The organism is Herminiimonas aquatilis, assembly GCF_042665175.1.
GTDB classification, from domain to species: Bacteria; Pseudomonadota; Gammaproteobacteria; order Burkholderiales; family Burkholderiaceae_D; genus Oxalicibacterium; species Oxalicibacterium aquatilis.
In genome coordinates, this window is record NZ_JBHTCC010000001.1 from 1,568,427 (window position 1) to 1,681,811 (window position 113,385).

Annotated in this window: 110 protein-coding genes and 1 riboswitch (2 of these 111 running past the window's edge); of the genes, 63 read left to right on the plus strand and 47 right to left on the minus strand. The window is 54.4% G+C overall.

What is annotated here, in order from left to right:
• The 3 genes from ACFQO0_RS07220 to ACFQO0_RS07230 form a co-directional block, all read left to right on the plus strand.
• Positions 1–1,862, plus strand: partial view of a cyanophycin metabolism-associated ABC transporter gene (locus tag ACFQO0_RS07220; RefSeq protein WP_382233340.1) — the 3' portion only. The gene continues 397 nt to the left of window position 1, outside the view; the window shows 1,862 of its 2,259 coding nt (coding positions 398–2,259); the start codon falls outside the window, past its left edge; it ends in the stop codon at positions 1,860–1,862.
• The gene (locus ACFQO0_RS07225) at positions 1,859–2,356 is read left to right on the plus strand and encodes a cyanophycin metabolism-associated DUF1854 family protein (protein WP_382233341.1); all 498 of its coding nucleotides are present in this window, start codon (positions 1,859–1,861) and stop codon (positions 2,354–2,356) included. Before ACFQO0_RS07220 ends, ACFQO0_RS07225 begins: the two co-directional genes overlap by 4 nt.
• A 68-nt stretch (positions 2,357–2,424) precedes the next feature.
• The gene (locus ACFQO0_RS07230) at positions 2,425–3,423 is read left to right on the plus strand and encodes an NAD(P)H-dependent flavin oxidoreductase (RefSeq protein ID WP_382233342.1); all 999 of its coding nucleotides are present in this window, start codon (positions 2,425–2,427) and stop codon (positions 3,421–3,423) included.
• 55 nt (positions 3,424–3,478) lie between these two features.
• Here the strand turns inward: ACFQO0_RS07230 and ACFQO0_RS07235 are convergent, their stop codons facing one another.
• Positions 3,479–4,054 (minus strand): TMEM165/GDT1 family protein, encoded by a 576-nt coding sequence (locus tag ACFQO0_RS07235; protein WP_382233343.1) that lies wholly within the window; start codon positions 4,052–4,054, stop codon positions 3,479–3,481.
• Positions 4,055–4,071: 17 nt separating this feature from the next.
• A riboswitch (yybP-ykoY riboswitch) is annotated at positions 4,072–4,242 on the minus strand.
• 170 nt (positions 4,243–4,412) lie between these two features.
• Between ACFQO0_RS07235 and ACFQO0_RS07240 the strand changes: the two genes are divergently transcribed.
• A complete protein-coding gene (locus ACFQO0_RS07240; RefSeq protein WP_382233344.1) occupies positions 4,413–4,736 on the plus strand; it encodes a hypothetical protein in 324 nt (107 codons plus the stop codon).
• 68 nt (positions 4,737–4,804) lie between these two features.
• On the opposite strand, the gene ACFQO0_RS07245 is transcribed toward ACFQO0_RS07240, so the two are convergent.
• The 3 genes from ACFQO0_RS07245 to ACFQO0_RS07255 all read right to left on the minus strand — a co-directional run bounded on the left by ACFQO0_RS07245 (position 4,805) and on the right by ACFQO0_RS07255 (position 7,740).
• Positions 4,805–5,572 (minus strand): phytanoyl-CoA dioxygenase family protein, encoded by a 768-nt coding sequence (locus ACFQO0_RS07245; RefSeq protein WP_382234059.1) that lies wholly within the window; start codon positions 5,570–5,572, stop codon positions 4,805–4,807.
• A 107-nt stretch (positions 5,573–5,679) separates the two neighbouring features.
• Positions 5,680–7,158: a sensor domain-containing diguanylate cyclase gene (locus ACFQO0_RS07250; protein WP_382233345.1), complete on the minus strand. Its 1,479-nt coding sequence runs from the start codon at positions 7,156–7,158 to the stop codon at positions 5,680–5,682.
• Positions 7,159–7,251: 93 nt separating this feature from the next.
• Positions 7,252–7,740, minus strand: a complete 489-nt coding sequence (locus tag ACFQO0_RS07255) for a 2,4'-dihydroxyacetophenone dioxygenase family protein (protein ID WP_382233346.1) — start codon at positions 7,738–7,740, stop codon at positions 7,252–7,254.
• Between the two features lie 123 nt (positions 7,741–7,863).
• Here ACFQO0_RS07255 and ACFQO0_RS07260 point away from each other — a divergent pair, with 123 nt between their 5' ends.
• Entirely contained in the window at positions 7,864–8,418 is a 555-nt protein-coding gene (locus tag ACFQO0_RS07260) for a glutaredoxin family protein (protein ID WP_382233347.1), read from the plus strand.
• A gap of 73 nt (positions 8,419–8,491) precedes the next feature.
• On the plus strand, positions 8,492–9,325 hold the full coding sequence (locus tag ACFQO0_RS07265) for an aldo/keto reductase (RefSeq protein ID WP_382233348.1): 834 nt from the start codon (positions 8,492–8,494) through the stop codon (positions 9,323–9,325).
• Positions 9,326–9,382: 57 nt separating this feature from the next.
• Here the strand turns inward: ACFQO0_RS07265 and ACFQO0_RS07270 are convergent, their stop codons facing one another.
• From ACFQO0_RS07270 to ACFQO0_RS07280, 3 genes are read right to left on the minus strand one after another with little or no spacing between them, the layout of a single operon-like run.
• The gene (locus ACFQO0_RS07270; RefSeq protein ID WP_382233349.1) at positions 9,383–9,979 is read right to left on the minus strand and encodes an IMPACT family protein; all 597 of its coding nucleotides are present in this window, start codon (positions 9,977–9,979) and stop codon (positions 9,383–9,385) included.
• Positions 9,980–10,038: 59 nt separating this feature from the next.
• Entirely contained in the window at positions 10,039–10,680 is a 642-nt protein-coding gene (locus tag ACFQO0_RS07275; RefSeq protein ID WP_382233350.1) for an NrsF family protein, read from the minus strand.
• On the minus strand, positions 10,677–11,267 hold the full coding sequence (locus tag ACFQO0_RS07280) for a sigma-70 family RNA polymerase sigma factor (protein ID WP_382233351.1): 591 nt from the start codon (positions 11,265–11,267) through the stop codon (positions 10,677–10,679). The genes ACFQO0_RS07275 and ACFQO0_RS07280 overlap by 4 nt, the downstream gene beginning before the upstream one ends.
• A gap of 129 nt (positions 11,268–11,396) precedes the next feature.
• Here ACFQO0_RS07280 and ACFQO0_RS07285 point away from each other — a divergent pair, with 129 nt between their 5' ends.
• The 4 genes from ACFQO0_RS07285 (at position 11,397) to ACFQO0_RS07300 (ending at position 14,026) form a co-directional block, all read left to right on the plus strand.
• Entirely contained in the window at positions 11,397–12,203 is an 807-nt protein-coding gene (locus tag ACFQO0_RS07285; protein WP_382233352.1) for a DUF1223 domain-containing protein, read from the plus strand.
• On the plus strand, positions 12,200–12,799 hold the full coding sequence (locus ACFQO0_RS07290; RefSeq protein ID WP_382233353.1) for a cytochrome b/b6 domain-containing protein: 600 nt from the start codon (positions 12,200–12,202) through the stop codon (positions 12,797–12,799). Before ACFQO0_RS07285 ends, ACFQO0_RS07290 begins: the two co-directional genes overlap by 4 nt.
• A gap of 64 nt (positions 12,800–12,863) precedes the next feature.
• Positions 12,864–13,616, plus strand: a complete 753-nt coding sequence (locus tag ACFQO0_RS07295; RefSeq protein WP_382234061.1) for a molybdopterin-dependent oxidoreductase — start codon at positions 12,864–12,866, stop codon at positions 13,614–13,616.
• An 86-nt stretch (positions 13,617–13,702) separates the two neighbouring features.
• Positions 13,703–14,026, plus strand: coding sequence for a pentapeptide MXKDX repeat protein (locus ACFQO0_RS07300; protein ID WP_382233354.1), 324 nt, complete (start codon positions 13,703–13,705; stop codon positions 14,024–14,026).
• Positions 14,027–14,139: 113 nt separating this feature from the next.
• Here ACFQO0_RS07300 and ettA read toward each other — a convergent pair whose 3' ends face one another.
• Positions 14,140–15,807 carry an energy-dependent translational throttle protein EttA gene (gene ettA, locus ACFQO0_RS07305; protein WP_382233355.1) on the minus strand — a complete coding sequence of 556 codons (1,668 nt, stop codon included), beginning with the start codon at positions 15,805–15,807 and terminating at the stop codon, positions 14,140–14,142.
• A 265-nt stretch (positions 15,808–16,072) separates the two neighbouring features.
• On the opposite strand from ettA, the gene ACFQO0_RS07310 reads away from it, so the two are divergent.
• Positions 16,073–17,950, plus strand: a complete 1,878-nt coding sequence (locus tag ACFQO0_RS07310) for a potassium transporter Kup (protein WP_382233356.1) — start codon at positions 16,073–16,075, stop codon at positions 17,948–17,950.
• Between the two features lie 76 nt (positions 17,951–18,026).
• Here the strand turns inward: ACFQO0_RS07310 and rarD are convergent, their stop codons facing one another.
• Together rarD and ACFQO0_RS07320 are read right to left on the minus strand one after the other, a co-directional pair.
• Entirely contained in the window at positions 18,027–18,911 is an 885-nt protein-coding gene (gene rarD, locus ACFQO0_RS07315; protein WP_382233357.1) for an EamA family transporter RarD, read from the minus strand.
• A 201-nt stretch (positions 18,912–19,112) separates the two neighbouring features.
• Positions 19,113–20,156: a GGDEF domain-containing protein gene (locus tag ACFQO0_RS07320; protein WP_382234063.1), complete on the minus strand. Its 1,044-nt coding sequence runs from the start codon at positions 20,154–20,156 to the stop codon at positions 19,113–19,115.
• A gap of 519 nt (positions 20,157–20,675) precedes the next feature.
• On the opposite strand from ACFQO0_RS07320, the gene ACFQO0_RS07325 reads away from it, so the two are divergent.
• Positions 20,676–21,095 carry a hypothetical protein gene (locus ACFQO0_RS07325; protein WP_382233358.1) on the plus strand — a complete coding sequence of 140 codons (420 nt, stop codon included), beginning with the start codon at positions 20,676–20,678 and terminating at the stop codon, positions 21,093–21,095.
• A gap of 66 nt (positions 21,096–21,161) precedes the next feature.
• Positions 21,162–21,368 (plus strand): cation transporter, encoded by a 207-nt coding sequence (locus tag ACFQO0_RS07330; RefSeq protein WP_382233359.1) that lies wholly within the window; start codon positions 21,162–21,164, stop codon positions 21,366–21,368.
• A 71-nt stretch (positions 21,369–21,439) separates the two neighbouring features.
• Here the strand turns inward: ACFQO0_RS07330 and cueR are convergent, their stop codons facing one another.
• Positions 21,440–21,859 (minus strand): Cu(I)-responsive transcriptional regulator, encoded by a 420-nt coding sequence (gene cueR, locus ACFQO0_RS07335; RefSeq protein ID WP_382233360.1) that lies wholly within the window; start codon positions 21,857–21,859, stop codon positions 21,440–21,442.
• A gap of 78 nt (positions 21,860–21,937) precedes the next feature.
• Entirely contained in the window at positions 21,938–22,270 is a 333-nt protein-coding gene (locus tag ACFQO0_RS07340; protein ID WP_382233361.1) for a CzcE family metal-binding protein, read from the minus strand.
• Between the two features lie 326 nt (positions 22,271–22,596).
• On the opposite strand from ACFQO0_RS07340, the gene ACFQO0_RS07345 reads away from it, so the two are divergent.
• From ACFQO0_RS07345 to ACFQO0_RS07365, 5 genes are all read left to right on the plus strand, one after another.
• Positions 22,597–24,183, plus strand: a complete 1,587-nt coding sequence (locus ACFQO0_RS07345) for an ABC transporter substrate-binding protein (RefSeq protein ID WP_382233362.1) — start codon at positions 22,597–22,599, stop codon at positions 24,181–24,183.
• Between the two features lie 75 nt (positions 24,184–24,258).
• Complete coding sequence (locus ACFQO0_RS07350) at positions 24,259–25,236, plus strand: ABC transporter permease (protein WP_382233363.1); 978 nt, start codon at positions 24,259–24,261, stop codon at positions 25,234–25,236.
• A 1-nt stretch (position 25,237) separates the two neighbouring features.
• On the plus strand, positions 25,238–26,185 hold the full coding sequence (locus ACFQO0_RS07355; RefSeq protein WP_382233364.1) for an ABC transporter permease: 948 nt from the start codon (positions 25,238–25,240) through the stop codon (positions 26,183–26,185).
• An 11-nt stretch (positions 26,186–26,196) separates the two neighbouring features.
• Positions 26,197–27,222 carry an ABC transporter ATP-binding protein gene (locus ACFQO0_RS07360; protein WP_382233365.1) on the plus strand — a complete coding sequence of 342 codons (1,026 nt, stop codon included), beginning with the start codon at positions 26,197–26,199 and terminating at the stop codon, positions 27,220–27,222.
• Complete coding sequence (locus ACFQO0_RS07365; protein ID WP_382233366.1) at positions 27,215–28,252, plus strand: ABC transporter ATP-binding protein; 1,038 nt, start codon at positions 27,215–27,217, stop codon at positions 28,250–28,252. Before ACFQO0_RS07360 ends, ACFQO0_RS07365 begins: the two co-directional genes overlap by 8 nt.
• A 9-nt stretch (positions 28,253–28,261) precedes the next feature.
• On the opposite strand, the gene ACFQO0_RS07370 is transcribed toward ACFQO0_RS07365, so the two are convergent.
• A complete protein-coding gene (locus ACFQO0_RS07370) occupies positions 28,262–29,500 on the minus strand; it encodes a DUF418 domain-containing protein (RefSeq protein WP_382233367.1) in 1,239 nt (412 codons plus the stop codon).
• 268 nt (positions 29,501–29,768) lie between these two features.
• Here ACFQO0_RS07370 and ACFQO0_RS07375 point away from each other — a divergent pair, with 268 nt between their 5' ends.
• Positions 29,769–30,410: a YajG family lipoprotein gene (locus ACFQO0_RS07375; RefSeq protein WP_382233368.1), complete on the plus strand. Its 642-nt coding sequence runs from the start codon at positions 29,769–29,771 to the stop codon at positions 30,408–30,410.
• A gap of 54 nt (positions 30,411–30,464) precedes the next feature.
• On the opposite strand, the gene ACFQO0_RS07380 is transcribed toward ACFQO0_RS07375, so the two are convergent.
• Positions 30,465–31,430 carry a YihY/virulence factor BrkB family protein gene (locus ACFQO0_RS07380; RefSeq protein WP_382233369.1) on the minus strand — a complete coding sequence of 322 codons (966 nt, stop codon included), beginning with the start codon at positions 31,428–31,430 and terminating at the stop codon, positions 30,465–30,467.
• A gap of 82 nt (positions 31,431–31,512) precedes the next feature.
• Here ACFQO0_RS07380 and ACFQO0_RS07385 point away from each other — a divergent pair, with 82 nt between their 5' ends.
• Positions 31,513–31,839, plus strand: coding sequence for a hypothetical protein (locus ACFQO0_RS07385; RefSeq protein ID WP_382233370.1), 327 nt, complete (start codon positions 31,513–31,515; stop codon positions 31,837–31,839).
• Between the two features lie 46 nt (positions 31,840–31,885).
• Here the strand turns inward: ACFQO0_RS07385 and ACFQO0_RS07390 are convergent, their stop codons facing one another.
• The 3 genes from ACFQO0_RS07390 to ACFQO0_RS07400 form a co-directional block, all read right to left on the minus strand.
• Entirely contained in the window at positions 31,886–32,926 is a 1,041-nt protein-coding gene (locus ACFQO0_RS07390; protein ID WP_382233371.1) for a hypothetical protein, read from the minus strand.
• Between the two features lie 119 nt (positions 32,927–33,045).
• On the minus strand, positions 33,046–34,068 hold the full coding sequence (locus ACFQO0_RS07395) for an NAD(P)H-hydrate dehydratase (protein WP_382233372.1): 1,023 nt from the start codon (positions 34,066–34,068) through the stop codon (positions 33,046–33,048).
• Positions 34,065–34,847: a histidine phosphatase family protein gene (locus ACFQO0_RS07400; protein WP_382233373.1), complete on the minus strand. Its 783-nt coding sequence runs from the start codon at positions 34,845–34,847 to the stop codon at positions 34,065–34,067. Before ACFQO0_RS07400 ends, ACFQO0_RS07395 begins: the two co-directional genes overlap by 4 nt.
• A 523-nt stretch (positions 34,848–35,370) precedes the next feature.
• Here ACFQO0_RS07400 and ACFQO0_RS07405 point away from each other — a divergent pair.
• Positions 35,371–36,915 (plus strand): glucan biosynthesis protein G, encoded by a 1,545-nt coding sequence (locus ACFQO0_RS07405; RefSeq protein WP_382233374.1) that lies wholly within the window; start codon positions 35,371–35,373, stop codon positions 36,913–36,915.
• Positions 36,915–39,554: a glucans biosynthesis glucosyltransferase MdoH gene (mdoH, locus tag ACFQO0_RS07410; protein ID WP_382234065.1), complete on the plus strand. Its 2,640-nt coding sequence runs from the start codon at positions 36,915–36,917 to the stop codon at positions 39,552–39,554. Before ACFQO0_RS07405 ends, mdoH begins: the two co-directional genes overlap by 1 nt.
• Before the next feature lie 21 nt (positions 39,555–39,575).
• On the opposite strand, the gene ACFQO0_RS07415 is transcribed toward mdoH, so the two are convergent.
• The 3 genes from ACFQO0_RS07415 to trhO form a co-directional block, all read right to left on the minus strand.
• Entirely contained in the window at positions 39,576–39,803 is a 228-nt protein-coding gene (locus ACFQO0_RS07415) for a hypothetical protein (RefSeq protein ID WP_382233375.1), read from the minus strand.
• 69 nt (positions 39,804–39,872) lie between these two features.
• Positions 39,873–40,811, minus strand: a complete 939-nt coding sequence (locus ACFQO0_RS07420) for a pseudouridine synthase (RefSeq protein ID WP_382233376.1) — start codon at positions 40,809–40,811, stop codon at positions 39,873–39,875.
• A gap of 8 nt (positions 40,812–40,819) precedes the next feature.
• Positions 40,820–41,659 carry an oxygen-dependent tRNA uridine(34) hydroxylase TrhO gene (trhO, locus tag ACFQO0_RS07425; RefSeq protein ID WP_382233377.1) on the minus strand — a complete coding sequence of 280 codons (840 nt, stop codon included), beginning with the start codon at positions 41,657–41,659 and terminating at the stop codon, positions 40,820–40,822.
• A gap of 242 nt (positions 41,660–41,901) precedes the next feature.
• Here trhO and ACFQO0_RS07430 point away from each other — a divergent pair, with 242 nt between their 5' ends.
• The 3 genes from ACFQO0_RS07430 to ACFQO0_RS07440 all read left to right on the plus strand — a co-directional run bounded on the left by ACFQO0_RS07430 (position 41,902) and on the right by ACFQO0_RS07440 (position 43,079).
• Complete coding sequence (locus ACFQO0_RS07430; protein WP_382234067.1) at positions 41,902–42,423, plus strand: hemerythrin domain-containing protein; 522 nt, start codon at positions 41,902–41,904, stop codon at positions 42,421–42,423.
• 72 nt (positions 42,424–42,495) lie between these two features.
• A complete protein-coding gene (locus ACFQO0_RS07435; protein ID WP_382233378.1) occupies positions 42,496–42,696 on the plus strand; it encodes a hypothetical protein in 201 nt (66 codons plus the stop codon).
• A gap of 71 nt (positions 42,697–42,767) precedes the next feature.
• Entirely contained in the window at positions 42,768–43,079 is a 312-nt protein-coding gene (locus tag ACFQO0_RS07440; protein ID WP_382233379.1) for a hypothetical protein, read from the plus strand.
• Between the two features lie 114 nt (positions 43,080–43,193).
• Here the strand turns inward: ACFQO0_RS07440 and ACFQO0_RS07445 are convergent, their stop codons facing one another.
• Both ACFQO0_RS07445 and oxlT (ACFQO0_RS07450) read right to left on the minus strand, forming a co-directional pair.
• The gene (locus ACFQO0_RS07445; protein ID WP_382234069.1) at positions 43,194–44,273 is read right to left on the minus strand and encodes an AI-2E family transporter; all 1,080 of its coding nucleotides are present in this window, start codon (positions 44,271–44,273) and stop codon (positions 43,194–43,196) included.
• A 224-nt stretch (positions 44,274–44,497) separates the two neighbouring features.
• A complete protein-coding gene (gene oxlT, locus ACFQO0_RS07450) occupies positions 44,498–45,760 on the minus strand; it encodes an oxalate/formate MFS antiporter (protein WP_382233380.1) in 1,263 nt (420 codons plus the stop codon).
• Positions 45,761–46,465: 705 nt separating this feature from the next.
• Between oxlT (ACFQO0_RS07450) and ACFQO0_RS07455 the strand changes: the two genes are divergently transcribed.
• The 3 genes from ACFQO0_RS07455 to ACFQO0_RS07465 are packed head-to-tail and all read left to right on the plus strand — an operon-like array spanning position 46,466 to position 48,210.
• Entirely contained in the window at positions 46,466–46,840 is a 375-nt protein-coding gene (locus tag ACFQO0_RS07455; protein WP_382233381.1) for a COG4315 family predicted lipoprotein, read from the plus strand.
• Between the two features lie 43 nt (positions 46,841–46,883).
• Positions 46,884–47,384, plus strand: coding sequence for an RNA polymerase sigma factor (locus tag ACFQO0_RS07460; RefSeq protein ID WP_382234071.1), 501 nt, complete (start codon positions 46,884–46,886; stop codon positions 47,382–47,384).
• Positions 47,385–47,394: 10 nt separating this feature from the next.
• On the plus strand, positions 47,395–48,210 hold the full coding sequence (locus ACFQO0_RS07465; protein WP_382233382.1) for an anti-sigma factor family protein: 816 nt from the start codon (positions 47,395–47,397) through the stop codon (positions 48,208–48,210).
• Positions 48,211–48,303: 93 nt separating this feature from the next.
• On the opposite strand, the gene ACFQO0_RS07470 is transcribed toward ACFQO0_RS07465, so the two are convergent.
• Positions 48,304–48,555 carry a hypothetical protein gene (locus ACFQO0_RS07470; protein WP_382233383.1) on the minus strand — a complete coding sequence of 84 codons (252 nt, stop codon included), beginning with the start codon at positions 48,553–48,555 and terminating at the stop codon, positions 48,304–48,306.
• On the opposite strand from ACFQO0_RS07470, the gene ACFQO0_RS07475 reads away from it, so the two are divergent.
• Together ACFQO0_RS07475 and ACFQO0_RS07480 are read left to right on the plus strand one after the other, a co-directional pair.
• Positions 48,550–49,218: a GGDEF domain-containing protein gene (locus ACFQO0_RS07475; protein ID WP_382233384.1), complete on the plus strand. Its 669-nt coding sequence runs from the start codon at positions 48,550–48,552 to the stop codon at positions 49,216–49,218. The two genes, ACFQO0_RS07470 and ACFQO0_RS07475, sit on opposite strands and share 6 nt — an antisense overlap.
• A 48-nt stretch (positions 49,219–49,266) precedes the next feature.
• Entirely contained in the window at positions 49,267–49,614 is a 348-nt protein-coding gene (locus ACFQO0_RS07480) for a GFA family protein (protein WP_382233385.1), read from the plus strand.
• Between the two features lie 74 nt (positions 49,615–49,688).
• Here ACFQO0_RS07480 and ACFQO0_RS07485 read toward each other — a convergent pair whose 3' ends face one another.
• Together ACFQO0_RS07485 and ACFQO0_RS07490 are read right to left on the minus strand one after the other, a co-directional pair.
• Positions 49,689–50,606, minus strand: coding sequence for a pirin family protein (locus tag ACFQO0_RS07485; RefSeq protein ID WP_382233386.1), 918 nt, complete (start codon positions 50,604–50,606; stop codon positions 49,689–49,691).
• Between the two features lie 75 nt (positions 50,607–50,681).
• The gene (locus ACFQO0_RS07490) at positions 50,682–51,074 is read right to left on the minus strand and encodes an OsmC family protein (RefSeq protein WP_382233387.1); all 393 of its coding nucleotides are present in this window, start codon (positions 51,072–51,074) and stop codon (positions 50,682–50,684) included.
• 291 nt (positions 51,075–51,365) lie between these two features.
• Between ACFQO0_RS07490 and ACFQO0_RS07495 the strand changes: the two genes are divergently transcribed.
• Positions 51,366–52,412, plus strand: a complete 1,047-nt coding sequence (locus ACFQO0_RS07495) for an isocitrate/isopropylmalate dehydrogenase family protein (RefSeq protein WP_382233388.1) — start codon at positions 51,366–51,368, stop codon at positions 52,410–52,412.
• Between the two features lie 129 nt (positions 52,413–52,541).
• On the opposite strand, the gene ACFQO0_RS07500 is transcribed toward ACFQO0_RS07495, so the two are convergent.
• A complete protein-coding gene (locus ACFQO0_RS07500) occupies positions 52,542–52,976 on the minus strand; it encodes a YbaN family protein (protein ID WP_382233389.1) in 435 nt (144 codons plus the stop codon).
• Between the two features lie 358 nt (positions 52,977–53,334).
• Between ACFQO0_RS07500 and ACFQO0_RS07505 the strand changes: the two genes are divergently transcribed.
• The 12 genes from ACFQO0_RS07505 (at position 53,335) to ACFQO0_RS07560 (ending at position 68,814) form a co-directional block, all read left to right on the plus strand.
• Positions 53,335–53,862, plus strand: coding sequence for a sigma-70 family RNA polymerase sigma factor (locus ACFQO0_RS07505; protein WP_382233390.1), 528 nt, complete (start codon positions 53,335–53,337; stop codon positions 53,860–53,862).
• Positions 53,859–54,893 (plus strand): FecR domain-containing protein, encoded by a 1,035-nt coding sequence (locus ACFQO0_RS07510; protein ID WP_382233391.1) that lies wholly within the window; start codon positions 53,859–53,861, stop codon positions 54,891–54,893. Before ACFQO0_RS07505 ends, ACFQO0_RS07510 begins: the two co-directional genes overlap by 4 nt.
• 305 nt (positions 54,894–55,198) lie before the next feature.
• Positions 55,199–57,532: a TonB-dependent siderophore receptor gene (locus ACFQO0_RS07515; protein ID WP_382233392.1), complete on the plus strand. Its 2,334-nt coding sequence runs from the start codon at positions 55,199–55,201 to the stop codon at positions 57,530–57,532.
• Positions 57,533–57,774: 242 nt separating this feature from the next.
• Complete coding sequence (locus ACFQO0_RS07520; RefSeq protein WP_382233393.1) at positions 57,775–58,539, plus strand: DUF2325 domain-containing protein; 765 nt, start codon at positions 57,775–57,777, stop codon at positions 58,537–58,539.
• Between the two features lie 10 nt (positions 58,540–58,549).
• The gene (locus ACFQO0_RS07525; protein ID WP_382233394.1) at positions 58,550–59,068 is read left to right on the plus strand and encodes a sigma-70 family RNA polymerase sigma factor; all 519 of its coding nucleotides are present in this window, start codon (positions 58,550–58,552) and stop codon (positions 59,066–59,068) included.
• The gene (locus tag ACFQO0_RS07530) at positions 59,065–60,030 is read left to right on the plus strand and encodes a FecR domain-containing protein (RefSeq protein ID WP_382233395.1); all 966 of its coding nucleotides are present in this window, start codon (positions 59,065–59,067) and stop codon (positions 60,028–60,030) included. The genes ACFQO0_RS07525 and ACFQO0_RS07530 overlap by 4 nt, the downstream gene beginning before the upstream one ends.
• 110 nt (positions 60,031–60,140) lie before the next feature.
• Positions 60,141–62,576 carry a TonB-dependent siderophore receptor gene (locus ACFQO0_RS07535; RefSeq protein WP_382233396.1) on the plus strand — a complete coding sequence of 812 codons (2,436 nt, stop codon included), beginning with the start codon at positions 60,141–60,143 and terminating at the stop codon, positions 62,574–62,576.
• Between the two features lie 202 nt (positions 62,577–62,778).
• Positions 62,779–63,423 carry a nickel uptake transporter family protein gene (locus ACFQO0_RS07540; protein WP_382233397.1) on the plus strand — a complete coding sequence of 215 codons (645 nt, stop codon included), beginning with the start codon at positions 62,779–62,781 and terminating at the stop codon, positions 63,421–63,423.
• A gap of 162 nt (positions 63,424–63,585) precedes the next feature.
• Entirely contained in the window at positions 63,586–64,215 is a 630-nt protein-coding gene (locus tag ACFQO0_RS07545) for a hypothetical protein (RefSeq protein WP_382233398.1), read from the plus strand.
• 11 nt (positions 64,216–64,226) lie between these two features.
• Entirely contained in the window at positions 64,227–65,417 is a 1,191-nt protein-coding gene (locus tag ACFQO0_RS07550; protein WP_382233399.1) for an efflux RND transporter periplasmic adaptor subunit, read from the plus strand.
• A 20-nt stretch (positions 65,418–65,437) separates the two neighbouring features.
• A complete protein-coding gene (locus ACFQO0_RS07555) occupies positions 65,438–67,405 on the plus strand; it encodes a MacB family efflux pump subunit (RefSeq protein ID WP_382233400.1) in 1,968 nt (655 codons plus the stop codon).
• A gap of 11 nt (positions 67,406–67,416) precedes the next feature.
• The gene (locus ACFQO0_RS07560; protein ID WP_382233401.1) at positions 67,417–68,814 is read left to right on the plus strand and encodes an efflux transporter outer membrane subunit; all 1,398 of its coding nucleotides are present in this window, start codon (positions 67,417–67,419) and stop codon (positions 68,812–68,814) included.
• Here ACFQO0_RS07560 and ACFQO0_RS07565 read toward each other — a convergent pair.
• Together ACFQO0_RS07565 and ACFQO0_RS07570 are read right to left on the minus strand one after the other, a co-directional pair.
• On the minus strand, positions 68,789–69,358 hold the full coding sequence (locus tag ACFQO0_RS07565) for a DUF2242 domain-containing protein (protein ID WP_382233402.1): 570 nt from the start codon (positions 69,356–69,358) through the stop codon (positions 68,789–68,791). The two genes, ACFQO0_RS07560 and ACFQO0_RS07565, sit on opposite strands and share 26 nt — an antisense overlap.
• 206 nt (positions 69,359–69,564) lie before the next feature.
• On the minus strand, positions 69,565–71,286 hold the full coding sequence (locus tag ACFQO0_RS07570; protein WP_382233403.1) for a methyl-accepting chemotaxis protein: 1,722 nt from the start codon (positions 71,284–71,286) through the stop codon (positions 69,565–69,567).
• A 328-nt stretch (positions 71,287–71,614) separates the two neighbouring features.
• Here ACFQO0_RS07570 and gpmA point away from each other — a divergent pair, with 328 nt between their 5' ends.
• A complete protein-coding gene (gene gpmA, locus ACFQO0_RS07575; protein WP_382233404.1) occupies positions 71,615–72,334 on the plus strand; it encodes a 2,3-diphosphoglycerate-dependent phosphoglycerate mutase in 720 nt (239 codons plus the stop codon).
• Positions 72,335–72,539: 205 nt separating this feature from the next.
• Complete coding sequence (locus tag ACFQO0_RS07580) at positions 72,540–73,787, plus strand: putative Na+/H+ antiporter (protein ID WP_382233405.1); 1,248 nt, start codon at positions 72,540–72,542, stop codon at positions 73,785–73,787.
• Positions 73,788–73,941: 154 nt separating this feature from the next.
• Here ACFQO0_RS07580 and ACFQO0_RS07585 read toward each other — a convergent pair whose 3' ends face one another.
• Together ACFQO0_RS07585 and ACFQO0_RS07590 are read right to left on the minus strand one after the other, a co-directional pair.
• Entirely contained in the window at positions 73,942–74,436 is a 495-nt protein-coding gene (locus ACFQO0_RS07585; RefSeq protein ID WP_382233406.1) for a GFA family protein, read from the minus strand.
• 162 nt (positions 74,437–74,598) lie between these two features.
• Entirely contained in the window at positions 74,599–75,429 is an 831-nt protein-coding gene (locus ACFQO0_RS07590; protein WP_382233407.1) for a hypothetical protein, read from the minus strand.
• 225 nt (positions 75,430–75,654) lie between these two features.
• Here ACFQO0_RS07590 and ACFQO0_RS07595 point away from each other — a divergent pair, with 225 nt between their 5' ends.
• The 3 genes from ACFQO0_RS07595 to ACFQO0_RS07605 all read left to right on the plus strand — a co-directional run bounded on the left by ACFQO0_RS07595 (position 75,655) and on the right by ACFQO0_RS07605 (position 81,173).
• Positions 75,655–76,206 carry an SET domain-containing protein gene (locus tag ACFQO0_RS07595; protein ID WP_382233408.1) on the plus strand — a complete coding sequence of 184 codons (552 nt, stop codon included), beginning with the start codon at positions 75,655–75,657 and terminating at the stop codon, positions 76,204–76,206.
• Positions 76,207–77,014: 808 nt separating this feature from the next.
• Positions 77,015–78,340, plus strand: coding sequence for an oxalate/formate MFS antiporter (oxlT, locus tag ACFQO0_RS07600; RefSeq protein ID WP_382233409.1), 1,326 nt, complete (start codon positions 77,015–77,017; stop codon positions 78,338–78,340).
• A 334-nt stretch (positions 78,341–78,674) separates the two neighbouring features.
• Positions 78,675–81,173, plus strand: a complete 2,499-nt coding sequence (locus tag ACFQO0_RS07605) for a sensor domain-containing protein (RefSeq protein WP_382233410.1) — start codon at positions 78,675–78,677, stop codon at positions 81,171–81,173.
• A 123-nt stretch (positions 81,174–81,296) separates the two neighbouring features.
• On the opposite strand, the gene ACFQO0_RS07610 is transcribed toward ACFQO0_RS07605, so the two are convergent.
• From ACFQO0_RS07610 to ACFQO0_RS07620, 3 genes are all read right to left on the minus strand, one after another.
• Positions 81,297–82,565 (minus strand): MFS transporter, encoded by a 1,269-nt coding sequence (locus tag ACFQO0_RS07610; RefSeq protein WP_382233411.1) that lies wholly within the window; start codon positions 82,563–82,565, stop codon positions 81,297–81,299.
• 130 nt (positions 82,566–82,695) lie between these two features.
• Positions 82,696–82,917: a 2-hydroxymuconate tautomerase family protein gene (locus tag ACFQO0_RS07615; protein WP_382233412.1), complete on the minus strand. Its 222-nt coding sequence runs from the start codon at positions 82,915–82,917 to the stop codon at positions 82,696–82,698.
• Positions 82,918–83,096: 179 nt separating this feature from the next.
• Complete coding sequence (locus ACFQO0_RS07620) at positions 83,097–83,852, minus strand: SDR family NAD(P)-dependent oxidoreductase (protein WP_382233413.1); 756 nt, start codon at positions 83,850–83,852, stop codon at positions 83,097–83,099.
• 172 nt (positions 83,853–84,024) lie between these two features.
• Between ACFQO0_RS07620 and ACFQO0_RS07625 the strand changes: the two genes are divergently transcribed.
• Positions 84,025–84,945, plus strand: a complete 921-nt coding sequence (locus ACFQO0_RS07625; RefSeq protein ID WP_382233414.1) for a LysR family transcriptional regulator — start codon at positions 84,025–84,027, stop codon at positions 84,943–84,945.
• A gap of 119 nt (positions 84,946–85,064) precedes the next feature.
• Here ACFQO0_RS07625 and ACFQO0_RS07630 read toward each other — a convergent pair whose 3' ends face one another.
• Positions 85,065–86,222, minus strand: a complete 1,158-nt coding sequence (locus ACFQO0_RS07630; RefSeq protein ID WP_382233415.1) for a sensor histidine kinase — start codon at positions 86,220–86,222, stop codon at positions 85,065–85,067.
• A gap of 430 nt (positions 86,223–86,652) precedes the next feature.
• Here ACFQO0_RS07630 and ACFQO0_RS07635 point away from each other — a divergent pair, with 430 nt between their 5' ends.
• The 6 genes from ACFQO0_RS07635 to ACFQO0_RS07660 all read left to right on the plus strand — a co-directional run bounded on the left by ACFQO0_RS07635 (position 86,653) and on the right by ACFQO0_RS07660 (position 93,921).
• A complete protein-coding gene (locus ACFQO0_RS07635; RefSeq protein ID WP_382233416.1) occupies positions 86,653–89,160 on the plus strand; it encodes a DEAD/DEAH box helicase in 2,508 nt (835 codons plus the stop codon).
• Positions 89,161–89,431: 271 nt separating this feature from the next.
• Complete coding sequence (locus ACFQO0_RS07640; RefSeq protein WP_382233417.1) at positions 89,432–90,130, plus strand: GntR family transcriptional regulator; 699 nt, start codon at positions 89,432–89,434, stop codon at positions 90,128–90,130.
• Positions 90,131–90,535: 405 nt separating this feature from the next.
• Positions 90,536–91,633, plus strand: coding sequence for a TRAP transporter substrate-binding protein (locus tag ACFQO0_RS07645; RefSeq protein ID WP_382233418.1), 1,098 nt, complete (start codon positions 90,536–90,538; stop codon positions 91,631–91,633).
• 10 nt (positions 91,634–91,643) lie between these two features.
• Complete coding sequence (locus ACFQO0_RS07650) at positions 91,644–92,171, plus strand: TRAP transporter small permease subunit (RefSeq protein WP_382233419.1); 528 nt, start codon at positions 91,644–91,646, stop codon at positions 92,169–92,171.
• Positions 92,164–93,489, plus strand: a complete 1,326-nt coding sequence (locus ACFQO0_RS07655) for a TRAP transporter large permease (protein ID WP_382233420.1) — start codon at positions 92,164–92,166, stop codon at positions 93,487–93,489. The genes ACFQO0_RS07650 and ACFQO0_RS07655 overlap by 8 nt, the downstream gene beginning before the upstream one ends.
• A 300-nt stretch (positions 93,490–93,789) precedes the next feature.
• Positions 93,790–93,921, plus strand: coding sequence for a hypothetical protein (locus ACFQO0_RS07660; RefSeq protein WP_382233421.1), 132 nt, complete (start codon positions 93,790–93,792; stop codon positions 93,919–93,921).
• A 156-nt stretch (positions 93,922–94,077) separates the two neighbouring features.
• On the opposite strand, the gene ACFQO0_RS07665 is transcribed toward ACFQO0_RS07660, so the two are convergent.
• The 4 genes from ACFQO0_RS07665 to ACFQO0_RS07680 all read right to left on the minus strand — a co-directional run bounded on the left by ACFQO0_RS07665 (position 94,078) and on the right by ACFQO0_RS07680 (position 96,565).
• The gene (locus ACFQO0_RS07665; protein WP_382233422.1) at positions 94,078–94,704 is read right to left on the minus strand and encodes an FMN-dependent NADH-azoreductase; all 627 of its coding nucleotides are present in this window, start codon (positions 94,702–94,704) and stop codon (positions 94,078–94,080) included.
• Positions 94,701–95,168 carry a GNAT family N-acetyltransferase gene (locus tag ACFQO0_RS07670; protein WP_382233423.1) on the minus strand — a complete coding sequence of 156 codons (468 nt, stop codon included), beginning with the start codon at positions 95,166–95,168 and terminating at the stop codon, positions 94,701–94,703. The genes ACFQO0_RS07665 and ACFQO0_RS07670 overlap by 4 nt, the downstream gene beginning before the upstream one ends.
• Positions 95,169–95,285: 117 nt before the next feature.
• Positions 95,286–96,038 carry an SDR family oxidoreductase gene (locus ACFQO0_RS07675; protein WP_382233424.1) on the minus strand — a complete coding sequence of 251 codons (753 nt, stop codon included), beginning with the start codon at positions 96,036–96,038 and terminating at the stop codon, positions 95,286–95,288.
• Between the two features lie 89 nt (positions 96,039–96,127).
• Positions 96,128–96,565: a carboxymuconolactone decarboxylase family protein gene (locus ACFQO0_RS07680; RefSeq protein ID WP_382233425.1), complete on the minus strand. Its 438-nt coding sequence runs from the start codon at positions 96,563–96,565 to the stop codon at positions 96,128–96,130.
• 128 nt (positions 96,566–96,693) lie between these two features.
• Between ACFQO0_RS07680 and pdxR the strand changes: the two genes are divergently transcribed.
• Entirely contained in the window at positions 96,694–98,151 is a 1,458-nt protein-coding gene (pdxR, locus tag ACFQO0_RS07685; RefSeq protein WP_382233426.1) for a MocR-like pyridoxine biosynthesis transcription factor PdxR, read from the plus strand.
• Positions 98,152–98,178: 27 nt separating this feature from the next.
• Here pdxR and ACFQO0_RS07690 read toward each other — a convergent pair whose 3' ends face one another.
• On the minus strand, positions 98,179–99,669 hold the full coding sequence (locus ACFQO0_RS07690) for a SulP family inorganic anion transporter (RefSeq protein WP_382233428.1): 1,491 nt from the start codon (positions 99,667–99,669) through the stop codon (positions 98,179–98,181).
• A gap of 654 nt (positions 99,670–100,323) precedes the next feature.
• On the opposite strand from ACFQO0_RS07690, the gene ACFQO0_RS07695 reads away from it, so the two are divergent.
• A complete protein-coding gene (locus ACFQO0_RS07695) occupies positions 100,324–100,446 on the plus strand; it encodes a hypothetical protein (RefSeq protein WP_382233429.1) in 123 nt (40 codons plus the stop codon).
• A 115-nt stretch (positions 100,447–100,561) separates the two neighbouring features.
• Here the strand turns inward: ACFQO0_RS07695 and hpxZ are convergent, their stop codons facing one another.
• The 4 genes from hpxZ to glmS all read right to left on the minus strand — a co-directional run bounded on the left by hpxZ (position 100,562) and on the right by glmS (position 105,027).
• Complete coding sequence (hpxZ, locus tag ACFQO0_RS07700) at positions 100,562–100,945, minus strand: oxalurate catabolism protein HpxZ (protein WP_382233430.1); 384 nt, start codon at positions 100,943–100,945, stop codon at positions 100,562–100,564.
• Between the two features lie 23 nt (positions 100,946–100,968).
• Positions 100,969–101,199: a hypothetical protein gene (locus tag ACFQO0_RS07705; protein ID WP_382233431.1), complete on the minus strand. Its 231-nt coding sequence runs from the start codon at positions 101,197–101,199 to the stop codon at positions 100,969–100,971.
• A 103-nt stretch (positions 101,200–101,302) separates the two neighbouring features.
• A complete protein-coding gene (locus ACFQO0_RS07710) occupies positions 101,303–102,928 on the minus strand; it encodes a sensor domain-containing diguanylate cyclase (protein ID WP_382233432.1) in 1,626 nt (541 codons plus the stop codon).
• 281 nt (positions 102,929–103,209) lie between these two features.
• Complete coding sequence (gene glmS / locus ACFQO0_RS07715; RefSeq protein WP_382233433.1) at positions 103,210–105,027, minus strand: glutamine--fructose-6-phosphate transaminase (isomerizing); 1,818 nt, start codon at positions 105,025–105,027, stop codon at positions 103,210–103,212.
• Positions 105,028–105,173: 146 nt separating this feature from the next.
• Between glmS and ACFQO0_RS07720 the strand changes: the two genes are divergently transcribed.
• Positions 105,174–105,647, plus strand: coding sequence for an Lrp/AsnC family transcriptional regulator (locus ACFQO0_RS07720; protein ID WP_382233434.1), 474 nt, complete (start codon positions 105,174–105,176; stop codon positions 105,645–105,647).
• A 49-nt stretch (positions 105,648–105,696) separates the two neighbouring features.
• On the opposite strand, the gene glmU is transcribed toward ACFQO0_RS07720, so the two are convergent.
• Complete coding sequence (glmU, locus tag ACFQO0_RS07725; protein WP_382233435.1) at positions 105,697–107,055, minus strand: bifunctional UDP-N-acetylglucosamine diphosphorylase/glucosamine-1-phosphate N-acetyltransferase GlmU; 1,359 nt, start codon at positions 107,053–107,055, stop codon at positions 105,697–105,699.
• Positions 107,056–107,073: 18 nt separating this feature from the next.
• On the opposite strand from glmU, the gene ACFQO0_RS07730 reads away from it, so the two are divergent.
• On the plus strand, positions 107,074–107,970 hold the full coding sequence (locus ACFQO0_RS07730) for a DUF6279 family lipoprotein (RefSeq protein ID WP_382233436.1): 897 nt from the start codon (positions 107,074–107,076) through the stop codon (positions 107,968–107,970).
• Positions 107,971–108,052: 82 nt separating this feature from the next.
• Here the strand turns inward: ACFQO0_RS07730 and ttcA are convergent, their stop codons facing one another.
• The 3 genes from ttcA to ACFQO0_RS07745 are packed head-to-tail and all read right to left on the minus strand — an operon-like array spanning position 108,053 to position 110,267.
• A complete protein-coding gene (ttcA, locus tag ACFQO0_RS07735; protein WP_382233437.1) occupies positions 108,053–109,030 on the minus strand; it encodes a tRNA 2-thiocytidine(32) synthetase TtcA in 978 nt (325 codons plus the stop codon).
• Position 109,031: 1 nt separating this feature from the next.
• Complete coding sequence (locus ACFQO0_RS07740) at positions 109,032–109,427, minus strand: dihydroneopterin aldolase (RefSeq protein WP_382233438.1); 396 nt, start codon at positions 109,425–109,427, stop codon at positions 109,032–109,034.
• Between the two features lie 60 nt (positions 109,428–109,487).
• The gene (locus ACFQO0_RS07745; protein ID WP_382233439.1) at positions 109,488–110,267 is read right to left on the minus strand and encodes an SDR family oxidoreductase; all 780 of its coding nucleotides are present in this window, start codon (positions 110,265–110,267) and stop codon (positions 109,488–109,490) included.
• Between the two features lie 51 nt (positions 110,268–110,318).
• Between ACFQO0_RS07745 and ACFQO0_RS07750 the strand changes: the two genes are divergently transcribed.
• The 4 genes from ACFQO0_RS07750 to ACFQO0_RS07765 form a co-directional block, all read left to right on the plus strand.
• Positions 110,319–111,479 (plus strand): class I SAM-dependent methyltransferase, encoded by a 1,161-nt coding sequence (locus tag ACFQO0_RS07750; protein ID WP_382233440.1) that lies wholly within the window; start codon positions 110,319–110,321, stop codon positions 111,477–111,479.
• 53 nt (positions 111,480–111,532) lie between these two features.
• Positions 111,533–111,727: a DUF2905 domain-containing protein gene (locus tag ACFQO0_RS07755; RefSeq protein WP_382233441.1), complete on the plus strand. Its 195-nt coding sequence runs from the start codon at positions 111,533–111,535 to the stop codon at positions 111,725–111,727.
• Between the two features lie 68 nt (positions 111,728–111,795).
• A complete protein-coding gene (locus tag ACFQO0_RS07760) occupies positions 111,796–112,002 on the plus strand; it encodes a DUF2905 domain-containing protein (RefSeq protein WP_382233442.1) in 207 nt (68 codons plus the stop codon).
• 139 nt (positions 112,003–112,141) lie between these two features.
• Positions 112,142–113,385, plus strand: the 5' portion of a protein-coding gene (locus ACFQO0_RS07765; protein ID WP_382233443.1) for a hemolysin family protein. It continues 88 nt past the right edge of the window; 1,244 of the gene's 1,332 nt are visible here — the first part of the coding sequence; the start codon lies at positions 112,142–112,144; the stop codon falls past the right edge of the window.

A 113,385-nucleotide genomic window follows, 5' to 3' on the forward strand; every position in this document is an offset into this window, starting at 1 on the left:
CAGCTGTTGCCGAGCCGGATGCAGAATTGGAAGAAGAGACAGAGGCCGAGGCCGATGTCGCGGCAGAAGAACAGGCGCCATCGACGGCGTCGCTGTTCCGCTTGTGGCGTTTCGCCCGGCCTTACCGCGGTCAATTGCTGGCCGGTTTCCTGCTGACGCTGGCGTCTACTGCCGCGACGCTGGTGCCGCCTTACCTGACGATGCCGTTGATGGATAACGTCTTGATCCCGTATCAAAACGGCGCGCCGCTCGACACCGCTTTGGTTTCGCTGTATCTCGGCGGTTTGTTTGGCGCGGCTTTGGTCGCCTGGGGTTTGGGTTGGGCCAAGACTTATATTCTGGCCTTGGTCAGCGAACGCATAGGCGCGGATTTGCGCACCACGACTTACGAACATTTGCTGCGCTTGTCGCTGCAATATTTCGGCGGCAAGCGTACCGGCGATTTGATGACGCGTATCGGCTCAGAGACCGATCGCATTTGCGTCTTCCTGTCCCTGCATTTGCTGGATTTCTTCACTGATGTGTTGATGATCGTGATGACGGCGGTGATTCTGGCGTCGATCAATCCTTGGCTGGCGCTGGTGACCTTGTTGCCGCTGCCTTTCATCGCCTGGATGATTCATGTGGTGCGCGACAAGTTGCGCAATGGCTTTGAAAAAGTCGATCGCATCTGGTCGCAGGTGACCAACGTGCTGGCTGATACGATACCCGGCATACGCGTGGTCAAGGCATTTGCACAGGAAAAACGCGAAGCCGCACGTTTTCGCGAAGCCAATAATCATAATCTGGTGATCAACGACAGGGTCAATAAAGTCTGGTCGCTGTTTTCACCCACCGTTACCTTCCTGACCGAAATCGGTTTGCTGGTGGTGTGGGCCTTCGGTATATGGCAGGTGTCGCGCGGCATGATCACGGTCGGCGTGCTGGTGGCATTCCTTGCCTACATCAGTCGCTTTTATACGCGTCTGGATTCCATGAGCCGCATCGTTTCAGTGACGCAAAAAGCCGCGACCGGCGCCAAGCGGATTTTCGATATTCTGGATCATGTTTCCAGCGTGCCGGAAGCTGCGAATCCGGTACGCATGGAAAAAGTGCAGGGTCGCATCACGATACGCGACATCGGTTTCCGTTACGGCAATCGCGCGGTAATACGCGGCCTCGATCTGAATATTCAGCCGGGTGAAATGATAGGCCTGGTCGGTCACAGTGGCTCCGGGAAAAGTACGCTGGTGAATTTGATTTGCCGTTTCTACGATGTGTCGCAGGGTTCTATCATGGTGGATGGCGTCGATATCCGCTCCATCGCGATTCCGGAATATCGCCGTAATATCGGCCTCGTGCTGCAAGAGCCTTTCCTGTTCTTTGGCACGATTGCCGACAATATCGCTTACGGCAAGCCGGATGCAAGTCGCGAAGACATCATCGCTGCAGCGCGTGCTGCAAATGCGCATGAATTTATTTTGCGTCTGCCGCATGGCTACGATTCCATGGTTGGTGAGCGCGGGCAAACCTTGTCGGGCGGCGAGCGTCAGCGTATTTCGATCGCACGTGCCTTGCTGATCGATCCGCATATCCTGATTCTCGATGAGGCCACCTCATCGGTCGATACCACGACCGAACGCGAGATTCAAAAAGCACTCGATAATCTGGTGCGCGGCCGCACCACGATCGCCATCGCGCATCGACTGTCGACCTTGCGTCGCGCTGACAGGATTGTCGTGATGGATAGGGGCCATATTGTTGAAGTCGGTTCGCACGATGAATTGCTGGCGCGCCAGGGTGCGTATTACAAGCTGTATCAGGCGCAGCAACGGCAGGCCGAAGATATGCTGGAAGACAGTGCAGGGAAGGAAGTGGCATGAGCGACAACGATATTCAATCAACTCAATCCAGACAGTTCCAGCTCAGCCGCAACGCTTTCGGCAAATTGATTTATACCGCCGACGGTGATGATGAAGTTCATGAAGGCGTGGTGCCGGTGCGTTCGTTTCCGATCGCCGCGCCTGATGTCGGTATCGCGATTGTCAGTACCGACGGCCGCGAACTGGCGTGGATAGAGAAATTGAGCGACTTGCCGGATGCGACACGCCTGCTGCTGGAAGAAGAGCTGGCCAATCGCGAATTCCTGCCCGAGATCAAGCAAATCAAGCATGTATCAGTCTTCGCATCGCCCAGCACCTGGACAGTGGTCACCAATCGCGGCGACGCGCTACTGGTGTTGAAAGGCGAAGAAGATATACGCCGCATCGGTGAATCGGCTTTGATCATTGCCGACGCGCATGGCATTCAGTTCCTGATTCGTGATTTGAAGCAGCTGGACAAGCACAGCCGCAAACTGCTGGACCGATTCCTGTAATAGATTGCAGGCATGTGTTGCAAATGCCTGCCTGCTAACCTGCAATCCTGCAAAAGGGGGTAGCCTTGATGTCGACGTCCCATCGTTCGCAAGATCGCTCGCAGAAGCATTTGCCGACCGCATTGCAGAATCTTGCCTTGCCGGTCATCGCCGCCCCGATGTTCATCGCCAGCGGTCCGGAGCTGGTGCTGGCGCAATGCAAGGCCGGCATCGTCGGTGCCTTTCCCGCATTGAATGCACGGCCGGCCGAGATGCTGGATACCTGGCTGACCAAGATGCAGGCTGATCTGGCTGCATACAAGACGGAAAATCCGGATGCGATTATCGGTCCGATAGCCGTCAATCAAATCGTCCATCAATCGAATGATCGCCTCGCCCATGATGTCGCGGTGTGCGTCAAACATCGGATACCCATCATCATTTCATCGCTGCGTGCACCGCCTGCGGAAATGATGGATGCGATACACAGTTACGGCGGCATTGTCTTGCATGATGTGATCTCGATACGTCATGCACAAAAAGCGCTGGAAGCGGGCGTCGATGGCTTGATCCTGGTGGCGGCCGGGGCCGGTGGTCACGCCGGTTTGCTGTCACCATTTGCGCTGGTTGGCGAAGTAAGAAAATTCTTCAACGGGCCGATCGCCTTGTCGGGTGCGATTGCAACGGGCGATGCAGTGCTGGCGGCGCAAGCAATGGGCGCAGACTTTGCGTACATAGGTTCGCGCTGGCTGGCGAGCAAGGAATCGAATGTCGATGATGCGTATCGTCAGGCCATCGTGACGTCCACTGCTGCGGACGTGATCTACAGTAATTTGTTTACCGGTGTGCACGGTAACTACCTGAGGCAATCCATCATCAACGCAGGACTGGATCCCGATCACTTGCCACAGGCTGACAAGACCGTGATGAATTTCGGTTCCGGTGGCGGCAGCAAGATCAAGGCCTGGCGCGATATCTGGGGTGCAGGCCAAGGCGTGGGCCTGATGGATGAGGTTGCTGGCGTAGCGGAGATCGTGCAGCGCTTGCGTGCTGAATACGATGCAGCGAAAGCACGTTTGAGCATTTAACGGTGCGATTCCCGTCACGCGGAAATCGCACCTGGTTTTGTATTAAAACTTCACGTTAAAACCCGAAGCTGGCACCGGCACCCATCAGCGTCGCAATCCCCAGGACGACAAAAATGACTGCAGCAATGCGATGCACGATTTTTACCGGCATCCTGTTGGCAATCTTGTCACCGAAGTAAACCGCAGGCGCATTCGCCAGCATCATGCCGAATGTCGTGCCAGCCACCACCCAGAAAAATGAATGGTATTGCGCTGCCAAGGCCACGGTTGCCACTTGCGTCTTGTCGCCCATCTCTGCCAGGAAGAAGGCAATCAAGGTGGTTGTGAAGACGCCGTACTTGGCAAGCTTGGCATCGCCTTCATCGAGCTTGTCGGGTATCAGGATCCAGCCCGCCATCAACAGGAAAGAAACGCCCAGCACCCAACGCAAGGTTTCAGGTCCGAGTACCGTCGTGATCCAGGTGCCGATAGCAGCTGCGAACGCGTGATTGGCAATCGTCGCCACCAGAATGGCGAGCACGATAGGTAAAGGTCGACGGAATTTTGCAGCGAGGAGAAAAGCGAGCAGTTGTGTTTTGTCGCCGATTTCAGCGAGGGCAACAATGCCGGTGGAGACGAAGAATGCTTCCATGTTGGGGATGTACTTTCTCGGGCCGGACGAATAACCAAAGCACAAACAGCGACCCCGGCCCATGCGGTCGTCATTTGAGCTATGGTCTCGCCAAGTCTGTTGACTATCTGCACCATGGCCTGCGGGCCAAGAATGTTGACGCAGATTCCTTTGTTGCCAAAGGCCGGCTACTCCCCAATGTTCGAGGCGAATGATAGCAGAAGCAAATAATTTTGGCTCGCTGCTTTTTCGCGGGAGGGAATTATTGACGCTTGTTTAACTCCAACGTATTGCCACAAAAGCAGCTTGAAATGCACGCAGGATTTACGCAAATTCAAGTTCACACTGTAAAAAATACAAAGAAGTACAAGGAGATTCGATGGCTAGCAAACTGACAGACGCAAAAGTATCCACTATCAAAAAGGGAACGGAGCAAGACAAGCTTGATGAGCGCAATCCTGCTTCCGGCGAGGATGAACAGGCACCGCGTTTGCCGCATGAGCGAGATGAATCCATCGATAGCCAGCAAGACCGGCCGCGCAAGGATATCAAGCAGGCATTTGATGATATCGATGAAGGCCAGATGGATACCGACAGGCGCGGCATGCCTGGCGTGGAAGAAGTCGAGCGTAAAAAACCGGGCAATGTGCAGGAGGATATTCCGGCTTCATCGCGCATGCCGTCCAGCATTCCAAAGAAATAGTCTGGTCCTGGCAAAGCCTTGAGTTGGACGATCGCGCTGGCTCAGGGCCGCTAATTTAGGCGTTGCTCTTAATCCGTGACCTGTACATCGGGTGACGCCGCCGAGCGGCTGCCGGCGACGGCGTGATTGCTGCAGCCGTGATAGGCGAAGGCGACCGAGGTTTTGACCGCCGGCGTGGCGTTAACGCCAGCCGCGTGAAACAGCCAGCTGTGAAAAAACACCACGTCGCCTTGCTGCAGTTCGACCGCTTTCCCTTGTGCGAAGATCGCCTGATTGGCCGGATGCTCGGGCCGCAAAAAATCCAGCTCGTCGAGTTGCTCGCGTGCGATGTGCAGACGATGCGAACCAGGGATGAACTTCAAGCCGCCGTTGTCCGGCGTTTCGTCACCCAGCGCCAGCCATACGCAAATCAAGTCCGGTTGCGTGAACGACCAGTAACGAATGTCGCGGTGCCAGCCGGTAGCGGTGCCGTATTGCGGATGCTTGGTCATCACACAGTTGTGGTGCGCCAGCGTCAGGCACACCGGCTCGTCGAATAACTGTCGCAACCTGGCAACCACGCGTACATCTTCCGCCCAATCGTGGAAACACGCATCACGATCATACGCACCGCGCAGACGGCGCACGGTTCTGCCGCCTTCTGCTTCCAGCGATGCGGGCGCGCCGGCATACCCCAGTTCCGCCTCGTATTCCAGCGGTGGCAGGGCAGCCCGCAACTGTTCTGCCGCAACGGCGAGCATGCGTTCGCAAGCTGCCGGCTCCAGCATGGCGCGGAAAACCAGATAGCCATCGGTCTTGAATTGCTCAATCTGTTCGCTGGTAAGCCCGGTATCCATAGCCGTCGTTTGTTTCGTGCTCATGTTGAATGCGGGGGCGGATTGATAGGGTTGGGAAGAATAGTGTAGCGCCAGTTCAACTTGCATGTTGAACTGGCGCTCATCGGTTATTGCGCGGCAGGCGTTGCCGGCGAACTGGAAGCGACGACGCGGTTACGCCCTTCGTTTTTTGCCTGATACAGCGCTTTATCGGCGCGACCAAAAAAGCTTAGCCATGTTTCGCGATACGCATATTCAACCACACCCAGGCTGGTCGTCATGCATAGTTCGCTCGCACCCAGTTCGAAGTCGTGACTGGCGATCATGACGCGTATTTTTTCGGCCAGTGCAGCAGCTTTCTCCAGCGGGCAATCTTTCAGCAAGACCAGAAATTCTTCGCCGCCCCAGCGGGTGACGATATCGCTTTCGCGGACTGCGCCTTTGGTGATGCTGGCGATGTCTTTCAAAACGCGGTCGCCAGTCAGATGGCCGTGGTTGTCGTTCACCATTTTGAAGAAATCGATATCGAACAGGATGACCGACAGCGGTATGCGGCGGCGTTCGCTATCCAGAATCGCTTGCTGGAACACGATCTCAAACGCCTGGCGATTCAGCAGGCCGGTCAGGGCGTCGGTGCCCGCGATGATTTCCAGCCGGCGTTGATAGCGATTGACGGCGAGCAAGGTCAGCGCGAGGATCAGCAGCGTGACGATGGCGCTGACGATGATATTGATAAAGAACACGCGCTCGATAGGCCGCACGTCATCGGTAATATCCTGTTCTACCAGCAGATACCAATCCAGCTCTGGAATAAATCGCGAGCTCATCAGGATGGTTGCGCCATCGTGCTGGTATTCGAGTTGCGTCGGACGTGTATCGCGATTGAGGATGTCCTTGGCGATCGAGGAAACACCGGGCAGCTTGCTAATCGAGCCGTGAATATTCTTCATCGATTTGCCCGCAATCTTGATTTCACCTTTGTCGTCTGTGAAATAAATATTCCGATGGAAACGCTTCTGGTAACTATCCAGAATGGCAGTCATCGTATCGAGCGTCAGGCCGACGCCGGTCGCGCCGATAAATTTGCCGTCGTAGTCAAATACCCGATGATTGATGAAAATCGTCATCGTGTCGCGATTGGCCATGTCGTTATCGACATTGGTTTCATAATCCGTTTTCATTTCGCGCACGCGATAGAACCATGTGTCGCGCGGTTCATCCTTCTTGACTGCCTTCAGCAAACCGCCTGCATAGTAATAATTTTGGGTGTTTTCGGAAACCAGAAAGCTGGTGATCGTGTTGTACTTCTCCTTGACCTCTTTCAGATAGCGCTTGATCTGCGTGATGTCTGTTTCCCCGGCGATGATCCAATCGCGCAGAAAGGTATCGCTGGCCATCAGTGATGAGATAAAGACCGGGCGCAGAATGTCCTTTTGAATTTCTGAATAAATATTGTCGCTGGTGAGGGGCAAGGCCTGCTCCACCACGTTCTGCCGGATCGCATCACGAGATACGATATAACTGGCAATGATCGTGGTCAGGAAGCCGCCGATCAGCAAAATGCTGATCCATGTGAGTAAGCGATATTTTTCTGAAAAGAGGCGCATGAATTCGTGACGAAGGGAGTGGGGTCGCCGATTGCGATAGTCGGCATTATAAGGGCAGCGTTTCTGCAGTCCGCCCTGGATGCAACAGTACGCCTAGCGTGTAGTCGACGTGTCTGCGGGCAGGCCGCTGGGCTGAAAGACGTGGCCGGCAGCCTGCCACTTATCGACATGCCACTTCCAGTTGATGCGGCCGGTCAGATTACCTTCGTCATCCAGTCCCTCTACCGGACCATGAAACACGGCGAACATCACGGCACCGTTGGGGCTGACCGGTTGGTGCACGGCGCCATCGCTTTCCCACAGATAGCAGCCGGTTTCAAATGGGCGTTCCGGCTCATCGCGATAGTGGAATCCTCCCTCCAGCATATAACCTTCTACCGCGCCTACATGGCGATGCATGGGTGCGGCCGCACCTGCTTCAAATTTGATCAGCAGCGTAAAGCGGCCAGTGACCGCGTCTGCATGCAGCAACTTGAAGTGCGCGCCCGGCATTGCCCACGGCAACCACTCCATCTGTTGTGGCTGGCAGGTATACAGGGTGCCGATCTGGTCTGGCGGCTGTTTCATTTCTGGCGGGTTCATCGTGTTATCTACTCTTGCTTGATCATGTTAATTGCCACGCGCGTGCGCCGGTGGTGGCACGTCGCTCTTACTGTTCTGTCTTACTGCTCTGTCCGGTTTAGGTACGAATCACATTTACGTATAATGAAAAAATCCCAACTCGCTCTTCCCAACATGACGCGCATCTGTCCCAAGTGTTCCTACGTTCGCAAGCCGACTGATGAAGCGCCGGAGTGGCAATGCCCATCCTGTCAGGTTGCCTACGTCAAGGCCTCCGGCGAGGCGGTCTCCGCCAATTACGGGCGCTACGCTACACCAGTTGCAAAAAACAAATCGACATCAGCTGCGCTGAAGTGGGCAGTCATACTGGCGATCTTCGGTGCCGGCCTCTATTTCGGCAAGCCGTTCTGGGCGGACAAGCAGGCTTCGGTCGTCTCGACTGCTCGCGCGGCGCAACCAGAAGTGACATTGTATGCCACTGAGTGGTGCGGCTACTGTGCCGCCGCGCGTCAGCTGTTCGACGCCAACGGAATTGCGTACACGGAACTGGACGTTGAAAAATCCAGTGCCGGTTACGAGGGCCATAAAAAACTCAATGGCAATGGTGTGCCGCTGATCGTGATCGGCGACAAAGTCATACGCGGCTATAGCGAAGGTGAAATACGTTCCAGCCTGCAACCCTGGCTGAATAAAACCTGATTTAGCCCAGCCTGATTCAGCACTCGAAGATGCGTGCCAAGATCGGCGCATCTGCAAAATAGGAAAGATCGCTATGCGTAAAACGAAACTCCCGTCTGGTGAAGCGGTACCGGTACTCGGTCAGGGCACCTGGTATATGGGCGATGAGCCGCATCGCCGCGCTGAAGAAATTGCCACGCTGCGGCTCGGGCTTGATCTCGGCTTGAGCTTGATCGATACCGCGGAAATGTACGGCGATGGCGCCTCCGAAAAATTGGTGGGCGAGGCGATTGCCGGTCGCCGCGATGAAGTTTTCCTGGTCAGCAAGGTGTTGCCCGGTAATGCCACCCGCAGCGGCACGATTGCGGCATGCGAGCGCAGTCTGAAGCGACTGGGTACCGATCGCATCGATCTGTATTTGCTGCACTGGCGTGGCCGTACCCCGTTTGCCGAAACCATTGCCGCCTTCGAAGCCTTGCAGGATTCCGGGAAAATCCGTCATTGGGGCGTCAGCAATATGGATGTGGGCGACATGCAGGAAATCGCGCGAGCGCCCGGCGGCGATGCCATGGCGACCGATCAGGTGTTGTACAACCTGATGCGCCGCGGCATAGAATATGATTTGTTGCCGCAAGCGCAGGCCAGAGGATTGCCGCTGATGGCTTACTCGCCCATCGAGCAGGGACGCCTGACCGAATATCCGGAAGTGGAAGAAATCGCCGACCGGCATGGCGCCACGCCGGCACAGATTGCGCTGGCCTGGGTGTTGCGCCAGCAAGGCGTGATCGCGATTCCAAAAGCGTCGACGTTCAGCCATGTACAAGAGAATCGCGCCGCGCTGGAAATCAAATTGACAGAGCAGGATCTGGCTGAACTGGATGAAGCCTTTCCGCCGCCAAACGGGCCGGAATCCCTGGAAATGCTGTGATGGTCATGTGAAGATGGCCTGCAACGGCAGGCCATCTTTTCTGCGTCTTGTGTCTGTTTAATTCAAGGCCTGGTCGCTGCGATCCTGCAGTGCCCCGCGCAACAAATCAAAAGCCTGAAGCGTGAACGCATCGGCCTGACTGCATTTCATTTTCAATCGCAGCGTCACTGCATCGCCGTATTGCGCGTCCAGCACAGACACGTCGTATTGTTCGCACAATCTGCGCAAGGTCGATTCATCGGCAAACTGCAGAACAAAACGCCGTTCGCACATGGCCTCCACCGGCATCAGTTCCGCATTCTTGATCGCTTCCGAAATCGCCTGCCCATACGCGCGCGCCAAACCGCCTGCGCCCAGCTTGGTGCCGCCCCAGTAGCGCACCACCACTGCCAGCACATTGAAGACATCCTTGTGCACCAGCACGTTATACATCGGGCGCGCGGCCGTGCCCGATGGCTCGCCGTCGTCATCCAGACCGGAGTCGCCCTCGCATATCAGCACCCAGCAAAAATGCACGGCATTCGGATGTTGCGCCCGCAATGCCAATAGTGTTGCGCGCGCCTCGGCGCGTGTCGTCAGCGGATACAGCAAGCCGATGAAGCGACTCTTCTTGATCTCTATTTCGGCGTTGGCGGCTGCGGCTAGTTGATACATGCGTACAGACAAGTGAAAGAAAAATACTGTGAACCCGCTATTGCGGGACGGTGCGCTTCTTACCAGCGCAGCACGCGCGGTCCTGTCAATGCGCCGAGCGCCGTCGGAATCAGGATGCCGATCAGATACCAGAAGCCGATGAACGGAGCTTCTATTTCCGGGCAGTGGAAGGAATACACCAAGGTCGCGGCAGCACCAGCGGCAAAACCTGCGCCTGCGCCGGCCAGACGCAAGCGCGTGGGTGCCAGATTGCGCATCACCTGCAGGATCGCGACAAAAATGGGCAGCGACAGGATCGCGATCAGTGACGAGCAATAATGCCAGGTCTCGCCCCAGAACAGATGTGCACGCTCGACAGGCGCAGCATTGACCAGTGATGCCGCGGCGACCAGCCATATCAACCCGATAGGCGCGGCAATCAGTGCCGGCAACATCGCGGTCCGTACGCCGGGCGACGCCAGGCGCACCACGGTCATCCAGCCGGCAGCTGCGAGGGCGATGACGAATGCCATCTTGATCCAGAATGCAGGCAATAGCGCGAGTTCAGCCATGTTCGGGCGCAGGCCCAGTGTCGTCATCATGATCACGATGCTGGCCAATACGCCCAGCGCAATGAACAGCACAAAACGGCGCGTCGGCATTTTGGGCGCTGAAACGTCAGGTCCGCTGGACAGCATGTTGATCAAGTCATCTGTTTTCATGATTCATCTCTTAATTTTTCTGCCAGGGCTTTCAAGCCGCGATGCACGGCAACCTTGACTGATGCCTCCGATATATTCAATGCGACCGCCGTATCGCGCACCGACCAGCCGTCGATTTTGGTATGCATGATGGCGGCGCGTTGCTGCTCGGGCAGCAATTCCAGCAATTTCCCCAGATCCCGCTGCGCCTCATGGGCATCGGCGTCGGCCGTGGAAAACAACTCGTTTTCGTCATCCAGCACATCGTTCTGCATCTCGCGCCTGGCATGGCGGCGCAGCCAGTCGATCAGTTTGTAGCGTGCGATCGCATACAGCCAGGCAGTCACCGGCGCACCAGTGTCATACGTCATGCGCTGGTTATGAATCGCCAGCAGCGATTCCTGCAGCAAATCCTCCACTTCATCCGGCCAGCGGCTCAGGCGGCGGCGCAGAAACGCACGCAGATGCGTAGCGCTGGCCTGCAAAAAATCGCGATATGCCGCTTCATCGCCGCTCAGTCCCTGCAGCAGCAGTGCATGCAGACGCAATTCAATCATTTCATTGCGCGCATTGCCATTCGGCTGCTCTCTATTGGGTATTCGTTGCATCTACGCTTTCGGTAACACTATTTGAAAAATAAATTTCGGCGAGGTCGAAATTATTTTCATTTGTCTTGTAACCAATTCCCATCCCGTTGCGAATTACCTTGTACCTCACTTGCTGAAACCGCTCGCAACATGAAATCAATTGAATATACAAAGTTCTTTGCCATCACCGCTGCAGCCAGTGCGATTTCAATTGCGCCGCCATCGTATGCCGGGAATGCCTGCGAAGTCAAAAGCGGCAGGGCGACGGCAGCGCTGGTCGAACTTTACACCAGCGAGGGCTGTTCGAGTTGCCCGCCGGCGGATCAGCAACTGAGCCGCTTGCGTCAGCACAGCGACGTCAATGCAGTGATCGTGCCGCTGGCTTTACATGTCAGTTATTGGGATGCAATCGGCTGGAAAGATGTGTTTGCACAAAAAGTCTTCGATGCGCGCCAGAGTGAGTTGCTGGCAAACAAAAAGAAGCGCGTGGTCTATACCCCGCAGTTCTTTGTCAATGGTGTCGAGTTGCGCGGCTGGCGCAATGACTTGCCGAGTCAAATAAGACAGATCAATGCCAAGGCGGCGCCGGTGACGATTACCTTGAAAACCGACTCGCCAGACAGCAGAAAGCTAGTGGTGCATGCGGAAGCGCTTGCAAAGAATTCAGACATCAATGGTGCGCTCTATCTTGCCATCAGCGAAAGCGCACTGACCTCGCGCGTGACCCGTGGCGAAAACAGCGGCGTCACGCTCAAGCACGACGATACCGTACGTGTGCTGTTTGCTCCTGTGCAGATGGTGCGCGGCAGTGGATACATGCAACAGGCGATAGAGATTCCGGCTGGCTGGAAGCGCGAAGATTTACAGGTGGTCGCTTTTGTACAGGATCAAAAAAACGGTGATGTGCTGCAGGCAGTCAGCACGGCGCAATGCAATCAAGGCAGGGGGCAGGGATGAATACTGAGAAAAAGAGTGTGATTCATCCGGTCTGGTTGCGGCTAACCCATTGGGTCAATGCCATCGCGGTGCTGCTGCTGGTAACCAGCGGCTGGCGCATCTACAACGCCGCGCCCTTTTTTCCATTCACCATCCCATCGAATCTCACACTGGGTGGCTGGCTTGGCGGCGCCTTGCAATGGCACTTCTTTGCCATGTGGCTGCTGCTGATCAATGGCATCGCCTACCTGTTCATCAATTTGTTTTCGGGCCGCTTGCGGCGCCAGTTCTTTCCGGTTTCGCCGCGCGCATTCTTGCAAGACATGACGGCCGCACTCAAGGGCAAGTTGTCGCATGCCGATCCGCGCCAGTACAACACGGTGCAGCGGGTCGCCTATCTGTTCGTCATCCTCGATATCGTCCTGATTGTGCTGTCTGGTCTGGTGCTGTGGAAGTCGGTGCAGTTTCCCTTGCTGCGTGAACTGATGGGTGGTTATGAAGCAGCGCGCCGCGTGCATTTCTTTTCGATGGCGGCACTGGTCGGTTTCGTCGCCGTGCATCTGGTGATGGTGGCACTGGTGCCGCGCACCTTGCTGGCGATGCTGCGCGGTCGCTGATGATGTGCAACCCCGGAATAAACAAGCGCAAAGGACAACAGACATGATCAAGAAAAAAATTGTAATGCCGGGTGATAGCGCCGCGATCCTGAATGATGCGATACGCAGCGTACGCGAGCCTTCCCGCCGCGCTTTCCTGCAGCGCACGCTGACGCTGGGCGGCCTGTCGCTCTTGACCGGCTGTTCGATCAGCGACAACGCCAGCGTTGAATCAGCCTTAATGAAGGTGTCCGAGTTCAATGACAGGGTGCAAGGCGTGCTGTTCGATCCGAATCGTCTGGCGCCGACATATCCGGACTCGATGATCACGCGGCCCTTTCCCTTCAATGCCTTTTACGGTGAAGACGAAGTGAAGGAAGTCGATGGTAGTGCGTGGCGACTGGAGTTGAGCGGGCTGGTGATGGACAAAAAGCCGTGGTCGCTCGCACAACTGCGCAACTTGCCGCAGACCGATCAAGTCACGCGCCATATCTGCGTTGAAGGCTGGAGTGCAATAGGTAAATGGGGCGGCGTGCCGTTCTCGCATTTTCTCAAGCGCATAGGGGCGGACCTGAGCGCGAAGTATGTCGGCTTCAAATGCGCGGATGACTATTACACCAGCATAGATATGGCGACCGCCCTGCATCCGCAGACGCTGATGGCGCTGACGTATGACGGTGAAGAATTGCCGCCGAAATACGGTTACCCGATGAAGCTGCGCATGCCGACCAAGCTCGGTTACAAGAATCCGAAACACATACAGGCGATGTTCGTCACAAATACCTACCCCGGCGGTTACTGGGAAGACCAGGGGTACAACTGGTTCGGCGGCAGCTGACCGACATGCAGTGCAGCGGCCCTGAAGTTTCAAGCAGTAGCAATTCCCCCGCAGTTCTTTTTAAACTTAATCAAAGGAAAACCAACATGAAAACAATCACCACCGCAGTACTCTCCGCTTGCCTGTTGATGTCCAGCGCTGCTTTTGCAATGGATGAAATGAAAAAAGACGGCATGGCGAAAGACAGCATGTCCAAGGATGCGATGAAGAAGGATCACATGGCCAAGGACGGCATGAAAAAAGATGAAATGAAAAAGGACAGCATGTCGAAAGATGCGATGAAAAAAGATGAAATGAAAAAGGACAGCATGTCGAAAGACGCGATGAAAAAAGATTCGATGGCAAAAGACGGCATGAAGAAAGACAGCATGGGCAAGGACGCGATGTCCAAGGACGAAATGAAAAAATAATGAAGAAATAAATCTTGGGATATCCAAGTAATAAAAAAGCCTGCATCGATCATTGATTGATGCAGGCTTTTTATTCTTTCAAACCGATGTGATCAACTCACATGGCTGATTGATCAGGTCGTCAAAGGCTTGTAGCGTATGCGTTTAGGCTTCGCACCTTCCTCACCCAGACGCTTGCGTTTATCCGCCTCATATTCCTGATAGTTACCGTCGAAGAACGACACTTGCGAATTGCCTTCGAAGGCGAGGATGTGGGTCGCAATACGATCGAGGAACCAGCGATCATGCGAAATCACCATGACGCTGCCGGCAAATTCCAGCAAGGCATCTTCCAGCGCACGCAGGGTTTCCACGTCGAGATCGTTCGATGGTTCATCGAGCAGCAAGACGTTGCCGCCCTTGAGCAGAGTCTTCGCCAGATGCAGACGACCGCGTTCACCGCCAGATAAATTGCCAACGATCTTTTGCTGGTCGCCACCTTTGAAGTTGAAGCGGCCCAGATAGGCACGCGACGGCATTTCGAAGCGCCCGACGCTCAGGATGTCGGCACCGCCGGAGACATCTTCGAATACGGTTTTATTGTTGGCGAGATCGTCGCGTGACTGATCGACCAGCGAGACTTTTGCAGTTTGTCCGATCACGACTTCGCCGCTGTCCGGCTTGTCGAGACCGGCGATCATTTTGAATAGCGTAGATTTACCGGCTCCGTTAGGGCCGATGATGCCGACAATTGCACCTGGTGGCACGATGAATGACAGGTTGTCGATCAACAGACGATCACCGAATGCCTTCGATACATTCTTGAATTCGATGACTTCGTTACCCAGACGCTCGGCGACTGGGATGAAGATTTCTTGTGTCTCGTTGCGTTTTTGGTATTCGTGTTCCGACAATTCATTGAAGCGTGCCAGACGTGCTTTCGATTTGGCCTGACGCGCCTTCGGATTCTGCCGCGACCATTCCAGCTCTTTTTGCAGTGCTTTTTGGCGCGCCGATTCGGTCGATTCTTCCTGCTTCAGACGTGCCTGTTTCTGATCCAGCCACGACGAATAGTTGCCTTTCCACGGAATGCCGCTGCCGCGATCAAGTTCAAGTATCCATTCGGCCGCATTGTCGAGGAAGTAGCGATCATGGGTGATGCCGACCACGGTGCCCGGGAAGCGCAACAAGAATTGCTCCAGCCATTCGACCGATTCCGCATCCAGATGGTTGGTCGGTTCGTCGAGCAGCAGCATGTCAGGTTTGGAGAGCAGCAGCTTGCACAACGCGACGCGGCGCTTTTCACCGCCGGACAGCACGCTGATCTTGGCGTCCCATGGTGGCAGACGCAGTGCATCGGCAGCCATTTCCAGCTGCTGTTCAGGATTGTCACCGGCGGCAGTCGAGATGATCGCTTCCAGTCGGCCTTGTTCTGCGGCGAGCGCATCGAAGTCTGCATCTTCTTCCGCATAAGCGGCATAGACTGCGTCGAGTAGTGCTTTCGCTTCGAATACTTCGCCGAGGCCGGATTCAACTTCCTGACGCACGGTTTTTTCCGGATCGAGTTGTGGTTCCTGCGGCAGGTAACCAATGTTCAGGCCTGGCATAGGGCGCGCTTCGCCCTGGATGTCGGTATCGAGGCCGGCCATGATTTTCAACAAGGTCGATTTGCCTGAGCCATTGGTGCCCAGCACGCCGATTTTTGCGCCCGGGAAGAAGGACAGAGAGATGTCTTTCAGGATTTGACGTTTTGGTGGGACGATTTTCCCCACGCGATTCATGGTGTAGACGTAATTTGCCATTGTGATTTCGGTCGTATGTTCAGTTTGGAGGGCTTGCAAGGGAAGTGGCTGCAAGGATACCCGATGGCGAGGCGGTGCGGGTATTGCTGATTGCGTATAAGGTTGGCAATATCGAATAAAAATCGAAAGAATTTCAGGTTTGTAAATACGGAAACGCACATTTCGGCACCGACGCAACAGTGTTAATGCACTCAGGCAAATTTTCTTGCATTATGAAGTTGGTTGTCCTATTGTGCGATGCACAATCCCTCTAAGAGAGCGTTCTTTGGCTTCACCAGACAAAAAAAGCAGTCTTGCTGCATTGACTCTGGCCGCTGTCGGCATTGTCTACGGCGACATCGGCACGAGTCCTTTATATACGATGAAAGAAGTGTTCTCAAAAGAACACGGTCTTGCCCTCACCTCTGAAAATCTGCTCGGCGTGGTCTCGCTGATCGTGTGGGGCTTGATCATCATCGTTTCACTCAAGTACGTCACCCTGGTTTTGCGCGCCAACAATCGCGGCGAAGGCGGCATCATGGCGCTGATGGCGCTGGCGCTTTCTTCGGTAACCAAACATTCACGCTGGTACTTCCCGTTGATGGTGATGGGTTTGTTCGGTGCCACGCTGTTCTATGGCGATAGCGTGATTACGCCGGCGATCTCGGTATTGTCTGCGGTGGAAGGCTTGAGTGTTGCGACATCTGCCTTCGATCCGTATGTCGTGCCATTGACGGTTGTCATTTTGATCGGCTTGTATTCATTGCAAGCCAAGGGCACTGCAGGCATCGGCAAATGGTTCGGCCCCATCATGGTGATATGGTTTGGCGCGCTGGCGGCAATGGGCGTGATCAATATCATCGAGGCGCCGGAAATTCTGGCGGCATTGAATCCCTGGTACGCGATGCATTTCCTGGAAGGGAACAAGCTGCTGGCGTTTATTTCACTCGGTGCCGTGGTGCTGGCATTTACCGGCGCCGAAGCGCTGTACGCCGACATGGGCCACTTCGGCGCCAAGCCTATCCGCATGGCGTGGTTCATGGTTGCCTTCCCCGGGCTTGCATTGAACTATCTCGGCCAGGGCGCCTTGCTGATGGTGAATCCATCGGCGGTCAGCAATCCCTTCTATCAGCAGCTTGGTCCGTGGAGCGTGTATCCATTGGTCGTGCTGGCGACAATGGCGGCGATTATTGCGTCGCAGGCAACGATCTCGGGCACGTTCTCGATGACCAAGCAGGCGATTGCGCTGGGCTTTTTGCCTCGGATGAAAATTGAATTTACATCGGCCAGCCAGATCGGCCAGATTTACATACCGGCAGTGAACTGGTTGCAGATGATCGTGGTGGTACTGGCCGTGATCGGCTTCGGTTCCTCGTCCAATCTGGCGGCGGCCTACGGTATTGCCGTGACGGCGACGATGATGGTGACCACCATCCTGACCTTCTTCGTGATTCGTTATCGCTGGCACTACAACCTGATCCTGTGTTTTGCTGCGACCGGATTTTTCCTGGTGATCGACGTTGCTTTTTTCTCGGCGAACATGTTGAAGCTGTTTCACGGCGGCTGGTTTCCGCTGTTGCTCGGCGCCTTCCTGTTCACGATGATGCTGACGTGGAAGCGTGGCCGCGAACTGGTATTCGAGAATCTGCAAAAGCATGCGATCCCACTGGAAGATTTTCTGGCGTCGCTATTTATTTCGCCACCTGTGCGTGTGCCGGGTACGGCAATCTTTCTGCGCGGTGAATCGGACGGCGTGCCGCATGCGATGCTGCATAACCTGTCGCATAACAAGGTGCTGCATGAACGCGTGGTGTTCCTGACCGTGCTGATGCAGGAAGTGCCGTATGTACCGCTAGAGGATCAGGTGCGGGTCGAGGTTCTCGGTAACGAGTGCTATCAAATGAACGTGAGTTACGGCTTCAAGAACGTGCCGGATATTCCGGCGGCACTTTATCTGGCGCAGAATCAGGGACTGGAATTCGAAATGATGGAAACCTCATTCTTCATCGCACGCCAGACCGTCGTTGCCAATCCGGTGCGCGGCATGGCGTTGTGGCGCGAACATATTTTTGTCGCCATGTCGCGCCATGCTCGCGGCGCAGCCGATTATTATCAAATCCCGTCTAACCGTGTGATTGAACTCGGTACCAAGGTGGAGATTTAAGCGCAGAGAATTCGCGCACTAAAGCGCAAAGCAAAAAGGACGGCATGGCCGTCCTTTTTATTTGTCGCCAGCTTTCTTACAATGATTTTCTTGGGCGTCCGTAGCTGAACCATAACCCGTCTATTGTGTACAGCGTCAGTGCAATCCAGATCGCGGCAAAGCCGATCAGGCGCGCGCCGCCAAAGGGTTCGTGATACAGCCAGATGCCAGCCATCAGTTGCAGCGACGGTGTGATGTACTGCATCAGTCCCATCGTGGACAGCGGTACCAGACGCGCAGCTGCGGCGAACATCAGCAGCGGTATCGCCGTAATCGGGCCCGATGCAATCATCAACCACTTGGTCGTGGTCGAGGCATCGGCGAATCCGTGTGCACCCTGCGAGGTCATGAATAGCAGGGAAATGACCGCCAGTGGAAACAGCAGCATGGTTTCCAGCGACAGGCCTTCCAGCGTTCCCAGTGCTGCCGTTTTACGCAACAGCCCGTACATGCCGAAGGTAATGCCCAGCATCAGGCTGACCCACGGCGGATGGCCGCTTTGCCAGGTCAGCCACAACACGCCCAGTGCCGCCATGCCGACTGCCATCCACTGCAAAGAACGCAGTCGCTCCTTCAGGATGACCGAGCCCAGCAATACATTGACCAGCGGTGTCATGAAGTAACCGAGGCTGGCATCGACCACGCGATCCTGATTGACGGCCCAGATGTACAGAAACCAGTTGCTCGACAAGAGCAGCGCACTGGCCGTGAAGCCGGCCAATACCTTCGGTCGTTTCAACACCGGCCCCAGCCATGCCCATTGCCTGCGCACGCTCAACACGATTGCCAGGAAAGTCAAAGCCCACACCATCCGATACATCAGGACCTCGAGCGGCGGGATTTCCTGCAGGGACTTGAAGTAAATCGGGAACATGCCCCAGATCACATAGGCACAGAGAGCGTAGAGTATGCCGGGGTTCATGGCGGAATCGCTTGGTGAAAATGACAGAGGTGCAGCAACGGCGTTGTTACTGCAGTGAAGAATTCAAGCGAAGGATTATCCCAGCAATTGCACCGTCTTGCTGGCGCTCGCTGAGTGATGTTGGATTGGTATTAAAGTGTGGCGCCGAGAGATGTGCCGGCCAGCGACTTTTCTGGGACAGGTAGTTCGATGTTAGGAAAATCAGTCGAAGAAGAATTCTACCGATTCCGATTTTCTGTCCGCTTGCAAGTGCCCTTCGGCGAGCAGCGCTTCGTAATGACAGACCCGATTGCGGCCGTGATCCTTGGCGTAATACAGCGCTTGATCGGCGTGGCCGAGGATGACGACTGGGGTTTCTTGCGAAATGCTGGCAAAGCCTACGCTGACCGTGATCTGGCCAACTTGTGGAAATGCATGCTGCTCGATATTTTCACGGAAGCGCTCGAATACCATTTGCGCATCCGCCAGGGTGGCCGAACGCAACAAGACGACAAATTCTTCACCGCCAAAACGGAATACGCGATCCTGCGAGCGGAACGATGAGCGCAGTACATTGGCAACCAGGATCAGCACTTCATCGCCATACAGATGGCCAAAGACATCGTTGACGCGCTTGAAGTGATCGATATCGATCACGGCCAGCCATTGTGATTTGGTCTCTTCATGATGACGACGTTCTACATCATCGCGTGGCGCTGATTCCTGCGGCCTGGCGTGAACCATGCGCGCAAATTTTTCATCGAAGGTTTTGCGATTCAGCAAACCTGTCAGCGAATCGCGTTCGCTGTAATCGAGCAGGCTTTGATAGTTGCGATAAACGCTGAGTATGCCTTCCATCACCTGCAGCATCTGCGGCGTGAATGGCGTTTCGTTGACTACTTCCAGGCAGGTCGATACCTTGTCGTTTTGCCAGATCGGAATCCACAAGGCGTATTGACCTTCAGGCCGTTCTTCTTCGAGACGATTCTTGCGTTGGGCAATACACGCCACCAGCCCGGGGTAATCGACGATCGGTTCGCCCGCAAGTTCCGAGGTGGACGGGTCGTCATCCACGGTGTGCACTTTGCCGTCGATGATCCATACACGCGGGCGTATCAGCAAATCGCCGCGCGATTGAAACAACTCCATGACGCGCGCACGATGCACGCCGATCATGTTCAGTAACGCCGTCATCACCGAGATGTCGAGCAAGTCATGATCACGATGGCCGGTGATCTCTACCAAATGATCCAGTAGAGATCCCATCATTGAAGGATCTTTAGTCACAATGAGCCCACGTCGAACCGGTGATCAGTATTTATGTGCTGTATCTGGGTGAGCATAGGGGCGTGACTTCAAGAAAATTTCTATTATGAGAAGCTAATTTCAAGCGCGCAAAAAAGGTGCAACTGATTGATTTATATATTTTTATTATTAATTTTGAGTGAACTATTCTAGCCGAATACCCTGCCACAGCATCACTAGTTGAACAATCGTGACTATATTTTACGTTTGCCATTTTTCTTTCCTATGAAACAAGTGACAGAGACGCAACAGACGATTCCAAAAATTTAACAAATATATTTCCATGTGGAAATTTAATCGGCGCTCACGCATGATGCACGCTAAACGTGACATGCGATATGAAAATGAATTATGCAAATTCTGTACCCAGTTTTAACGCTGGATTGCGCGATTAATTTCTTGTAAGGCAAGCTTGTCGCGAACACAATAGTGTGGAATTTTATGAGCGCCGCCGGCGTTGGACTTACTGTGGAGTAGTACATGTTTATTCTATTGCTGGCGGTCACCTTGTTGATTTCGGTCGGCATTTCAATCGCAGTCATGCAGGCTTTTGCCAAACCGCTGAATGCCATCCTGTATCGGATCATTGCCGATGAGATCAGTGCCGCATGGCTCAAGTACCTGAAATTTGCGATTCTGGTGGTGGGTGTTTCATCCGGCGTACGTGTGCGTGAATTCGAAAAATACATCTCGCCATCGCGTTGGGACAAGGATGCGAAAGTAGTCGAATTCACCACCCAGCGCTGGGTGTTGGAGGTGTATCAAACGGCGATCGAAACCCTGCAAGGCATCGCATGGATGTTATTGGTGTTCTTCATGTTTGCACTGATCGCTTATGTGATCGTGCGTATCGCCGAGACCAAAATGGGCGCAACAAAAGACCAGCTTGAGCAAAAATGACTCTTGACCTTCCCACCATGGCAACCCTTAGAGTAAATACGTTCATTCACTACAAGGAGCGCAGTCATGTATGAATTGCAGGTTGAAGAAATGAGTTGCGGTCATTGCGTTAGCGCGGTGACTAAATCGGTGCAGGCGATTGATGCGCAAGCCACGGTCGAGGTGGATCTTGCGGAACGCAAGGTACGCGTGCAATCCGCGGCAGAACTGGACACGATCGCTGCGGCTATCGTGGCGGCCGGTTATCCGGTGGTGGCTAGTACGACGATTTAAGTTGCAGACAGAAAAAAGCGAGCGGTAATGAGCCGGCTCGCTTTTTTATTGTCCGCTGATCCGGAGTCGCGCTAGTGGCACTCACCACATTCAGTGTCCTGGCTTTCTTGCGCCAGTCCACGCAAGATAGGACAGTCTGCACGCGCATCGCCAGAACAGGATTGCGCCAGGTCCTGCAGGGTGTCGCGCATTTCACTCAACTCTGTAATGCGCTTTTCCAGATCGGCGACATGCGTCAATGCAATCGCCTTGACATCGGCACTGGCGCGATGTGCATCATTCCACAGCGACAGCAAATCCTTGATCTGATCCAGTGAAAAACCCAGCGATCGTCCACGTTTGATAAAACGCAGCGTATGCAGATCGCTTTCTGTGTAAGTACGATAGCCGGCATCGGTGCGCGTGCTGGCTTTGATCAGATGTATGGATTCGTAGTGACGTATCATCTTCGCGGAAATGCCGGAGGCGCTTGCAGCTTGACCGATGTTCATGATGTCTCTCTTGTATTGGTTCAGCGGGGATGACAACTGTTTTGCTAATACGCTATCGGCGATTACTTGGCGTTGGCATTAATCCACGCCGCGATAGCGCGGGTCGGGCGACACATAGGCGACGATGCGCCGATTCAGCACGCCGGGCGGCGCAACGCGGCTGAGATCGAAGGACGACACCGTGAAGCCGACATAAAAGTCCCATGCAAAAGATTTGTCGCCGACAATGAAGTTGACGATTTCGCCGCCTTCTACATTGACCCATTTGGTATCGGGTGTGATGACGATGGTGCGCTGGGCGGCACTGGACGGTGCGGGGTTGCCGAGGAGGTCGAGTCGTGGATCAGCAAAAGCGGGTGTGCTGAATGCCAGCAACGTGGCAAAAGCGAGAATAAGTGTTCGGGTCAACATGACTATCTCCATACGTGACGGCAGCGATAAATGCTTGGAGCGCAAGAACCTGGGCACGGTTCCATGTTGCAGCGCGCATTTTTCACTGCAGATAAACGCCCACCATGTGATGGGCAAGCCTGGCCATTATCCGCCCATGACTCGCACTTTGCTGGCCGCTATATGTTTTTGAAATATCGATAGACGAAATGGATGATTTACATTCATCTGTGACGTGACTAACATCGCAGTTTGACATCGCTCATGCATACTGGCGCGTAGCGTCACTCGCTGCAAAACGCGCAAGCCATAACACGCATCACCCACCGTTTTTTTGAAGGCACATCATGTTCGGTCTCCCAACAAAAAATTTATCTGCGCTGGCATTGGCCGGCGTTCTGGCATGTGCGGCGACGCTGACGACTTACTCATCCCACGCTGCCGACTTGAAGATTGGTTTGGCCGCTGATGTCTCTTCGCTCGATCCGCACTATCTGAACATAGCGCCGAATGTCGCTTTTTCTTCGCATATCTTCGATGCGCTGTTGAATGTGGATGCAAATGGCAAGCTGGTACCCGGCCTGGCAACCTCATGGCGTGCCGTCGATGCGACTACCTGGGAATTCAAATTGCGACGTGGCGTGAAGTTTCACGACGGTTCCGATTTCACCGCAGAAGATGTGATCTTTTCCCTGGATAGGCCAGCCAAGCTGACCAACAGTCCAGGTCCTTTCACCGCCTATACCAAACAGATCGTCGCCAAGAAAATTGTCGATCCTTATACCGTCCGTCTGACGACCGCCGCGCCTTACGGGCCACTGACGCTGGACATGAGCGCGGTGTTCATCGTGTCGAAAAAGGCAGCAGAAAAAGCCGGCACCGACGACTTCAACAGCGGCAAGGCGCTGATAGGTACCGGTCCGTATAAATTCATCAGCTTCAAACGCGGCGACCGGATAGAAGTCGCGCGCAACGATAACTACTGGGGCGGCAAATCGGATTGGAACAAAGTCACCTTCCGCATCATTACCAATTCCGCACCACGTCTGGCAGCTTTGCTGTCCGGCGATGTCGATGCGATTGAAGGCGTGCCGACTGCTGATTTATCGCGCCTGAAGAACAATGCCAAATTCAGCTTCGCGCAAAAAATATCCTGGCGCACGATATTCTGGGAGCTTGATCAATCCGCAGGCCCGTCGCGTTATGTGACCGACAAAGCCGGCAAGCCTTTGCCGAAAAATCCACTCGCCGATGTGCGCGTGCGCCAGGCCATATCGAAAGCGATCAATCGTCAGGCCTTGGTGGAACGCACGATGGAAGGGCTGGCGGTCCCCGCATCGAATATCGTGTCGCCCGGCGTATTCGGCTACAACGATGCATTGAAAGTGGAAGCTTACGATCCGGAAGGCGCGAAGAAATTGCTGGCGCAAGCCGGTTATCCGAATGGTTTTGCGCTGACGATACACGGGCCGAATGATCGTTACATCAATGACGAACAAGTGGTGCAGACAGTCGCGCAATTCCTGAACCGCATTGGCATCCAAACCAAGGTCGAGACGCTGCCGCTGTCCGTCTATTTTGCCCGGGCGCGTGCCGGCGAATTCAGCATGTCGCTGCTGGGCTGGGGCACCCTGGCGGGCGACTTCGGCTTGCGTACGCTGGTCGGCACACCGAATCCTGAAACCGGCTGGGGCTCGTGGAACTGGGGCAAGTACAGCAACCCCGCAGTCGATAAATTGATCGCTTCGTCGCTGTCGTCGGTCGATCAGGGCAAGCGCGAGGGATATGCGAAAGACGCGGCAGCGCAGGCGCTGCAGGATTACGCCGTCGTGCCCCTGCATCATCAGTATGCGACCTGGGCGCTGCGCAAAGGCTTGAAGTACACTGCGCGTACCGATGAATTCACCTTCGCACATCAGTTCCATCCTGAATAAATCCCGCGTGGCCTTGCGCTTGCAGGGCCGTTGCGCGTGCGCTTTTGATTTTGCTGTCGCGAGCGGTAACTGATCATGCTCGACTTCATCCTGCGCCGCCTGGCCCAAAGCATTCTGGTGCTGGCCGTGATGTCGCTGCTGGTCTTCATCGGCGTGTATGCGATCGGCAATCCGATCGACATGCTGATCAGTCCCGATGCCGATCAGCTGGAGCGCGCGCGCACCATCGCTGCCTTCGGCCTCGACAAACCCTTGTGGCAGCAATACTTCATATTCATTCAGCAAGCATTGAGCGGCGATCTCGGCCGCTCGTTTTCATTCGGCACGTCGGCATTGGCGCTGATTCTCGAACGTTTGCCGGCAACCCTGGAACTGGCCATCAGCGCGATCGTGATAGCGATTGTTCTCGGCATTCCGCTGGGTTTGTGGGCTGGTCTGCGTCCGCATAGCTGGACCGGAAAAAGCATCATGGCAGTTTCGATACTCGGTTTCTCGCTGCCGACTTTCTGGGTAGGTCTGATGCTGATCATGGTGTTTGCCGTGCAGCTGGGCTGGTTGCCATCGGGTGGGCGCGGAGCAACCAGCTTGCTGTTCGGCGTGCCGGTCAGCTTCCTGACGCTGGATGGCTTGCGCCATCTATTGCTGCCGGCCTTCAATCTGGCCTTGTTCAATATCGCATTGGTTATACGGCTGACACGCGCGGGTGCGCAGGAAGCGCTGCTGCAGGATTACGTCAAGTTTGCGCGCGCCAAGGGTTTGCGCAACAGCCGCATCATCGGTGTGCACGTGCTGAAAAATATTCTAATCCCGATAGTCACCGTCATCGCATTGCAGTTCGGTTCCATCATCGCGTTTGCGATTGTCACCGAGTCAGTGTTTGCGTGGCCCGGCATGGGCAAGCTGATCATCGATTCGATACGCGTGCTGGACCGCCCGGTGATCGTCGCCTACCTGATGCTGATCGTCGCGCTGTTCATCGTCATCAATCTGATCGTCGATGTCGTGTACTCACTGCTCGATCCGCGCGTGCGCCTTTCGGATGCGAAAGGCTGACATGAATAATAAGACACAGCCTACCCAGCCGACCCAGCCATCCTTCCAAGCGGTAGAGCCGACAGCAACGGTGGAAACGCCGTTCAAGCGTTTTGTACGTAACTTCTTCGCCAGCAAAATTGCCACAGCGGGTGCCATCGTCTTGAGCCTGATCGTGCTGGCGGCGATTTTCGCGCCTGTGCTTGCGCCGCAAAATCCGTATGACCTGTCGCAGATCGACATCATGGATTCGCGACTCGCACCGGGCGGGCAGAATCTCGATCACACGTTTACCTATTTGCTCGGTACCGACGAACAGGGGCGCGACATGCTGTCGGCGATTTTGTATGGCGTGCGGATTTCGATCATCGTCGGCGTCGCGAGTACGGCGATTGCATTGCTGATCGGGTTGACGCTAGGTTTGTTCGCCGGTTACTTCGGCGGTCGCGTTGAAGGTTTGATCATGCGGGTGGCGGATATTCAATTGTCGTTCCCGCCGATACTGGTGGCGCTGATACTGCTGGCCTTGATGGGGCCGGGCACCGGCAAGATCGTCATCGCTCTGGTTGCGGTGCAATGGGCGTACTACGCGCGTACTGCGCGTAGTGCGGCGCTGGTTGAACGCAAGAAGGAATACATAGAAGCGGCGAGTGGGCTGGGCCTGTCGCCGATGCGCATCGTGTTCCGCCATCTGTTGCCCAACTGTCTGCCGCCGCTGATCGTTATCGCTGCGCTGCAAGTCGCATCGGCGATTTCGCTGGAAGCGACCTTGTCATTTCTCGGCCTGGGTTTGCCCGTTACAGAACCGTCGCTAGGCTTGCTGATCGCTAACGGCTTCGACTACATGATGTCCGGCAAATACTGGATCAGCGTGTTTCCCGGCATCGCCTTGCTGGTCACGGTAGTGGCCATCAACCTGGTCGCCGATCAATTGCGCGATGTATTGAATCCGCGCCTGCAGATCCAATGAGCATGACGACGATGACAGCAACAACAAACGCCACGCCCACCCTGACTGTGCAGAACCTGCAGATGCATTTCTCTGCACGCGACGGCATCGTGAAGGCAGTGGAAGATGTGTCGTTTTCGGTTGCGCCCGGCCAGATCATGGGTCTGGTTGGCGAGTCGGGTTCCGGCAAATCGATGACCGCGTATTCGATCATGGGCCTCATCGACAGTGGTGAAAACAGCGCAGGGAAAATCGTCGGCGGAAAAATCCTGCTGAAGGATCAAGACCTGCGCGCGCTATCGCCGGAAGCGATGCGCCGCATACGCGGCAACCGGATCGCGATGATATTTCAAGATCCGATGATGACGCTCAATCCCGTCCTTCGCATTGATACGCAAATGATAGAGGCCGTGCTGGCACATCAGGATGTCAGCAAAAGGGCTGCACGCGATATGGCGCGCGATGCGCTGATGCGCGTCGGCATCGCGTCACCGGATGAACGACTGCTCGCTTATCCGCATCAATTTTCCGGCGGCATGCGCCAGCGCGTCGCGATCGCGATTGCCTTGCTGAACAAGCCCGACCTGATCATTTGCGATGAACCCACGACCGCGCTCGATGTGACGATACAAGGGCAGATCTTGTACGAGATGCAAAAGCTGTGTCGCGAGTCCGGCACGGCGCTGATCTGGATCACGCACGACCTGTCCGTGATTGCCGGCCTGGCCGATGCGGTATGCGTGATGTACGCGGGCAAAATAGTCGAAAGCGGCACAGTGCAAGAGGTGCTGGGCCAGCCGCAGCATCCCTATACGTTTGGCTTGATTGCATCGTCGCCGTCGCGCAATCTGCCGGGGCAGCCGCTACGCCAGATTGCCGGCATGACGCCCTCATTGCTGAACCTGCCATCCGGTTGCGCCTTCCGCACGCGCTGCGAACGTGCCACGGCGGTGTGCGAAAACACGCCGCCCCTATCCATCGATGGCGGGCGCACCTTGCGCTGTTTCCATCCCATCCATGATGCAAGCCAATTGCTGTCGGGAGTCCGGCATGACTGAGCCGCTTCAGCCTTCGCAGCCTTTGCCGCATTTGCAGCCGCTGCTTGAATTGCGCGATGTCAGCAAGCGCTTTGGAAAACCGCTGGATGCGCTTGCCAAGGTCGCCAATCTGTTTGGCGCAAGCATGACCGCCGAAGTCGTGCACGCCGTCGATCAGGTAACGCTGACCATTCATTCCGGCGAAGTGGTGGGCCTGGTCGGTGAATCCGGTTGCGGCAAATCAACGCTGGGCCGCATGGCGGTCGGCTTGCACGCCTTGTCATCCGGGACGCGCTGGTGGAAGGGCACCGATCTCGCGACGGTCAGCGTGGCGCAAAGACGGCAGCAACAGCTGGCGATGCAAATGATTTTTCAGGACCCGTATGCATCGCTCAATCCGCGCCTGCGCATACAGGATATCGTCGGCGAAGCACCGCTTGCGCACCGCATGATTTCTGCCGCACAGCAAAAGGACTACGTTGCACAGCTCTTGCAAAAAGTCGGGCTTGATCCGGCCTTGGCGCGACGCTTCCCGCATCAGTTCTCCGGCGGTCAGCGTGCGCGGATAGGGATTGCGCGTGCGCTGGCGGTCAATCCGCAACTGCTGGTATGCGATGAAGCGGTTGCTGCGCTGGATGTCTCGATACAGGCGCAGGTACTCAATCTGTTCATCAAGCTGCGCGATGAATTGAACCTGACGTATCTATTCATCAGCCACGATCTGGGCGTTGTGCGCCACGTGTCGGATCGTGTCGTCATCATGTATCTGGGGCGCATCGTCGAGTCGTCGCCGACCGCAGAATTATTTGCCCGACCGAATCATCCATACACGGTTGCCTTGCTGGCATCGGCACCCAAACTGGAAGTGAAGAAAATCGATTTCTACGCAGTCAAGGGTGAGATTCCATCGCCCCTGCATCCGCCATCCGGTTGCCATTTCCATCCGCGTTGCCCGCATGCGATGCCGCGTTGCAGTGTCGAGCAACCGCTGCTGAAAGAAATCGCACCCGGTCATTTCTCAGCCTGTCATTTGAATGACAGCATCAGCTAAGGCAAGGCGTCAGTCACTCTTGTCGGCATCAGCAATGCCCTTGTTGATGTAGCGTCGCCACAGAGTTTCTGCCGGGCCTTGCGCATGCCGCGCCAGCCACCAGCGACTAAAAAATACTTGCAGCAGCATGATGGCGAACGCAAGCGCCAGCCAGGCTGCAGGCGGCCATATTGCGCCGAGGCCGAAGCCAAAACCCTGGAGCAAGATAGAGCACAGCAAGGATTGCATCAGGTAATGCGTCAACGCCATCTTGCCCACAGGTGCCAGCCAGTTATCCAGCCACTGTCCCACGGTTTCTTGCGCCAGCAAAACTGTCGCTACATACGCCGCCGCCAGGCAGGTGCCGCCCACCGGCAGCCATGCATACAGCAAAAATGAATAGATCGATGGATGTAAGGGATCGATCGCTTCCGCCACCACCATCGTCGCCCACGCCAGATTGAATGGAATGCCAAGCGCAAAACCTGTCCATTGCACCCTGCGCCAGAATTTTATGTGGCGGCCTGGCTGCGTCAGCCAGCCGAGACGCACCGACATCGCACCTAATAGAAACAGCAGCGCGATGTGCGGCAGGATAAATAGCGATTGCGTGGTGACAGATGCATAGTCGCCCAGCCGCTGTATGCCTATGCTCAGCAGATTGCCTTCGGTGTAAACGATGCGTCCCGCTTCCACCGCAGCGACGGTGTTAATCGCCTGTTCCTGCAATCCAGAAGGGCCGCTGAGCATCTGCAGGCCGAGCAGGAAATTCCCCAGCAACAGTGCAAAGAAAATGATGCTCCAGACGCGCAGCGTATTGCGCACGCTGCGCAAGCGCGCCCCCGTCAGTCCCGCCAGCACAAAGAAGCCGGCAATCGCATAAACAGTCAGGATGTCGCCAAACCAGATTGCCGTGCCGTGCACGACGCCGCAGGCCAGCAACCATTTCAAGCGGCGGCGATACAAGCGTTCGGCATCGCTCCAGCGCCCGAACTGTTGTTTCAGCGAGCGCGTCACCAGTACAAAGCCGGCGCCGAACAGGAAGGCAAAAACAGGATAAAACTTTTGCTCCGCAAAGAAGGCCGTGAACGCCACTGCGAGCACATCGAAGATCGATGCCGTCGCCGGCAGCACGCCGTAGCGCAAGCTCTCGAAGCCCCATATAAAAGACCATACATTTACCAGCAGGATGCCGAACACGGCGATCCCGCGCAGGGCGTCGATGCGGGCGTAGCGCGAGGAATGTGATGCGGAGCGATGTTTGATCATGAAAGGAGTTGAAGTTATTCGGCGCTATAAGTAGCGATAGTGTAAGTGCTGGCGATTAAAGTGGCGGCCACAACACAATGGGCAAGGCCGAACATTGCTCTGGAATGGTCCTCAGAGTATTGTGTTGCGGGGATGATAAGTGTGGGAGTGATTATCTCGTCTGTCCGCGCAATCCAGAGCATGGTTACGGCCATTGCGCGTTCCAACAACAATTCTTATAAAGCTAAACGCTATGCTACTCAATAACAGTATAAAAATATCTTTTCTCATGTTGTGCGCCATTTTGGCTGGTTGCGCAACCAGCCGCAGCGAAGTCACGCTTTCGGCTCCTGCCGCCAATACGGCGCAGGCTGTTGCATCGAATGGGTACGTAGTTGCGATCCGCTCGGTGAAGGATGAGCGTGTTTTTGAGCAGGAGCCCAGCAATCCGGGTACCCCGTCGCTAGGTTTTGAAGGTGCCAGCAAAGCCAAAGCAGAACTCAAGTTGCGCGCGATCGCACGCAAACGAAATACATTTGGCAAGGCCTTGGGCGATGTCATGCTCGAAGGAAATCAGACGGTAGAAAGCGTGATGCGCGCCAACCTGACCTCATCCTTCGAGCAGGCCGGCTATCGCGTGATCACCGGCGGAACCGATGATCCATCGGTATTGATCGTCGATGTACGCATCAAGAAATTCTGGGCATGGATGCAGCCCGGCTTCTGGGCGCTGACACTGAACGCAGACATTGCCACCGATCTTGTCTTGTCAGGAAGTGTTGCGCCGACCACAGTCAGTGTGCATGTCGAGGATGGACGTCAGATCGTGACGGATGGCGCGTGGATAGAAATTATTGACGCAGCTTTGACGGATTATCGTAAGCAAGCTGCAACAAAATTATTGCCAGCAAAGATCGCCGCAAAAAAATAATCTGCAAATGGCCTGGCTCCTGCTGCAGGTGCCAGGCCTATCGGCAGTAAAAAATCATGGCTGCGGCTTTGCCTCTGTGCCCGCATTCATGCGCGCCAGCCGTCTTTGCGAAAACACCCAGGTAAATTCTGCACCCAGCAAAAAGATTTGCGACGAATAATAAATCCACGCCAGTAGAATCACCAGCGAACCCGCTGCGCCGAAGCCGGACGCCATATTGCTGCTACCCAGATACAGGCCGATCAGAAATTTCCCCAACGTGAACAACATCGCCGTCACGGCCGCGCCTACCCACACATCGCGCCACGGTATCGATGCGCGCGGCATGAACTTGTAAATCATCGCGAACAAACCGGTGATGACTGCAAACGATACGGCCAGATTCAATACCTGCAGCACGATGCCCCAGTTGCCGAGGACGTTACCCCACCATTTGCCTAGCGCTGCCAGTGCTGCACTCAACACCAGCGAGATCAGCAGCATGAAGCCCAGCCCCATCACCATGCCGAAAGACAGCAGGCGCTTGCGCGCCATTTTCCACAGGCCGCCGCGCTTGGTTTCCGGCGGCACTTTCCAGATGCGGTCCAGCGCGCTTTGCAATTCGCCGAACACCGCGGTCGCGCCTATCATCAGCGTCAGGGTGCCGAGCGTGGCCGCGACGATGCCTTTGCCCGGTTCGCTGACCGACTTCAACAAGCCCTCGATTGCCACCGCGCCGGTATCGCCGACCAGGTCGCGCAACTGCTGGATGATTTCGCCTTGTGCCGTATGGTGGCCAAAGAAGAAGCCGGCAATCGCAATCACGATGATCAACATCGGTGCCAGCGAAAAGATCGTGTAATAAGCCAGCGCCGCACCCATGCTGGGCGCAAAATCATCGATCCACGCCGTCACCGCTTGTCTGGTGATCGTCCATGCTTCGCTTAAATGGCCTTGATTCATTACGACGCTCGCTTTCTGCGTGATCGGGTGGGGTGCTTGCATGACAGCTACGGCGATTGTACCGATAGTGGTGCGCATGTTTCAATGCGCATGGCCGCAGTCAGGCCTGCTATGCTGATCGCTCGTTTCCGCTTCGCTCACCATACAGTCAACCACATCCATGTCGCGCCGCCACCATCATCACGTCTATGTCGTCGAATTGTCGCCCGACGTCATGTACGAGCCGCGCTTCAAGAAAGCCAATCCCGACTACATTCCCGGCAAGCCTTGCGTGTATGTAGGCATGACCGGCCTCGATCCAGACTTGCGCTTCGACAAACACAAGGCTGGTATTCAGAGCAATAAATACGTGGAGAAGTTCGGCCTGCGTTTGCTGCCGGAGTTATATGCTGTTTATAACCCGATGCCGTATCAGGCGGCGTGCGAGATGGAAGTGGAATTGGGGATAGGTTTGCGTGAAGCGGGGTATGGGGTTTGGCAGGCTTGAGGATAACTTACCCATAAATGCCCGCCAATGTTTTACAAAAGCCTCTTCAATTTTTTAGAGCGCTCGGTATTTTTTCCATTAATTTTTCGATAATTGAAAAAATGTTTTTATTTAAGTCTTCTAATTGATTCGGGGCCTGTATTTCTGGGGAAAATGCTGAGGTGGCAGAAATATTCCAATGTGCAAAAGCCTCTTTTACTTTATCGGGATCTGAGCCTGCGCCGTAAGCTGTTAGGTAAAACTTCCCGTAATTAATAGCATGTATTCGCTCAGCACTTTTTAACGATTCGTGTAAATAGTTTCGACTAAACTTTGAGCAGAAAGAAACCATTGCAAATACGAGACCAAGCAGTAAGCCTCCTTTAATGGCAAAGAACGCCAACAACGTCCATTGCATGTCTTTGTGTTGAATTAGTCCTTTGGTGCCGCTTTTGGCGAGAGCGATTGAGATTGCTAATCCAAGCACTATAGTTAAAATCGCACCAATTGACCAATATCTACCAAGTGCTCCGAACTTAGCTTTGCTTGCCTCAAGGGAGGTGATTGCCGAATCAACAAATTCTGAAGCTTTGGACTCTATGTGTTCTTGGAACTCAGTAGTAAATTTTATCTTTTGATTTTCGAGTTCTCCCACAGCTTTCTTATGGTCGTCCACCGAAATCTCTAACTGCTTTACTAAATCAATTTCATGTTCTTCTAAATTGGCGAGACGAGACTGTAACTCTTCATTTCGGCGCTTTAAATGTTCCTCGCGCAGCTTTAACGCTTTCTCTCGATCAGCCACCTCTCTTTGTAAAGATCTTTCCCTCTCAGAAAATTCGTGAGCCATCATTTCACGGCGTCGTATCATTTCTGTTTCAAGAGCCGAAAGCTGAGTTTCTTTCTCGCCAATGTAAGCCAGTTTCTTTTCCCATTCAGCACTTAGAGCATCACTTTGGCGTGACAGAGCATTTCTAATGGCTTCGTTTGGGTCGTCTGCAGAACTTAAGAGATTTCGTAATCGATTTACCTCACTCTGGTTAGAGTGACTACGCAAACCTTCCGCAAGCCTATTTTGTACAGGCCTGTTGTTTTCTTTGTCGGTCATGGCTATCCCTTAGGTTTATTGCTTATTTAATGAGCAATATACGCTATCGCATTAAGCCGCAGCGTTGAAAGGTGCAGGAAACCTCAAGTGATCCTCTGCAGATTTGAGCCACATACTTTTTAGATCGCCCGCCGTCCAAATCTATCCAGCAATCCCGGCACTTCACCCGCAATATCCCGCGCCAGATAACCGAGCGAACCTATGCGTTGCGCCAGTTGCTCTCCTGCTTGCGCGTGCAGCGCAACGCCCCACGCAGTTGCTTGCTCTAAACTCGCGCCGCGCGCTGCGAGGCCGGCGATGATGCCGGCTAGCGTGTCGCCCGAGCCGGAAATCGCGAGACCGATATTGCCGCCTTCGTGTTGCCACACATCGCCGGCTGGCGAGGTGATGAAGGTGGCGGCGCCTTTCAATGCAACGACGGCATTCCATTTGATGGCAGCGGCGCACACCGCAGTGAGCGGGTCGGCTTGTATGCTGTCTTTGTCATCGCCGGTCAGGTGCGCCATTTCGCCTGCGTGTGGCGTGAGGACCAGATTGGCCAGACGTACGTGTGCTGCATTGCGACTGCTGAGGTCATGAGCGGGCGCAGCTTGATCAGGCTGCGCGCTCTGCATATTGCGCACGACTCCCATCGCGCAGGCATCGAGCACTATCTTGGTGTCGGAGAATTTTGGCAGCAGCGCCTGCACGAAGGCGCAGATCGCAGGTTCGTCCTGCATGCCGGGACCAACTAATACGGCATCTACCTTGCCTATCAATTGATCGAGCAAATCGGCGGAGGCCAGTTCGATGCCGCCTTCTTCGGTTTCGGGCAGGCCGATGACGCGCGACTCCGGCAATGCGGAGGCGACCAGTTGCGCGACACTGGCGCCGGTGGCGACCGTCAGTTTGCCCGCGCCTGCACGCAAGGCGGCGGTGGCGGCAAGGATGACGGCACCGGGCATTTCTCGCGAACCACCGATGACGAGTACGTGGCCGCGATCTTCCTTGTCGCCGTCGACTGAGGGCATGGGCAGCGGCCAGTTCAGCAGCAGGTCCTTGTCCAGTTTTTGCACGCGTGCGCTGCTGGGTTCTGGTTTTTGCTCTGCTTGCGAAATCTGCTGCTCTACATCTTGTGCTGATTCTTTATGCGTTTTCATCATGGCTTGGGTACGCCCGACATGTCAGGTTCGGCAGTCACGGTTGCGCCTGCTTCCAGCAGCGGTGCGACAAAGTTGATCATTTGCAGTTCGAGCTGGCCGAATTTGCCAACGTCGGGATTGAATTTATAAGACGTGACCGAACAGTTGGGCACGTCGCCGGCGCGATCGGCGCTGAGGATTTCTTCTTCGGTCATGTGTTCCAGCAGATAGCGGAAGCAGTTGACGATGACTTGATGAGCGATGATCAGCACGCGCTCGCCCGGATATTCGCGCGTGATGGTGTCGAGTACATTGCGCAGGCGCAGGATGACGTCGCACCAGCTTTCGCCGCCGGGCGGGCGGAAATAGAACTTGCCTACATGCTGGCGCTGGTCGTACAGCTCGGGGTGCTTTTGCGCGATGCCGAGGCGGGTCAGGCGATCGAGGATGCCGAATTCCTTTTCGCGCAGGCGTTCGTCGCTGATAAAGGTATGGAAGTTGCCGGGCTTGTCTATCGTCGGCCCGATACGGTCGGTAATAATTTGTGCGGTGTGCCATGCGCGTAAATAGGGCGACGACAGCACCACAGTCGGTCTTTCTGCTGTCGGCAAGCTGCCAAACCAGTGAGCAAGTGCCTGCGCCTGTTGCCGGCCCAGATCGGAAAGCGGCACATCGATGTCACGCTCGACGATGTCGATCAGTTCTAGTCCGCCGGTTTCAGCCAGTTCGCGCGCGACATTGCCCGCGCTTTGTCCGTGACGGACCAGCCATACGTGGTCCGGCCATTTGGTGTTTGCCATGCAATCTCCCTGTGCATTGGTGGCTGCCGCCTGAATGCCGATATACGAGTCGAAATACGAGTCGAAATACGAGCCGATAGACGTGTCGATACGCGCGCAGTGCAACCATCATCGACAACGTATGAATCCGCAGCGTATAAATCCCCAACTTAGCTCGGCAGCAGCTACGATGGGCAGCCATACTCGATATTGAAGCAGCAGTATGCGGCTCCCGCATCGAACCTTCGGTACGGAATCCCGCATTATTGGCATGCAATGTGCATTCAGGAAAGATTGTTGGAAAAAGAGAAGCCCGCCCGATAGCGGAACTTTATTGACGGCATGCAATCCGATTTAGTCGACAAGCGCATCCAAGAAGAAAAAGACGCTGAAAACCGAAGGTAACGCCCCAGGGCGCTATTTCCCCGAATAAGCATTTTTCGTCCCAGATGGCATCGTTACTCCGGTCATTTCTCAAGTGGTTTCGCCGCATGGCGAGGCGGGCTGTATTTTTTTGCTGATAGGTTGGTACAAGTTGGAAAACATGTTGCGGAATTACTTTAGTAGTTGTTTTACTGCCAGACGCGGTCTGGCAGGTACCTTATTGCTGGCTGTGTCTTTTGTCGCCACCGCGCCTGCGCTGGCATTCGATTTCAACGATGTCGCGAGGAAGGCAAAACAACTGGCAGCGACTTCGTACAAGGAGCCGCAAAAGAACATCTCCAAAGGTCTGGAGAGTCTGGATTACGATCAATACCGCGACATCCGCTACAAACGTGACAGCGCTTACTGGCGCACAGCCAAACTGCCGTTCGAACTGACCTTCTTCCATCAGGGCCGCCAGTTTGCCAGCGCGGTCAAGATCAACGAGATCGCGGGCAATCGCGCACGGCCGATTCCGTTTGATGCGCGTAATTTCGATTACGGCAAAAATAAATTAAGCGCGCAGGATTTGAAGCAGGCGGGCTTTGCCGGTTTCCGCGTGCATTACCCGATCAACAAGACATCGTACAAGGATGAGGTTGTGGTCTTTCTCGGTGCCAGTTATTTGCGCGCCGTTGCCAAGGAACAGATCTACGGCTTGTCGGCACGTGGACTGGCAGTCGATACGGCGTTGAATTCGGGTGAGGAATTCCCGCGCTTTGTGGAATTCTGGATAGAGCGTCCCGCCGCCAACGGCAAGCAGCTGACGATTTATGCATTGCTGGATTCGCGTCGCGTGTCCGGCGCTTACCGCTTTGTGGTCAAGCCCGGCGAGCAAACCATTACCGAAGTGAAGTCGCAGTTGTACCTGCGCGAGAACGTCAGCAAACTCGGCATCGCGCCGCTGACCAGCATGTATTTCTTTGGCGAAAACCAGCGCGCTACCTCAGACGATTACCGTCCGGAAGTGCATGACTCGGATGGCCTGTCGATACAATCCGGCACTGGCGAGTGGATCTGGCGCCCGCTGGTCAATCCCAAGCGCTTGCTGGTGACGTCGTATGCCTTGAGCAATCCATCCGGTTTCGGCTTGATGCAGCGCGATCAAAAGCAGGATAACTATGAAGACCTGGAAGCGCGTTACGAAGCGCGTCCGAGTGCGTGGGTAGAACCGATCGGCAAATGGGGATCGGGCCGCGTCGAGCTGGTGCAGATACCGACGCCGGACGAGTTGAACGACAACATCGTGTCTTACTGGGTGCCGGATCAATTGCCTAAACCCGGCATGCCTATCAATTTTGACTATCGCCTGTCATGGCATAAAGGCGATAAAAAATTGCCGCCTCTGTCGTGGGTGACGCAGACCCGCCGCGGTCACGGTTACCTGCGCAAGCCGGATGACAGCATTGCGCTGTTCGTCGACTTTGAAGGGCCTATCTTCAAGAAGCTGGCGAAGAACGCCAAGGTCAACATGCGCATCTCGGTCGATGGCAATGGCGAAATTCTGGAATCCCATGTGATGCGCAATGAAGCCACAGGCGGCTATCGCGCCGCGCTGCGCATCAAGCGCGTCGATGACAAGAAGCCGGTGGAAATGCGCGGCTTCCTGCAAACCGTCAACACAACTTTATCGGAAACGTGGAGTTACATACTCCCGGCTGAATGATGGATGCGCCCCGTATTCCGCTGCCATGCCGGCATTATCTGGACAAGCTGTCTTTGCCGCCGGCAGTGCGCGATGGCATAGAAGCACAACTGGCCGAGACCCCGACTTTATCGACACGCGATGCGATGACGCGCCTGCATCACATCCTCGCGCAAAAGAATGCCGATAGCGACAACCCGGCGTATGGGTCAGTGACTGCACGCGCCAGGCTGGTGCTGGGGCATGATGCAGTGTGGCGTGCAGATCCGGCAGCATCCGCTGCCAATACAGTCGAGCAAAACGAGCCGGCCCAGTTATGCGTGGCGCCGCCATTGAATCGCGCATCCATGGTGCCGCATCCCTGGGGCGCGCTGAATCCGCTGACGCGCTGGATGCAGCGCGTGTTCGGGCGTGTGCAAGTTGAAGATGCCGCAGCGCTGGATGCGAAAATCAGCGATGCAGAAGCGGTAGAGCCGGCAGAAATTTCCATCCATGAACTGTTGCCGCAATCCACATCAGCATCAACATCAACCTCGCAAACAGAAGCAGTCAACGCGCCAAAAGCCGCTGGCAAGGCGCGCGGCGGCTTGCGTCGCCTGGTCTTGTTATTCCTGATGCTGGGTCAAACGGCGCTCGCCACGTATTACATGAGTCGCGTATTGCCGTATCAAGGCAAGGAGCCGCTGGAAATCGCGCTGCTGGCATTGTTTGCGCTGCTGTTTTGCTGGGTGTCTGCCGGTTTCTGGACCGCGATGACGGGCTTTCTTTTGCTGGCGCGCGGCAAAGACCCTTTCCTGATTTCCCAGACGGCAATCGCCAAGGGGGCGATAGACGCGGGCGCACGCACGGCGATCGTGATGCCTATCTGTAATGAAGATGTGACGCGGGTGTTTGCCGGTTTGCGGGCGACTTACGAATCGGTGCAAAAGACCGGGCAATTAGCCCATTTCGATTTCTTCGTATTAAGTGATAGCGGCAATAGCGACACTTGCGCGGCGGAAGTGGCAGCGTGGGCGGCGCTGTGCAAGGCGGTTGATGGTTTCGGCCGGATTTTTTATCGCCGACGTCAACGTCGCACCCGTCGCAAGAGCGGCAACATCGATGATTTTTGTAGGCGTTGGGGCAATAATTATCGCTACATGATCGTGCTCGATGCCGATAGCGTGATGAGCGGCGATTGCCTCAGCAAGCTGGTGCAATCGATGGAAGCCAATCCGGATGCCGGCATCATTCAGACCGCGCCGCGTGCTGCGGGGCGCGATACCTTGTATGCACGGATACAGCAATTTTCGACACGCGTGTACGGTCCGTTGTTTACGGCCGGGCTGCATTACTGGCAACTCGGCGAATCGCATTACTGGGGACACAACGCGATCATTCGCGTCAAGCCCTTCATCGAGCATTGCGCCTTGTCGCTGCTGCCGGGCAAAGGCCCGTTCGCTGGTGAGATTCTGTCGCACGATTTTATCGAAGCGGCCTTGATGCGACGCGCCGGATGGAAGGTCTGGATCGCCTACGATCTGGATGGCAGTTATGAAGAGATGCCGCCGAACTTGCTGGATGAATTGAAGCGCGACCGTCGCTGGTGCCAGGGCAATCTGATGAACTTCCGTCTGTTCCTGTCGCGCGGCATGCATTCGGTGCATCGCGCGGTCTTTGTCACTGGCGTGATGGCGTATCTGTCTGCGCCTTTGTGGTTTTTATTCCTGATACTTTCTACCGGCTTGCTGGCGCAACATACCCTGACCGAGCCGACTTACTTTACCGAACCTTGGCAGTTGTTCCCGAACTGGCCGCAATGGCATCCGGAAAAAGCGCTGGCCTTGTTCAGTGCGACTGCGACCTTGCTGTTCCTGCCGAAAATACTGAGCGCGTTGTTGATCTGCATGCAGGGCGCGAAACAGTTTGGCGGACAGCTACGTTTGCTGTTCAGCGTCTTGATTGAAATGTTTTTCTCGATGCTGCTGGCACCGGTGCGCATGCTGTTTCACACGCACTTTGTGATCGCTGCATTCATGGGCTGGGCTCTGCGCTGGAAATCGCCGCCGCGTGAAGATGCAGAAACCAGTCCGCGCGAAGCTTTCCGCCATCATGGCTTGCATACCTTGCTGGGTTTGGCCTGGGGCGCTGCCGTGTTCTGGTTGAACCCGACTTTCCTGCCGTGGCTGCTGCCGATTGTCGGTTCGCTGGCGGTGGCGATCCCTATCTCGATTTATTCCAGCAAGGTGTCGAACGGTTTGCGCTTTCGCAGCAAGAAGCTGTTCCTGATTCCGGAAGAAGCAGTGCCGCCGGTGGAATTATTAGCGACCGTTGCGCATGTGAAGGCGACGCCGCCACCACCGGATTTTATTGCTGCGGTGGTTGAGCCGAATTTCAATGCGGTGGTGTGCGCGAGCGGCAAGTTGCATCTGCGGCGCTCGCCTGCGGCACAAAAGATCAGTGCCAATCTGGTGCGGGCGGCCTTGCTGGATGGACCATCGGCACTTGCCGATGCACAAAAAAATATCCTGTTGAGCGACCCGTTGCATATGTCGCAACTGCATCTGGCCGTATGGACTTCTGGCCATGCGCATGCGGACTGGCTGGCGAGATTGCCAGCGTCGTCACAGACGGATAAAGATCGCGTGCCTGGATTGCAAGCATTGGGTCAAGCGGCGTAGCGCAATCGTTGATCGCTGTCCTTACATGCCCGAATACAGCATTTGAAAGCTGAATATCGTCATGCCGACCATCATCAGTGCAACCAGCGAAATGGGGATCAGTAGCAGGATGAAGGCAAGCCCCCGAATCGCCCCATGTCGTACTGGCGATGCGCTCTTGCCAAAACGGCGGTCAACCTTTTCGCCTATCAGGGTGGCCAGCGGATTGACGAGACTGCCGATAAAACTTCTTAGTGTTTCGCGTGCCATGGATGTCCTATATTGATAATTGTCGTTTCGGTCCGGTGGTGGCTGTAACGGTTAAGCGTCATTCAACATTCAAAACGACAGGGTACGTGTACTGGCGAACCGGTGCAGCCGGCCTGAGACAGGATCGGTAAATTGTATCGCCTTCGCCAGCAGTTTCAGCGGCTGGCTGTAATCCTGTTCCGCACCTTCATCCGGATAGAGCTCGGGATAAATCCTGTCATTGACTATCGGCATGCCCAGCGCCGCCATGTGCGCGCGCAACTGATGCTTCTGGCCGCTGACCGGCTCCAGCTTGTAACGCGCCAGCGCACCGCTGACTTCCAGCAGATCTATTGCGGTCTCTGCATTCGCTTCACCGGCAACTTCTTCCATCTTCATGAAGGCCGCACTTTCCAGCAGGCGACTGCGATAGATGAGGGGCAAGGCGAGGTCGGCGCGATACGGTGCAATCGCTTCGTAATATTTGCTGACGCTGCGTTCGCGAAACAGGGTTTGGTACAGATTGCGTGTGGAAGGTTGTATCGTGAACAGCACCAGGCCTGCGGTTTCCCTGTCGATGCGATGCATGGGGGCCAGCGTGTCGATACCGAGAGAATTTTTCAGTCGCACCAGCAGGGTTTCCTGCAGATAACGGCCGGCCGGCGTGACCGGCAAAAAATGTGGCTTGTCGACGACCACCAGATACTCATCCTGATAGAGCACCACTTCATCGAAGGGAATGCGCGGCTCGGCGGGCAGGCTGCGGAAGTAAAAAATCTTGCTGTTCGGCTGATAGTCGCTTGTCACGCTTAATACCTGGCCATGCGCGCCCAGCACATCGCCGCGCTGCATGCGGTCCTGCCATTCACTGCGCGGGATCGCAGGAAATTGCTGGACCAGAAAATCGATGAGGGTTTGCCATGGGCCCGGCGGCAGGGCAACGCTGCTGGGGCCGACGCCATTCCTGCTGGCCGGCTTGGCGTTCTCATTCAAGCGCTGATGCACGGGCTGATTCACTTCTCGATTCATTTCCTGATTCAATCGCTGTCTTCGTCCAGGCGTTTGGCGCGTTGCAAGCGCCATTCCCATTCCGGTACGCCGCCGTAGACATCTTCCAGCGTGGTAGCGGTTTCCTGCAGTTTGGTATCGAGTGCGATGCGATTGTCGAAGACAAAGCATTCGCCTTCCCAATCCTTTTCGGCATCCGGCATCTTCTCGAAATAATTGAGTACGCCGCCTTCGAGTTGATACACGGGCACACCCATGTCCAGCATCCAGGCACTGGTTTTTTCGCAGCGTATGCCGCCAGTGCAATACATGGCGACGCGCTTGCCGGCGGCCTGCCATTCCGGCACATGGTCTTCTATGTACTTGGGGAAGTCGCGAAAATTATCCACGCCGGGATCGATCGCGTTCTTGAATTTGCCCAGTTTGAATTCAAAGCTGTTGCGATTGTCGATGACGACTACATCGTCCTGCGCAATCAGTTCGCGCCATTCCTGCGGACTGACATCGATGCCGGTCTTGCTGACCGCATCGACGCCATTGACGCCGAGGAAAACGATTTCGGATTTTTTGTGCACCTTCATCCGCGCAAAGGGCGCGGTTTGACACGCGCTGTGCTTGAAGGCGATATCGGCAAAGCTGCCGTCAAAAAATGCGTCATTGCGCAAGGCTTGCTCGAATGCATGAATTGCAGCAGGACTGCCGGCCAGCACGCCATTGATGCCTTCATCGGCGACCAGGATGCTGCCCAGCACATCGCGTGTCAATTCGCGCAAATGCGTGACGACCGCGTCGGCATCGCCGAGTCCGACAAATTTGAAGAAGGCGGTATGCAGCAAGGGTTCTGCTACCAAAGACTGGAGTGGGTTCATACCGGGATTGTCGCAGATTTGCCCGGCAAATTGCGCAGGCGCTGACGTTGAAGGCGGGCAAGAGCGGCATATTCTTACATCAACTGAAGCCGCTGTCTGATACGCAAGGCACCGCGCACAGTACTACATTGACTGACGGGCGCAGCGTTCGGCTGTTGTGGCGCTAGCGTCTTACCAATCCGGGCCCAGGCGAAGCGGCTGCCAGCCCGATTACCTACCTAATACTTTTTTCGGGAGTCATGATGACAACTGCAACCAAAACGAATGCCAAGCCAGCCAGGAAATCGCCAGCCAAATCTGCTACCAAGGCAGCCGGCCCGGATGCGGTGAGTTTGCTGATGGACGATCACAAGAAGCTGAAAAAACTTTTCAAGGAATATGAAAAGTTGGCCAAGAAGGATGACATCGAAGGCAAGGTGGATGTCGCCATGCAGATATGCGAAGAGCTGACCGTGCACGCGACGATAGAGGAGGAAATCTTTTATCCGGCAGCACGCGCGGCCATCAAGGACGACGACTTGCTGAATGAAGCCGAAGTCGAGCATGCGACCGCCAAAGACCTGATCGCGCAAATCGAGCAGATGTCGGGTGACGATCCGATGTATGACGCCAAGGTGAAGGTATTAAGCGAATACATCGATCACCACGTCAAAGAAGAAGAGGACGAGATGTTTCCCAAGGCCAAAAAGGCAAAGATGGATATGGCAGGACTTGCCGTGGAGATGATGGAGCGCAAGGAAGAATTGATGATGGCAATGGCCTGAGGCTGCTGCCGGCATGTCGCGACGACATGCCGGCAGAACGACGTCTCACTACAATAATTTCCAGGAGTTTGTATGGGCAAGAAGAATGGCGGTATCAATGACAACAATGACGTCAGCGGCGAGCAAAGCCATATAGATGGCAACTCGGGTATCAGTAATCGGATCGATAATGAAGAATTGCCGGAACCGCCGACAGAACTGACTGAGGAACAAGCGGACGAAGCGCACAGGAATGCGAAGACGCCGACCAGACGCGATAGCAAGGTGTTTTAACGACACTGACTTGACTGGATTGATTGAGCTGCACTCAATCAGCAGGGACAAAGCGGAGAGCTAATATTGCGATGATGACCGAAGCGATAGGGTGGACCAGCGCCTTCATATTGTTGTGCACCGTATCTTCCCAGGTATGGAAGCAATGGCGCAGCAAGAGCAGCGCGGGGGTGTCCAAATGGCTGTTCATCGGTCAGATCAGCGCATCGTTGGGCTTTGTGATCTACAGTTTTGCACTGGGTAACTGGGTATTTGCCTTGACCAATTTACTGTTGCTGTGCACCGCAGTGCTCGGGCAATGTTTATATTTGCGGAATAGAAAAACTGAAAAACATGCCGAGCAAAAGACGCAAGCCGCTTACAAAAAGCAACGCAGTGCTTGATCGCGGTAGTCAAGCCAGCAGTGACGGGCATTAGGCATTACTTGGGGCTAGTAATTTGGCCCATTAGTAAGCCCTATATTTAGGTGCAGTATTTAACTCAGTACTCATGTAGTGTCAGTCAGGGCGCTGGTGTTTTTCGGCTTCCTGCTTTTGCTTTCCTGCAGAAAACATCTCCCACAGGGAAATGAACAGCGCCGCAATCACCGGTCCAATCACAAAGCCGTTCAGGCCCAGCAAGGCCATACCGCCAACGGTGGAAATCAAGACGATGAAGTCAGGCAATTTCGTATCCTTGCCGACCAGAATCGGCCGCAGGATGTTATCCACCAGACCGATCACCAGCACGCCGAATGCGATCAGCGTCGCACCTTGCCAGATCGCACCTGTCACCAAAAAGTAAATTGCCACCGGCACCCAGATCAGGGCCGCGCCGACTGCAGGCAACAACGACAGAAAAGCCATCAGCACCGCCCACAGCAATGCGCCTTGGACACCGAGGAACCAGAACGCCATGCCGCCCAGTGCGCCTTGCACAGCGGCTACGATGATGTTGCCCTTGACCGTCGCACGGATGGCGGTGGTCAGATTGTTGAACAGCGTGCGTTTGTGTTCCGGATTCAATGGTGCGGCCTGCTTGATGCGCATGACGATCTTGTCACCATCGCGCAGCAGGAAGAACAGGATGTACAACATGATCGTGAAGCTGACCAGGAAGCTGAAAGTGTTTTGACCGATGCTGATGGCTTGCTTGGTAATGAACTCGCTACCTTGTACTGCTGCATTCGACAGCTTTGTCTGCAGCGTGGTGAAATCGGTCAGGCCGAAGCGGTCCAGCAGATTGACAACCCAAGTCGGCAAGGCGGCAACGATCTTTTGAAAAAATACGCCAAAGTCGATCTGGCCGGAACGCAGGTTGTTATACAGATTCGTTGCTTCATGCACCAGCGAGATCGAAATCAATACCAGCGGAATAATCACGACCACCATGCATATGCCCAAGGTGGCGAGTGCGGCCAGGTTGCTGCGCTGATTCAGCCTGATCAGCAATTTGCGATAGAACGGAGAAAACAGGATGGCCAGCACGGCAGCCCAGAATACGGCACCATAAAACGGCAGCAGGATCGCGATGAACGCGAGCGAAAAGACGATCAATAAAGTCAGGAAGGTTCTTTGCTGTATCTCGGGATAGTTCATCTGGTGGGTGGCCGCTTGTGCGGCGCGCATTGTGGATTCAGGCATGCTACCTGAACTTGTGCGCAAAGTGAGCGTGTCAGCTCACATAAGGAAAGCGGCAGAGTTGTTGCTTGAAGATGTGGCTGGCGTCGTATGTCTTTGCCCTTTGCAAAAATCACTGGAATCCGCGGGCAAAAAAAAGACCGGCCTGAGCCGGTCTGGAAGGACAACAGGTATTTCTAGACTTATTCAGCGACAGCTGGTTTAGCCATGTGCTTGGCGCGCATTGGTTTCAACACAAACCATGCCATCAAAGCTGCAGTTGCATTCAATGCGCTAGCAACTACGAACACTGCGTACCAACCACCGGTAGCCGAAGCCAGCACTGCTGACAGTGGGACCAGCAACGAAGCTGTACCTTTAGCTGTGTACAGCAAGCCAGCATTGGATGCTGCGTATTTGCTGCCGAATGTATCAGCGCAAGTCGATGGGAACAGCGAGTAGATTTCGCCCCATGCAAAGAACACGATACCGGTCAGGATAACGAATGCGAATGGGTTGTGGCCGTAGTGGAACAGAGCCAGAATACCAACTGCTTCGATAGCAAACGCGATGAACATGGTTGGTTCACGACCGATTTGATCCGATACCCAGCCGAAGAATGGACGGGTCAAACCGTTCAATACGCGGTCGATAGCCAGAGCAAATGTCAACGCTGGCAAGGTGAGGCCCATCATGCTGACTTGAACGTCGAACACTTTGAAGTCACGAGCGATCGAGCCCAGTTGCGCAGTTGCCATCAGGCCACCAGCTGCAACCATGACGAACATCGCGTACATGATCCAGAACACTGGTTCACGCAAAACTTCCGATGGTTTGTAATCGCGTTTGGTTTGTTGAACGTTGGCGACTGCATCGCCTTTTTTGTGTTCTGGAGCACGGAACAGGAACAGCGAAACCAGCACTACGATGACGCCTTGGCCGATACCGAAGTACAGGAACGCATCTTGGTAGCCACGGGTAGCGATCATTGCCGAGATAGGAATGATGGTCACAGCAGAACCAGCGCCGAAACCGGCAGCGGTCAAGCCAGCTGCCAGACCGCGACGGTCCGGAAACCATTTCAACGCGTTACCAACGCATGTACCGTATACAGCGCCTGCGCCGATACCGCTGACGACTGCAGCGAAGTACAACATGGCGAGGGAATCAGCGAACGAGTTGATGTACCAACCCAAACCGCACAACAAGCCACCAACCATAACAACCGGACGTGGGCCGAATTTATCGACGAACCAGCCTTCGATAGGAACCAACCATGTTTCGGTCAGAACGAAGATCGTGAATGCGACTTGAATCGCAGCGCGACTCCAGCCATGTTTAGCAGCGATAGGATCGACAAACAATGTCCAGCCGTACTGCAAGTTTGCGATCATCGCCATGGCGACGATCCCCAGGATCAATTGAATCCAGCGAAATGACGCCGGACGGTTAACTGTTTCACTCATAATTGCCTTCTCTCAACTCTCAGGTATGGGAATGCACCTAATTACGTACTCGGTGCCCTCGTTGCAATAAACAACTGATTCAATCCGATCATTTGTAATCGCAACCATCCGCCAGAAAAGCTTGTAACTTACTGACACTGTGGATGCGATCCGTGTTTATTTAATTCAACGCCGCAACTATCAGAGAAGAGATAAATCATCGCAATGGATAAAAGCAAGAATGACTGATATTCAGATTGTGGATATCACGTATTCACGGCGCGACACGAAATAGGAAGTGTGGATACCACTTATGATTTTTGTGGATAGTACGTAAATTGTTAGGATAGTGTGAAGTGCTGTATGCGCGTGTTTGTGCACGATTTTGAGGAATGATTGGTCGGTGCATGCAGTTTGCTTTTGCGTCGATTTTTTGCGCGCTGGCAAGAGCCGTATGCGTGGTGGCTAACTGCACTGCTTGCACTATCAGATGACGGCACTAGCATGTTATTGCGCGCCGACGTAGTCTATGGGGCGGCATATAGCGTTGTAGAAAAATATTTTCGTTTGCATGGAATAAAGTTGCCGCTCTATCGTTTACCTGTATATCAGCGCATTGCTGTGTATTTTGAAGTTGTCCGATGAAAGCGCGTTGACGTATCTCTGGACACCGTGCTTTTATCGTTTCTCTAGCGTCATCCACCTGATCGAAAAGGAAATGAAAAAATGAAACGCTCACTGATCCTGTTCTCTGCAGCTGCCACCCTGGTTTTTTCCAGCGCTGCTTTCGCGCAAACTGCACCGGTTAAAAAAATGGACGGCATTCTGGTCAATAGCGCCGGCATGACGGTTTACACCTTCGATAAAGACGTTGCCGATAGCGGCAAAAGTACCTGCAACGGTCCTTGCGCTGCCAACTGGCCACCGGTCGCTGCAGGCGATGCCAAATTGAGCCCACCGTATTCTGTCGTTACGCGTGACGATGGTTCCAAGCAAGTCGCCTACAAGGGCAAACCCTTGTATCTGTTTGCTGCCGACACCAAAGTTGGCGATCGTACCGGCGACAAGGTCAAGGATGTCTGGCACGTGGTCAAGGATTAAGCAGGCCTGATGCAGTTGCGGCCGCACCGTCGTGGAGACTGTCATGCAGGATGAGCGCGATCGCTTGATCGCGTGCATCCCGCGGCTGCGTCGTTACGCCCGTGCATTGATCGGTGATCGCACGGGCGCTGACGATCTGGTGCAAGACACGATGGAGCGCGGCTGGAAAAAATTATCGTCATGGCAGCGTGGCAGCGATATGCGTGCATGGCTGTTCGGCATCATGCACAACCTGCATATCGATCAGGTCAGGCGCCCGGCGATTGTGACGGACGTGTTGGATGACGATACGCCATTGCCTGCGGTGGCGCACACCGACAGTCTGGAAATGCGCGACCTGCAATCCGCACTGGCAGCATTGCCCGCCGAGCAAAGAGAGATCTTGTTGCTGGTGGCGCTGGAAGAAATGTCGTATGAAGAAGTCGCAGCGACACTGGGTTTGCCGGTGGGCACCGTGATGTCGCGCCTGTCGCGTGCGCGACAAAAATTGCGCGCGCAGATGGAAGGTCGAGCAGTGGTATCAACCTTAAAGGTAGTTAAATAAAGGCCATCATATGAATCAGCTTGCGGTGACAGAAGCAGACCTGCACGCCTATGTCGATGGCTTGCTGAGTGACGCGCGCAGCGAAGAAGTTGCGGCCTATCTGGCTGCACGGCCGGAAGAACAGGCGCGTATCCATACCTATCGCGAACAGAATGAGGGCTTGCGTGCGCTTTTCAATCCTGTGCTGGATGAAGCCGTGCCGCCGCGCCTGACTGCTGCGGCGAGGGAGCATGCCTCAACATTTTCATCTTCGTACTGGCGCTTTGCTGCGGGTGTATTGATCGCCATCGTCAGCGGTGCCGGCGGCTGGATGCTGCACGGTGCTGCGCAGACAGGCGTGCTGGCCCGTTCCGCCATCAAGAACGCCAACGGCAATATCGCGTTGGCAGGATTTGCGCGCCAGGCCGCGATTGCACACGGCGTCTATACCCCGGATGTGCGGCGCCCGGTCGAGATCGGCGCCGATCAGGAAGATCAACTGGTGACCTGGTTATCCAAACGTACGGGTGCGGATATGCATCCGCCCAAGCTGGGCAAGCTGGGTTACGAACTGGTGGGCGGTCGCTTGCTGCCGGGTGAGACTGGCAGCCCGGTAGCGCAATTCATGTATCAGGAAGCAGGCGGTCAGCGTTTGACCTTGTATGTGTCTACCGACCAGGCGCAGAACAGGGATACCGGTTTCCGCTTCGCGCAGCAAGGCACGGTCAATGTGTTCTACTGGATAGACGGCAAGTTCGGCTATGCCTTGTCAGGTGGCGTCAACAAGGGTGAGCTGGCGCAGATTGCGCATGCGGTCTACGATCAGCTGGAGAACCGGCCGCAATAGGCTGGTCGGTAGTAAAGCCGATATGAGTCCAGCGAAGTGCCCTGTTTCAGGACATTCTTCATGGCTACATTTGCAACACCCCCTTCACAACAATTAACATTCCCCCAATTTCAAAACCGGTAAGCTTGCCTTGACAGGCTTATGTGCGCGGCTCTTTCGTGCAAGTGTCGCGTTCGTGCCGCCAGAGCGCGCATGAATGTTGCATTCAGTCAAAATAATGACGACAATCAAGCCGACGCATTTTTTGTGCAGTTCGCTTCTGAAAAGAGCCTGTCGCAAGAGCCTGTCGTCATTTCTATCCAACATTTTTAATGCTGTTTTTCCAATACGGAGAGCAATTTGCAAACCAATCCCGCGCAAAATCTTCAAGAGGTGACGATGCAGTTGACTGCTCTGTTAGAGCAAGTCAAGCTCGGCGTGGGCGGCGACACCGTGGTGCGCGCATTGCAAGCCGCGCTCGATGATCTAAGCGCCATTGCAACTACCGACGGTTTGACGGGTGCGTTGAACCGGCGCGGCCTGATTGAAAAACTCGACGGAGAACTGGATAGAGCCAAGCGCACCGGCCATCCGTTTTCTTTCGCGGTCATTTCCATCGATCAATATCATTCATTGAATGAACAATACGGTAGCGTGATCAGCGATCAGGTACTTAAAAATCTGACCGGCGCAGTATTGTCATTAATCCGCTCACTGGATTCATTTGGCCGTATCAGTCCGAATGAGTTTGCGCTGATCCTGCCGACTACCTGGCTGGATCAAAGCGATGGCGCCATCGTGCGGTTGACCAATGCAGTGGCTGCACTGGATTGGGCATCGATCGCGCCTTCGTTGGCGGTGACTTTTTCGACTGGGCTGACCACCAATATGAAGGACGATGATGCAGACAAGATGATTTTGCGTGCCAGCCAGGCACTCATGCTGGCGAAGGCCAAAGGGCCTGGTTCCAGCGCCGCACTGGATCATGGTTTGCTGGACTTCGATCCGGGCTTGGACGTCGGCTTCTAAGCGCTTGTAGTCAGCAGTTTTCCAGAAAATTAAAATCAGGAGACAAGCATGAACTATCAAGGATCATGTCACTGCGGCAAACTTAAATTCGAGGCCGAAGGCGACATCAAGCAACTCATCGAATGCAATTGTTCATACTGCGCACGCAAAGGCGCATTGCTGTGGTTTGTGCCGCGCGCGAAATTCACTTTCCGTGCCGGTGAAAATGAATCCACCGTCTACAAATTCAACAAGCACGTGATCGCCCATCATTTTTGTCCGACTTGCGGTTGCCAGCCTTATGCATTCGGCACCGATCCGTCGGGCAACGAGATGGCTGCCATCAATACGCGCTGCCTGGAAAATGTCGATACCTCTGCGTTGCCACATCAGGCCTACGACGGCAAGCATTCGTAACTGGCAGTATTGCCTGCTGCAGCGCAGCTGTAATGCACTGTCAGATGCAGTATCAGCGCAGTTTCAACCGAGGATCAGGGATAGCCGACCGGCTTGCCCGGTATGTCCGGCATGGGGATGAATTCTGTCTCGCCTGGCACGTCGGCAAAGCGGCGTTCCTTCCAGTCTTCTTTGGCTTGTTCCAGCCGGTCCGCCGAGCTGGATACAAAATTCCACATCAGGTAACGCGAGCCATCCATCGGTTCGCCGCCGAGCAGCATGACCTTGGTCACACCCGGACCGGCGCCCCGCAATGTGACGGCCGTGTTGGCCTTCAATACCAGCAACTGACCTGCCTGGAAAACGCCATCGCGTCCCAGATCGAGTTGACCTTCGATCACATACATTGCCTGTTCCGGATATTCGGCCGGTATATCGAGTCGCGCGCCCGCCTGCAGTTGCACGTCAACGTAAAACAGATCCGATAGCGTGGCGACCGGCGATTGTTTGCCGAAGAAGCTGCCGGCAATGATTTTGGCGGTCGCACCATCGCCTTCGATGATAGGCAGTTGATCGGCGGCCGTGTGCTCGAAGGCGGGGGCTGTTTCTTCATGTTTCTTGGGTAGAGCAACCCAGCACTGCAAGCCGTACAGCGATGAGCCTTGGGCGCGCAATACGGCGCCGGTTCGTTCCGAATGCACGATGCCGCTACCGGCCGTCATCCAGTTAACCGCACCTGGTTGTATGGTTTGAATCGAACCGACGCTATCGCGATGTTCGATTTCGCCATCGTATAAATACGTGACGGTAGCGAGGCCGATGTGCGGATGCGGCCGCACATCCAGCCCGCGTCCGGCGATAAACGCATGCGGTCCCATCTGATCCAGAAAAACGAAAGGCCCGACCATGCGTTTTTGCGTAGTCGGCAAGGCGCGACGTACTTCAAAATTGTCGCCGAGGTCGCGCGTGCGCGGCACGACGACGGTTTCCAGAGCGCTTTGATCGGTATCCATGGTTGACTCGCTTTCTAATCTTCATGATTGCAGATCATTTCCAGGGAAACGATCTGCGCTTGCTTTGCTTGCAGCTTAGTTCGACAGCGTGACGATCTTGATCTCGCCCGACAATGCCTTGTGTACCGGACATTTATCAGCGATCTTGTTCAGGCTTTCTTTTTGTTCTGCGTTCAGGTCGCCGTAGTAGGTCAGGGTGCGGTTGAAAACATACACGCCATCTTGTTCGGCAGCGATTACCGAGACGTCAACTTTTTCCAGCGGCAATTCCTTGCGACCTGCATACATATTCAATGTAACAGCGGTGCATGCACCGAGTGCGGCTGCCAGCAAATCGTGCGGTACAAAACCGGCATCGTCACCACCGAATGCGGATGGTGCGTCAGCGATTAACGAGTGTGGGCCAGCGGTAACGATGTGTTGCAATTTGCCTGCGCCTTTTGTTACTTTGATTTCTGTTTGTGCCATCTATATTCCCCAATTTAAAACGATTAAAAAACTGAAAACTTTGCGCTGCTGTGATAAAAAGCGGCCGCCAGCATGATAGCGATAGTGATCGGGTTCATGCCCGGCTTCAGAGCTGCCGCTACTATAACGCACAAGCACAAATGCATATTATCGAAGTCGTTTTGTACAAAATTCAAGAGCGTTGTAAGCTACTGTAAGGCTATGGCGCTACACTGTACTTTCCGCGTCGGGCTGGATCACAAGTTTTTGCTCTCGGCGCTCTTCGACAATTGACACCTCACTGGACACGATATGACGAACGACAATACACATAAAAAAATTCCCGTTACCCTGATCCCCGGCGATGGCATCGGCCCGGAAATTGTTGATGTCGTTGAACGCGTATTCGATGCAATGGGTAATCCATTTGCGTGGGACAAACATCAAGCCGGCTTGAATGCGCTGGAAAAAGGCGGCGACCTGCTGCCGCAAACCACGCTGGACAGTATTCGCCGCAACGGCCTCGCTTTGAAAGGTCCGTTGACGACACCGGTTGGTGGCGGCTTCCGTTCCGTCAATGTGCGTCTGCGTGAAACCTTCCAGCTCTACGCCAATGTGCGTCCGGCGCGTACTATCGTGCCAGGTGGTCGTTACGAAAAAATCGATCTGGTCATGGTGCGGGAAAATCTGGAAGGCCTGTACGTCGGTCACGAACATTACGTCCCTATCGGCGACGATGCGCATGCAGTCGCGATGGCGACCGGCATCAATACGCGTGCGGGCAGTCGCCGTATTGCCAAATTCGCGTTTGACTATGCAGTGCGTAACAACCGCAAGAAAGTCACTATCGTCCACAAGGCCAATGTGCTGAAGGCATTGACCGGACTATTCCTCGAAACCGCGAAACAGGTTGGCCTCAACTACGCCGACCAGATCGAATTCAATGACCGCATCGTTGATGCCTGCGCCATGCAACTGGTATTGAATCCGTGGCAGTTCGACGTGCTGGTATCGACTAATCTGTTTGGTGACATCCTGTCCGATCAAATCGCCGGCCTCGTCGGTGGTCTCGGTATGGCGCCGGGAGCGAACATCGGCGAAGGCGCATCCATCTTTGAGGCGGTGCATGGTTCGGCACCGGATATCGCCGGCCAGGGCCTGGCCAATCCGACCGCCTTGCTGCTGGCTGCAGCACTGATGGCAGAGCACAAGGGTTTGCACAAGATCGCACGGGATCTGCGCGATGCCATTGATGCGACTGTCGCAACCGTTGATGGCCGCACCGCAGATATAGGCGGGAAGGTATCGACTTCGAAATACGGTGATTTGCTGATTGAACGGATGCGCGACAAGAAATAAATAGTCTCGCTTGCCAAGATTAATGTTCTGCGATGCGCAATGCATTGAAATGAACCAGAGTCGATACAGCAAAGTAAAAGCGCATCGTGTTTTGCACGATGCGCTTTTATCATTTTGAAAGATGATTTATTAGCGTGGCCGCTCTGTGTTGTGAGCGCGTGTCGGTATCCGCAATACGATCACTGCACCTATCAATCCCAGCAGCACCAAGATTATCTGTATCCATGGTTGATCTGCAAAGGCCCAGACGGAAACCCCCATCGTCAACACCATTGAAATGATCGCTACGCATTTTGTCCGGCGCGTCAGGCTGCGATCTTCTTCCCAGTTGCGCAAGACGGGACCGAGCAGGCGATGTTGCAGCATCCATTGATGCACGCGCGGCGACGCTTTCGCAAAGCAGGCGGCGGCTACCAAAATGAAGGGCGTCGTGGGCAGTCCGGGCAAGAAGATACCAATTACGCCTAATATCAGTGATACGCCACCGGCAATGCCATATGCCGCCTTGGCGAGGCGTGACGGTGGTTTGCTTTCAATCACTGGTGCGATATGTTCTGTCTTCATCAAACATGGGAAATTGGTTTTGAATTGCTCGCGCGGTCTAAAATTTTACGGTGGGTAGCGAGCTTGTAGATGATTTTCTAGATAAGACAAGAATACATCGCTTTGCCAGAGGTATGTGTCCGCGCAATTACGGATGCGATTTCTATGATCGTCGATGGCGGCAGATGAGATATCTCAATTCCCTTCGTGATAATTCGTTTGTTCTGTAACAAAAAGCCGCGTTGTAGCCATGCATCAATATACGCAGGCAATTCTCGACATTCAATATTTCACACGCTACTATTAGGAATAGTTCTCATTTGCATATAAGACAAGCTTCTATTTGCAAAATCCTGATTCTGCGCTTTTGTGAGGCCCCGTGTCCGTTACTCAGCTTAATTCATCGCATGCCATTGAAGCCTTGTACGTGGATCACCACGTCTGGCTGCGCGGCTGGTTGAATCGACGCCTCAACAATAGTTTTGAAGCATCTGATCTGGCGCAGGATACTTTCATTCGGATCATGACTGCGCCGACTGCGGCCGGCTTGTTGCCGGAACACGGTTTGCTGCGTGAGCCGCGTGCGTATCTCGCCACGGTTGCGCGACGTTTGTTGATCAATCATTTGCGACGTCAATCGCTGGAACAGGCGTATCTCGACGCGTTGGCGAGCATGCCGGAGCAAACCGCGCCATCGCCAGAGCAGCAGTTGATCCTTCTAGAAATTTTGCAAGAAATTGACACGATGCTGGCCAATCTTTCATGCAAAGTGCGTGCCGTATTCGTGTTGTCTCAGATTGAGGGACTGACGTATGCCGCGATTGCCGCAGAATTGAATATCGGCGAGCGCTCCGTCAAACGCTACATGGCGCAAGCCATGACCGAATGCATTTTGCTTGCACCATGAGTATTTTTTCTACTTTCGCACACGCCGATACGCGTCAAACTGCCACCAGCGAACGGTCGTTAGATAGACGCGTTGCGATGCAGGCTGCCGAATGGTTCATCCTGTTTGAGTCGAGCGAAGCCAGCGCCGCCGAGGTAGAAAAATTCGAGCGTTGGCGCAACAGTGATGTCGAGCACGAACGTGCGTGGCGACGTGCGCAACATGTCAGCCATCGCGCTGGGATGGTTCCGGCGCAGATCGGTTCGCCGATCTTGCGTCGGCCGGTGCAGCGGCGCGATGCGATCAAGGCGCTTGCAATATTGATGGTTGCCGCGCCGACAGGATGGCTTGCTTACAATGAGCTTAGTCGTCGCAACAGTGCAAATCATTACGCCACCAATACTGGCGAACAACGCGCAATCACTTTGGCAGATGGCACCAAAATTCAACTTAATACCAGCACCGAAATTGACGTTGCCTACGATCAGTCGCGACGACTCGTCATTTTGCACGGGGGTGAAATATTGATTGAAACCGCACTTGATCCACTGGCATTCGCGACAGTCATGAGCCGTCCATTCATGGTCAACACGAAACAGGGCGACATACGCGCCATCGGCACTCGCTTTGTCGTACGACAGGATGATGGACGTAGTCGCGTCTCTGTATTGCAAGGCGCGGTCGAATTAAAACCTGTGCATAACGCAGGCCTGATACAGCGAGTGGATGCGGGCGAGCAATCCGGTTTGATGGTGGATGGCGTTGATCAAAAAACTGAGCTCGATGCAAATGCAAGTTTGTGGGTACGTGGAGTTTTGGCGGTTGACGACATGCGGCTTGATACCTTTGCCGCAGAGTTATCGCGCTATCGCTCCGGTGTGATTCGTTGTGATCCTGCTGTGGCGGGTTTGCGTATCACTGGTGCATTTCAATTAGCCGATACCGATGCTGCATTGGAAAACGTCGCCCAATTGCTGCCGGTGCAAATCCATTTCCGTACGCGTTACTGGGCAACCATCGTCCCTGCTGAAAATAAATCAAAAAATCTGTAATTAATTTGGCCCTTTCGTTTCCGTTCGTGTGTCCTGTTGATATCAGTACCTAAACATCAATGGTTTACATCAAAGGAAAACGCTTCATGTCTGCTCGATTTTCTGGTCACGTCCGCGTCGCCGATACTTCAACTTCGCCCGAAATGCATGCGCTTCGTTTGGCGCCTGCGGTTACTGCATATGCCGTACGTAGTGCCTTGCTGGCTATGGCATGTGCGATTGTTTTGCCTGCATCAGCACAAACAGTCGAGCCGGCAGCAGTCAGCACGCAAGCCACAAAAAAATTCAATGTTCCTGCCGGAGCGTTGGCGACAGCATTAACAGGGTTTGCCGCAGATTCTGGAGTAAGTGTCAGTGCTCCGCCGGAGCTGGTTAAGGGGCTTGTATCGCAAGACTTGCAAGGAAGTTATACGGTACAAGTAGGCTTGTCACGCTTGTTGCAAGGAACAGGATTAGAGGCGGCGGCGAGAGGCAGTAAGCACTATGTACTTCGTAAAAGTCCAGAAGGTGCAACTAGTGGAGCCGCTGCCGAAACGACTTTGCCGCAAGTGACCGTTATGGCCGCTGCGCTGGATGCAACATCTGAAGGCAGTCGATCCTATGGTGCATCCGCTGCGTCTATCGGAAAATCAACCCAGGCATTGCGCGAAATACCGCAGTCGATATCTGTAGTCACACGTCAACGTCTTGATGACCAAAATCTACGGACGCTGGACGACGCGCTGTTGAACGCACCTGGTATTACGGTGGAGCAGAGTAGTAGTTACGAGCGGACTTTCTATTCTCGTGGTTTTGCAGTTGATACTGTCCAATATGATGGTGTGCCGACACAGCGCGGTAATGGCTTTGCTGTCAGCCCCGATCTGGCTGTTTATGACCGCGTCGAAGTGTTACGTGGGCCGGCGGGGCTGTTTAACGGTGCCGGACAACCAGGTGGTACCGTCAACCTTGTCCGAAAACGTCCGCTCGAAACACGTCAACTGACTGCTCAAGTGAGTGCAGGCACTTGGGACAATTATCGCGCAGGCGTTGATCTGAGCTTGCCCTTGAATGACGCCGGAACAGTGCGCAGCAGATTCGTGGCAGCGCAAGAAGACAAGAAATTTTTCTATGACGTTGCTGAAAGCAAACGCTCAGTGTTCTACGGAATTGTGGAGGCAGATATTGGGCCTCGTACTACCTTGGGCGCGGGTATCAGCTACGAGAAAAATGACATGACTCCGTTCTATGGTGGCTTGCCGCGTTATTCAAATGGAAAAGATCTCGGATTACCTCGTTCCACATACTTGAACGCCGCCTGGTCGAGTACGGAAATTGAGTCAACCACGCTTTTTGCTGATCTGAATCATCGCTTTAATGATGACTGGAAGTTGAAGATCAGCATCTCACGCATGCATGAAGACAATAGTGATTTAAGTGGATCGAATTTTGGGACTGTGAATCCGGCAACAAATTTGGGACCAACGCTTTCCAGTTTTCGGCAAAAACTCGACGGTAAGCAGACTGCCATTGATGCCACGCTGCAAGGTAGTTTCGCTGCCTATGGACGCAAACATGACGTCATCGTCGGCGTGAATTATCAGCAACGCGAATATGATCTTTATAGCCAGCTTTACACGGTGGCTAATCCAAACGTCAATCCATTTACATTCAATCCGTATAACTATGCGGTGGCACCGACCCAGGTTGCGCGCGCGGCGACGAATACGCTGAATAAACTGGATCAAACCGGGATGTACGGTTCGCTACGCTTTGCTTTGAGTGACCCGCTCAAGTTGATCGTGGGCGCACGCGTTAGCCAGTGGGAAACTTCAACACGGAATCAAATTACAGGTGCATTTAATACTCAGCCATACAAGGAATCTGGCAATGTGACGCCTTACGCCGCTCTAACGTACGATATCGATCCGGTTTGGACGGTATATGGCAGCTATACCGAAATTTTCCGTTCGCAAGCTAATCAATTCACTGCGGCTGGTGAGCGTTTGGATCCAGCGACGGGGGATAATTACGAAGCAGGTATCAAGGGCACACTTCTCGATGGTCGTCTGAATGCGTCTTTGGCTGTATTCCGCACTCTGGAATCCAATCGTTCCCAAACAGATCCTAACAATCCAACTCCTTGCGCTGGCTCGCCAACCAACGGGGCATGTTTCATTGCGGAAGGAAAAGTTCGTAGTCAGGGACTGGATGCAGAGTTGAACGGAGCATTGTCATCGAACTGGCAATTGGCCGCAGGTTATACCTATAACCAGACGCGATATCTGCGTGATAGCACGGCTACGGGAGCGCCCAGCGCCAACCAAAATCAACCGCTATCGACTTTTACTCCACGTCACATCGTGCGGTTATGGTCAAACCATCAGTTGCCAAATGAACTCTCCGCTTGGAGTGCCGGTATTGGTGTCAACTTGCAAAGCAAGACGTACAAAACCAGTGGGACGCTACGGTTTGAGCAAGCTGCTTACGCTGTATGGTCAACACGTTTAGCTTATAAGTTCAACAAAAACCTAACGGCTGCATTGAACATCAACAATCTATTCGATAAGAATTACTACCGTACATTAGGCAGCACAACGGGCGGTAATTGGTATGGAGAGCCACGTAATGCAATGCTGACTTTGCAAGCAACTTACTAATGAATTATTGGTGGATGTCTGAAAATAAGCATGCGTAAGTATTTGAATCCGCTTTAGGGCGGATTTTTTTATCCATTTTTCCTGACGGTGACTTAATTAATCGTTGCTCTATGACTCTCGGCATCAAGAATTTTTCCTGCTAATAGGAATCATTATCATTTATAATTGCTTGCATCTGCTGTTCTGCGCGTTGTCCTAACGAGGTTTGCCACAGCGACGATTGATCAGGGTGGAGGTAAATAATGAGCAAGTCCCGCAAGAATTTCGAGAATATCGCGCGTGAGCACAGTGTGCTGCTCAACGAGTACGGTCGCGTCCAGAATCGCTGCAGTGAATTGGTGGCAAGACAGGTCGATCAGATTGAAGCCTTGCAGACAGAAGCTGGACGCATGCGGGTTGAAATCATGCGTCTGCGTGCAGAAGTCATGGTGCGCGATAGTGCGCTGGCGTATGCGCGTGAAGATTTGAGTAAATTGCAGGTAACGATACCCGGCTTGCCTACACGTTTAACCCTGGCGCGCCGCGTGGAAACGCTAACTGGGCATGTGCAGGACCTGTTGCGTGAACGTTTGGGTTTGCATGGCAAAGTTAAGCCAGTCATAGTCACGGGCGAGGCTGCATCAGGCGAATTCGCAATACCTATTGATCTGCGTAAAAAGTCAGTGCTGTGCATAGGTCAGGATGAACCGGTTGCTATCGTCGCCCAGCAGGCAATTGAAAAAGCCGGCGGTCATTTCCTGCGTCATGACGGCCGGGAGAGCGTGGATGAAACTACGCTGGAGGCAAGTCTGATTGCAGCGGATATGGTGATCTGCCAAACCGGTTGCGTCAGTCATGACGCTTACTGGCGAGTACAGGATCACTGCAAACGTACTGGCAAACAGTGCGTGTTGGTCGAGCAGCCACAGGCCATGCATTTCGTGCGCAGCCTGAGTGCAGGTTCGGTCATGCTGGCGAATACGAATGCAGACGAGCCAGACTGTGCGTTGCACGCTGCTGAAAAATAAGGCATACCGCATGTCTGCTTTCGCAACAAGCTCCACGCAGCACGATATCGGCACGCTATACGCCGACCATCACAGTTGGTTGCAAGCGTGGCTGGGTAAAAAGCTGGGCAATACTTTCGATGCTGCCGACCTCGCGCAAGATACCTTCACTCGTATCCTCGCCTCGCGCGATGTGACAACCGTGCAGGAGCCGCGCGCCTATCTGACGACGGTCGCCAAAGGCTTGTTGATCAACTGGTATCAGCGCCAGGCTTTGGAGCGCGCTTATCTGGATGCATTGGCGATCTTGCCTGAGCAGCAAGCACCATCAGTCGAGCAGCGCTACATCATTCTGGAAACCCTGCATGAGATCGATCGCATGCTGGATGCATTGCCGGCAAAAGTGAAGCATGCATTCCTGCTGTCGCAAATCGAAGGCATGAAGTACGAAGCCATCGCGCAACAGCTCGACGTGTCGCTGATCAGCGTCAAGCGTTATATGAAGCAGGCGTTCCTGCATTGCCTGAGCTTCATCGAATATCAATCATGAACCACACTATAGCGATCGATCCGCAGATTCTCGATGAAGCAGCCGAGTGGCTGATGCAGTTACATGAAGGCGCATCCAATGAGAATACTCGCAGCGCTTGCGAGCGTTGGCGTAACCGCAGTCCGGAACATGCGCGTGCATGGGCGCGAGCAGAACTGTTGATGAATAAACTTGGTGGCTTGCCATTTGAGTTGGCAATGCCGACCTTGCGCCGCCCAACGAATACCGGAAGACGCGCCGCCGTCATCAAACTTGCAGTTTTACTGGCAGTGGTTCCTGCCGGCTGGGGTACGTGGCGACTGATCGATGCAAAAGAATGGACTGCCGATCACCATACTGCGGTTGGTGAACGACGCAGCATCACCCTTGCGGACGGTACGCGCATTGCGCTGAATACGGCAACCGCAATCGATGTGTATTTTGATGACAGGCAGCGCACCGTCAAATTGCGCGAAGGCGAAATTTTGATACAGACCGCACCCGATACTGCCGCTACCCACAGACCTTTCAGCATCAATTCAATCGAAGGAAACATGGAGGCGCTAGGGACGCGCTTCAGTGCGCGTCAGCAAGACGGCATCACGCATATTGCGGTGCTGGAAGGTGCCGTACGTATCACGCCAAAAAATGCCAGGTCAACGCAACACGTGCTGCAATCAGGCCAGCAAACCTCATTTACAAATCGCGATATCGCCGCTTCAACCGAAGCCGACGATGCAGTAATAGCCTGGTTGCAGGACATGTTGATGGCAGACAAGATGCGCCTTGCGGATTTTGTGTCTGAGCTATCGCGCTATCGCAGTGGCATCGTGCGCGTCGATCCGGCGGTAGCGCATTTACTTATCTCTGGTGCCTACCCGGTCGCTGACACTGATCAGGCCCTGGCGATGCTGGCATCGACCTATCCGGTTGATGCAGTGACACGACTGGGTGGCCGTTGGGTCACGCTGATCCCGCGTTGAACGAAATAACACCGGATAAAAATATTTTCGAATTTGCTGATACTTTTTTTGCTTTCGGCTGGCAAGCAGGGTGAAGAAACCACTTTGTCATCCGAAAGGAATACCCTGCCATGTCATCCGCACGTCCGCGCTGTGTTGAGCGCCCTTTGAACCAAGCCGTCCGCATTGCACTGCTGAGCATGATGTTGGCCGGTGCTGCCGTTACCAGCATCAACGTCCACGCTGCGGCCAATACGCTGGATGCAGTCGCCGCCAAGTCCTACAACATCGCCGCTGGTCCGCTCGGTCGCAATTTATCCAGTTTTGCAGCGCAAGCCGGTATTGCCTTGTCTTTTGAGCCCGCGTTGACGGAAGGGCTGGTCAGTTCCGCGTTGTCAGGCAGTTACTCGGCTCGTGAAGCGGTCGCAAGACTGCTGGCAGGCAGCGGCCTGGATATCGCGGCGCGCGCCGATGGCAGTTATACGCTGGTTAAAAAATCAGCTGATGCGCCGCGCGAAAGCGCGGTATTGCCTGAGGTATTGGTGACGGCTGCCGGACTTGGTGCAACTACCGAGAATAGCGGCTCCTACACGACAGGGAGTGCCAGCACTGCGACCAGGATGAATCTCTCGATACGCGAAACGCCGCAATCGGTGAGCGTGATTACGCGTCAGCGCATGGATGACCAGGGTTTGACCCAGTTGCAAGACATCGTGGCGCAAACCCCCGGCTTGACCATGTCGCAAGGCGGGAATATGGGCTCGGATTCCAGCACCATCTATTCACGCGGATTTGCGGTGGAAAACTATCAGGTGGATGGCGTAGGACAGGTCTTCTCAGGCTACGCCTCGGTCTTCCAGACCAATGACATGGCGCTGTATGACAGGGTGGAAGTGGTGCGCGGTGCAACCGGTCTGATGAATGGGGTTGGCACGCCCAGCGCGACCATCAACCTGATGCGCAAGCTTCCGACCCGGCAGTTCCAGGCTTCGGCCAAAGTGGAAGCCGGTTCGTGGAATTACTATCGGGCAGAAGCAGATATCTCCACGCCGCTGAATGAATCCGGCTCCCTGCGCGGACGCGTGGTCGCCGCGTATCAGGAAAATGATTCCTACCTCGATCGCCTGCACGAAAAAAAGGAAGTCCTGTACGGCATAGTCGAAGCTGACCTGTCTCGCTCAACCCTCGCCACCTTCGGCGTCACCTTGCAGAATCACGACGCAACCGGACATGCTCGCGGTGCATTGCCGGCCTATTACAGCGATGGCACGCGCGTGATCTGGGATAGATCGGACTCGGCGGCGGCAGAATGGGCCTATTCAAAACGTCACAATCAATCGATCTTCGCTTCGCTGGAACACCAGTTCGACAATGAATGGCGCATCAAGGGAACGCTGGCGCAAAACAAGGTCGATTACGATGAGTTGCTTGGCTACGCAACCGGCGGTAACCCGGTGCTTGCTACGGGTGCCGGGGTTCTTTTGTACGGCAGTCGCTGGGTAGGCAATCCGACGCAAAACAGTCTGGACGTATTCGCCAACGGCCCGTTCCATCTGTTCGGGCGCAAGCATGATCTGGTGGTAGGCGCCACGCTGGCGCGGACCAATGTCGACTCGCCCGCTTATGGTGGATGGAATATTTTGAATGTGCCGAATATCTATACCTGGGATGGCGTATCGCCGGCCCGACCGGCGCTTCCCGTCGCCAGCGCTTACCGCGACATAGAAAAAACCGATAGCGCCTATACCACTGCGCGCTTCAAGCCCACTGATGCCTTGTCCATCATCCTCGGTTCGCGTGTAACCAGCTGGTCGCGTACCAAGACCGGCACGGTTGCCCGCTCCGAGAACAATCGCCTTACGCCTTACGCGGGTGTGCTGTATGACTTCAACGACAATTGGACTGCTTACGCAAGTTATACCGATATCTTCAAGCCGCAGAGTCTCAAGAAGGTCAACGGCGATTTCATCGATCCCCTGCTTGGCAACAGTTTTGAAGTCGGTACCAAGGCCGAATTTTTCGACAAGCGCATGAATCTGTCTGCATCGCTCTACAAGATCAAGCAGGACAATATGGGCGTATCGCTGCCGGGCGTATTTGCGCCTGACGGTACGCAGGCCTATGACGCGGTGTCGGGTACCAGCACGCGCGGCGTGGAACTGGAAATGGGCGGAGAACTGGCGCGCAACTGGCAGGCGTCAGCAGGCTTCTCGCGGGGCATTACCACCGGGCCGGCAAAGAAACGTCTTGTGACCAACATTCCGCAAAATACCTTCAAGCTGTTCAGTACCTATCGCATCGCCAGTATCGGCAATGGCTTGACTGTCGGTGGTGGCGTGCGCTGGCAAAACGAGATTTACACAGATGGCATGGGCCCGGCCAAGGCGCGCTTCACCCAAAGTGCCTATTCGATAGTGGATTTGATGGCGCGTTACGAGTTCAGCAAGCAACTGTCCTTGTCGGTCAATTTGTATAACGCGTTTGACAAGTATTACTACACGACGACCGGCAATTCCTACTATGGCGCTCCGCGTAATGTGCGCGTCGGACTCGACATGCGTTTTTAAATTCAGGTCTGTACCGGCAGCCTGAATAGGGCCGTTTCAATATTGCATTTCAAATGAAATGGCCCTTTTTTCATTCTCGCTAGTCATAGATAGTAGGGGCGGCAAAAACGCATATGTCCGGCTACGATCCTGCGTTGCTGTTTGCGCTGCTTCAGATGGTTTTGTTTTACGCATTCATTTTCATTCAAATAAAGGAAATTCCATGATCAAGAAATCACTCGCCACCCTGCTGCTCTCTACCTTCGCACTGGGCGCCAGCGCACATCAGGTCTGGGTGGAACGCGATGCGACCGGTCCGGCAAAAGTGTATGTCGGCGATGTCGATGGCGACCGCGATCATGGCGACGATGTGGCCAAGCTGGCTGCCACTACCAGGGTATTTGGCAAGGATGCCAAGCAGTTGGCCAAAGTGGCAGTCAAGCATGACTACCTGGAAGCGGACGTAACAGGTGCCGGTGACGTGCGCCTGATCAATGATCAAGTCTGGAAGCCATGGAAAAACAAGGATGGCCAGTTGCAGGCTGCTGTTTTCAATTCGCGTGCAGGTCGTAGCGAAACCACCGGCGTGCTGGACTATGAACTGATCCCGGTAAAGGCCAATGGCAATGTCTTTACATTGACCTTCAAGGGGCAGCCAGTAGCGGACAAAAAAGTGACCGTTGTCAATCCGGAGCAATGGACCAAAGGCTTCAAGACTGACAAGGATGGCCGCATTGAAATATCAGACAAGGAAAAAGGCCGTTACATCCTGATGAGCAGCCACGAAGTAAAAGGAGACTATGAAATCGCCGGTGAAAAAGTGCAGAAGCTGTCGTACACCACGACCTTGAGCTTCGTCGCGAAATAAATTCAAGCGATTAGATAGTGCTGCGATTTGTTCGCAGCACTATCGCTAAATGGCGGCTTTGCATCGGATGTGCAACGTCGCCCTTTCAATTTTTGGCGGGCAGTTTCTTGGCAATCTAGCCACAGGCATGTCCATCATCAACCCTTCAGATTTATAAACTATATGCGCATCTCTTTAGCAAAATCATTCCTGTCGGTGGTCGGCATTACGATGTTGGCGGTTTCGTTTTCTGCACACGCAGAATATGTCTGGCTGGAACGCGAGGTGAACGGTGCGACAAGCGCTTATATCGGGGAATTGGATGGCACACGTCTGGCACCGACAGCGATCATCGCGCCGCGTGCATATCTGGCCGATGGCAAGGATCTGCCGCTGACAACAGAGGCGGAGCGTTTGGTCATCGGCTCTGCGGTGAAAGGCGATGTACGTCTGGTCGCCAGCCGCGTCGGTGAAAAAGGCATACTGAATTATTACCAGGCCAAGAACGGCCGCAGCGAAATCAAGGCGGTCAACGATCTGGAACTGGTACCGACAGAAGCCAATGGCAATACCTTCAAGCTGGTGTGGAAGGGAAATACCGTCGCAGCATCGCAAGTCAATGTCGATACCTCCGAAGGTTGGCGTCGGGTATTGAAACCAGCCAAGGACGGCACGGTTACTTTGGTGACGCCTTTCCCCGGCCGCTATTTGCTGGAAGTCACTGCGCGCATCAATGGCTCGGTCACTATCGATGGCAAAAAATATGAAGACGTACGACACACCGCAACCCTGACCTTTGAAGTCAAGAACTGATGGCGAAAGTAATGACGCAAAAAAAATTCACCAGTAAGAAATTTTCAGCCAGGCAAAAAATAGTTGGCGCAGTCGCATTGCTGAGTGTAATCGCAGTGGCAGCCGTATGGTCGGGCAACAGCAATGATGCGCAGTTTGAAACAGCGCCTGTCGCACGCGGCAATATCGAGGCGACCGTGACGGCGATAGGCACTTTGCAACCGGTGACTTCGGTCGAGGTAGGTGCGCAGGTATCCGGCCAGATCACGCGCATACATGTGCAACCCGGCGATGTTGTCAAAAAAGGCCAGTTGCTGGTGGAGATCGATGCCAGCGTATTTCAGGCGACGGTAGAAGCGGGGCGCGCGCAGCAAATGGATTTGCGTGCGCAACTCGACGAGCAGCGTGCGCAGCATAAACTCGCGCAACAGCAGCACGCGCGTCAGCAACAAATGAATCGTGATGAATCTACGCGTCTGGAAGACGTGCAAACTGCCGAAGCAAATCTGGCATCTGCAGCAGCGCGCATAGCCCAGCTCAAGGCGCGCATCGTGCAAACGCAATCCAGTTTGAAAGCGGATGAGGCGCGTCTCGGTTACGCGCGCATCTTCGCGCCTATGGCCGGCACCGTTACCGGCATCGATGCAAAAGAAGGTCAAACGCTGAACGCGACGTATCAAACGCCAACTCTGATGCGCATCGCGGATTTGTCAGAGATGACAGTGTGGACCACAGTTTCCGAAGCGGATATTCGTCGCGTCAAAGCTGGTCAGGCGGCGTACTTCTCGACGCTGGCGGGTGATCGACGTCGCTGGAATGGCAAGGTGCGGCAAGTCTTGCCGGCACCGCCAGTGGCCGCCGCAGGGCAGGCGGCGGCAGGTCAACCAGCTGCCAGCAAAGTTGTGCAATACACGGTGTTGTTCGATGTAGATAACAAGGATGCAGAACTGTTGCCGCAAATGACGGCACAGGTTTCATTCATCACCGCATCTGCGCGCGATGTGTTGATTGCACCTTTGGGTGCGTTGCAACCAGTCGATCAAAAACCGAATATGTACAAGGCGCGCGTGCTCGACGCACATGACAAAGTACAAGAGCGTGACGTGCGCGCTGGTGTACAAGACAGACTCGCGGTGCAAGTAGTCGAAGGTTTGAAAGAAGGTGAGCAACTGATTACCGGCGAAGCTGTAAGCAAGGCAGGGACGTCGAGGTTCAAGTGGTAGGCAGTATTTACTCAAGCGAATTGGACAGGACAGTAGGCGATGCGCCACCACTGATCGCACTGCGCGAAATCCGCAAGCAGTACGGCGGCAATATCGATGGTGCACCTGCGGTCGAAGTACTGCACGGCATTACGCTGAATATTCAAGCGGGCGAATTTGTCGCCATCGTCGGCGCATCCGGTTCCGGCAAATCGACGCTGATGCATTTGCTCGGCTGTCTGGACCGACCAAGCTCCGGCACTTATTCATTTAGTGGGCGTGATGTCGCCACGCTGGATGGTGATGAGTTGGCATGGTTGCGGCGCGAGGCATTCGGTTTCGTGTTCCAGGGCTATCACCTGATCGCGACCGAATCTGCGCGCGAGAACGTTGAGGTCCCCGCAATTTATGCCGGCATGCCGGAAGAGGCGCGCGCCGAACGCGCCGCCGCCTTGCTGACGCGACTCGGCATGGCCGACAAGCTTGACAATAGACCTACGCAATTATCCGGCGGGCAGCAGCAACGCGTATCGATTGCGCGTGCGTTGATGAATGGCGGTCGCATCATCCTTGCCGATGAACCGACAGGCGCGCTGGACAGCAAGAGCGGTGCTGAAGTGATGCTGTTGCTGAATGAACTGGCCGATGCCGGTCACACCATTATTTTGATTACGCATGATCGCGATGTCGCCGAACAGGCGCGTCGCGTGATCGAGATACACGACGGTCAGATCATCGCCGATTCCGGCGTGTCTGCTGTCAAGCAGGCTTTGCCCGCACCCGATATGGCGCAAGCTGGCCGCGATGCAGGCGCGTCGTTTTGGGATGATTTGCGCGAAGCCGCACGCACTGCATGGCGCGGCATGAAAATGAATCGCACGCGCACCAGTCTGACTTTGCTTGGCATCGTCATTGGCGTTGCATCGGTGATTGTGATGCTGGCGGTCGGCGAGGGCGCCAAGCAGCGCGTGATCGACGAGATGGGGTCGCTCGGCACGACCATCATGTATCTCGGCAGCGGTCATCCATCCAACGGCGGTCCGCCGGGTCGTTTGACGATAGAAGATCTGGATGCAGTTGCGGCTCTTCCGGAAATCGGTCACGTCATGCCTATCATCGGCGATCCGGTGACTGTGCGTTACGGCAATGTCGATCGCCAGGTCTATGCATTCGCCAGTTCGAATGCGATGCCGCTGGTGCACCGCTGGCGTGTTGCGCAAGGACGCTTCTTTACGGCAGCCGAAGATAGGGATATCGCACCTGTGGTCGTGATCGGGCACAAGTTCAAGGAGAATTTTTTCCCGGATGGCAGCAACCCTATCGGCAAGCAGATTTTGATCGTCGATGCACCGTTTGAAGTGATAGGCGTGATGGCCGAACGCGGTGCTGATTCCGGTTCGCAGAATTATGACGAGATGGTGTTCATCCCTTATCAATCCGGCCGCATGCGCGTCTATGATGCGCGCGCCGAACCGGATTACACGGTGGTCGAAGCGGCGTCTGAAGAACAAGTGCAAGCAGCCGAAGCCGAAATGAAAAAACTCTTGATCGCCCGCCGTGGTAGTGATGACTTTCGTATCGGAAATGCGGCCGCCAAGTTGCAGGCTGCTGCGCAAACCAGCAATGCGATGAAGATGATGCTGGGTTTGATCGCCGCCGTGTCGCTAGTAGTCGGCGGCATAGGCGTGATGAATGTGATGTTGATGACAGTGCGTGAACGCACGCGTGAAATTGGTATACGCATGGCGACCGGTGCACGTCAGCGCGACATCATGCGGCAGTTTTTGACCGAAGCGGTTTTGGTGTCACTGGTCGGTGGCGTGATCGGTGTCGTCAGCGGCTTGACGATAGGCGGCATCTTGCTGCTGTCGAAAGTACCTGTGATTTTTTCCGTAACGGCGATAGTCGGCGCGTTCGCGTGCTCGGTAGCGACTGGATTGATCTTCGGCTATATGCCGGCGAAAAAAGCAGCAGCCCTCGATCCTGTCGTCGCGCTCGCTTCTGAATGACCGGATTGAAAATGAAAAAGACTTTAATCGCAATTGCTGTCGTATTGGCTCTGTCAGCATGCGCCACACACACACCATCGCAAACGCAAGCACCCGAGGTGCCAGCGCAATGGCTGCATAAAGATGCAGCAGCGGACAAAGCATCAGCAACAAGGGTGACGCAAGACTGGTGGCGCAGTTTCGGTAGTGCAGAACTGGATGCGTTGATCTCGAGCGCGCAAACGCAAAGCCTGGATGTTGCTGCCGCAGTGGCACGCGTCAATCAGGCGCAAGCTTCGGCGACGATTGCCGGTGCAGGTATATTGCCTGAGTTGTCGGGCACACTTGGCGCAGGCCGCAATGGCCGGCTTGGTGGTGATGCGGTTACAACCGGGTCAAGTTACTCCGCAGGGTTAAGCGCAAGTTACGAACTGGATTTTTGGGGTCGTAATCGCGCCTTGCGCGATGGTTCTCAATCGCTTGTGCGTGCCGCAATCTTCGATCGCGATACGGTAAGGTTGACAGTCACTGCTGGCGTTGCGTCCGCATGGGTGCAGGCAGTCGGTTTGCGTGAGCGTTCTGCGATTGCAGAGTTAAGTCTCGCCAGTGCGCAACGTTTGCTCAATGTGGCGGAGTCGCGTGCACGCGCCGGTGCCGGCAATCAGTTGGAGCTTGCGCAACAGCGTGGTCTCGTCGCTGCACAACAACGTGTGCTGGCCGCTATTCGTCAGCAGGCGGAAGACAGCCAGACCACGCTCGCCGTTTTGCTCGGACGTAGTGTGACGGCATTGACACTGACGAGCGCTGATCTGCAAAACTTGCAAGCACCGGCCATTAATGCTGGTCTACCAAGTGAAATATTGACGCAGCGTCCCGACATCGCACGTGCCGAAGCGCGACTGGTTTCCGCAGATGCGAATATCACAGTGGCGCGCGTAGCGATGTTGCCGAGTGTGGTGTTGACTGCAAATGCCAATACCATCAGCAATCGATCAAGCAGCCTGTTTGATAATCCAATGTATAGCCTCGCGGCTGGTTTGACTGCGCCTATTTTCAATGCGGGGCGACTTGCGGCCGGACGCGATCTGGCAGTGGCGCAACGTGAAGAATTATTGGCGAACTATAGACAGGCCATCATCGCTGCTTTCGGCGATGTAGAAGTTGCGTTGAATGCAGTAACAGGAATAGAAGCGCAACGCATCGCGCAACAAGAAGAATTGAAGCAAGCGCAACGTGCGCTGACTTTGGCAGAATCGCGTTATCGCGCTGGGGCAGAAACCTTGCTCACTTTGCTCGATGCGCAACGCACCTTGTATGCGGCGCAAGATACCAGCGCACAATTGAATACGCTACGCTTGCAGGCGTCTGTCAGTTTGTACAAGGCGCTGGGTGGCGGCTGGAAAGTTACGGCGCAGTGTTCTTCGGAGTAGGCACCAGGGGGTGCGTGATTTCCATGGACTCCGGTGCTGGTGTCGCCTCATTGGTCAGATAACGTTCGACCAGCTGAAAAAAGCGTGCATAGAATTTTTCGGCGGAAATCGTCGCACTCGCGACCTTCACCAGCGAATCATCGCTGGATGAGAAGGGCAGAGAAACCGACCCCAGCGCACCGACGCCGAGGCTCGCCGAATTGTTGGTCTTCTTCAGCGCGTAGCGATCTTCAAGGGCATTGACGAATACTGATGAGGTGCTGCCATCTGCGGTGTCGGCTGCACACACGACACGAAATGCAATCTGCACATGCACATCATTCTCCGGTTGAAAACTCTTGCGGCCGTCGACTTGATCGGCAGTGGCAGCGTTGATCACATAACCTTGACTGAGCAAGGTGCGGCGTACTGCTTCGCAAGCGACATTGCCGGGCACTGGAAAGCGGCGCGAGTAGATATCGGCCGAATCGAATCTTTCCGCCGTATAGACAACAGGTTTGGGTCCGGCGCAGCCGGCAAGTCCCATCAAGAGTGCTGTCTGCATGAGCAGTGAGCTGTAACTGAATTGCATAAGGTGAATTTTATCTGTTTGAGCGTGCATGCGTCGCAGAACACTGTGCATGGACAATTCCATCAGGTAAAGATTCCATTTAATTTCCCTGCTTGCCGAGGTATTGCAGCGTGTCGTGATGAAAAAAGCCCGACATAGCCGGGCTTTTTTGACGAAACAGAGATAACGCGGCCACGTTTTTAAAACTCTTCCCAATCCTTGCTATTGCTGCCCGCGTTAGTTATCGCAATTTTTTGCGGGGCTGGCTTGTTTGCAATCTTGCGCTGGGTGGCACCGGTCAAGGCTTTGGCGGGTGAGCGCGCTGATGTAGCGCTGCTGGTGCGCGCGGATTGCATTTGTACGTTGTTGATTTTGAATACGCTGACAATCTCGGAAAGGCTGGCCGCCTGGTCTTGCAACGATTGCGATGCTGCGGCTGCTTCTTCAACCAGTGCCGCATTTTGTTGCGTGACTTCATCCATTTGCGAGATGGCCTGATTGACTTGCTCAATTCCGGCAGTTTGCTCGCGGCCGGCTGCTGTGATGTCAGCCATGATGTCTGTCACATGCTTGATGCTGTCGACGATTTCTTTCATCGTGGTGCCAGCTTGTTCTACCAGTTTGCTGCCGGTATCAACTTTTTCGACAGAGTCGCCGATCAGTTCCTTGATCTCCTTGGCCGCCGAGGCGGAACGCTGTGCCAGGCTGCGTACTTCCGAGGCCACTACGGCGAAGCCGCGACCCTGTTCGCCAGCACGCGCTGCTTCCACTGCCGCGTTCAGTGCCAAGATGTTTGTCTGAAATGCGATGCCGTCGATAACACCGATGATATCCACGATTTTTCTGGAGGATTCGGTGATCGAGCCCATCGTGTCCACGACTTGCGCCACTACCGTGCCGCCACGCACCGCAATGCCGGATGCATTGACTGCCAGTTCATTCGCCTGACGTGAATTGTCGGAATTTTGTTTGACGGTAGAGGTGATTTCTTCCATCGATGAAGCGGTTTCTTCCAGTGCGCTGGCCTGTTCTTCAGTCCGTGAAGACAGATCCAGATTGCCGGCTGCAATCTGGCTGGATGCAGTGGCGATGGTATCTGTACCGGTTCTGACCTGGCTGACAATATTTTCCAGGCTGTTGCGCATTTCGCGCATCGCGAACAACATGCTGGTTTGATCGTGGCTGCCAATCTGGATGTCGACGGTCAGATCGCCGGCTGCAATGCGTGACGCAATGCCGGCGGCATAATCCGGTTCGCCGCCTAGCTGGCGCTTCAAGCCGCGGGTGATCAACACACCGAGCAGAAGACCAGAAACCGCACTCAAGAGCACTAGCGCCAGCATGATGGCGCGGCTGGATTCATATAGCTCTGCGCTTTCGGCATACGCTTGTTCCGCGCGTTTTTCCTTTTGTTCCGACAATTCCGACAGGACCTCATCGAGTTTGTTTGCATGTACGCGCGTCTGCGCCAGGATGGCAGTCAGTTCGGCGCTGCGTTGTTGCAGTGGTTCTTTATCGGCCAGCGTCAGGGCTTGCCACATTTCTTTTTGATAGTCTTGCGAAACAGCCGCGTATTGATCAAACAATACCTTTGCCCTATCGCTGAAAAATAGCGGGCGCGCTTTCTCCAGATTTTTTTCCAAAGATGCTGTGTATTTTTTTATGTTCTCTTTATTCGTCGTGCGCTCTTCTTCCGTCGTCGACAGCAGCACATTGCCGCGCGCGCGGCCAATGGATACCAGATCGATATCAGCTTCCTTGATATAAGACAGGCCCAGTAATTCCTTGTTGTAGATGTCGCCGGCCTTGTCGTTAATCAGGCTCATATCGTATATGCCGACACCGGCCACGATGGCCCCTGCAACAGATAGCGCCAAAAAGCCGGAAATCAGCTTGGCTCCGACCGTCATATTCTTAAACATATTCAATGCTCCTGATTAATAATTTTGGGTGTAGGTCAGTGGCGCTCACTACTCCGGCATACAAAGTATTTCCGGTCAGCACGCATTCCAAAACGGGAAATGGAGTCGAAAAATTGCTTTTCCGAAATAAAATTGGTTCATTATTAGGCGCCAATTCGCTTGCCTTGCCTACACATATTTATGGGATATACCTGCAAAAACTGTTAAATATTGATAAAAAACGCAAGCGACTCTTCCTTATTGGCGTCGCAAAGTGCGATCTTGCACGTCATCATTCTTGAAACTCAGTTAATCTTCGTGTTTTGCCGCTTCAACATGAGAATAAGTAATGGGTAATCTGGTGATAGTTCGCCATGGCGAATCACAGTGGAACAGGGAAAACCGCTTTACCGGCTGGACCGATATCGATCTGACTGCAAATGGTATCCAACAGGCACGCAATGCCGGTCGCGCGCTGGCCGACGCAGGTTTCCATTTTGATATTGCCTACACTTCGCTGCTGAAAAGAACCATACGCTCGCAATGGTTGATGCTGGAAGAGATGGATGCGATGTACACGCCCATCATCAGCCACTGGCGTCTGAATGAGCGGCACTATGGTGCGCTGACGGGGCAGAACCGCGCAGAAACGATCGCCAAATTTGGTGAAGAGCAGGTCTGGTCATGGCGTCGCGGTTTCGATAGTCGGCCGCCGTTGATGGACAAGGATGACCCGCGTTCGCCATGTCACGAGCCGCGTTATGACGGCCTCGACCGCGCATCGCTGCCGCTCGGTGAATCGCTGAAAGATACGGTAGAACGTGTGCGCCGGTTCTGGGATGAATCGATTGCGCCTGCATTACGTGAAGACAAGAACATCATCATTTCTTCGCATGGCAATAGCCAGCGCGCACTGGTCAAACTTCTGGAAGACATGCCGGATGAAGAAGTCTCGCGCTTCGATGTACCGAACAGCGTGCCGCTGATTTACACACTCGATAAACAATTGCGCGTACTCGACAGAAGCTCGATGAATATCCCGCATCCGGAAGTATCGGCCATACTTTAATTGCATCGCCGTTGTATTCGATGTTTGGTTCTCTGTAACGCTGAACCGGTTTCACGCGTAATTGCCTTGTATCGTAGCGTATTCATTGCGCGCATTTCTGCCAACCTCGATCAGTGACACTCTCTGCAGCGTCACTGAGCCTGGGCTTGCCTGATATGGGCCTGGCCACTTGTAATTCTTTGTTAATCAACAGACGGGTAAAACAATGACCGATATCAATCTCATTGCAGCAATCATTTTTGGACTGGCACTTATTCATACCTTCGCCGCCAAGTCATTTGAGCGCATTGCTGACCGCAGTACCAAACATGCAGGCTTGTTTCATCTTTTGGGTGAAATCGAAGTGGTATTCGGATTGTGGGCATTTGTCTTGATTACCACGATGGCATTTGTCGTCGGCGGCAAGGAAGCGATTGAATATGCGGAATCGCGTCAGTATACCGAGCCGCTTTTTGTGTTTGTCATCATGATCATTGCGGCGTCCCGTCCGGTGCTGGAAGCAGTCAAGACACTGGTTTCATCGCTGGCGACACTGGTACCTTTGAGGACGGCAGTCGTGCGTGTCTGGTTGTGCCTGAGTCTGGTGCCATTGATCGGCTCACTCATAACCGAGCCGGCCGCGATGACGCTGGCAGCATTGATGCTCGCGCCGCTTGTGTTCCGCGAAGGCACGCCTGAGTGGAAAAAATATGGCGCGCTTGGCGTGCTCTTCGTCAATGTATCGATCGGCGGCACACTGACTTCGTTTGCTGCGCCACCAGTATTGATGGTTGCCGCAACATGGAACTGGGACAGTGCTTTCATGGCAGCCAACTTCGGCTGGAAGGCAGCGGTAGCGGTCTTGATCAATGCAACGGCGATCACTTACCTGTTGCGTGAGCATCTCACCGACGATAAACCAGTTGCTGGCACCAAGGAAGAAGGCGTACCGCTTGTGGTGATCCTGATTCATTTGATGGCCTTGGCTTCGGTCGTGATTTTTGCGCATCATCCGGTGATCTTCATGGCCATCTTCCTGTTCTTTCTTGGCTATACGCAGGCTTATTCCCAATATCAAAGTCCATTGATTTTGAAAGAGGGTTTGCTGGTCGGCTTCTTCCTGGCCGGGCTGGTCGTGCTGGGCGGTATGCAGCAATGGTGGTTGCAGCCTATTGTCTCCAGTCTGGAACCGACGGCATTGTTCTTTGGTGCGCTTGGGTTGACCGCCATTACCGATAACGCCGCGTTGACGTATCTGGGTTCGCTGATCGAGGGAATGTCGGATCAGGCCAAATACATGCTGGTGGCCGGTGCGGTCGCAGGCGGCGGCTTGACCGTCATTGCTAATGCACCGAATCCTGCGGGCGTCGCCCTGCTCAGAGATGGCTTTCGGGACGGCGCCATCGGTGTAGGTGGCTTGCTGGCCGGTGCGATATTGCCGACGGCCGTCGCCGCCATACTTTTCCTGATCTAGTGCGCAGTCATTGCCGCTGCTCATTGACACAAGATTGAGTCTGTAAATGTGCAGCGATTAGAATCGTCATTTCGTCCGTCTCGCATAGAGAAGGCGGGCCAAAAAAACCGCGACTGGCTCGCGGTTTTTTTTTGGGCAGGAACAAATCAGCAGTTCATTCCGGTGCAGTCAGTCCCAAACGCGCATGCCACTCGGCAATCGACTCTTCCGGATAAAGATCGAACTGCTGGTCTTTCTTCGTCGCATGGACTTCGACCCACGGTGCCTTGAACGCCAGCATCAGATGCGTGTGTTCTGGCGGTGCCGGCAAGGGCGTATCGATAGCAGATGCAAATGGATGTATCAGTTCCGGCCAGGTCGGATCGTATAACCACAGCCCGCTGCCGCAACGTCGGCAAAAGTGGCGTTGTCCGCTGCTGGTATGCGCCCGTTCATCTCCGGGACTTTTGAATCTTGCGTGATACACGCTGATGTCATCTGCGCCTTTGACATGAAGTGTGCTGGCATCGCCGCCCAGATTGATGGCATAACCGCCACCGCCTTGGGTCTTGCGGCAGATAGAGCAGTAGCAGCGTTGATAGGGATAAGGCGTCGCGCTGTTCAGGGAAAAGTGCACCGCGCCGCAATGGCAGGATCCTTCGAGTTGCATAGTGCCTCCGTATCGGTAGTCAGGCCTGACGATAGTGTATGGAATGTAGCGATTGCCGATAGGTTCTGCGCGAGACTTGTCTGGTGTGAGTTAATTCAGCGCGGGATAGCTTGAGCGGTCACCGGTCGGCAAGCGCAGTGGCGATGCGGCTGCAGCTACAGCTTAGCGGTAGTACTCGAAGAAATCCCGCTTCAAGAAATCTTCCAGTTCGGCATTGTCCTGGATGCGTGCCGACAGCATCACGACGCGTCCCAGGCGGCGCGATTGCCAGCTGAAGTCGCCCGATTGGCGTTGGCGTATCAGTTCAATCATCTTGCGCACGATGGCGGTATCGATATCGCCATTCAGGCCGGCATCGATTTCCAGCAACTGGCGCGTGGTGTCGCGACGGCGTTCATCCCAGCCGCGAAAGATCATTTCCGCCGTGCGCACACCCTTGAATGTTACCTGGAACACACCGCCGCCATCGTTGCGTCCGCGCGCTTGCGCCTGGCGCATGCTGTGCTGCACGTTGGCGCGTGCAATGGCATTGTCATCCGGTTGCTCTTCGTTTTCCCTGTCGTTACGATCTGGCGTGCCTGCCGCGCGGCGACGTTCGCGCGCATTATTGAGCATGCTCATCATGTCGGTCGGTGCCGCTTCAGGTTGCGCTTGCTGCGGCTTGATCGTGGCGAGCTTTTCCTGCGGCACGGGTACCGGTTTTTTACGCGCAACATCCTGATCTTTGCGCGCCTTTTCTTTTGGCTTGCCAGCCGCTTTGGATACTGGTCGCGTCACGGTGAGGGCTGGAGCGGGCGTGGATTTGCTCGAATTCTCGGACGGCGGCAGCAATTGTATGGATATCGGTGCCGTCATCGACGTGCCGATTTCTTGCGGCGGGGTCGACTGATGCTCCAGCGCAAATAGCAGGATCGCAATATGGAACAACACTGATAGCGCTAAACCGATGGTGCTGCGGTTGCGTGCGTTGGCAAGAATGGAATTGGACTTCATCTTCTACAGCAGGTGGAAACTGCACACATTATGGACTTCTCTGGAATATTTGCTTGAGCAAATAGTGCCCTGCAAAGTCGTTGGCTATCCGTATAAGGCAATCCGCCACCCCTTAAGTTCGATTGATTCGTTTGATAGATTCAATACAGAAAGGATGGCGAGTTATTTTCTTCGTACAATAGCAACACGCGCTACTCCGCGTTTTTCCCAGAAAATCGAATCGAATTGAATACGCCCCCAGATCCAGTCGCGGCAGTTGTTGCCCGCGACACAAATAGCGATGCCGACATGACAGCACTGCCGCTTTATGTCGTCAAGACTTCGACTATCCACGGCACCGGCATTTTCGCCAGGGTCACAATAGAAGCCGGTACATGCATCGTTGAATACCAGGGCGAACGCATTCTGTGGGAAGTTGCGCAAGAACGCGCCGATGCCGAAGGCCCGCTTAATCACACGTATTTCTTCAGTCTTAATGACGGCCGCATTATCGATGGCGGCAGTGGCGGCAACGAAGCACGCTTCATCAACCATTCATGCGAACCCAATTGCGAAGCCGCTGAACATGAAGACGGTCGCGTCTATATTTATTCCCTGCAAGAAATTGCCGCCGGCGAAGAACTCAGTTACGACTACGCATTGATCTTTGAAGAACGCCACACGCCCGCCGTTAAACGCGCATTTGCCTGTTATTGTGGCGCGCCTAGCTGCAGCGGATCGATGTTGATGCCCAAGCGCTCGGCCAGATATCGCGCCCAAAAGGCGCTGTCCCGGTAGTCAAATCCAGGTCGTGCACTAACAACGTCGCATTAACCATGCTGAATGGGCGCTCCGCTCATTCATTGCATCCTTGCAACAAAAATCCTTCCGCCAACGCGTCGCTGAGTGCTCTCAATTGCGCTTTCAATTCTCTTGTCGATGAATTTTTAACGTAATGCTTACGGGAAAATTTGTAAATCCTGACAACGCATTATTGTTAAAGCTGATATCAGCTATTAAAAAATCGCATATCCCAATTTTTTCGAGAGACGCGCTTGAAAGCCTTGCTACGTAAGGATTTTAAGATTTATTGCGACGCAATATAAATGTCAAATTTATCGAAAATAGGTATAACTACGTATTGTTTGGCCAAAAGGACCTACGTATATTCCATCAAAATTTTAACGGGTACTTAACATTACCTTGAGATTGCTGAAGGGCGAACAAGCCAACCGTTTTTTCTGATTCGTGTCTTTATGACGCCGCCGGTTTCCCGGCACCGAGATTGCCCCACGCTAGGCAAAACCCGGTAGTGAAATCCGATCAAGCCGGTTTGTTTGCCCTGAAGAGGTTTTTTCATGCAGGCGGGAAGTTAAGCATGAACTAACCAAATGTTTTGGCGATTCCCGACCGGGTCACCAGAACGAAAGGCGGAACGGCGTTCGACCGGACCAAAGTTTGGCTGCCTTTAAAACGTAAACCTTGAGAGGCCTCTGCATTTGCATAGGCAAATATTCAATCCAAGCATTAGCTGTTTGGTCGCAAGACCAGATGGATTAATGGACATGAGGAACAACATGATGGCAAATTTTAACGGAGCATCCAAATGAGCGGCGGACCAGCAGTAGCATTAGACAAACCAGTCTCCAACAAGCGTTGGTGGCAGCTCGTGGTCGGCGTGATCTGTATGATCGCAACCGCAAACATTCAGTACGCATGGACATTGTTCGTTCCAGAAATCCAGGAGCAATTCGGCTGGAAGCGTGCAGAAATTCAAATTACATTTACCATTTTCGTTCTGGTACAAACCTGGCTCGCACCAATTGAAGGTTACTTCATCGACAAATTGGGCCCACGCCTGATGGTCGCATTCGGCGCGATCTTTATCGGTTTTGCATGGTATCTGAACTCGCAAGCTACCTCCCTGACCGGCTTCTACGTCGGCGCAGTGTTCGGTGGTATCGGCGTCGGTTCGATCTACGCAACATGTATCAACAACGCGTTGAAATGGTTCCCGGACCGTCGTGGTCTGGCAGTTGGCTTGACCGCTGGTGGTTACGGTGCTGGTTCCGCTGCAACGATTCTGCCTATCGCAGCAATGATCGAAACATCGGGTTTCCAAGCAACATTCCTTTTCTTTGGCATCTTGCAAGGTGGTCTGGCATTCGTCGCAGCCTGGTTCCTGCGTTCGCCACTCAAAGGTGAAATCAGCATTGCGAGCAGCAAACTGGCACAGGCAACACGCGATTACACATTGAAAGAAGCGCTGAACACAAAACTGTTCTGGCTCATGTTCTTCATGTTCATCTGCGTGGTTACTGGCGGCATGATGGCAGTTGCTCAGTTGGGCGTTATCGCAACCGATCTGGGTGTGAAAGAGTTCGAAGTTGATATGTACTTCTTTGTCATGGCAGCGTTGCCACTGGCATTGATGCTCGATCGCATCATGAACGGTATCTCGCGTCCATTGTTTGGCTGGATCTCGGATAACATCGGCCGTGAAAAAACCATGGTTATCGCGTTCACACTGGAAGGCTTCGGCATTATTGCTCTGGGCTACTTCGGTTCGAACCCATGGGCGTTCTTGATCTTGTCCGGCGTTGTGTTCCTGGCATGGGGCGAAGTGTATTCCCTGTTCTCGGCTCTGGCTGGCGATGCATTCGGCACCAAGCACATCGGTAAGATCTACGGCGTGTTGTACACCGCTAAAGGTATCGGTGCACTGTTTGTTCCAGTCGGTAACTTGATGATGGAAGCAACCGGCACATGGTCTACCGTTCTGTACACGGTTGCATGTATGGATCTGACCGCAGCAGTACTCGCTATCGTTGCTCTCCGACCGACGCTGAAGAAACACGTGGCGTTGTCAAGAGAGAAGCTCGCAGCAGAAAATGCAGCAGCAGCGGCTGGCGGATCACCTGCTCACGCTTAAGTAGTCTTCTCCCCTAGTAGTAAATAGTCTCAACTTTCAGGGCTCCTTCGGGAGCCCTTTTTTTATCTGCATTATTTCGTCGATCCCCCATATTTATGGGAGGTTTTATTCCTTTCTATCCAGTAATCTTTTCGCTATATTACTAATGAATAAATGCAGTGAAATACTTGCAAATAAGCAAGTAAATAGGCGAATAAAAAGAGACTGAAAAAAGGATGAGTGCGATCTGGTAAGCCTTGGATTTGCCCTCAATACACGCAGCCACGGAACGCATGTTGCTGAAAATAATTAGAACCTGACAGGCGAGATTGCCGGCGGTTCCGGAGGCGTACAAATGGATTCATTCAATGACGGCGCGATTGACGGCGCTCTCATCGCCAGCAATGACGACAACATCGTATTGTCGAAAGACGATAGCGTAGATCAGTATTTCAAGGCCATCGTTGCTTCCTCCGATGACGCCATCATTAGCAAAAATCTCAAGGGTATCGTCACCAGCTGGAACGCCGGCGCACAACTGCTGTTCGGCTATTCAGCACAAGAGATGATCGGGCATTCGCTGCTGAAGCTGTTTCCGCCCGACAAGGCGAATGAAGAACAATTCATACTCGAAAAAATCATCGCCGGCGAAAAAGTCCACCATTTTGAAACCATCAGGCTGCACAAGGACGGTACCGCGCTCAATATTTCTGTCACTATTTCGCCTATCTACGATCAGCATGGGGTAGTAATTGGTGCCTCCAAGGTGGCGCGCGATATCACAGAGTACATGCGTCTCGACAGTGAGGCACAACGATATCAGGCGATTGTGCAATCGTCGGATGACGCCATTATCGGCAAATCTCTGAGCGGCATCGTCACCAGCTGGAACCGCGGCGCGCAAGCGATGTTTGGATATAGTGCGGAAGAAATGATCGGTCAACCCATGTTGATTTTGTTGCCGGCGAATCGACAAGATGAAGAAGCGACCATCCTGAATCGTTTGCGCAAAGGCGAAAAAGTAGAGCATTTTGAGACGCTACGCGTTTGCAAAAACGGGCGCCTTATAGAAGTGTCTGTCACCATCTCGCCGATTTTCGACCAACATGGCGCGGTGACAGGCGCGTCTAGTATTGCTCGCGATATCACCGATAGAAAGCAGGCAGAAGCACGACTCGAGCTGACTTCCCGCGTCTTCACCAATACCAATGAAGCGATCGTCATCACCGATGCATTCGGCATCATCATCGAAGTCAATGAAGCCTTTTCCAGCATCTCCGGCTACACGCGCGACGACGTCATTGGTCATCCGCCAACGATGTTCAACTCCAGTCGGCAAGGGCCGGAAGTCATGGCGGCTCTGCTCGACAGCCTGGATCGGCATGGGCGCTATCAGGGCGAGTTATGGAGCCGTCGCAAAAACGGCGAGTCCTATGCCGGTTACGTCAAGGTAAGCATCGTGCACGATGCGGCCAACAATGTACAAAATTACGTCGCCTTGTTTGCCGACATCACATCGCTGCGCATCAAACAGGAAGAGCTGGAGCACCTCGCGCATTTCGATGCGCTCACCGACTTGCCTAATCGGATATTGCTGTCAGACCGTTTGCATCAGGCCATGGCGCTCAGCCAGCGTACCAAAAAATCACTGGCCGTGCTCTACCTCGACCTCGATGGGTTCAAGGAGATTAACGACGAGTACGGTCACGATGTCGGCGATGAAATGCTGGTCGCGGTATCGCATAACATGAAAGCCGTTCTGCGCAATGTCGATACGCTGGCGCGCATCGGTGGCGACGAATACGCAGTCGTACTGGCCGATGTGCAGGGGCCGCATCAATGCGGCTGCATGGTGGAGCGTATTCTCAACGCGTGTGCCAAACCGGTGGTCCTGCAAGGCAATCTGCTGCGTATATCGGCCAGCATAGGCGTCACCATTTATCCGCAGGACGACGTCGACGCCGATCAACTCCTGCGCCATGCTGATCGCGCCATGTATGAAGCCAAGCAGGCCGGCAAGAATCGTTATCACATCTTCGATTCCGCGCTGGATGCCGAAGTAAAAAACCTGGGTTTGCAGCATGAACGCATACGGCATGCGCTGGCCACCAATGAATTCTTCCTGCGCTATCAGCCCAAGGTCAATATGCGTACCGGCGTCGTTGTCGGCGTCGAGGCATTGATACGCTGGAATCATCCAGAACTTGGCATGCTCGCGCCGGATGCATTTTTGCCTTCGATTGAATTTCATCCTTTAAGCGAAGAGGTGGACGAGTGGGTCCTCAATGCCGCGTTGTGGCAGATGGACGCGTGGCGCAACGCCGGCCTCAATATATCTGTCAGCGTCAACATCGGCGCACGGCAATTGCAGAGAAGAGATTTTGCGCAGCGACTGGCCGCATCGCTGGCCAAATATCCGGACGTCGATCCGCATATGCTGGATATCGAGATCCTGGAGACCAGCGCGTTGCAGGATATCCAGGCTGTCGCTGACGTGATACGCGAATGCCAGCTATCCGGTGTGTGCTTTTCCGTCGATGACTTCGGCACCGGCTATTCATCGCTCACTTATCTACGGCATTTTCCTGCCGAAACGCTCAAGATCGATCGCAGCTTTGTCGGCAATATGCTGGAAGACAGCGAGAACCGCGCCATCGTTCAAGCCATCGTCGGGTTGGCAACGGTGTTTCGGCGTGACGTGCTGGCAGAAGGTGTGGAGACGGTAGAGATCGCTGAAAAGCTGCTGGAGCTGGGTTGCGAACTGGGGCAGGGCTACGGCATCTCCAAGCCGCTACTTGCAGCAGAAATACCGGCTTGGGTCGCCAACTGGCAATCACTGCCATCTCTAGAATAGAGCCGCAAAACCGTAGTGCCTGTCCATCACGTGCAGGTGTGTCCGGCATTCGTATCAATTGCTTTCATCACTTATTTTCGTTATTTATTCTCTTCACTGGTCCTGGCCTCGTATCTTCACCAGCTATACGTCTTGCGACGGCCGCCCGGATACGCGTTCCTTGATATCCGCATCTGTATCTGCGTTCATACCTTCCTCTGCATCTATCGTCGCTGCGGAAGGCGAGGTGCAGGTATACAGAATCGCACCCGCGCCGCAGATCGCGATCAATGCCAGCAAGGTTCCGGTATAGCCGCCGGTCGCCGAATACACCAGCGACGCCACAAACGGACCGGCCGCGATCGCGATCATTACCGGCGCTGCCATCGCACCGCTGACCGCGCCGTAAATATCGCGTCCATACAATTCAGCCGGCAAGGTGCCACGCACGATGGTCATGATGCCATTGCCTATCCCATACATCGCCGCAAACAAAACCAGCATGGCAAACCAGTCCGTCGGCGTGAATAACAGGATCAGCGCCATCGGCAACAGCCACATCGCAATCATCCCCACCTTGTAGGAACTCGTATTGCGGCCAAAGGTGGTCTCCAGCAGCCGTCCCAACACTTGCATCGGCCCGACCATCGCGCCAATCAGCGCCGCATGCACGGGTGAAATACCTTTGCTTTGCAGGATCGACATCATATGCAACGACATCGCCGAGAACACCAGCGCGTTGAAGGTCAGTGCTGCCGTCAGCAGATAGAAGCGCCGTTCGCGCAGCACCGCCGCCAGGCTTGCCTTGTGCGTATCGCGATGGCTGTGCGCATCCGCAGCGGGGGAGAAGTCAGGCAGACGCCAGTGAATCGGGAAGCACAGCAGCAGATTGATCGCTGCATAGATCAGCCACGTATCGCGCCAGCCGAAATGATCGGACAGGAACTGCGTCAACGGCCAGAACACGGTACTGGAGAAGCCGCCAAACAGCGTCACCAGCGTGATCGCGCGCCGGTAATTATTGCCGAACACTTGTGTCAGTACGGCAAATGCAGATTGGTACAGCGTCGCACTCATCGCCACGCCGATGCCAGCCCACACCAGATACAGGCTCAACACGCTATTCACATTCGACAAGAAAGCCAGCATCAATGCAGCCAGCAAACTGCCTGCACCCATCAGCAGGCGACCGCCGATGCGATCGACGATAGATCCCGCCAGCATCGACAGGCAACCGGATATCAGCAACGCGACGGAATAGGCACCAACGACGACAGAGCGCGAAATTTGCAACTCCGCTTCCATCGGTTGCATCAATACGCCGTACGCATAAAACATGGAGCCCCAGCCGACGATCTGCGTCAGGCCGAGCAGGGGGATGAGCCAGGTTGGCTTGCGCTCAGTAGTATTCATTCATTCTTGAATGATGCCAGTCTTGTTTGTTTGGGCGGGATGCCTGCCCATAGTAACTGGAATAAAAATTTGTGTTGTCGGTCGTAACGGCTGGCACCATCACGACCGGCAATCCGGCGCACTGCTACGATCAGCCCGCGGCCTTTTTGTCAGCCTCGCGCTTGCGCAAGGTGGTGATGTTTTCGCGATTGAGGCCCCAGTTATCGGTCTCCACTTCGTCAATGATGACGAAGGTGGTTGCCGGGTTCTTGTTCAATACGCGGCTCAGCAAATCAGTCGCGCCCTCTATCAATGCCAGCTTTTGTTCTGCGGTGGCACCTTCACGCGTGATGCGGATATTGACGTATGGCATGGTGTGTTCTCCTTCTGGTTTGAATCAATCATGTAATCCACTCTCTGCGCCGACTGCAAGGCAACGACAGCGAGCGGCGTCTAACACTAGGGCGACGACGGTATCGATCGAGACCGGCTAGGCATGCATCGCCACAGCTTCAGCAATACCCGCCCCGTCGCCCATTTTGGCCCAGCTTGTTACCAGGTGCCAGCTGTCCCGCCGCCATCCACCGGCAGCACCACGCCTGTCGTGAACTTCGAATCAGTCAGGTACAACACAGCATCGACAACATCCTTGGTGACGCCGGTGGTACCTGTCGGTGCCAGGCGACGGAAGAATGCTTGCGTCGCTTCATCATCGCTATGCATGGGTGTCTTGATGATGCCTGGTGCAACTGCATTGACCTTCACATTCGATGCCGCGAGTTCGATGGCGAGGCCGCGCGTTGCATGGTTCAAGCCGCCTTTGATCAGCACCGGCAGCAGGGCTGGTACCAGCGCATTCGGCTGCATTGCGATGCCGGCCGTGATCGTCACGATATGACCTTGCTGGTTGGCCACCATGTGCGCCGCAGCTTCTTGCGTTGGGTAGAAGAAGCCCTTCAGATTAGTATCGACGATGGTGTTCAAATCATCTTCGGTGTAATCGACCACAGGCTTGGCGGTAAAGATGCCGGCGTTGTTGATCAGGATATCGACCTTGCCGAAAGCGGCAATCGCTTGCTCGAACAGTTTCTTCGCAGTCGCGGGTTTGGAGATGTCGCCCTCCACCATCAGGAAGTTTTTCGGCGAACCCAGTTTTTCTGCTGCGATCTGCAGGCGTGCCAGGGTGCGTGCATTGCCGACCACGTTGTAACCGCGTTTCAGATATTCCGCTGCAATCGCAAAGCCGATGCCGCTTGATGCGCCGGTGACGATGGCTGTTTTGTTGCCGGTACTTGTTGCTGTGCTCATGTTCAATTCCTCAATAAAGTATGTGATTGCGCAGTGCCTAGTCGCTCTTCACTGCATCTTGGCGGGGCTTTGTGTGTTCCCGATGTGATGAACTATACTTATGTCGATTGAGGTGATAAATACAGGTTTTAACAAATTACCTGATACCTGATGTAACTAATGAGGACGCACGATGAAACGCAATTTCGACGATATCCAGCTCGGCAGCATAGAACTGTTTTGCCTCGCGGCGGAGCTCAGCAGCTTCACCGCCGCCGCCAATGCAGCCAGCGTCACACCTGCCGCCGTCAGCCGTTCTGTCTCGCGACTGGAAGAGCGTCTGGGCGTGCGCCTGTTTGTGCGCACCACGCGGCAGATACGCCTGACTGAAGCAGGGCGCGTCTATTTCGAGCAATGTCGGCAAGCGCTGTCGCAACTGGTGGATGCCGAACGGCTGGTGACCGGCGAGCAGGTCGCGCCGGCCGGGCTGCTACGCATCAGCATGCCGACACCGTATGCGCATTACCGCTTGCTGCCCTTGCTGCCCAAGTTTCGCGCCTTGTATCCGGATGTGCAGGTCGATGTACATGTGAGCAATCGCAATATCGATTTCGCCGAAGAGGGCTATGACCTCGCGATACGCGGGCGCGCACCGACCGACTCCAACATGATCGCGCGCAAGCTGGAAGATGCCGAGCTGGTACTCGTCGCATCGCCCGATTACTTGAAGCGCGCGGGCACGCCGAAGAAGCTGGAAGATCTGCAGTCGCATGAATGCATACAGTTTGAATTGCCCAGCACCGGGCGCAAGATTCCTTGGCAATTCCACGTCGACAAAAAAGAGGTTTTTATCAGCACCGCGGGCGGTTATTGCTGTTCAGAAGATGTATTGGGGATCGTCACGCTCGCGCGCAACGGTGCAGGGCTGGTGCAAACCTATCGCTTCATCGTCGAGAAGGATTTGGAGAAGGGCGATCTGGTCGAATTGTTGCCGCGCTCTGGCGGCACCTCGCGACCATTCATACTGCTGTATCCACACGCGCGTCATATGTCATTGCGCGTGCGGACCTTTGTCAATTTTCTGGTTGAAAATCTAGCTAGGGATGTGAGCTGAAAAAAAAGGGGGTTCGCAACAACGGCGAGCATGCCGCCGAATGCGGTGTTGAGCATCTGGCGCATGTATCGCCGAATTTACAGCCGGATCTATAGCGCGAATCTATAACCGAACCGTGCTTACTGTATCTGCTGCAACGTCGGCGCATCGAGGAAAGGCCGCGCATCAATCGGTATATCGATGATGAAAGTCGTCCCCGCATCCGGCGAGCTGTCGGTCACGATGCTGCCGCCATGGCTTTCTGCCACGCTGCGCACGAACGGCAAGCCCAGGCCCCAACCCTGCTCATTCTCGTCATTCGCAATCTTGGCGCGCTCGAATACCTGGAACACCGACTCCAGTTGATCCGGCGGGATAGGATTGCCTTCGTTATGCACAGAGATCAGGATGCGGCCGTGATAGTGATCGATCTTGATTGTGATCGGCGTATCTTTAGAACCGTATTTCAGCGCATTGCCGATCAGGTTTTCCAGTGCACGCTGCAAGGCATCGCGACCCCACCATCCGGTCACGTCTTCGCCGACGACTTCAAAGCGCGAACCATAGATATCGAAGGATTCGTCGCAGACCTGCCGCACCACTTGCATGATATTGAAGTTGGTCAGGTGCAGCTTCAGCCGCTCGCCCTGTTCGAACACCACGATATCCAGCAGCTCGCGAATCATCCTGTCCATGCGGCCGACGTTCTGCTTGATCTTGTCGCTCAGTTCGCCGATCACCTTCGGGTCGCTGGTTCTACCGATACGCTCGGCAAACATCTGCACCGCATTCAAGGGGCTGCGCAAGTCATGCGCCAGCGTCGCTACAAAGCGTTCGCGAAAAGCACTTTGCACCAGTGAGAAAGCGGTCGCCGATTCCTTGATCGTCGCGTCCAGTGTCATGTTGATGATGCGCATATCGGTTTCCGTCAGATGCAAACCGTTTTCTGCCAGCACATCAAAGATGGCCAAACGCAACACCTGATATTCGGATATCACCGTGCTCAAATCATAGTTGGTCAGCCGCGCACGCTCGTTGCCATGCTCGGCAGCAACCGTGGTTTCCAGTACGCCATTGCTGTTGCGCGCGTAATCGGGCGTGATCGCTTCGGCAAGATTGGCATACACCACCGGCATCGTATTCACCAGTATCGGCTGCGACAGTCCCGCCGCCTTCGAGATAGTCGCGCGCATGCGCGCTTGCCATTCATTCAGCACGGCATCCCGCAATTCCAGCATCCTCAAAGAGGTAGCGGAGAGCTCGGCAGAAGTGATGTTTTTGGCATTGGTGCTGGTCATGGCGTGCGGTTCTATCGTTACAGGTGAAATCTCAAGACGACAGGATACACGGGGTAAAGGCGCGAGGTGCGCCAGCTTGCTAAAAGGGTGGTTTGCTTGGTAAAAAAGCGACGGGCAATGAAGTAGGTCTCGCACAAAGGTATCGCTTGATTGCCGAGAAGAATTTAAAAAACGGGCAATCTGGTCGAACATTTTGCATGCGGCATACGGTACTTTTTGCGATTGGGAGATATCAGGAAAAGAATCTGGAAATCGATATGTAATTTTGAATTTGTACGATCTTACGGTTGCGCTTTCGCCCCACACATTAAGCCTTTCTCGGGCGTTTGCGGACGGGTAAACGAGTTTATTCAGGGCTTTTGGACGGCAACAGAGTAAACTACGTCCCATCTTTCGCATTTCCGCGAAACGACCATTTTTGTGAGCATCTATGTCTGACCCAACCTTCCCCCTATTTGCCGACCTTAACCTGAGCGAGCCGCTGTTGCGCGTGCTGAAAGAGCTTGGTTACGAGTCGCCATCGCCTATTCAGGCTGCCACGATTCCGCTGCTGCTGAATAACGCCGATGTACTGGGGCAGGCGCAGACCGGCACTGGTAAAACGGCGGCTTTTGCGCTGCCTATTCTTGCCCGCATCGATATCAAGCAAACCACACCGCAAGCGCTGGTGCTGGCACCTACGCGTGAGCTGGCGATCCAGGTGGCCGAGGCTTTTCAGCGTTATGCGACGCATATTCCCGGTTTTCACGTGTTGCCGATTTATGGCGGCCAGAGCTACGGTTCGCAGTTAAGCGCCTTGCGTCGTGGCGTGCATGTGGTGGTCGGTACCCCGGGTCGCGTGATCGACCATCTGGAAAAAGGCTCGCTCGATCTGTCCAAGATCAAGACCATGGTGCTGGATGAAGCCGACGAGATGCTGCGCATGGGCTTTATCGATGACGTAGAAACCATTCTGCAAAAGACGCCGGAATCGCGCCAGACCGCCTTGTTCTCGGCGACCATGCCATCCGCCATCAAGCGCATTGCGACCACCTACTTGCGCGATCCGGAAATGATTACCGTCGCTGCCAAGACCGGCACTGCCGACAATATTCGCCAGCGCTACTGGCTGGTCAGCGGTATGCAAAAGCTCGAGGCGTTGACACGCATCCTGGAAGCGGAAACCTTCGACGGCATGATCATCTTTGCGCGTACCAAACTAGGCACCGAAGAACTGGCCAGCAAATTGCAGGCGCGCGGTTTCTCCGCAGCGGCGATCAATGGCGACATCCAGCAGCAGCAACGCGAGCGCACGATCCAGCAACTGAAGGATGGCAAGATCGACATCCTGGTCGCGACTGACGTTGCTGCACGCGGTCTGGACGTTGAGCGCATCAGCCACGTGATTAACTACGACGTGCCGCACGATCCGGAAAGCTATACCCATCGCATCGGCCGTACCGGTCGCGCTGGCCGTAGCGGTGAAGCGATTTTGTTCATCGCGCCGCGTGAACGCAATCTGTTGAAAGCTATCGAGCGTGCCACGCGCCAGCCTATCTCTGTGCTGGAATTGCCTAGCGTCGAGGCGGTCAACGATGTGCGTATCTCGAAGTTCAAGGAACAGATTGCAGAAACCATCGCGGCTGGCGGACTGGACGTATTCCATTCGCTGATCGAGGATTACGAGCGCGAACACAATGTGCCTGCAGTCGAAATCGCTGCCGCGCTGGCCAAGATGGCGCGCGGCGATGTGCCGCTGCTGATTGACAAGAACAAGCCTGCGCCACGCGAATCGTGGGGCAGCGACAAGCCGGTATCGGGCGGTCGCTTTGAACGTGCTGAGCGTTTTGAACGCAATGACAGACCAGAGCGTTCGGAAAGATTCGAACGTCCGGAACGTGGTGACCGTCCCGAGCGTTCGGCTGCACCGCGCAAGGAACGTGTTGCGCGTGCGCCGGATGAAGGCATGCAAACTTTCCGCATCGACGTCGGCCATGCGCACGGCGTCAAGCCGGGCAATATCGTCGGCGCGATTGCGAATGAAGCGAACCTCGATTCCAAATACATAGGTCGTATCGAAATCTATGATGACTACAGCACACTCGATCTGCCGGACAGCCTGCCGTCCGACATGCTCGAGCACCTGAAAAAAGTCTGGGTCGCCGGTCAGCAATTGAATATCACGGCAGACGGCGAGGGCGCTGGATCAGCAACAACATCAGCCTCAGCCTCAGCCTCAGCGTCGGCACCAGCAGCGAGAAAAGAAGCGTCTTTCGACAAGCCGGCCCGCAAGGAAAAAGCCGATTACGCGGACAGCAAGGAACGTCCAGCGCGTGCGGAGCGTCCTGCGCCTGCACCAGTGGCCGCATCGGCAGCAGTAACAGCACCAGCAGCACCAGCAGCCGCGCTCAAGAAAGAACATTTCGACAGCGACGAACCAGTGGCTAAAGAGCCGGGTGCACAAAAGAAAGAACGGACCGCGCAGAAAAAAGCGGGTGCAGTCGATATGGAGCCTTTCCGTATTGAAGTCGGTCATGCGCACGGCATCAAACCTGCCAACATCGTCGGTGCCATCGCCAACGAAGCAGGGCTGGAGGCGAAGTACATAGGCCGCATCGAAATCTTTGAAAATCACAGCCTGCTGGATCTGCCTGCCGGCATGCCGGATGAGGTCTTCGATCAGCTCAAAACCGTTTCCATCGCCGGCAATCCTTTGCGCATCAGCCATTCGGGCTTGCGTCCGATGGAAGAAAAGACGATGGACAAGCGCGTCACGATTGCACCGCCAAGCAAGGGCGGCGATAGACGTGTGGCCGACAAGGCGCGCGGCAACAAGCCGGTATCCAAGCGCGTTGCTGTCGCTGGTGGCAAGCCCTTCGCTGCACCACGCGCGCCATCCAAACCATCGACCGGCCCATCCGGCAAGCCGATGATCAAGTTGGGTAGCAAACGGAAGTAAGCAGTGGCAAGTACGCGTTAAGCGGTATCGCTGAATAAAAAAGAGGACGAAATTTTCGTCCTCTTTTTTTTGCCCGTTCGCAAGCTCGCAGTCGCAGGGCTATCAATCCGCAGTCGGCAACTATTGCTTGAGCGCATGCGCAAGGACTGGGAACGAAAATTGCAGCTTTGCGGCGTGTGTCCGGGCTTTATGTTCATTTTTGAATGCGGGTTTTTGTAGTGGCGCGCCCGCAAGTCCGACTTTTACATCCATGCAACCTCAAGGCCGATAGATGATTACGCAAGATCAAGTCGCTGCGCTTCAATCCGAGATGGATTCGAATGGCGAAAACCAGGCGCAAATGGCTTACCGCATTCTGGAAGAGATGATCGTGACGCTGAAGTTACCGCCCGGTAGCAAGATCTCGGAGAAATCACTCAATCGTTCTTTGGGTTTTGGTCGTACGCCCTTGCGCGAGGCGCTGCAACGACTTGCGATCGAGGGCACCGTCAGGATTTTGCCGCGCTCCGGCGTGATCGTGTCCGATATCGATATGGCTGATCAGCTGAACATGATTGAAGTAAGGCGCGAACTGGAAAAAATCATGGCCGGGCGTGCTGCGCGTTTGGCGCTCGACGCGCAGCGTCAGACTTTTTCTGCATTGGCGCTCAAGTTTGAATTGGCGGGCAAGCAGGACGATGAAGGGATCTTTATCGAGACCGATCGCGAATTCAATAGCTTGGTGGTCAGTACCGCACAAAATAAATATGTGGCCTATGCCATCGCACCGATCGAGGCGCAGACCCGGCGCTTTTGGTATTTGCACTTCAAGCGCTTCGGCGATCTGGCGCGGGTAGCCAGTTTGCACGCCAATATTGCCAGAGCGATAGCCGCCAATGATGAGGCGCACGCCAGGCATTCATCGGACTTGCTACTGGATTATGTCGAGGAATACACCCGCAACACCTTGCGCTTTATGGGCGGCTTGTAGCTTGTAATGCGCGGCCTGTAACGCGTAGCGGGCAACTTGCAGGTTGTCATTTGTGAGCGCGCTTATCGACCGGTATCCATCGCCGTCGCTCCTTGTCGTCTTTGTCTATTTTTATCTGTTTTTCCATCAATGTCATGACGCGCTCGCGGTAACCGTGAAACGCGCCGTTTTGTTGCATATCTCTTAACTTCCTTCCGCTGATGCACTCGTTTTACCTGTGAGTGTTGTTTGTGCAAAACATGGAGAAAAGCACTCTTTGTGTGCATCTCACGAATTTCTATCGTCAAAAGCGCGCAATTTCGGTGATTTCTCTCAAAAACTGACATGGCACAATTAATGCACCATGTAAAAGGTATGACACTTCAGTGAGATTTCATTCTGTGCAACTTTTTTGGGAGTTCGACCATGCAAAACAGCCGACGTAAATTCGTATCCAGTGGTATCGCAGCAGGTGTGGCAGGTGCCAGCCTTGCCTTTCCAATGGTGGCCAAGGCGCAAGGCGCCACATTCAACTGGAAAATGACCAGTGCATATCCAAAAGGCTCGCCTTTCTATATGGAAGGTCCGGGCAGCGCGACCGATCTGGCCAAGCGCATCACCGAAATGTCTGAAGGTCGCTTGAAGATTCAGGTCTATGGTGCGGGTGAGTTGATCCCGGCGCTGGAAGGCTTCGATGCAGTGCGTTCCGGCACCGTCGAGATGAATCATGCGAACAGTTATTTCTGGACCGGCAAGACCTTCGCTGCGCAGTACTTTACGGCAGTTCCTTTCGGTTTGAACTTCCAGGGTATCAACGGCTGGCTGTATGACGGCGGTGGTCTGGCGCTGTGGAACGAAGTGTATGCACCTTTCGGTATGGTCGCCATGCCTTGCGGGAATACCGGCGTGCAAATGACTGGCTGGTTCAAGAAGGAAATCAAAACGGTCGCCGATTTGAAGGGTTTGAAAATGCGTATCCCTGGCCTCGCCGGCAAGGTTTACGCGAAGCTGGGCGTCGACGTCAAGCTGTTGCCAGGCGGTGAAATCTTCCCGGCACTGGAACGCGGTGTGATCGACGCGGCAGAATTCGTCGGTCCTTTCCAGGATCGCAAACTCGGTCTGCAAAAAGCGGCCAAGTACTACTACACCACCGGCTGGCACGAGTCGTCGACTGTATCCGAGTTGTTGATCAACAAGGCCGCATGGGACAAATTGCCGAAGGACTTGCAAGCCATCGTGACCAACGCAGCAGCTGCCTGCAATGTCATCAGCGAAGCATGGTGCCAACGCAACAATGCCGAAGCGATGGACGATCTGGTCAACAAGCAGGGTGTCATCGCACGTCCGTTGCCGGATAGCGTGATTGCAGCCTTGCGCGCCGAAACCAAGAAGGTCATCGACGAAGCCGTTGCCAAAGATCCGATGACCAAGAAAGTGAACGATTCGTACGTGGCGTACCAGGCCAAGTATGACGCGTGGTCCAAGTACAGCGAAACCGCGTATCACAACAAGGTTCAGAAATAACGGAGTTTTCATGACTAACAAGGCCATCTGGTCGACCGTCAGGTCGATCGAGGCGGTCATTGACGCGATAGGCAGAGCCACCTCGTGGCTGGCTCTGCTGATCATCGCACTGATGACTGTCAACGTAATACTGCGTTACACAATTAGCTTCGGCGCTGTCTGGTCGCAGGAACTGGAGTGGCATCTGATGGGTGCCCTCATTCTGTTCGGCATGAGTTATGCGCTGCTGAAGGACGATAACGTGCGCGTGGATTTGTTCTATGCGAACTATTCGGCGCGTACCAAATATCTGGTTGACCTGCTGTCGCTGGGACTGCAGATCGGTATCTGCTGCGTGATCATCTGGCTGTCGATCAACTATGTGCAGCAATCGTATTCCATCGGCGAGATCTCGTCCGATCCTGGTGGCTTGCCTTTGCGCTGGGCGATCAAGGCACTGTTGCCGATCGGGTTTGGTTTGTTGTTGTTGCAATCGATAGCTGCACTGCTCAAGCTGATTGCACAGCATCAGGAAAAGGAAGGGGCTACTCATGCCTGAATTTGAAATTCTCGCCATCATGATGCTGGTGGGATTCTTCCTGCTGTTGATGATAGGTGTGCCGGTTGCGATCACGCTGGCGACGGTCGGTTTTGTATTCGGTGCCATCGGCTTTGGCCCTGGCTTGTTCAATCTGTTGCCGGCGCGTCTGTTTGGCGTGGCGACCGGTTACCAGTGGCTGGCGATACCGCTGTTTATCTTCATGGGCGTGATGCTGGAGAAGTCGCGGCTGGCGGATGATCTGCTGGATGTGATGGGTCACCTTGCCGGTCGTTTGCGCGGCGGCATGGCAGTCGGGATTGTCCTGTTCGGTGTGCTGATGGGAGCGATGACAGGGATTGTCGGCGCAACCGTCATCACGCTCGGCTTATTGACGCTGCCGACGCTTATCAAGCGTGGTTACGACAAGAGCATGGCGTGCGGCGTAATTTGCGCGTCCGGTACGCTGGGACAAATCATTCCACCAAGTCTGATCCTGATTCTGTTGTCGGACATCATGCAGATGTCAGTCGGCACGCTGTTCGCCGCCGCGGTCGGTCCGGGCGTCTTGCTGGCATTGGTCTACATTGTCTACATCCTGTTCATGGGCTGGTTGAAGCCCGACATGATGCCGCCGATCTCGCAGGAAGAGCGTGACAGCGTCACCCGCAAGCAATTGTGGATACGTTTCGTCAAGGTCGTGGTGCCACCGGTGCTGCTGGTGGTTTCTGTGCTGGGCTCTATCGTCGGTGGCATTGCTGCACCAACCGAAGCTGCCTCCATGGGTGCGCTGGGTTCGATTGTGGTGACCATCGTTTCGCGACGCTTCACGTGGGATGTATTGCGCAATGTCGTGCGGGATACGACCAAGATCACCGCGATGATGATGTTCATCCTGATGTGCGCACAGGTATTTGCACTGTCGTTCCGTGGCTTGCACGGCGAGGATCTGATCACCGACATGTTTGCCACGCTGCCGGGCGGTGTGAACACGGCAATCTGGTTCATGTTGCTGCTGATCTTTGTGCTGGGCTTCTTCGTCGAATGGATCGAGATCAGCTACATCGCGGTGCCGTTGTTCCTGCCAGTGATGCTGGCACACGGTGTCGATCCGGTGTGGCTGGCGATGTTGATCACGATCAATCTGCAATCATCCTTCCTGACGCCGCCGTTTGGCTGGGCGCTGTTCTATCTGAAGGGGGTCGCGCCGCCGGAGGTCACCACCAGGGATATTTACAAGGGGGTTGTACCTTTCATCGCGATGCAAGGCCTGACGCTGGTACTGGTGTTTTTCTTCCCGCAGATTGCGACCTGGCTGCCGAAGGCGATCGGCTGGTAGTAGCAAATAGCAGGAGTAAAAAATAGCAGCAGTAAAAAGCAGTACTAAAAAGAGGACGAAAATTTCGTCCTCTTTTTTTGCCTGGTGCAATGATGGTCAGCGCAAGTCAGTAGCGTTCAGGTGTCCTCAGCTGGGTGGCGGATGAATTCTGTGGCGCTTTTGCCTAAGCTCAAGGGTATTTTTCGACAGGGGCTTGAAACCTGCCGCCGGCATGCGTACATTTAAGCGTGTAGATTCTGTTTCCCCAGCACGGTTCTGTACCGGTCATCAAGCACGATGCCGGCAATCCCCAGCGAGGTCATGATGGACGTCTTACTTTATGCACTTTTTTGCCTGATCTTGCCGCTGTGGGTATTCGGCGGTTTGTATCTGTTGGTGGAGGCGGCCGAAATGGTCAAGGCCCACCACATCAAGGTCAAGGCAAAGAAGTAGGGCGTAGCCGCCCTCCCATTCCTCTTCCCTGTTTGTCCTGCCTATCCCGCCTCCCGCCTCCCGGCGTCGCTGCACGCTCACCGTCCGCATTAAAAGTTCGTATAGAGTTTGTACTTACTTACATCAAGCTGCTCGTTGCGTCGTGATGCGCCCTGATTAATTGTCTGCAGTCTGCGGTGAGGCAATGGCCAGTGACAATTTTTCAGACAATTGCAAACGGGCTTCCTCGACTGCCAGCGCGACGGCTTCCGGACCGAACACCAGGCCTTGCAGCGGGAAAAAATGCACGTCGCTGATGCCTATCGATGCCAGCGCATACTTCAAATACGGCGTCAGGAAGTCGGCCTGTTTGGCGCGTTCGCCCACATGGAAACTACCCGAGCTGACCAGTACAAAGGTCGGCCTGTCTTTCATCAAGCCCACCTTGCCTTGCGGTGTGGAGTTGAAGCTGCGGTTGATGCGGATCACATGATCGATCCACAACTTGAGCGCGGCGGGTACCGTGAAGTTGTGCATGGGCGTGACGATGAACAGCAGGTCATGCTGCTCCAGTTCGGCGATCAGTCGCTCTGACCAGGCGAATTCTTGTGCGTCGTGCGGCGTGTGCGAGGTGACGGCGAGCGCGTAGTCACGTCCGATCGGCGGGATAGGCGACTGCACCAGATCGCGTTCGGTGATCTGCACGTTGCTCAGGCCGGACGCGGCAATCGTATCCATCGCAAGCCGATAGCCGTGACTCGCATCGCTGTGCGGGCCGCTGTTCAATAACAATATGCGTGTCATGTGGATGATTCCTGTGTATGTGTTGCTGCAAGCGGTTGGACGAAATGCATGCCTTTTGCAAGCAGGCCTTGTCGGAAGTAAAAGCGCTGCGCCAGTGGCATATGCAAACCGGTATCCAGTACAAAATTTTCGCACTGCAAGGCGATCGCCTGTTGTCGTGCCGCATTCAGCAGACGTTCGCCGAGTCCTGAACGGTGCAGGCTTGCAGTCACCACCAGATCATCGACATAAACGAAACGGCCATACAACATATTATCCATCAAGCGATAGCCGGCCAATCCGACGATGGCACCGTCGCTCCATGCCGCCAAAAGACGATAGCCTTGCGTGCGCTGATGCGCGATTTGCACGACGTAGCTTGCGCGATCTTTTAGATGCGGGCGCAATTCCTTCATGATTGGAAACGACGCTTCCAGATCATCGGTGCTGTGTTCGATGTGGCTGATATCCACCAGAGACTTCATGGGTTTCTCCAAAAGAATATGCGCCCTATCTGCCACACTATCGCGGCAAACAGAGCGTGCTTGTCGTGCCCGGTGCCGCGCTAACTGCGTTGCACTTGGCGCGGCACCTTAAGCAGATCAGGCTGCTTGCGACTTGCTGAGCCATGCGGTAAACGTGGTGGTCGCGACACGCGCTTCACCAGTCGGCGTCAACGATTGATCGTTGAGTTGCGCGCCGTAATATGCTGCGCCGGCATCGGTGACGACCACGCGTTGATCGCCGAGCGCGATCAGGTAACGCTTCATCAATTCTGCGAGGCCGACCTTTTCCGGACCGGCAGCGTCGAAGGTACCGTTGATTGGTTCTGCTAGTGCGGTATCCGACACGATGGCGGCAATGTCATCTGATGAAATAGGTTGTACATGGGCTGGCGACAGGCGAATTTCGTTGCCGACCGTGCCGTATTGCGCGATGCCGCCGAGGAATTCAAAGAACTGCGTGGAGCGCACGATGGTGTACGGAACCTTGGATGCCTTGATCAGCTTTTCCTGTGCCATCTTGGCACGGAAGTAACCGCTTTCCAGCATGCGTTCGGTGCCGACCACGGACAGAGCGATGTGATGCTTGACGCCGGCTGCTTCTTCCGCGGCCAGTATGTTGCGACCTGAGGTTTCAAAAAAGTCGAGCACGGCCTGGTCTTCGAAGGATGGCGAGTTGCTCAAATCGATGACGACTTGCGTGCCTTTCATCGCATCGGCCAATCCCTCGCCGGTCATGCTGTTGATGCCGGTGCTGGGCGAGCCGACCAGGACTTCGTAGCCGAGTTGACGAAGATTGGTCACGACTTTGGTGCCGATCAGGCCGCTGCCGCCGATAACAAGAATTTTCATATAAACCTTTCAGTGTGCCCGATCGAGGTGCTTGATCGTGGGCGAGGGATGTGCGTGAAGTTGGAACGATGCTGACGTGACAATGAAACTTACGCAGGCATTTTGCGGAATGCAATCGCAAAACGATTCCAGCTATTGATCGATGTGATCAATGCGGTCAGTTCCATCAGTTCTGCATCGGTGAAGTGCGGGCGTACTGCTTCCCATACTGCATCGGGTACATGGTTTTGTGAAACCAGTGTCAGTGCTTCTGTCCATTCCAGGGCCGCGCGTTCGCGGTCGCTGAAGAATGGTGTTTCGCGCCAGGCAGAGACGGTCGCCAGACGGCGTTGTGTTTCGCCAGCCTTGAGTGCGTCGGTCACGTGCATGTCGAGGCAGAAGGCGCATCCGTTGATTTGCGATGCACGCAGGCGGACCAGTTCTTTGGTCAGGATGTCGATGCTGCCTTTGGCGAGCTGGTTTTCAACACCTATCAATACTTTCATGATGGCTGGGTCGGCGCTGTAGAAGTCGAGACGAGTTTGCATGTAAAGCTCCTTGTTCGAGTAAGTCGGTTTGATGAGTCGGGGTAAATAAACTGGCGTTTCCTTGATGTGTAGTATGCGAATATCATGGCCATGTTAGAAGGGCCAAGAAATGTGAAAGGGACTAGTCCATGAAGAAACCGGCAAATAGTGCGATTGGTGCAAACCCCGCCAAGTCAGAACTCGATTTGCGTATCGACAGGACGCTGGAACTGCCTATGTATTTGCAGATATGCCAACGTTTCAAGACGGCAATCGAGCAAGGGCATCTGCGTGCCGGTGACCGCGTGCCGGCGGTGCGCGCGCTGGCGACCGAGTTGAATCTGGCGCGTGGCACGGTGGAGATGGCTTATCGAATACTGACCGATGAAGGGTACTTGCAGGTCAGGGGCGCCGCCGGCACCATCGTGTCGCTATCCTTGCCGCAGCCGGCAGTGCTGCGGCCGCCTGCGCTGGCACCCGGGCAAACAGTGTCTGCCATCCTCGATCACGACGGCAAAGCGCCAAAGCCGCTGCAACTGGGTTTGCCAGCGCTCGATGCGTTCCCGCGCAAGGTATGGAACCGTATCGTCGCGCATAGACTGCGCGGCAGCGAACCGGCGCGCCTGGCTTATCCCAATCCTGCCGGCTATGACCGCTTGCGCGAGCGCATTGCAACTTATCTGGGCGTGTCGCGCGGCGTGACTTGCCTGCCGGAACAGGTATTCATCACGACCGGTTTGCGTGGCACGCTGGAACTGACCTTGAGTAGTCTGTCCACCATCGGCGATGAATTCTGGTTTGAAGATCCCGGTTATATTCTGGCGCGTCCATTTCTGCAGAATACGGCGGTCAAGCTAGTGCCGGTGCCGGTCGATGAGCATGGCTTGATGGTGGAAGAAGGCAAGCGCCTCAGTCCGTATGCAAAGTTCGCGATGGTTACGCCGTCGCATCAAAGTCCGCTCGGTGTGACGCTATCGCTGGAGCGCAGGATGGCCTTGCTGGAGTGGGCCAGCAGCGCCGGCAGCTGGATTATCGAAGACGATTACGACAGTGAATTTCGCTATCAGGGGCGGCCGCTGCCTGCGCTGAAAAGTCTGGATCGCAATGACCGCGTCATCTATAGCGGCACGTTCAGCAAGGTGATGTTTCCGGGTTTGCGACTGGCGTATGTGGTGGCACCGATCAGTGCGGTGGCGCGCTTCCAGGCGGTTGCCTACAACTTGAACGCGGGTAGTCCGTATCTGTTTCAGGCCGGCGTCGCCGACTTTATCGCCGAAGGCCATTTCTCGCGCCATCTGAAAAAAATGCGTGTGCTGTATGCCAAACGCCGTGCTGTGACGCAGCGGGTTTTTCAGGAGGTGTTAGGCGACCGCATACGCATCGATTTGCGACCAGGCGGTCTGCACATGCTGGCCAAGCTGGGCCAGCATGAAGACGATGTGCTGCTGGCAGATCTGGCGCGCACTGCAGGGCTGGCCATGCATCCCTTGTCGCGCTGGTACATCAATGCCAAACCGCAACAGGGATTGTTGCTGGGTTTTGCCAACGTGATAGACGAGAAGGATGCAAGGCGCATCGCGCTGACACTCAAACAGTCTATTGCCTAGCCTCGCGTGCCATAGACCGCCAGAAGTTTAGTGTCCCAACTGTGACAAGTTCTCGCTCTCGGCCTTGTCATGCGTGGCAAATTTTTCGACCATGGTGGCGCTGGCCCGATTCAATCCGGACACGGTGACGTCTATTCCATTGCGGCGGAATTTATGGACGATGCGATCAAGTGTCTCAATCGCCGTAATATCCCAAAAATGCGCATGCGACAGATCGAGATGGACCGACACGAGATCGCTTTCCTTGAAATCGAATTCGGAAACCAGCGCTTCGGACGAGGCAAAGAATACCTGGCCGCGCACGAGGTAATGACGGGTATTTTGTTCTGCATTCAAGGTGGATTCGACCTGCAATACGTTACGTACCTTGGAGGCGAAAAACAAGGCGCTTAACAAGACGCCGGTGCCGACACCGATCGCCAGATTGTGTGTGGCGACTACAACGATCACCGTCGCCAGCATCACGATCGATGAGCTGGTCGGATGATCGACCAGATTCCTGACGGAGCGCCAGCTAAACGTACTGATCGACACCATGATCATCACCGCGACCAGTGCCGCCATCGGAATCTGTTTGACCCAAGGACCGAGAAACACCACAAAGACCAGTAAGAATGCGCCAGCGACGAAGGTCGACAAGCGGCCGCGTCCGCCGGATTCCACATTGATGATGGATTGTCCTATCATCGCGCAACCCGGCATCCCGCCCATGCAACCTGCCACGATATTGGCGATGCCCTGACCACGGCATTCGCGATTCTTGTCGCTGGGCGTATCGGTGAAGTCATCGATAATCGCCGCTGTCATTAGTGATTCCAGCAAGCCGACGATGGCGATGGCGGTGGAATAAGGAAAGATGATGCGCAAGGTTTCGATATTCAGCGGCACAAACGGAAACGCAAAGCCGGGCAAGCTATCGGGAAAAGCTCCCATGTCACCGACTGTGCGCACCGGCAATTCCATAACGACCGCAATCACCGTAAGAATCACGATGCATACCAGCGGCGAAGGCACGGCCTTGGTCAGACGGGGTAATAGATAGATGATCGCGAGGCCGCCAGCGACCATCGCAAACACCGCAACCGGCGCATGATTCAGCTCCGGCAGTTGTGCAAGAAAAATAAGGATGGCGAGCGCGTTGACGAAGCCGGTAATCACAGAGCGAGAAACGAAACGCATCAGTGCATCGAGCTTGGCGTAGCCCGCAACAATTTGGAGCGCCCCTGCCAATATGGCCGCTGCAAACAGATATTGCACGCCATGATCCTTGACGAGACTGACCACCAATAAGGCGATCGCCCCCGTGGCAGCAGAAATCATGGCGGGACGTCCGCCGGCGATGGCAGAAACCATCGCAATCACGCATGCAGCGTAGAGGCCAACCTGGGGATCGACGCCGGCGATTGCAGAAAAGGCCAGCGCCTCGGGGATCAGTGCGAGGGCGACTACCAGTCCCGCCAGCAGGTCACCCCGAATATTTGAAAGCCATTCTTGTCGAAGCGTGTGAATTTTAACCATGATGTTTTGCCTGGATATCAGTATGAAAACGATCGCCTGCCATGCACGAAGGCGCAGGCGATTAGTACAGTGAGGGGTGGCATATATCGTGAGATGCGCAGTTCGAGTTGCATGCTCTGCAATCGAATGCGGTCAGCCACGTGTGAGCGCATGCAAACCAGCACGCGTGCGAACCTTCTGCTTAATGCCGTAAAGATAACGGTGGAAGGTTCGGAGAAATCTACATTGGTATCGGTTGAAAAATTGAAGACGAAAGCAAGCTGAAGCCCGTTGCGAGCCGCCATGTTAAACGATGACGTACCGATATGCAAAAAACCGGCGCGCATCCGTCTTTTCTACAGAAGCATCGTGCCGGATTTCCGGCTGATTTCTCAAGTCCTACCGCACTAAATATTGCAGTGAATGTGACATGGCGATTGGTTTACTTTTAACTATCTTGCACATGTGAATTTGAATCGTGTTGAAGTCGTTTTCCACTCAGAACTCAATTCAAAAAATAGCGATGGATAGTGGTTCACGGTACTGAACTAAGTTCGACCAGACTACCTCTGATATGGCGGGCCGTGCGGCTGTGTTTTTCCGAGGATGAGCTTGGCCCAGCAACTTCATTTCGTTCATCACAGTGCTGTGTGCACAATTTATCCCGAGGCTAGCATGACCATGACTATCGTTTCCTTCTACGTCGACTTCAGCAAAATGTTCAAAGAGTGGTTTGCCAATATAGATGTCTATCGCGGCTTGAACCACGAAGAGAAACAAGACTTGATGAATTGGTAGTGCCAGGTTGGCTGCGCACTTGATCTGATTGCGTCGGCTCAAATAAAAAATGGTTACATTTTTTGCGTAACCATTTTTGAGCAATGTTGTTTAGTCAGAGTCGCCAATTGCGCCTTTATGCGGCCATCAGCGATACATGCGCCGCGACGATGCGCCAGCCTTGCGGCAGCCGCAGCCACGTATGGCTTTGCCGGCCGATGCGCACTTCGCCCTTGCGCGTGAACTCGGTATTGGCAGTGGCAAAATCGCGACCGAAAGTGGTGATGACGGTGCGCATCAAGTCACGTTCCAGCCCTTTAGACGGACGCGCCAGGCGGAACGCACGTATCGCTTCGTAACCGACAAGGTTCTCGCCCACACCGTAGCGCAGCGTGGACGGATGATTCCAGAACAATTCATCCAGCACGGCGACATCATTGCTCGTCAGCGCCGCTTCATAGCGCAGGAAGGCCGCAGTCACTTCTGCGACGACCTCAGGCAAATTGATTTCATATTCCATAGTGTTGGAGTGGAGAATTAAAACTAATTGCGCGGCGATTGTTTCTGCATTGCGCGGACCAGGGTCTGCACGGCGTTGAGAAGATCGCCTTTGGTGACGGTGGGCTCAAGCGCGATCCCATAGCGCGCCGCCTCAGTTTTGTGTTCGGGTTGGGCAGGCTCATCCTGGTCTTCGCGTACGGTCATGGACTGCCTGAGTGCATACTCAAGCTTGCTCAAGCATTCGATCAGATCAGCTGGATTGGGTTCGTTCATGGCAATGAAAGTTAAGAGTATATTTTGTGAGGGAAGAAATAGTTGGCGCCTCAAGAGTGTGGAACGTGCTCATCCTATATCTGCTTTTCTATAAACAGTCTGTCTAGCGACTTACACAATTACGTCCCTGTGCCTTCGCACTATACAAAGCTTCATCTGCCGCCCTTAAAAATCCGATGGGGTTTGGATCTGCAAGGACAGGTTTGAGCGCCGCTACGCCGGCGCTGATTGTCACCACACCAGGTTGATTTCCGGAATGCGGAATAGCTAGCGACTCAATGATGGTCCGGGCGCGTTCGGCTATGTTTTCTGCTCCATGTATATCTGTTTCCGGCAACAGGATGATCAGCTCTTCGCCGCCATATCGGGCAATCAGATCGGCGCTGCGCGAGGGCATTTTTTTCAATGCAGTGCCGATACGCGCCAAACAATCGTCACCAGCGGGATGCCCGTAAATATCGTTGTACTGCTTGAATTTATCAACATCGATCATTATCAATGCTAGCGACGTTCGATTGCGAATCGCCCGAACATATTCCTGTTTTAAAGTCGTATCAAATTTGCGGCGATTACAAAGCCCCGTCAGACTATCTTCCGATGCAAGCTTCTCAAGCTCAGCATTCAATGATTCAAGTTCCAGCTTGGCACGTTGCAGTTCGCTCTCGGACGTTTGACGTTTATTGATCTGCCGAATCAGATAGGTTCCAAATAGACTCAATAGGATCAGTAGAAATCCGCAAATGACTATTAATCGGAAAGTCTTTTCCCTCCATGGAGAAAAAAGTTCTTCTTGTCCAATGCCTACTGCAATGAGTAAAGGATAGGTTTCCAAATGATGATAGCTGTAAAGACGATTTTTTTGATCAATCATCGATTGCACCATTACGGAAGCTACGGGGCCCTTGTTGCGATAAGCATCGAATACTTTTCCATTGGCGATGCTAGAGCCCAAGGCAGACTCTACAAATGGGTAACGTACTAACAGGATGCCCTCATCGTTCGCAACAAAAATCACTCCGGAATGCCCAATATTTAATTCAGCATAAAAATATTGGAAATAATCCAGCCTAAGTGCGGCGATCACTACGCCCGCAAAATTGCCACTGGGATTATTTAAACGTCGGGAAACGGTCAGGATGAGTTCGCCGGTTGTCTTGCTATGAATGGCTGGTCCGATATACGGTTTTCGGTCGTCGGTATTTTTGTGGTGCTGGAAATATTCCCGGTCATTAAAGTTGATATTTTTTGACAGAGCAGCCTCAGAACTGGCAAGGGTATTTCCTTGTTCGTCTAATATCGAAATTGCTTGGAGTATGGGTAGTTCCGCTACGAACTGGGACAGAAATGGATTTAAATCACGAAGGGGCGCTCGGTCTTTATTGGTGCGCTCAACTGAATTAATCAGGCTAACAACAATATTATCGGTGCTTTGAATTGAATCGCTGGCATGTTGGGCTAGCGCCCTCGCCAAATTCGAAGTTGTTGCTTCGGCCAGGCTTCGTTCTTTCTCGTGCTCTTGCCAGCTGGTCCATGCAACTATGCTTGCCAAAGAAAGCGTGATGAGCAAAAGGAAAACGACCATCCCCGCCACGATCGAGCGTTCTTTCGAGAAAAATGAAAGGAATTTAAAAAATTTAATCAAATCGATACTTTGATGTTGTCTGATAACGTTGATTGATTGAAGAGCTTCATCTACGACCAATATCTGATTTGCAATTTTTGGAAACAACGCAGAATGAATATGTCGGATAATTTTCTACAGTAATCAAACTCAAGAAAATCAAAACTTGAATCTAGCTCTGGCCCCAATCCAAAAGTCAGAGGACGCTAACTGCCGGTGAATTTTTCACGTACTTTTGACCCCCGTTAAAATCATGCACAAATACGACAGCTTTTTTCATTTGGCTTTGTGGCTTTGGCGGCATTAATTCTTTTGAGTATCATTTCTGCTTACTTCTGTGTCAATGTAAAAAAGCCCGCAATTGCGGGCTTTTAATTGAACTGAAGAGTTTATTCCACAGTAACGGATTTGGCCAAATTGCGCGGCTTGTCCACATCGGTGCCGCGCGCCAGTGCCGTGTGATACGCGAGCAATTGCAGTGGCACCACATGCAGGATTGGTGACAGCGCGCCGTAATGTTCCGGCAGGCGAATCACATGCAAGCCTTCGCCGGATGTAATGCGCGAGTCGCCATCGGCGAACACATACAGTTCACCACCGCGGGCGCGCACTTCCTGCATATTCGATTTCAGTTTCTCGATCATCGAATCATTCGGTGCGACCGTGACGACCGGCATTTCTTCGGTGACGAGGGCAAGCGGGCCGTGTTTCAGCTCGCCGGCCGGATACGCTTCCGCGTGGATGTACGAAATCTCTTTCAGTTTCAGCGCGCCTTCCAGTGCGATCGGGTAGTGCAGGCCGCGACCGAGGAAGAGTGCGTTTTCCTTGCGGGCGAAGGCTTCTGCCCACGCGATGATTTGCGGTTCAAGTGCGAGCACGGCGGTGATGGCTACCGGCAAGTGGCGCATTTGCTTCAGGTAAGCGGCTTCGTCCTTGTCACTCAAACGGTCTTTGACTTGCGCCAAGGTCAGCGTCAGCAGGAACAAGGCAGCCAGTTGCGTGGAGAAGGCCTTGGTGGATGCCACGCCGACTTCGACGCCGGCACGCGTGATATAGGCAAGTGCGCACTCACGCACCATCGCGCTGGTGGCGGAGTTGCATATCGTCAGCGTGTGCTGCATGCCTTGCGATTGCGCATGGCGCAGGGCAGCGAGGGTGTCTGCGGTTTCGCCACTTTGCGAAATCGTCACGACTAGCGCGTGCGGATTCGGTACGCTGTCGCGGTAGCGATATTCGCTGGCGATCTCTACATCGCAGCGCACGCCGGCGATCGCTTCTATCCAGTACTTGGCGGTCAGGCCCGAGTAGTAGCTGGTGCCGCAAGCGAGAATCAGCACTGAATCTATCTGTTTGAAAATCTTGAAAGCCTGGTCACCGAAAATATCCGGCGTGATGGCACTGATACCTTCCAGCGTGTCGGCGATGGCGCGCGGCTGCTCGAAGATTTCCTTTTGCATGTAGTGACGATACGGGCCGAGTTCGACTGCACCGGTATGTGCGTGCACGGTTTTGACTTCGCGTTGCACTTGCTTGCCGTCGGCGTTGACGATCCAGACGCGCTGCAATTGCAGGTCAACGACGTCGCCTTCTTCCAGGTAAATAATTTGATCGGTGGTGCCAGCCAATGCCAGTGCGTCGGAGGCGAGGAAATTTTCGCCATTGCCGACGCCGACGATCAGCGGCGAGCCGCGACGTGCGCCGACCACGCGATGCGGTTCGTCACGGCTGAATACGGCAATCGCGAATGCGCCGGTCAGGCGCTTGGTTGCGAGTTGCACGGTTTCGAACAGGTCGCCGGTATACATATGATCGACCAGATGGGCGATGACTTCGGTATCGGTCTGGCTTTCGAAGATGTAACCGAGGGCTTTCAGTTCATCCCGCAGTTCATCATGGTTTTCAATGATGCCGTTATGAACCAGCGCGATGCGCTCGCGTGAAAAATGCGGATGCGCATTGTGCGAGGCCGGTGCGCCGTGGGTGGCCCAACGGGTGTGCGCGATGCCGGTAAAGCCTTCGAGGTGTTCTTTGGCCACTTGTTTTTCCAGTTCGGCGACGCGCGCAGTACTGCGCGCTCGCTCCAGCTTGCCGTCTACATGCAAGGCAACGCCGCAGGAATCGTAGCCGCGATATTCAAGCCGTTTGAGTCCTTCGACCAGGATGGGGGTGATATTGCGTTGCGCGACTGCGCCGACGATACCGCACATAGGAACCTCGTGATGATTTGTATAAGTGAGACAGTCTAGAGGAGGGTTTGTGAAATAAGTTTTCTAAATATTGAAATAAATGGATTATTATTTCTCTCGACTAATAAAGTGAAATTAAATTTCAAATTTAAGAAGATATTTTCCATATGAGTGATGAGCAAATAGTGCTGGATGAGCTGGACCGCCGTATTTTGAATGCGCTGCAGGTCGATTCATCGCAAACCAACAACGATCTCGCGGCGGTTGTCCACGCCTCGCCGCCGACTTGCCTGCGCCGCGTCAAGCGTCTGGTGGAAGCCGGCGTGATCGAACGCCAGGTCGCGATCGTCTCGCCGCAAAAGATAGGTGCGGGGCTGACCGCCATCGTCGAAATCACGCTGGACCATCAGGCGGCCGAACGACAGGTGGAATTTGAAGTGCTGGTGGCCGCCGAAAGTGCGGTCTTGCAGTGTTACCGCGTGTCGCCGGGCCCGGACTTTGTGCTGGTGATACAAGTGGCGGATATGCCAGCGTATAACGCGCTGGTACATCGCCTGTTTGCCTCGCATGCGAACGTGCGCAATGTGAAAAGCTTTTTCTCCATTCATCGCAGCAAGTTCGAAACGCGCATTGCAGTATAAAAAACGCCGGTATTAACCGGCGTTTTGATGATGACAGTTGCTGTCCATCCTATTTTTTGATTTTGACCGGTCGTTGCCAGCCTTCCACCGTGATCTGCTTGGCGCGCGAGACGGTCAGCTTGTCTGCCGGCGCATCCTTGGTCAGCGTGGTTCCTGCGCCGATGGTCGAGCCTTTTCCTACCCGTACTGGTGCAATCAATTGCGTCGCGCTGCCGACGAAGACATCGTCTTCGATGATGGTGCGCGATTTGTTGACGCCATCGTAATTACAGGTGATGGTGCCGGCACCGATGTTGACGCGTGAGCCGACGGTTGAGTCGCCGATGTAAGTCAGATGATTGGCCTTGCTGTGTGCGGCGATTGCGCTGTTTTTGACTTCAACGAAATTGCCGATGTGGACGTCTTCCGCCAGCACCGTACCTGGGCGCAGGCGGGCATAAGGTCCGATGATGCAGGCCTCGCCGACGATGGCATTTTCAAAGTGACTGAAGGGACGAATGTGGGTTTGCGCACCGACGCGCGTATTGTGGATCACGCAATATGCATCGATGTGTACGCCATCGGCCAAGGTGACGTCGCCTTCGAATACGCAGCCGACGTCGATCGTGACATCGCGCCCGCAGGTGAGCGTGCCGCGCACATCAATGCGCGCCGGATCGGTCAGCGTGACGCCTTGTTCCAGCAGCGCGTTGGCGATGTTGCGTTGATGAATGCGCTCCAGTTCGGCTAGTTGCACCTTGCTGTTGACGCCGTGGGTTTCCCACACGTTATCGGGTTGGGCGGAGACCACTTGAATGCCGTCCGCGACTGCGCTGGCAACGATGTCGGTCAGGTAATACTCGCCTTGCGCATTGTTGTTGGACAGGTTGGCCAGCCATTTTTTCATCAGCGCCGTGGGTGCAACGATGATCCCGGTGTTGACTTCAGTGATGGCCCGCTCATCGTTGTTGGCATCTTTTTGTTCGACGATGCGCTTGATAGCGCCATTTTCACGGACGATGCGCCCATAGCCGGTAGGGTTGTCTAGATTGACGGTGAGGATGCCCAACTTATCATTGCCTGCGATGTCCAACAAACGTTGCAGAGAAGCAGCAGTCGTCAATGGCACGTCGCCATACAGTATCAGCGTAGGCGCATTGTCATCCAGTAACGGAACGGCTTGCGTCACCGCATGACCGGTACCCAGTTGTGGTTCCTGTTTGGCAAAAGCCAGATCCTCGGCTTGTAATAACTGCGGGACTTGCTCCCCGCCGTGGCCGTAAATAACACAGAGTTTGGTTGGAGACAGTTGTCGAGCGGTATCGATTACGTGAGATAAAAGAGCCTTGCCCGCCAATGGGTGCAGGACTTTCGGGAGCGCGGACTGCATGCGCTTTCCCATACCTGCAGCAAGAATGACTATGTTCATAGAAAGCCAATAAAAAGAATGCAAAATATTATCACGCGCCTCTCTTGCGTCACCGTGAAAAGACTGACGATTTTCACAATGGCGTTCATCCTGGTCGCCTGCAGTGCCGTGCGCATAGGATTCAATAACGGGGAAACAGTTTCTTACTGGTGGCTCAACAGCTACGTCGATTTTGAAGATGGACAAAAGTCTTTGGTCAAAGGTCGTCTTGAAAATCTGTTCGCATGGCATCACAAAACCCAGTTGCGCGATTATGCAAAGCTGGTGTCGCGCATACAGCATCGCGATCTTGCGGCAGCGAGCAAGGCCGATTTGCTGAACGATTATGAAGAGGGCATGAAGTATCTGACGCTGGTCACGGATCGTGCCGCGCCAGATCTGGCAGACCTCGCCTTGTCGCTGACCCCGGCGCAAATTACGCATATTGAAGAAAAACTGGAAAAGAATAATCTCAAGTTCCGCAAGGAATACCTGCGCGGCGATCGCCTTAATCGCCAGGAATTCCGTTACAAGAAAATGATGAAGCAGGCCGAATACTGGTTTGGTAACTTCAGCCGCGCCCAGGAGCAAAAGCTGCGTGTCTTATCGGATGCACGCCCTTTGAATAACGAGCTGGTGCTGGCCGATCGCATGCGACGCCAGATGGAGTTGGTGGCTTTACTGAAAAAAATTCACGGCGAAAAACCGGGCAAGGAAGCGACGACCGCGATGATCAAGAAGTATGTTGCGGCGACTGCCGATCATTACGGCAACAAGGAACATCAGGCTTACTTTGATGTGCTGACGGACGCCAATGCAGTGCTGGTCGCCGAGATGATGCGCATGGCCACTGCAGAGCAGAAATCGCATTTTGTAAAAGCCTTGCAGGACTGGATCAGCGATTTCAACCGCTTGTCGGCAAAGGCTGCGGCGTAACAGCTAGTCTGTAAACTGACGGGGAAATTTGCGGCAAGGCTTTGCAGGCATGACGCGTGCAAAGCCTTGTCGTATTGAGTGCTTACTCTTCCGAGCGCAGTGGAATGACGCTGGAAATAGTGGAGCCGGTCGAACAAGGTTCTTCATCGAAGGCGATGTCGCCATTCGCCATCGCCTCGCCGGTCGCCTTCAAATCCTTGAAGCCGAACAGTGCGCCATCCATCAAATGCGAGGGCACAACTGTCGATAGCGACGAAAAGATATTGTCGACGCGGCCAGGATGTTTTTTCTCCCATTCGCGCAACATGCCCTTGATCTGCTTGCGTTGCAGGTTTTCCTGGCTGCCGCACAGATCGCACGGAATGATAGGGAAGTTCTTCACCTGCGCGTAGCGCTCGGTATCGGCCTCTTTCACATATGCCAAAGGACGAATCACGATGTGCTTGCCATCATCGGATTGCAATTTTGGCGGCATGCCTTTGATTTTCGCGCCGAAGAACATGTTCAGGAAAAAGGTTTCCATAATGTCGTCGCGATGATGGCCGAGCGCGATCTTGTTGCAGCCCAATTCATCCGCAACGCGATACAGAATGCCGCGACGCAGACGTGAACAGAGCGAGCAAGTGGTTTTGCCCTCCGGGATCAGGCGCTTGACGATGCTGTAGGTATCCTGATTCTCGATGTGAAAGGGGATATCGAGCTGCTTCAGATAGGCTGGCAGGATGTGATCGGGGAAGTTCGGTTGCTTCTGATCCAGATTGACCGCAATGATGTCGAACTTGATAGGCGCACGTTCGCGCAGCGTCATCAAGATATCCAGCAGCGCGTAACTATCCTTGCCGCCGGACAGACATACCATCACCTTGTCGCCATCTTCAATCATGTTGAAGTCGCCGATCGCCTGGCCAACCTGGCGGCACAGGCGTTTGTGCAGCTTGTTGTTTTCGTAGACGACCTTTTCGCTCGCCTTGAAGCTCAGGGCCGCTGCGGTTTCGGTAGGGGCCGCATTGGCATCTATTGCGGTTGTATCCACCGCGTCATTCGTCACAGTCTCGGACATATCAGTTCCCCTTGATACGGAATACTTCCACGCCGACCGAGTCGCAATCCGGGTAGACGTCGGGCTTCTCGGTCGAGACGCGTGCGGCACGCACTTTTGGATGCGCCAGCATGGCTTTGACGACGTCGTCGCACAAGGTTTCCTGCAAATGAATATGGCCTTCTGCCATGCGTTTGGCAATCGTGCTGCGCATGAAATCGTAATCGACGACTTCATCCAGCGTATCGCTGGTCGGCGTCGATTCATTCAGCGGAATGAATAGATCGACGTTGATCAGCACGCGCTGCTCGCCTTTCTTTTCAAATTCGTGCACGCCGATGTTGATTTGTACTTCGTAATTGCTCAGGAACAAACGACGGCAATCGGCGAGCTGTGGATGGAAAAGAAAGGAATTCATATCTATTGTTTAAACCGGTTTATTGCAAAGAAAAATCTTGCGGATGAGGAAACTTGAAAATCAGGAAGCGACAAACATGACGTCGCGCTGCAAGGGAATCAGGTGCTGACCGCCATCGACGACGATCGTGGTGCCGGTGATCGACGGCGACTCGACGACAAAGCAGACCGTCGCGGCGATATCTTCCGGCGTGCTGGAGCGGCCCAGTGGCGTGACTTTATGCGCGCGCTCGAACTCCGCTTCGCTCTGGTCGCCGGATACCAGGGTAATGCCGGGTGCAATGCCGACCACCCGCACCTTGGGCGCGAGCGCCTGTGCCAGCATTGTGGTGGCACTGTGCAAGGCGGCTTTCGACAAAGTGTAAGACAGGAAATCCGGATTCAGATTGAACAGTTTCTGGTCGAGCAAATTGACGACCACCGACTGTTCGCCGTTGGTGGTTTCTTCGAACAGCGTTTGCGCCAGCAAAACCGGGGCGACCAGATTGACGTGCATGTGCGCATCCAGCGATGCGGCAGAAAAATCGGTCGCGCTGTCGTAATCGAACAGTGAGGCATTATTCACGACGCAGGAAATCGGCCCTAGTTGCGCCGCCGCGCTGCGCAGCAGTGCCTTGACTGCGCTCTCATCACTCAGGTCGCAGGGCAGTGCAATGGCGTTGCGACCCAGCGCTTCAATGTCGGCGACTGTCGCATGCGCGGCGTCAGCCGAGCGCGCGTAATGCACCACCACATCCCAGCCGCGTTGCGCCAGCGCGAGCGCAATCGTGCGGCCTATGCGTTTGGCCGCGCCGGTAACGAGCGCTGTTTTTCTTGTGGCGGTTGCCTGGTCTGTGGACATGGGTGTTTGTGTTTCGGTTGTGTCTTCTGCTGATTTCTTTACAATACCGCCATGCAACTGCAACTGCCTCAACCGTCCCCGGACGCGCTCAGCGCGTCACACGCACTCCAGAACCTGATCGCCGAAGAAATTCGCCGACATGACGGCTGGATTTCATTCTCACGTTACATGGAGCTGGCGCTGTATGCGCCGGACCTCGGTTATTACAGCGGCGGCGCTGCAAAACTTGGCAAAGACGGTGATTTTACAACCGCGCCCGAGATTACGTCGCTTTTTGGTGAAACTCTGGCGCATGCGGCTGGCGAGCTGATGGCGCAAAGTGTGCCGCAGATCCTCGAGTTTGGTGCCGGCACCGGCAAATTGGCGCTGGATATCCTGACCGAGTGCGCGCAAGCCGGAATCTTGGTGGAGTCTTATTCCATCGTTGAATTGTCGGGCGAACTACGCGCGCGTCAGCAGCAGATGCTAGCGGATTTTCCGCAAGTCAGATGGCTGGATGATTTTCCGCGCGCATATTCCGGCGTGGTGCTCGGCAACGAAGTGCTGGATGCGATGCCGGTGTCGCTAGTGGTTAAAGGCGATGACTGCTGGCTGGAACGCGGCGTCGCCTACGATGATGGCCGGTTTGTATTTGTTGATCGGTCTTGCGATGCGGCTTTGGTGGCGCAGATTCCGTTTGAAGAAGAGTTGGCGGTCGGTTATCTGACTGAGGTACATCCTGTCGCGGCCGGTTTTATGGGCTCTTTGGCAAGCATGTTTCTTGCTGGCCTGGAGCAATCCGGCAAGGGCGGGGCAGCGATTTTGCTGGATTATGGTTTTCCGGCCAGCGAATATTATCTGGACCAGCGTAGCGAAGGCACGCTGATGTGCCATTACCGCCATCATGCGCATCCCGATCCGTTTTACCTGCCGGGTTTGCAGGATATTACGGCGCACGTCGATTTCACGTCGATGGCGTATGCTGCAGTCAACAACGGGCTGGAAATGCTGGGCTATATGAGTCAGGCGGCATTTTTGCTGACTGCTGGTTTGGGTGATCGCTTGTTGAAAACCTCGCCCGAGGATGCGCGCACTTATCTGCCGCAAGCCAATGCGGTACAAAAACTGACGTCGCCGGCCGAAATGGGCGAATTATTCAAGGTGCTGGTGGTCGGACTGGATGTGCAACTGCCTGTGCAGTTTGATCGCGCCGATCAGAGTCGTCGACTTTAAGTTTCCCCTGCCGGCGCAAGCCTGCGGCTGTCCTTGCATCAGGAAAGTAGCTCATGTTCCGCTGGTTCCTCGTCATCTTTCTTGCCGTCATTGTGTTTTCTGCCGCCTTGCCATGGTTGGAGAAATTCGGTGTGGGAAAATTGCCTGGGGATGTGCGTTTTACCTTGTTCGGCAAGACGATATTCTTGCCATTCGCTTCGACGGTATTGTTGTCGCTGGTGGTATTTCTGGTGGCGAGGTTCTTTTAGTCTGAGTGGCAGTTACTGGTGCTTCAAACGACTCAGTATCGAGAAGGAAGTGCGATGAGGGAGGCAGAATGATTCGGTGGGTGGCGGTCATTTTTGTGGGCTTGACGGTTTTCTACGCCTTGTTGCCATGGATACTCGCAAAAGTCGGCGTCGGCCGCATCATGGGCGACGTCAAATTCCAGCTTTTTGACAGGATTTTCGTCCTGCCTTTCGGCTCAACCGTGTTGTGGTCGGCCATTGCTTTCCTGATTGCCGAGATCGTCAAACGTACTTAGAAGATATTGCTGAATTGACGGGAAATCCACGTCGTTAGCTAAAAATTCGCGAGTTTTGGTGATGTGCGGCGCGCTAATGATATGATTCACGACTTATCAACAGTAGGGCTTGTGGGTTTAACCGTGAGTTCCCTTAGTAGTGGACATATTAATTATCCTGGGTTTGATCCTGGTCAATGGCGTCTTTGCCATGTCCGAAATAGCGATCGTTACCTCCAAACGTATTCGTCTCCAAAAATTATCTGAAAACGGCAGTCGCGGCGCCAAGGCCGCACTCGATCTGTCCGAAAGTCCCAGCCGTTTTCTCTCCACGATTCAGGTCGGCATCACGCTGATCGGCATTTTCAACGGTGCGTTCGGTGAAGCGTCGCTGGTCGAGCGGCTGCAACCCGAAGTGGCACTGATTCCCTTCCTTGCTGACTATGCGCGCGAAATCGCGCTAGGCGTGGTCGTGGTCGGTATTACCTTCGGTTCGCTGATTCTGGGTGAGTTAGTGCCCAAGCGGATCGCCATGCAATATCCGGAAGCTGTCGCGTCTATTGTTGCGGCACCGATGTTGCTGCTGTCGCGCCTGATGGGACCATTTGTCAAAATCCTGACCGGCACCACGGAATTCATTCTGCGCCTGCTCGGTATGCATCACAAGAAGGACGATTCCGTTACCGAGGAAGAGATTGCCGGCATGATTCGCGAAGGTACCGATGCCGGGCTGTTTGAAAAAACGGAGCACGATATTGTGTCGCGTGCCTTGCGTCTGGATGATCAGCGCGTGGCCGCGCTGATGACGCCGCGCCTGGATGTGCATTTTATCGATCTGGAAGATTCAATCGAGGTCAATCTGGCGAAAATTGCCGATAGCTCCTACAACCGCTTCCCGGTTTGCAAGGGTGACATCTCGCACATCATCGGTATTGTGCACGCCGGCAGTCTGTTCGAACAGGCGATACGCGGCAAGACCATCACGACCGTCGATATCGAAGCGGCCACCCGTCCACCACTGTTTGTGCCGGAAACCATCAGCGCGATGCAGTTGCTTGAGACCTTGAAGAAAAACCGTGCCGAACTTGCATTGGTGATCGATGAGTACGGCGAAATCGAAGGCATTGTCACTCTGAGCGACGTTCTGGGTGCGCTGGTCGGCGATGTGTCTGTGATCGATGAGCATCATGAAGTCGACGGCGTGCGTCGCGACGACGGTTCGTGGCTGATAGACGGTGGCGTATCGTTCGACCGTTTCCGCGAATTGCTGGAAACCGAAGTGCGCTTTCCGGAAGAGGCATCGGGCACGTATCACACGCTGGCTGGTTTCGTGATGACCTTCCTCGGTCACATTCCGCAAATGTCCGACCATTTCGAATGGGAAGGCTACCGGATTGAGGTGGT

Excerpts from the sequence above, each read along its gene's own strand:
- ACFQO0_RS07490 (WP_382233387.1), bottom strand. The coding sequence starts at position 51,074 with ATGGCACAAACAGAAATCAAAGTAACAAAAGGCGCAGGCAAATTGCAA.
- ACFQO0_RS07415 (WP_382233375.1), bottom strand. The coding sequence starts at position 39,803 with ATGGCACGCGAAACACTAAGAAGTTTTATCGGCAGTCTCGTCAATCCG.
- ACFQO0_RS07560 (WP_382233401.1), top strand. The coding sequence starts at position 67,417 with ATGAAAAAGACTTTAATCGCAATTGCTGTCGTATTGGCTCTGTCAGCA.
- ACFQO0_RS07340 (WP_382233361.1), bottom strand. The coding sequence starts at position 22,270 with ATGTTGACCCGAACACTTATTCTCGCTTTTGCCACGTTGCTGGCATTC.
- ACFQO0_RS07395 (WP_382233372.1), bottom strand. The coding sequence starts at position 34,068 with ATGATGAAAACGCATAAAGAATCAGCACAAGATGTAGAGCAGCAGATT.
- ACFQO0_RS07570 (WP_382233403.1), bottom strand. The coding sequence starts at position 71,286 with ATGTTTAAGAATATGACGGTCGGAGCCAAGCTGATTTCCGGCTTTTTG.
- rarD (WP_382233357.1), bottom strand. The coding sequence starts at position 18,911 with ATGAACCCCGGCATACTCTACGCTCTCTGTGCCTATGTGATCTGGGGC.
- ACFQO0_RS07390 (WP_382233371.1), bottom strand. The coding sequence starts at position 32,926 with ATGACCGACAAAGAAAACAACAGGCCTGTACAAAATAGGCTTGCGGAA.
- ACFQO0_RS07655 (WP_382233420.1), top strand. The coding sequence starts at position 92,164 with ATGCCTGAATTTGAAATTCTCGCCATCATGATGCTGGTGGGATTCTTC.
- oxlT (WP_382233409.1), top strand. The coding sequence starts at position 77,015 with ATGAGCGGCGGACCAGCAGTAGCATTAGACAAACCAGTCTCCAACAAG.
- ACFQO0_RS07375 (WP_382233368.1), top strand. The coding sequence starts at position 29,769 with ATGTTGTGCGCCATTTTGGCTGGTTGCGCAACCAGCCGCAGCGAAGTC.
- ACFQO0_RS07660 (WP_382233421.1), top strand. The coding sequence starts at position 93,790 with ATGATGGACGTCTTACTTTATGCACTTTTTTGCCTGATCTTGCCGCTG.
- ACFQO0_RS07640 (WP_382233417.1), top strand. The coding sequence starts at position 89,432 with ATGATTACGCAAGATCAAGTCGCTGCGCTTCAATCCGAGATGGATTCG.
- ACFQO0_RS07750 (WP_382233440.1), top strand. The coding sequence starts at position 110,319 with ATGCAACTGCAACTGCCTCAACCGTCCCCGGACGCGCTCAGCGCGTCA.
- ACFQO0_RS07330 (WP_382233359.1), top strand. The coding sequence starts at position 21,162 with ATGTATGAATTGCAGGTTGAAGAAATGAGTTGCGGTCATTGCGTTAGC.
- ACFQO0_RS07230 (WP_382233342.1), top strand. The coding sequence starts at position 2,425 with ATGTCGACGTCCCATCGTTCGCAAGATCGCTCGCAGAAGCATTTGCCG.
- gpmA (WP_382233404.1), top strand. The coding sequence starts at position 71,615 with ATGGGTAATCTGGTGATAGTTCGCCATGGCGAATCACAGTGGAACAGG.
- ACFQO0_RS07580 (WP_382233405.1), top strand. The coding sequence starts at position 72,540 with ATGACCGATATCAATCTCATTGCAGCAATCATTTTTGGACTGGCACTT.
- ttcA (WP_382233437.1), bottom strand. The coding sequence starts at position 109,030 with ATGTCCGAGACTGTGACGAATGACGCGGTGGATACAACCGCAATAGAT.
- ACFQO0_RS07610 (WP_382233411.1), bottom strand. The coding sequence starts at position 82,565 with ATGAATACTACTGAGCGCAAGCCAACCTGGCTCATCCCCCTGCTCGGC.
- ACFQO0_RS07365 (WP_382233366.1), top strand. The coding sequence starts at position 27,215 with ATGACTGAGCCGCTTCAGCCTTCGCAGCCTTTGCCGCATTTGCAGCCG.
- ACFQO0_RS07445 (WP_382234069.1), bottom strand. The coding sequence starts at position 44,273 with ATGAACTATCCCGAGATACAGCAAAGAACCTTCCTGACTTTATTGATC.
- ACFQO0_RS07290 (WP_382233353.1), top strand. The coding sequence starts at position 12,200 with ATGAATACTGAGAAAAAGAGTGTGATTCATCCGGTCTGGTTGCGGCTA.
- ACFQO0_RS07500 (WP_382233389.1), bottom strand. The coding sequence starts at position 52,976 with ATGAAGACAGAACATATCGCACCAGTGATTGAAAGCAAACCACCGTCA.
- ACFQO0_RS07550 (WP_382233399.1), top strand. The coding sequence starts at position 64,227 with ATGACGCAAAAAAAATTCACCAGTAAGAAATTTTCAGCCAGGCAAAAA.
- ACFQO0_RS07485 (WP_382233386.1), bottom strand. The coding sequence starts at position 50,606 with ATGGATACCGATCAAAGCGCTCTGGAAACCGTCGTCGTGCCGCGCACG.
- ACFQO0_RS07370 (WP_382233367.1), bottom strand. The coding sequence starts at position 29,500 with ATGATCAAACATCGCTCCGCATCACATTCCTCGCGCTACGCCCGCATC.
- ACFQO0_RS07350 (WP_382233363.1), top strand. The coding sequence starts at position 24,259 with ATGCTCGACTTCATCCTGCGCCGCCTGGCCCAAAGCATTCTGGTGCTG.
- ACFQO0_RS07405 (WP_382233374.1), top strand. The coding sequence starts at position 35,371 with ATGTTGCGGAATTACTTTAGTAGTTGTTTTACTGCCAGACGCGGTCTG.
- ACFQO0_RS07440 (WP_382233379.1), top strand. The coding sequence starts at position 42,768 with ATGATGACCGAAGCGATAGGGTGGACCAGCGCCTTCATATTGTTGTGC.
- ACFQO0_RS07535 (WP_382233396.1), top strand. The coding sequence starts at position 60,141 with ATGTCATCCGCACGTCCGCGCTGTGTTGAGCGCCCTTTGAACCAAGCC.
- trhO (WP_382233377.1), bottom strand. The coding sequence starts at position 41,659 with ATGAACCCACTCCAGTCTTTGGTAGCAGAACCCTTGCTGCATACCGCC.
- ACFQO0_RS07530 (WP_382233395.1), top strand. The coding sequence starts at position 59,065 with ATGAACCACACTATAGCGATCGATCCGCAGATTCTCGATGAAGCAGCC.
- ACFQO0_RS07320 (WP_382234063.1), bottom strand. The coding sequence starts at position 20,156 with ATGGGATCTCTACTGGATCATTTGGTAGAGATCACCGGCCATCGTGAT.
- ACFQO0_RS07430 (WP_382234067.1), top strand. The coding sequence starts at position 41,902 with ATGACAACTGCAACCAAAACGAATGCCAAGCCAGCCAGGAAATCGCCA.
- ACFQO0_RS07345 (WP_382233362.1), top strand. The coding sequence starts at position 22,597 with ATGTTCGGTCTCCCAACAAAAAATTTATCTGCGCTGGCATTGGCCGGC.
- ACFQO0_RS07525 (WP_382233394.1), top strand. The coding sequence starts at position 58,550 with ATGTCTGCTTTCGCAACAAGCTCCACGCAGCACGATATCGGCACGCTA.
- ACFQO0_RS07495 (WP_382233388.1), top strand. The coding sequence starts at position 51,366 with ATGACGAACGACAATACACATAAAAAAATTCCCGTTACCCTGATCCCC.
- ACFQO0_RS07545 (WP_382233398.1), top strand. The coding sequence starts at position 63,586 with ATGCGCATCTCTTTAGCAAAATCATTCCTGTCGGTGGTCGGCATTACG.
- ACFQO0_RS07585 (WP_382233406.1), bottom strand. The coding sequence starts at position 74,436 with ATGCAACTCGAAGGATCCTGCCATTGCGGCGCGGTGCACTTTTCCCTG.
- ACFQO0_RS07705 (WP_382233431.1), bottom strand. The coding sequence starts at position 101,199 with ATGAACGAACCCAATCCAGCTGATCTGATCGAATGCTTGAGCAAGCTT.
- ACFQO0_RS07630 (WP_382233415.1), bottom strand. The coding sequence starts at position 86,222 with ATGACCAGCACCAATGCCAAAAACATCACTTCTGCCGAGCTCTCCGCT.
- glmS (WP_382233433.1), bottom strand. The coding sequence starts at position 105,027 with ATGTGCGGTATCGTCGGCGCAGTCGCGCAACGCAATATCACCCCCATC.
- ACFQO0_RS07540 (WP_382233397.1), top strand. The coding sequence starts at position 62,779 with ATGATCAAGAAATCACTCGCCACCCTGCTGCTCTCTACCTTCGCACTG.
- ACFQO0_RS07420 (WP_382233376.1), bottom strand. The coding sequence starts at position 40,811 with ATGAATCGAGAAGTGAATCAGCCCGTGCATCAGCGCTTGAATGAGAAC.
- ACFQO0_RS07360 (WP_382233365.1), top strand. The coding sequence starts at position 26,197 with ATGACAGCAACAACAAACGCCACGCCCACCCTGACTGTGCAGAACCTG.
- ACFQO0_RS07235 (WP_382233343.1), bottom strand. The coding sequence starts at position 4,054 with ATGGAAGCATTCTTCGTCTCCACCGGCATTGTTGCCCTCGCTGAAATC.
- ACFQO0_RS07245 (WP_382234059.1), bottom strand. The coding sequence starts at position 5,572 with ATGGATACCGGGCTTACCAGCGAACAGATTGAGCAATTCAAGACCGAT.
- ACFQO0_RS07240 (WP_382233344.1), top strand. The coding sequence starts at position 4,413 with ATGGCTAGCAAACTGACAGACGCAAAAGTATCCACTATCAAAAAGGGA.
- pdxR (WP_382233426.1), top strand. The coding sequence starts at position 96,694 with ATGAAGAAACCGGCAAATAGTGCGATTGGTGCAAACCCCGCCAAGTCA.
- ACFQO0_RS07380 (WP_382233369.1), bottom strand. The coding sequence starts at position 31,430 with ATGCGCACCACTATCGGTACAATCGCCGTAGCTGTCATGCAAGCACCC.
- hpxZ (WP_382233430.1), bottom strand. The coding sequence starts at position 100,945 with ATGGAATATGAAATCAATTTGCCTGAGGTCGTCGCAGAAGTGACTGCG.
- ACFQO0_RS07720 (WP_382233434.1), top strand. The coding sequence starts at position 105,174 with ATGAGTGATGAGCAAATAGTGCTGGATGAGCTGGACCGCCGTATTTTG.
- ACFQO0_RS07510 (WP_382233391.1), top strand. The coding sequence starts at position 53,859 with ATGAGTATTTTTTCTACTTTCGCACACGCCGATACGCGTCAAACTGCC.
- ACFQO0_RS07565 (WP_382233402.1), bottom strand. The coding sequence starts at position 69,358 with ATGCAGACAGCACTCTTGATGGGACTTGCCGGCTGCGCCGGACCCAAA.
- ACFQO0_RS07675 (WP_382233424.1), bottom strand. The coding sequence starts at position 96,038 with ATGAAAATTCTTGTTATCGGCGGCAGCGGCCTGATCGGCACCAAAGTC.
- ACFQO0_RS07400 (WP_382233373.1), bottom strand. The coding sequence starts at position 34,847 with ATGGCAAACACCAAATGGCCGGACCACGTATGGCTGGTCCGTCACGGA.
- ACFQO0_RS07665 (WP_382233422.1), bottom strand. The coding sequence starts at position 94,704 with ATGACACGCATATTGTTATTGAACAGCGGCCCGCACAGCGATGCGAGT.
- ACFQO0_RS07250 (WP_382233345.1), bottom strand. The coding sequence starts at position 7,158 with ATGCGCCTCTTTTCAGAAAAATATCGCTTACTCACATGGATCAGCATT.
- ACFQO0_RS07740 (WP_382233438.1), bottom strand. The coding sequence starts at position 109,427 with ATGAATTCCTTTCTTTTCCATCCACAGCTCGCCGATTGCCGTCGTTTG.
- ACFQO0_RS07680 (WP_382233425.1), bottom strand. The coding sequence starts at position 96,565 with ATGCAAACTCGTCTCGACTTCTACAGCGCCGACCCAGCCATCATGAAA.
- ACFQO0_RS07455 (WP_382233381.1), top strand. The coding sequence starts at position 46,466 with ATGAAACGCTCACTGATCCTGTTCTCTGCAGCTGCCACCCTGGTTTTT.
- ACFQO0_RS07670 (WP_382233423.1), bottom strand. The coding sequence starts at position 95,168 with ATGAAGTCTCTGGTGGATATCAGCCACATCGAACACAGCACCGATGAT.
- ACFQO0_RS07730 (WP_382233436.1), top strand. The coding sequence starts at position 107,074 with ATGCAAAATATTATCACGCGCCTCTCTTGCGTCACCGTGAAAAGACTG.
- ACFQO0_RS07300 (WP_382233354.1), top strand. The coding sequence starts at position 13,703 with ATGAAAACAATCACCACCGCAGTACTCTCCGCTTGCCTGTTGATGTCC.
- ACFQO0_RS07265 (WP_382233348.1), top strand. The coding sequence starts at position 8,492 with ATGCGTAAAACGAAACTCCCGTCTGGTGAAGCGGTACCGGTACTCGGT.
- ACFQO0_RS07590 (WP_382233407.1), bottom strand. The coding sequence starts at position 75,429 with ATGAAGTCCAATTCCATTCTTGCCAACGCACGCAACCGCAGCACCATC.
- ettA (WP_382233355.1), bottom strand. The coding sequence starts at position 15,807 with ATGGCAAATTACGTCTACACCATGAATCGCGTGGGGAAAATCGTCCCA.
- ACFQO0_RS07270 (WP_382233349.1), bottom strand. The coding sequence starts at position 9,979 with ATGTATCAACTAGCCGCAGCCGCCAACGCCGAAATAGAGATCAAGAAG.
- ACFQO0_RS07605 (WP_382233410.1), top strand. The coding sequence starts at position 78,675 with ATGGATTCATTCAATGACGGCGCGATTGACGGCGCTCTCATCGCCAGC.
- ACFQO0_RS07645 (WP_382233418.1), top strand. The coding sequence starts at position 90,536 with ATGCAAAACAGCCGACGTAAATTCGTATCCAGTGGTATCGCAGCAGGT.
- cueR (WP_382233360.1), bottom strand. The coding sequence starts at position 21,859 with ATGAACATCGGTCAAGCTGCAAGCGCCTCCGGCATTTCCGCGAAGATG.
- ACFQO0_RS07385 (WP_382233370.1), top strand. The coding sequence starts at position 31,513 with ATGTCGCGCCGCCACCATCATCACGTCTATGTCGTCGAATTGTCGCCC.
- glmU (WP_382233435.1), bottom strand. The coding sequence starts at position 107,055 with ATGAACATAGTCATTCTTGCTGCAGGTATGGGAAAGCGCATGCAGTCC.
- ACFQO0_RS07465 (WP_382233382.1), top strand. The coding sequence starts at position 47,395 with ATGAATCAGCTTGCGGTGACAGAAGCAGACCTGCACGCCTATGTCGAT.
- ACFQO0_RS07625 (WP_382233414.1), top strand. The coding sequence starts at position 84,025 with ATGAAACGCAATTTCGACGATATCCAGCTCGGCAGCATAGAACTGTTT.
- oxlT (WP_382233380.1), bottom strand. The coding sequence starts at position 45,760 with ATGAGTGAAACAGTTAACCGTCCGGCGTCATTTCGCTGGATTCAATTG.
- ACFQO0_RS07755 (WP_382233441.1), top strand. The coding sequence starts at position 111,533 with ATGTTCCGCTGGTTCCTCGTCATCTTTCTTGCCGTCATTGTGTTTTCT.
- ACFQO0_RS07260 (WP_382233347.1), top strand. The coding sequence starts at position 7,864 with ATGAAAAAATCCCAACTCGCTCTTCCCAACATGACGCGCATCTGTCCC.
- ACFQO0_RS07760 (WP_382233442.1), top strand. The coding sequence starts at position 111,796 with ATGATTCGGTGGGTGGCGGTCATTTTTGTGGGCTTGACGGTTTTCTAC.
- ACFQO0_RS07460 (WP_382234071.1), top strand. The coding sequence starts at position 46,884 with ATGCAGGATGAGCGCGATCGCTTGATCGCGTGCATCCCGCGGCTGCGT.
- ACFQO0_RS07280 (WP_382233351.1), bottom strand. The coding sequence starts at position 11,267 with ATGCAACGAATACCCAATAGAGAGCAGCCGAATGGCAATGCGCGCAAT.
- ACFQO0_RS07355 (WP_382233364.1), top strand. The coding sequence starts at position 25,238 with ATGAATAATAAGACACAGCCTACCCAGCCGACCCAGCCATCCTTCCAA.
- ACFQO0_RS07255 (WP_382233346.1), bottom strand. The coding sequence starts at position 7,740 with ATGAACCCGCCAGAAATGAAACAGCCGCCAGACCAGATCGGCACCCTG.
- ACFQO0_RS07635 (WP_382233416.1), top strand. The coding sequence starts at position 86,653 with ATGTCTGACCCAACCTTCCCCCTATTTGCCGACCTTAACCTGAGCGAG.
- ACFQO0_RS07285 (WP_382233352.1), top strand. The coding sequence starts at position 11,397 with ATGAAATCAATTGAATATACAAAGTTCTTTGCCATCACCGCTGCAGCC.
- ACFQO0_RS07650 (WP_382233419.1), top strand. The coding sequence starts at position 91,644 with ATGACTAACAAGGCCATCTGGTCGACCGTCAGGTCGATCGAGGCGGTC.
- ACFQO0_RS07690 (WP_382233428.1), bottom strand. The coding sequence starts at position 99,669 with ATGGTTAAAATTCACACGCTTCGACAAGAATGGCTTTCAAATATTCGG.
- ACFQO0_RS07435 (WP_382233378.1), top strand. The coding sequence starts at position 42,496 with ATGGGCAAGAAGAATGGCGGTATCAATGACAACAATGACGTCAGCGGC.
- ACFQO0_RS07620 (WP_382233413.1), bottom strand. The coding sequence starts at position 83,852 with ATGAGCACAGCAACAAGTACCGGCAACAAAACAGCCATCGTCACCGGC.
- ACFQO0_RS07275 (WP_382233350.1), bottom strand. The coding sequence starts at position 10,680 with ATGAAAACAGATGACTTGATCAACATGCTGTCCAGCGGACCTGACGTT.
- ACFQO0_RS07615 (WP_382233412.1), bottom strand. The coding sequence starts at position 82,917 with ATGCCATACGTCAATATCCGCATCACGCGTGAAGGTGCCACCGCAGAA.
- ACFQO0_RS07295 (WP_382234061.1), top strand. The coding sequence starts at position 12,864 with ATGCCGGGTGATAGCGCCGCGATCCTGAATGATGCGATACGCAGCGTA.
- ACFQO0_RS07225 (WP_382233341.1), top strand. The coding sequence starts at position 1,859 with ATGAGCGACAACGATATTCAATCAACTCAATCCAGACAGTTCCAGCTC.
- ACFQO0_RS07480 (WP_382233385.1), top strand. The coding sequence starts at position 49,267 with ATGAACTATCAAGGATCATGTCACTGCGGCAAACTTAAATTCGAGGCC.
- mdoH (WP_382234065.1), top strand. The coding sequence starts at position 36,915 with ATGGATGCGCCCCGTATTCCGCTGCCATGCCGGCATTATCTGGACAAG.
- ACFQO0_RS07325 (WP_382233358.1), top strand. The coding sequence starts at position 20,676 with ATGTTTATTCTATTGCTGGCGGTCACCTTGTTGATTTCGGTCGGCATT.
- ACFQO0_RS07695 (WP_382233429.1), top strand. The coding sequence starts at position 100,324 with ATGACCATGACTATCGTTTCCTTCTACGTCGACTTCAGCAAAATGTTC.
- ACFQO0_RS07745 (WP_382233439.1), bottom strand. The coding sequence starts at position 110,267 with ATGTCCACAGACCAGGCAACCGCCACAAGAAAAACAGCGCTCGTTACC.
- ACFQO0_RS07520 (WP_382233393.1), top strand. The coding sequence starts at position 57,775 with ATGAGCAAGTCCCGCAAGAATTTCGAGAATATCGCGCGTGAGCACAGT.